The 90968-nt window shown below is 67.7% G+C and carries 80 protein-coding genes and 1 pseudogene; 33 read left to right on the forward strand and 48 right to left on the reverse strand.

The annotated features are described in order from the left end of the window. The 7 genes from ACTIF2_RS22530 to ACTIF2_RS22560 form a co-directional block, all read right to left on the reverse strand. The coding region (locus ACTIF2_RS22530) for a calcium-binding protein (protein WP_439499363.1) at positions 1-722 on the reverse strand (722 nt) is incomplete at its 3' end. Between the two features lie 206 nt (positions 723-928). Beyond that, complete coding sequence (locus tag ACTIF2_RS22535) at positions 929-2053, reverse strand: calcium-binding protein (protein WP_439499364.1); 1125 nt, start codon at positions 2051-2053, stop codon at positions 929-931. Between the two features lie 184 nt (positions 2054-2237). Then, positions 2238-3470 carry a calcium-binding protein gene (locus tag ACTIF2_RS22540; RefSeq protein WP_439499365.1) on the reverse strand — a complete coding sequence of 411 codons (1233 nt, stop codon included), beginning with the start codon at positions 3468-3470 and terminating at the stop codon, positions 2238-2240. Positions 3471-3730: 260 nt separating this feature from the next. After that, on the reverse strand, positions 3731-4678 hold the full coding sequence (locus ACTIF2_RS22545; protein WP_439499366.1) for a ring-cleaving dioxygenase: 948 nt from the start codon (positions 4676-4678) through the stop codon (positions 3731-3733). Positions 4679-4811: 133 nt separating this feature from the next. Beyond that, a complete protein-coding gene (locus ACTIF2_RS22550; RefSeq protein WP_439499367.1) occupies positions 4812-5135 on the reverse strand; it encodes a hypothetical protein in 324 nt (107 codons plus the stop codon). 108 nt (positions 5136-5243) lie between these two features. Next, complete coding sequence (locus ACTIF2_RS22555; protein ID WP_439499368.1) at positions 5244-5993, reverse strand: metallophosphoesterase; 750 nt, start codon at positions 5991-5993, stop codon at positions 5244-5246. 63 nt (positions 5994-6056) lie between these two features. Beyond that, positions 6057-8381 carry a bifunctional salicylyl-CoA 5-hydroxylase/oxidoreductase gene (locus ACTIF2_RS22560; protein ID WP_439499438.1) on the reverse strand — a complete coding sequence of 775 codons (2325 nt, stop codon included), beginning with the start codon at positions 8379-8381 and terminating at the stop codon, positions 6057-6059. A 221-nt stretch (positions 8382-8602) separates the two neighbouring features. On the opposite strand from ACTIF2_RS22560, the gene ACTIF2_RS22565 reads away from it, so the two are divergent. From ACTIF2_RS22565 to ACTIF2_RS22590, 6 genes are read left to right on the forward strand one after another with little or no spacing between them, the layout of a single operon-like run. Then, positions 8603-9358 carry an SDR family NAD(P)-dependent oxidoreductase gene (locus tag ACTIF2_RS22565; RefSeq protein WP_439499369.1) on the forward strand — a complete coding sequence of 252 codons (756 nt, stop codon included), beginning with the start codon at positions 8603-8605 and terminating at the stop codon, positions 9356-9358. Positions 9359-9362: 4 nt separating this feature from the next. Beyond that, positions 9363-9905: a MarR family winged helix-turn-helix transcriptional regulator gene (locus ACTIF2_RS22570; RefSeq protein WP_439499370.1), complete on the forward strand. Its 543-nt coding sequence runs from the start codon at positions 9363-9365 to the stop codon at positions 9903-9905. Beyond that, positions 9902-10735 (forward strand): enoyl-CoA hydratase family protein, encoded by an 834-nt coding sequence (locus ACTIF2_RS22575; RefSeq protein ID WP_439499371.1) that lies wholly within the window; start codon positions 9902-9904, stop codon positions 10733-10735. Before ACTIF2_RS22570 ends, ACTIF2_RS22575 begins: the two co-directional genes overlap by 4 nt. A gap of 1 nt (position 10736) precedes the next feature. Beyond that, entirely contained in the window at positions 10737-11924 is a 1188-nt protein-coding gene (locus ACTIF2_RS22580) for an acyl-CoA dehydrogenase family protein (protein ID WP_439499372.1), read from the forward strand. A gap of 1 nt (position 11925) precedes the next feature. Next, positions 11926-13569, forward strand: coding sequence for a benzoate-CoA ligase family protein (locus ACTIF2_RS22585; protein ID WP_439499373.1), 1644 nt, complete (start codon positions 11926-11928; stop codon positions 13567-13569). Between the two features lie 39 nt (positions 13570-13608). Then, positions 13609-14016: a RidA family protein gene (locus tag ACTIF2_RS22590; RefSeq protein WP_439499374.1), complete on the forward strand. Its 408-nt coding sequence runs from the start codon at positions 13609-13611 to the stop codon at positions 14014-14016. A gap of 10 nt (positions 14017-14026) precedes the next feature. On the opposite strand, the gene cysN is transcribed toward ACTIF2_RS22590, so the two are convergent. From cysN to ACTIF2_RS22665, 15 genes and pseudogenes are all read right to left on the reverse strand, one after another. After that, complete coding sequence (cysN, locus tag ACTIF2_RS22595) at positions 14027-15658, reverse strand: sulfate adenylyltransferase subunit CysN (RefSeq protein ID WP_439499375.1); 1632 nt, start codon at positions 15656-15658, stop codon at positions 14027-14029. Next, positions 15658-16560, reverse strand: a complete 903-nt coding sequence (gene cysD / locus ACTIF2_RS22600; protein WP_439499439.1) for a sulfate adenylyltransferase subunit CysD — start codon at positions 16558-16560, stop codon at positions 15658-15660. Before cysD ends, cysN begins: the two co-directional genes overlap by 1 nt. A gap of 66 nt (positions 16561-16626) precedes the next feature. Next, positions 16627-17403: pseudogene (locus ACTIF2_RS22605) on the reverse strand (phosphoadenylyl-sulfate reductase); the annotation flags it as partial. 133 nt (positions 17404-17536) lie between these two features. Further along, entirely contained in the window at positions 17537-18055 is a 519-nt protein-coding gene (locus ACTIF2_RS22610; protein WP_439499376.1) for a hypothetical protein, read from the reverse strand. 13 nt (positions 18056-18068) lie between these two features. After that, positions 18069-18998, reverse strand: a complete 930-nt coding sequence (locus ACTIF2_RS22615; RefSeq protein WP_439499377.1) for a nucleoside hydrolase — start codon at positions 18996-18998, stop codon at positions 18069-18071. 1 nt (position 18999) lies between these two features. Next, positions 19000-19773: an ATP-binding cassette domain-containing protein gene (locus ACTIF2_RS22620; protein WP_439499378.1), complete on the reverse strand. Its 774-nt coding sequence runs from the start codon at positions 19771-19773 to the stop codon at positions 19000-19002. A gap of 56 nt (positions 19774-19829) precedes the next feature. Then, positions 19830-20771, reverse strand: coding sequence for a sugar ABC transporter substrate-binding protein (locus ACTIF2_RS22625; RefSeq protein ID WP_439499379.1), 942 nt, complete (start codon positions 20769-20771; stop codon positions 19830-19832). Between the two features lie 87 nt (positions 20772-20858). Beyond that, positions 20859-21800: an ABC transporter permease gene (locus ACTIF2_RS22630; RefSeq protein ID WP_439499380.1), complete on the reverse strand. Its 942-nt coding sequence runs from the start codon at positions 21798-21800 to the stop codon at positions 20859-20861. Between the two features lie 257 nt (positions 21801-22057). Then, entirely contained in the window at positions 22058-23563 is a 1506-nt protein-coding gene (locus ACTIF2_RS22635; RefSeq protein ID WP_439499381.1) for a xylulokinase, read from the reverse strand. A 284-nt stretch (positions 23564-23847) separates the two neighbouring features. Further along, the gene (locus ACTIF2_RS22640; protein ID WP_439499440.1) at positions 23848-25506 is read right to left on the reverse strand and encodes an ABC transporter ATP-binding protein; all 1659 of its coding nucleotides are present in this window, start codon (positions 25504-25506) and stop codon (positions 23848-23850) included. A gap of 2 nt (positions 25507-25508) precedes the next feature. Further along, a complete protein-coding gene (locus tag ACTIF2_RS22645; protein ID WP_439499382.1) occupies positions 25509-26324 on the reverse strand; it encodes an ABC transporter permease in 816 nt (271 codons plus the stop codon). Then, positions 26321-27265: an ABC transporter permease gene (locus ACTIF2_RS22650; protein WP_439499383.1), complete on the reverse strand. Its 945-nt coding sequence runs from the start codon at positions 27263-27265 to the stop codon at positions 26321-26323. The genes ACTIF2_RS22645 and ACTIF2_RS22650 overlap by 4 nt, the downstream gene beginning before the upstream one ends. Positions 27266-27305: 40 nt before the next feature. Beyond that, positions 27306-28856: an ABC transporter substrate-binding protein gene (locus ACTIF2_RS22655; RefSeq protein WP_439499384.1), complete on the reverse strand. Its 1551-nt coding sequence runs from the start codon at positions 28854-28856 to the stop codon at positions 27306-27308. 66 nt (positions 28857-28922) lie between these two features. Beyond that, complete coding sequence (locus ACTIF2_RS22660; protein WP_439499385.1) at positions 28923-30473, reverse strand: ABC transporter substrate-binding protein; 1551 nt, start codon at positions 30471-30473, stop codon at positions 28923-28925. Positions 30474-30475: 2 nt separating this feature from the next. Continuing rightward, complete coding sequence (locus tag ACTIF2_RS22665) at positions 30476-31375, reverse strand: alpha/beta hydrolase family protein (protein ID WP_439499386.1); 900 nt, start codon at positions 31373-31375, stop codon at positions 30476-30478. Between the two features lie 125 nt (positions 31376-31500). Here ACTIF2_RS22665 and ACTIF2_RS22670 point away from each other — a divergent pair, with 125 nt between their 5' ends. After that, positions 31501-32133, forward strand: a complete 633-nt coding sequence (locus ACTIF2_RS22670; protein WP_439499387.1) for a GntR family transcriptional regulator — start codon at positions 31501-31503, stop codon at positions 32131-32133. Between the two features lie 3 nt (positions 32134-32136). Here ACTIF2_RS22670 and ACTIF2_RS22675 read toward each other — a convergent pair whose 3' ends face one another. Beyond that, positions 32137-33708: an ABC transporter substrate-binding protein gene (locus ACTIF2_RS22675; protein ID WP_439499388.1), complete on the reverse strand. Its 1572-nt coding sequence runs from the start codon at positions 33706-33708 to the stop codon at positions 32137-32139. 63 nt (positions 33709-33771) lie between these two features. After that, positions 33772-34914 (reverse strand): C45 family autoproteolytic acyltransferase/hydolase, encoded by a 1143-nt coding sequence (locus ACTIF2_RS22680; RefSeq protein WP_439499389.1) that lies wholly within the window; start codon positions 34912-34914, stop codon positions 33772-33774. 87 nt (positions 34915-35001) lie between these two features. On the opposite strand from ACTIF2_RS22680, the gene ACTIF2_RS22685 reads away from it, so the two are divergent. Further along, positions 35002-35886, forward strand: coding sequence for a GntR family transcriptional regulator (locus tag ACTIF2_RS22685; RefSeq protein ID WP_439499390.1), 885 nt, complete (start codon positions 35002-35004; stop codon positions 35884-35886). A gap of 107 nt (positions 35887-35993) precedes the next feature. After that, positions 35994-37331: an omega-aminotransferase AptA gene (gene aptA, locus ACTIF2_RS22690; RefSeq protein ID WP_439499391.1), complete on the forward strand. Its 1338-nt coding sequence runs from the start codon at positions 35994-35996 to the stop codon at positions 37329-37331. A 117-nt stretch (positions 37332-37448) separates the two neighbouring features. Here the strand turns inward: aptA and ACTIF2_RS22695 are convergent, their stop codons facing one another. Both ACTIF2_RS22695 and ACTIF2_RS22700 read right to left on the reverse strand, forming a co-directional pair. Next, positions 37449-38990, reverse strand: coding sequence for an ABC transporter substrate-binding protein (locus ACTIF2_RS22695; RefSeq protein ID WP_439499392.1), 1542 nt, complete (start codon positions 38988-38990; stop codon positions 37449-37451). A 34-nt stretch (positions 38991-39024) separates the two neighbouring features. After that, entirely contained in the window at positions 39025-40170 is a 1146-nt protein-coding gene (locus ACTIF2_RS22700; RefSeq protein WP_439499393.1) for a C45 family autoproteolytic acyltransferase/hydolase, read from the reverse strand. Between the two features lie 95 nt (positions 40171-40265). On the opposite strand from ACTIF2_RS22700, the gene ACTIF2_RS22705 reads away from it, so the two are divergent. The 3 genes from ACTIF2_RS22705 (at position 40266) to ACTIF2_RS22715 (ending at position 43153) form a co-directional block, all read left to right on the forward strand. Further along, on the forward strand, positions 40266-41144 hold the full coding sequence (locus ACTIF2_RS22705; RefSeq protein ID WP_439499394.1) for a GntR family transcriptional regulator: 879 nt from the start codon (positions 40266-40268) through the stop codon (positions 41142-41144). Between the two features lie 176 nt (positions 41145-41320). After that, on the forward strand, positions 41321-42094 hold the full coding sequence (locus ACTIF2_RS22710) for an enoyl-CoA hydratase/isomerase family protein (RefSeq protein ID WP_439499395.1): 774 nt from the start codon (positions 41321-41323) through the stop codon (positions 42092-42094). Positions 42095-42196: 102 nt separating this feature from the next. Continuing rightward, complete coding sequence (locus ACTIF2_RS22715; RefSeq protein ID WP_439499396.1) at positions 42197-43153, forward strand: D-2-hydroxyacid dehydrogenase family protein; 957 nt, start codon at positions 42197-42199, stop codon at positions 43151-43153. A gap of 232 nt (positions 43154-43385) precedes the next feature. Here ACTIF2_RS22715 and ACTIF2_RS22720 read toward each other — a convergent pair whose 3' ends face one another. From ACTIF2_RS22720 to ACTIF2_RS22730, 3 genes are read right to left on the reverse strand one after another with little or no spacing between them, the layout of a single operon-like run. Continuing rightward, a complete protein-coding gene (locus ACTIF2_RS22720; protein WP_439499397.1) occupies positions 43386-44624 on the reverse strand; it encodes a CaiB/BaiF CoA transferase family protein in 1239 nt (412 codons plus the stop codon). After that, positions 44624-45091 (reverse strand): MaoC family dehydratase, encoded by a 468-nt coding sequence (locus tag ACTIF2_RS22725; RefSeq protein ID WP_439499398.1) that lies wholly within the window; start codon positions 45089-45091, stop codon positions 44624-44626. Before ACTIF2_RS22725 ends, ACTIF2_RS22720 begins: the two co-directional genes overlap by 1 nt. Before the next feature lie 2 nt (positions 45092-45093). Next, entirely contained in the window at positions 45094-45528 is a 435-nt protein-coding gene (locus ACTIF2_RS22730) for a hypothetical protein (RefSeq protein WP_439499399.1), read from the reverse strand. Positions 45529-45783: 255 nt separating this feature from the next. On the opposite strand from ACTIF2_RS22730, the gene ACTIF2_RS22735 reads away from it, so the two are divergent. Continuing rightward, positions 45784-47412: a GMC family oxidoreductase gene (locus tag ACTIF2_RS22735; protein ID WP_439499400.1), complete on the forward strand. Its 1629-nt coding sequence runs from the start codon at positions 45784-45786 to the stop codon at positions 47410-47412. A 79-nt stretch (positions 47413-47491) separates the two neighbouring features. Next, the gene (locus tag ACTIF2_RS22740; RefSeq protein ID WP_439499401.1) at positions 47492-48421 is read left to right on the forward strand and encodes a LysR family transcriptional regulator; all 930 of its coding nucleotides are present in this window, start codon (positions 47492-47494) and stop codon (positions 48419-48421) included. Position 48422: 1 nt separating this feature from the next. On the opposite strand, the gene ACTIF2_RS22745 is transcribed toward ACTIF2_RS22740, so the two are convergent. From ACTIF2_RS22745 to ACTIF2_RS22810, 14 genes are all read right to left on the reverse strand, one after another. Further along, positions 48423-49397 (reverse strand): Bug family tripartite tricarboxylate transporter substrate binding protein, encoded by a 975-nt coding sequence (locus ACTIF2_RS22745; RefSeq protein ID WP_439499402.1) that lies wholly within the window; start codon positions 49395-49397, stop codon positions 48423-48425. Between the two features lie 143 nt (positions 49398-49540). Then, complete coding sequence (gene eutC, locus ACTIF2_RS22750) at positions 49541-50335, reverse strand: ethanolamine ammonia-lyase subunit EutC (protein ID WP_439499403.1); 795 nt, start codon at positions 50333-50335, stop codon at positions 49541-49543. Next, complete coding sequence (locus ACTIF2_RS22755) at positions 50332-51720, reverse strand: ethanolamine ammonia-lyase subunit EutB (RefSeq protein WP_439499404.1); 1389 nt, start codon at positions 51718-51720, stop codon at positions 50332-50334. Before ACTIF2_RS22755 ends, eutC begins: the two co-directional genes overlap by 4 nt. 79 nt (positions 51721-51799) lie before the next feature. Beyond that, positions 51800-52831, reverse strand: coding sequence for an Ldh family oxidoreductase (locus ACTIF2_RS22760; RefSeq protein WP_439499405.1), 1032 nt, complete (start codon positions 52829-52831; stop codon positions 51800-51802). After that, entirely contained in the window at positions 52828-54528 is a 1701-nt protein-coding gene (locus tag ACTIF2_RS22765) for a hydantoinase B/oxoprolinase family protein (protein ID WP_439499406.1), read from the reverse strand. Before ACTIF2_RS22765 ends, ACTIF2_RS22760 begins: the two co-directional genes overlap by 4 nt. 12 nt (positions 54529-54540) lie before the next feature. After that, entirely contained in the window at positions 54541-56589 is a 2049-nt protein-coding gene (locus ACTIF2_RS22770; protein ID WP_439499407.1) for a hydantoinase/oxoprolinase family protein, read from the reverse strand. Between the two features lie 170 nt (positions 56590-56759). Further along, entirely contained in the window at positions 56760-57554 is a 795-nt protein-coding gene (locus tag ACTIF2_RS22775; RefSeq protein WP_439499408.1) for an ABC transporter permease, read from the reverse strand. A gap of 13 nt (positions 57555-57567) precedes the next feature. Next, positions 57568-58431 carry an ABC transporter permease gene (locus tag ACTIF2_RS22780; protein ID WP_439499441.1) on the reverse strand — a complete coding sequence of 288 codons (864 nt, stop codon included), beginning with the start codon at positions 58429-58431 and terminating at the stop codon, positions 57568-57570. 23 nt (positions 58432-58454) lie between these two features. Continuing rightward, on the reverse strand, positions 58455-59534 hold the full coding sequence (locus tag ACTIF2_RS22785; protein WP_439499409.1) for an ABC transporter ATP-binding protein: 1080 nt from the start codon (positions 59532-59534) through the stop codon (positions 58455-58457). Positions 59535-59551: 17 nt separating this feature from the next. Continuing rightward, positions 59552-60598 carry an ABC transporter substrate-binding protein gene (locus ACTIF2_RS22790; RefSeq protein ID WP_439499410.1) on the reverse strand — a complete coding sequence of 349 codons (1047 nt, stop codon included), beginning with the start codon at positions 60596-60598 and terminating at the stop codon, positions 59552-59554. A 79-nt stretch (positions 60599-60677) separates the two neighbouring features. Continuing rightward, positions 60678-61346: an RraA family protein gene (locus ACTIF2_RS22795; protein ID WP_439499411.1), complete on the reverse strand. Its 669-nt coding sequence runs from the start codon at positions 61344-61346 to the stop codon at positions 60678-60680. A gap of 12 nt (positions 61347-61358) precedes the next feature. Continuing rightward, positions 61359-62165, reverse strand: coding sequence for a carbon-nitrogen hydrolase family protein (locus ACTIF2_RS22800; RefSeq protein ID WP_439499412.1), 807 nt, complete (start codon positions 62163-62165; stop codon positions 61359-61361). A 143-nt stretch (positions 62166-62308) separates the two neighbouring features. After that, entirely contained in the window at positions 62309-63196 is an 888-nt protein-coding gene (locus tag ACTIF2_RS22805) for a LysR family transcriptional regulator (RefSeq protein WP_439499413.1), read from the reverse strand. A gap of 70 nt (positions 63197-63266) precedes the next feature. Then, on the reverse strand, positions 63267-64169 hold the full coding sequence (locus ACTIF2_RS22810; protein WP_439499414.1) for a LysR substrate-binding domain-containing protein: 903 nt from the start codon (positions 64167-64169) through the stop codon (positions 63267-63269). A 116-nt stretch (positions 64170-64285) separates the two neighbouring features. Between ACTIF2_RS22810 and ACTIF2_RS22815 the strand changes: the two genes are divergently transcribed. The 16 genes from ACTIF2_RS22815 to ACTIF2_RS22890 all read left to right on the forward strand — a co-directional run bounded on the left by ACTIF2_RS22815 (position 64286) and on the right by ACTIF2_RS22890 (position 81335). Further along, positions 64286-65320, forward strand: coding sequence for an ABC transporter substrate-binding protein (locus ACTIF2_RS22815; protein ID WP_439499415.1), 1035 nt, complete (start codon positions 64286-64288; stop codon positions 65318-65320). A 37-nt stretch (positions 65321-65357) separates the two neighbouring features. Continuing rightward, positions 65358-66410 carry an ABC transporter ATP-binding protein gene (locus ACTIF2_RS22820; RefSeq protein WP_439499416.1) on the forward strand — a complete coding sequence of 351 codons (1053 nt, stop codon included), beginning with the start codon at positions 65358-65360 and terminating at the stop codon, positions 66408-66410. After that, positions 66407-67273: an ABC transporter permease gene (locus tag ACTIF2_RS22825; RefSeq protein WP_439499417.1), complete on the forward strand. Its 867-nt coding sequence runs from the start codon at positions 66407-66409 to the stop codon at positions 67271-67273. The genes ACTIF2_RS22820 and ACTIF2_RS22825 overlap by 4 nt, the downstream gene beginning before the upstream one ends. Continuing rightward, positions 67270-68070, forward strand: a complete 801-nt coding sequence (locus tag ACTIF2_RS22830) for an ABC transporter permease (protein WP_439499418.1) — start codon at positions 67270-67272, stop codon at positions 68068-68070. Before ACTIF2_RS22825 ends, ACTIF2_RS22830 begins: the two co-directional genes overlap by 4 nt. 6 nt (positions 68071-68076) lie before the next feature. Continuing rightward, positions 68077-69216, forward strand: coding sequence for an NAD(P)/FAD-dependent oxidoreductase (locus tag ACTIF2_RS22835; protein ID WP_439499419.1), 1140 nt, complete (start codon positions 68077-68079; stop codon positions 69214-69216). Continuing rightward, positions 69197-69526: a (2Fe-2S)-binding protein gene (locus ACTIF2_RS22840; protein ID WP_439499420.1), complete on the forward strand. Its 330-nt coding sequence runs from the start codon at positions 69197-69199 to the stop codon at positions 69524-69526. The genes ACTIF2_RS22835 and ACTIF2_RS22840 overlap by 20 nt, the downstream gene beginning before the upstream one ends. Beyond that, a complete protein-coding gene (locus ACTIF2_RS22845; protein ID WP_439499421.1) occupies positions 69523-70983 on the forward strand; it encodes an FAD-dependent oxidoreductase in 1461 nt (486 codons plus the stop codon). Before ACTIF2_RS22840 ends, ACTIF2_RS22845 begins: the two co-directional genes overlap by 4 nt. Before the next feature lie 61 nt (positions 70984-71044). Continuing rightward, positions 71045-71395, forward strand: coding sequence for a RidA family protein (locus ACTIF2_RS22850; protein ID WP_439499422.1), 351 nt, complete (start codon positions 71045-71047; stop codon positions 71393-71395). Positions 71396-71486: 91 nt separating this feature from the next. Continuing rightward, the gene (locus tag ACTIF2_RS22855) at positions 71487-72746 is read left to right on the forward strand and encodes an NAD(P)/FAD-dependent oxidoreductase (protein WP_439499423.1); all 1260 of its coding nucleotides are present in this window, start codon (positions 71487-71489) and stop codon (positions 72744-72746) included. 142 nt (positions 72747-72888) lie between these two features. Further along, positions 72889-73725, forward strand: coding sequence for an ATP-binding cassette domain-containing protein (locus tag ACTIF2_RS22860; RefSeq protein ID WP_439499424.1), 837 nt, complete (start codon positions 72889-72891; stop codon positions 73723-73725). 118 nt (positions 73726-73843) lie between these two features. Then, positions 73844-74620, forward strand: coding sequence for a DeoR/GlpR family DNA-binding transcription regulator (locus tag ACTIF2_RS22865; RefSeq protein ID WP_439499425.1), 777 nt, complete (start codon positions 73844-73846; stop codon positions 74618-74620). A 122-nt stretch (positions 74621-74742) separates the two neighbouring features. After that, entirely contained in the window at positions 74743-76281 is a 1539-nt protein-coding gene (glpD, locus tag ACTIF2_RS22870; RefSeq protein WP_439499426.1) for a glycerol-3-phosphate dehydrogenase, read from the forward strand. A gap of 115 nt (positions 76282-76396) precedes the next feature. Then, positions 76397-77890 carry a carboxypeptidase M32 gene (locus ACTIF2_RS22875; RefSeq protein WP_439499427.1) on the forward strand — a complete coding sequence of 498 codons (1494 nt, stop codon included), beginning with the start codon at positions 76397-76399 and terminating at the stop codon, positions 77888-77890. Positions 77891-78116: 226 nt separating this feature from the next. Then, positions 78117-79307 carry an extracellular solute-binding protein gene (locus ACTIF2_RS22880; protein WP_439499428.1) on the forward strand — a complete coding sequence of 397 codons (1191 nt, stop codon included), beginning with the start codon at positions 78117-78119 and terminating at the stop codon, positions 79305-79307. Position 79308: 1 nt separating this feature from the next. Next, positions 79309-80334, forward strand: a complete 1026-nt coding sequence (locus ACTIF2_RS22885) for a Gfo/Idh/MocA family protein (RefSeq protein WP_439499429.1) — start codon at positions 79309-79311, stop codon at positions 80332-80334. Beyond that, a complete protein-coding gene (locus ACTIF2_RS22890) occupies positions 80331-81335 on the forward strand; it encodes a Gfo/Idh/MocA family protein (protein ID WP_439499430.1) in 1005 nt (334 codons plus the stop codon). Before ACTIF2_RS22885 ends, ACTIF2_RS22890 begins: the two co-directional genes overlap by 4 nt. A gap of 6 nt (positions 81336-81341) precedes the next feature. Here ACTIF2_RS22890 and ACTIF2_RS22895 read toward each other — a convergent pair whose 3' ends face one another. Genes ACTIF2_RS22895 through ACTIF2_RS22905 form a run of 3 tightly spaced genes read right to left on the reverse strand, consistent with a single transcriptional unit; the run spans position 81342 to position 84369 of the window. Beyond that, positions 81342-82535 carry an ABC transporter substrate-binding protein gene (locus tag ACTIF2_RS22895; RefSeq protein ID WP_439499431.1) on the reverse strand — a complete coding sequence of 398 codons (1194 nt, stop codon included), beginning with the start codon at positions 82533-82535 and terminating at the stop codon, positions 81342-81344. A gap of 19 nt (positions 82536-82554) precedes the next feature. Further along, positions 82555-83607, reverse strand: coding sequence for an N-acetylglucosamine-6-phosphate deacetylase (locus tag ACTIF2_RS22900; RefSeq protein WP_439499432.1), 1053 nt, complete (start codon positions 83605-83607; stop codon positions 82555-82557). A gap of 18 nt (positions 83608-83625) precedes the next feature. Beyond that, complete coding sequence (locus tag ACTIF2_RS22905; protein ID WP_439499433.1) at positions 83626-84369, reverse strand: glucosamine-6-phosphate deaminase; 744 nt, start codon at positions 84367-84369, stop codon at positions 83626-83628. 117 nt (positions 84370-84486) lie between these two features. On the opposite strand from ACTIF2_RS22905, the gene ACTIF2_RS22910 reads away from it, so the two are divergent. Continuing rightward, on the forward strand, positions 84487-85671 hold the full coding sequence (locus tag ACTIF2_RS22910; RefSeq protein WP_439499434.1) for an ROK family protein: 1185 nt from the start codon (positions 84487-84489) through the stop codon (positions 85669-85671). 33 nt (positions 85672-85704) lie between these two features. On the opposite strand, the gene ACTIF2_RS22915 is transcribed toward ACTIF2_RS22910, so the two are convergent. Then, a complete protein-coding gene (locus tag ACTIF2_RS22915) occupies positions 85705-85872 on the reverse strand; it encodes a hypothetical protein (RefSeq protein ID WP_439499435.1) in 168 nt (55 codons plus the stop codon). A gap of 232 nt (positions 85873-86104) precedes the next feature. Between ACTIF2_RS22915 and ACTIF2_RS22920 the strand changes: the two genes are divergently transcribed. Further along, a complete protein-coding gene (locus tag ACTIF2_RS22920) occupies positions 86105-88450 on the forward strand; it encodes a molybdopterin guanine dinucleotide-containing S/N-oxide reductase (protein ID WP_439499436.1) in 2346 nt (781 codons plus the stop codon). Between the two features lie 22 nt (positions 88451-88472). On the opposite strand, the gene ACTIF2_RS22925 is transcribed toward ACTIF2_RS22920, so the two are convergent. Further along, entirely contained in the window at positions 88473-89354 is an 882-nt protein-coding gene (locus ACTIF2_RS22925) for a LysR family transcriptional regulator (protein ID WP_439499442.1), read from the reverse strand. Between the two features lie 99 nt (positions 89355-89453). On the opposite strand from ACTIF2_RS22925, the gene ACTIF2_RS22930 reads away from it, so the two are divergent. After that, positions 89454-90764, forward strand: coding sequence for an aspartate aminotransferase family protein (locus ACTIF2_RS22930; protein ID WP_439499437.1), 1311 nt, complete (start codon positions 89454-89456; stop codon positions 90762-90764). Positions 90765-90968: the final 204 nt, after the last annotated feature.

A 90968-nucleotide genomic window follows, 5' to 3' on the forward strand; every position in this document is an offset into this window, starting at 1 on the left:
GTGTCGTTGCCCGCCTCGCCGAGCGCGCTGATCGCGTTGCCCAGGCCGGAATAGATCGTGTCGTTGCCGCTGCCGCCATAGGCCACGTCGGTGCCCTGATCGGCCCAGATCAGGTCGTTCCCGGCGCCGCCGACGAGCGTGTCGTTGCCGGCTCCGCCGATCAGCGTGTCGTTGTCATCGCCGCCGTCGAGCAGGTCGTTGCCGCGCCCGCCATCGATATAGTCATCACCGGTGCCGCCATAGAGGCCGGCAAGATAGGTGCGCGTGCCGCCGCCGGCAAAGGAGGCATTTGCGACGGTGATGACGATGTTCGTGTCGTTCCCGTCGCCGCCATAGATGACATCGTTGCCGTCGAAGCCGTAGATGCCGTCGGTGCCATCTCCGCCTTCAAAGAAATCGTTTCCGGAAACTTCCGCTGATGTGGGCTGGCCACCGGCAGGAGGAGGGGCAAAGTCACCTCCTGCCAGAAGATCGTTGCCCTCGCCGCCGTAAAGATTATCGTCGAGTCTATCTCCGAAAGCGAGGTCGTTGCCATCGCCTCCATAGAGATTCCCGTACCCGTTATTGTTGTTTATAAAAATATAGTCATTGCCGCGCCCACCTTCGACGTAGTCGAACCCGACGATGTTCGACGCCAATGTGTCGTTGCCGTCGCCGCCGTAAAGGTAGTCGTACCCTACCGTCATCGAGTCGTCCCCGACGGTGCCGATGTAAGTGGCCATGGCAATGTCCCCTCATTCCTGGGCAGCTCGTGCCCTTGATCGTCGAGACGGTTCCCGGCGGGCGACATACCCGCTGAAATACGTCGCCGCGGCGATCTAGCCACAGTCGCCGGCTCCCGCCGTCATTCATTTGGAGGATGGCGAGACAGAAGCGGCCCCATCAGCCGGGCTGACGGGGGCGGGCCCGGGGAAGAGCAATCTGATGATCAGGCGAAGAACAGCGCGGCCTTGACCTCAGCGACGGTCAGCGCGGCATAGCCATGGACCTGGAAGGAATAGTAGCTCGAGCCCTGGGCGATGTAGCCGATCACGTCGGTGCCGTACTGGGTCAGGTAGACCGAGCCGCTATAGAGGCTCGGCAGGATGATGTAGTCCTGCACGCCGCCGGCCTTGAAGTCGGCGATGTAGTCGGCCTCGCCGCCGCGGACGTCGAAGCTCAGGTTGAAGTAATCCAGCCCGCCGACATTGTAGTCGCCGTAGAAGGTGTCGTTGCCGAGATAGCCGCCGAGCGCGTCGGAGCCGTTGCCGCCAAGCACGGTGTCGTTGCCGCCGCCTGAGAAGATCGTGTCATTGTCGGCTCCGCCGTCGATATAGTCGTTGCCGTTGCCGGTCGCGATCGTGTCGTTGCCGGCCTCGCCGAGCGCGCTGATCGCATCGGCGATCCCGGAATAGATCTTGTCGTTGCCGGCGCCACCATAGGCGATGTCGGTGCCCTGGTCGGCCCAGATCGTATCATTGCCGGCGCCGCCATAGAGTTTGTCGTTACCCTGCCCGCCGATCAGCGTGTCGTCGTTCTCGCCCCCGTCGAGAGAGTCATCGCCGCGCCCGCCGTCGAGATAATCGTTGCCCGTGCCGCCATAGAGGCCCGCCCTGATGGTCCAAAGGCCCACATTGACGTCGCGAGGGCCGTCTACGACATAGGCGTTGCTATCGTTCCCATCGCCTCCCAGAAGGGTATCGTTGCCATCGAGGCCATAGAGACCATCGATGCTAGCGCCTCCATCGAGATGATCCGCCCCCGTGGGTTTGGTTTGCACGATATTCCCGAGGTCGGCGTCAAGATAGCTGATCTCGCCGCCGAAGAGCAGATCGGAGCCATCATCGCCGGTAATCTGGTCGAAGACTGTGCCGCCATGGATCACGTCCGTACCGGCACCGCCATAGGCGTACATCTGACCGGCTCCGTGGTTGCCGATGAAGTCGTTTCCTTCGCCGCCATAAATGCTGGTCAGCGCCCTGCCCGTGAAAATCCGGTCATCGCCGTCGCGAGCATAGACCACGTTCTGAGTGGCCTCGAATGTATCGTCGTCGTCGGTTCCTAACTCGGACATTGCCGTACTCCCCTCCGCAGCGGGTCGGCTGTCGCTGCGCTGCCATGCGCTCGGCGCCGGCCCAGCAGCCATCATGGGCCGGGCACAATGTAGGCGCGTCCGTCAAATGAATGAGGCCTCCTTCAAATGAATGAGGCGACGAGCGCGCCGGACTGACCGCCTCCGGTCCATGCCGCTTGGTCCGCTATGCGAAGAACAGCCCCGCCTGAACCTCGGCGATGGTCAGCGCATTGGCGCTGTGCACCTGGAAGGAATAGTAGCTCGAGCCCTGAGCGATGTAGCCGATCACGTCATTGCCGTACTGCGTCAGGTAGACCGAGCCGCTATAGGCGCTCGGCAGGATGATATAGTCCTGCACGCCGCCCGCCTTGAAGTCGGCGATGTAGTCGGCGTCTCCGGCCCGGACATCGAAGCTCAGGTTGAAATAGTCGAGCCCGCCGACATTGTAGTCTCCGTAGAAGATATCGTTGCCGAGATAGCCGGCGAGCGAGTCCGAGCCATTGCCGCCGAGCACGGTGTCATTGCCGGCGCCTGCGAAGATGACGTCATTGTCGGCTCCGCCATCGATATAGTCGTTGCCGCTGCCGGTCGCGATCGTGTCGTTGCCGGCTTCTCCGAGCGCGCTGATCGTGTTGCCGAGGCCTGAATAGATCGTGTCGTTGCCGGTGCCGCCATAGGCGATGTCGAGCCCGTCATCGGCCAGGATCAGGTCGTTGCCGGCGCCGCCGAGCAGCGTGTCGTTGCCTTCCCCGCCGACGAGCCTGTCGCTGTCCGCGCCGCCATCGAGATAATCGGCACCCTCGCCGCCCTCGAGGATGTCATTGCCGTCGCCGCCATAGATGGTGTCGCCGCCTCCTCCCCCATAGAGCGTATCGCCGTCGCCATCGCCGAAGATGAGGTCGCGCCCCAATCCGCCATCGATGAAATCGCCGCCGGCGCCGCCATAGAGGCCGATGTCGTTGCGCAACGTGCCGTAGACAACGGCGCTGCCGCTATCGTCGTCGTCGCCGCCATAGATCCGGTCGGCCCCCGCCCCGCCATAGATGAGATCGCGCCCAACCCCGCCATAGAGCTGGTCGCCGTCTCCCTGGCCGTCGATATAATCGTTGTCGTCGCCGCCTTCGATATAGTCGAAGCCGTTGCCTCCGTTCAGGGCGTCGCTGTCGCCTCCGCCATAGATCTTGTCGGTGCCATCGCCGCCGATGATGGCGTCCATGCCGTCATCGCCATAGAGTTCCGACAGACCGTACAGATTTCCGGGCCGCGTGATGTGATCATGGCCGTTGCCGCCATAAACGACGACGGCTCCTGTATAGTTTGCCGTGATCGTATCGTTGCCATCCAGGCCGTAAAATATGTCGTCGTAAGTCCTGCCGTTCAACGTGTCGTCGCCATTGGTCCCCACGTAAGTTACCATCATAAGCTCCCGTCGGATTCGGTTTATTCGTTTGAATCGCCGCCTGGAGCCTAGAGGCGGCCCCGCTCTGCCGCGTCCTTCATATGAACGAGGGCCGATATTTGCGCTGGATCGCAGCGTCCCCGGGGAGTCAGGGCCGGCTGCAGGCGCTCGTGGATAGCGGATCTTGCGAGCGGCGAACGAGCGCGACGAAGCGTGGCAAGAACGACATCCCGGCCGCCCCCGCGCGATAGCGGCGGCCGGCTATGCGGTGCGACGGTTCAGAGCGGCTTCAGACCGGCCTCGATCTGCGCCCGCTTCGGCTCCAGGAAGGGCGGCAGCGCCAGTTTCTCGCCCATCGTCTCCGCCGGCTCGTCGCTGGCGAAGCCCGGCCCGTCGCTGGCGATCTCGATCAGGATGCCGTTCGGCTCGCGCATGTAGAGCGAGCGGAAATAGAACCGGTCGATCGGGCCGCTATTGGGATAGCCGGCCTCGCGCAGGCGTTCGGCCCAGGCGTCGTATTGCTCGAAGGTCGGCGTGCGCAGGGCCAGATGGTGCACGCCGCCCGCCCCTTCCCGCGCCTGCGGCAGGTCGGGCTCGACCGCGACATGGAGTTCCGCCGCCGGGCCGCCTTCCCCCATGCTGAAGACATGGATGTCACCGGTCGCGTGCGCCGCGTCGCGATAATCGCTCCCGCGCTCGAGACCGAGCAGCTTTGTCAGCACGACCTCGGTGCGATCCAGCTTCGGCACCGAGATGGTGACCGGGCCGAGACCGCGGATCTGGTGCTCGGCAGGGACCGGGCTCTTCTCCCAGACGACGAAGGGGATCTCGCCACCGTCGGCGATGAGCGTCAGGCGCTGGCCCTCGGGATCCTCGAAATCGATGGCCGGGCGGCCATTGATGCTGCGGATTTCCGAGACCGCGACGCCGGCAGCGCCCAGCCGCTCGCGCCACCATTGCAGCGAAGCCTCACCGGCGACACGCAGGGCCGTGCGGGTGATGGAATGGGTGCCGCGCTTTGCCGGCGCGGCCGGCCAGTCGAAGAAGGTCAGGTCGGTGCCGGGCGAGCCTGCGCCGTCCGCATAAAACAGATGATAGGCCGAGGTGTCGTCCTGGTTCACGGTCTTCTTGACCATGCGCATGCCCAGCGTCTCGACATAGAAGCGCCGGTTCTGCGGCGCATTGGCCGAAATCGCCGTGACGTGGTGGATGCCGGTGAGTTTCATCGCTGACCCCGTGATCATGCCGGCCACTGCGGCCCGCTTCCCGGCTGAGATAGCGAAGGGCCGGCGCAATCCCAACCCTTCTCACCCAAGGTCATTCTTGCACAAATGCAATGAACGATCGCGTGTGCCTCACCTATGGCTTGGGCGTTGCGGGCGGCGCGGATTGCGCCGGGGCCGAGTTCTTGTCGCCCGGCGATGGCGGAGTGGTGCAGTCCTGCGGCTTCTTCTCGCAATCATAGACCATGGTCGGCGCCGCCGATTGGCCGGCCTGGCCGGCCGAGGGCAGGATCATGTTCTGGCCCTTGTCGACCTGGGAGGGATGGGTCGTGACCGGACCGGTCCCGGAATTGGCAGCCGGCTTGTCGGCCGGCGCCGGGGTGGTCTGGGCCGGCGCCGAGGTCGAGAGCGCGAAGCCGGCCGCGAGCGCGAGCAGGGTCATGGATGCGAGGCGGGGCATGGGCTTGTCCTGTCGGTTGGCCCAGCGATCCCGTCGGGCGCCGCCTGGGCAGGAGAATCCGTTCATTGAGGAACGGGCTCCCGTCGGGGAAGTTCCCTGCGCCGCGGCTCAGCCCGTCGCCAGGAAGCGCCGGCTCGCCCCCTCCAGCACGAGGCAGGTCAGGACGCCGCTCTCCCAGGCCTTGGTGTCGATACCGATGCGGTTGCTCCGGATTTCCGGCACGGGTGCGGGCGTATGGCCATGCACCACGACCATGCCGAAATCGGCATCGCTGCCAAGGAACTCGTCGCGGATCCAGAGCATGTCGTCCTCGCTCTGTTGTTCGAGCGCCACGCCGGGGCGCAGCCCGGCATGGACGAAGAGATAGTCGCCGCAATGCCAATACAGGCTGGTGCCCCTGATGAAGCCGACATGGGCCGGCGGGATCGCGGCGACGACCCGCCGGCCGGCTTCAGTCAGCGTCACCCCGCGCAGGCTTTCCGGCTCGATCCCGTAGGAGGCCAGAGCCTCCAGCCCGCCAACCATGCACCAGTGCTGCAATGCGCGCGGCCCGGCCAGCGCGTCGAGGAGGAGCGCGTCATGATTGCCGCGGAGCGTGACGAGCTCGCGCTCGCGGCCGCGCGCGATCAGGTGATCGATCACGCCGCTGGAATCGGGGCCCCTGTCGATATAATCGCCGAGCATGACCTCGACGACGCGCAGGCCTGCGGCCGAGCGCGCGTCGTCATCGATCAGCGCCTCGAGCTCGCGCAGCAGGTCGAGGCGGCCGTGCACGTCGCCCACCGCATAGATGCGGATGCCGTCCGGCACCGCCGGCGCGCGACCGGCCAGCGGCATGATCTCGGAGCTGTCGGCCATGGTCCATCGCAGCCCGGTTACGGGACGCCTTTTCTCGCGCTGTCATCGCCAAGCGGCAAGGCGCTACTGCGCCGCGGCATGGCGGCCGGGCTTCGCCTTGAGCTTGAGTTCGGTCAGTTCCTCGCGCTCGCGCGGCGTGTTGCGCATGAGCTGGTCCTTGCCCGGCTGGTACTGCACCGGCTGCGGGACATCGACGCCGTACCAGGCGGCGGCCCGCAGGACGAAGGAGGGATCGGCGAGGTGCGGGCGGCCGAGCGCGACGAGGTCGGCCCGGCCGGAGGCGACGATGGTGTTGACCTGATCGGCAGTCGTGATGTTGCCGACGCACATGGTCGCGACCCGCGCCTCGTTGCGTATGCGGTCCGAGTAAGGCGTCTGGAACATGCGGCCATAGATCGGCCGGCTGTCCATGACCGTCTGCCCGGTCGAGACGTCGACGAGGTCGCAGCCCTCCTGCGCGAAGGCGGCGGCGATGGCGACCGAATCCTCCGGCGACAGCCCGCCCTCCTTCCAGTCGGTGGCGGAGATGCGCACCGAGATCGGCTTCTCGCGCGGCCAGGCCTCGCGCAGCGCCCGAAAGACCTCGAGCGGATAGCGCAGCCGGTTCTCGACGGAGCCGCCATATTCGTCGCTGCGCCGATTGGTCAGCGGCGAAAGGAAGCTCGCCAGCAGATAACCATGGGCGCAGTGCAGTTCGAGCATGTCGAAGCCGGCGCGCTCGCCACGCCCGGCCGCGGCGACGAATTCGTCGCGGACGCGGTCCATGTCGGCGCGGGTCATCTCGCGCGGAACCTGGCTTTCGGGATAATAGGGCAATGGCGAGGCCGAGATGATCGGCCAGGCGCCGTCGTCGAGCGGCCGGTCCATGCCGTCCCACATCAGCTTCGTCGCGCCCTTGCGGCCGGCATGGCCGAGCTGCAGGCAGAACTTCGCCGCCGAGTTAGCGTGGACGAAATCGACGATGCGGGTCCAGGCCGCTTCCTGCACATCGGTATAAAGGCCGGTGCAGCCCGACGTGATGCGGGCATCGGCCGCGACGCAGGTCATCTCGGTGAAGACCAGGCCGGGGCCGCCAATGGCACGCGAGCCGTAATGCATCAGGTGCCAGTCGGTCGGCATGCCCTCCTGCGCCGAGTACTGGCACATCGGCGAGAGCACCATGCGGTTCTCGATCTGCATCTCGCGCAGGCGGAACGGCTGGAAGGCCGGCGGCAGGGGCAAGCCATCCTTGCGCAGCCGGGCATCGGGGCCGAGCTCGGCGGCGACGAGCCGGTCGAGCGCCGCGACGAAGCCGGGAGCGCGCAAGGCGAGGTTGTCATAGGTGATCGCCTTCGAGCGCGTCATCAGCCCGAAGGCGAAGCGCAACGGATCGAAACCCCAGAAGCGGCCGAGCTGCTCGAACCAGACCAGCGAGACGTCGGCCGCGTGCTGGGTCTTCTCGACCTCCTCGCGCCGCGTGCGCTCGAACAGCGCCAGCGCCTGCGCGACATCGAGCTTCGCCGCCCCGAAGGCGCGATGCAGCGCGATCGCGTCCTCCATCGCGAGCTTGGTCCCGGAGCCGATCGAGAAATGCGCGGTCGCCTTGGCATCGCCGATCAGCACGACATTCTCCGAGACCCAGCGCTCGCAGCGGATCATCGGGAAACTGCGCCAGAGCGAGCGGTTGGTGACCAGCCTGTGGCCCTGCAGCTCCTCGGCAAAGACCTCTTCGAGGAAGGCGGCGGAGGCGGCCTCGTCCATCTCTGCGAGCCCGGCTTTGGCGAAGGTCTCGGGATCGGTCTCGAGCACCCAGGTCGAGCGGCCCGCCTCGTACTGGTAGCAATGGGCGATGAAAAGCCCGTGATCGGTTTCCTTGAAGAAGAAGGTGAAGGCGTCGAAGGGCCGGGTCGAGCCCATCCAGGTGAACTTGTTCGGCCGGAGATCGACCTGCGGCCTGAAGCGCTCGCGCCAGCCCTCGCGAATCGCGCTGTTGATGCCGTCAGCGGCGACGACGAGGTCGAAATCCCGCTTCAGCGTCTCGATGCCGGCGACCTCCTCGCCGAATTTCAGCGTCACGCCGAGCTGCCGGCAGCGCTCCTGCACGAGCATCAGCAGCGAGCGGCGCGAGCAGCCGCAAAAACCGTTGCCCGGGATGCGATGGACCGTGTCCTTGAAGCGGATCTCGATATCGTCCCAATAGGCGAAATTATCGACGATCGCGCCATAACTCGCGGGATCGGCGGCCTTGAAGGTGTCGAGCGTCTGGTCGGAAAAGACGACGCCGAAGCCGAAGGTGTCGTCAGGCTGGTTGCGCTCGAAGACGGTGACGTCGAGCTCCGGCCAGTCGCGCTTCATCAGCAGGGCGAAATAGAGCCCGGCAGGCCCGCCGCCAACGACCGCGATGCGCATCATCCATCCTCCCCGGCTGCACGAATATTATTTTAAGTCTGAAATATTTTTTCCTCAAGGGGATTTGCGGAGCGATCCGCACGAGACCCGCTTTTGGCGGATTACCAAGTAATTAATGCTCATAATTGCCTCGTATCGGAGCCTTCTTGCCTCGACTCGACCGCGCTTGCAAATTGCTTCAGACCTAAAATATATTGACCTCAAGCGGGAGGCGGGTTGGCATGGATCTCACGGGACGGCATGCTCTGGTGACCGGCGGCGGGCGTGGCATCGGCCGCGCGGTCGCAGCAGTGCTGAAGACTGCCGGCGCCCGCGTCTCGATCATCGGCCGGAACGCGGCGAGCCTGCAAGCCGCCGTCTCCGACGACGCGGCCGACGCCTTCGCGACGGCCGATGTCGCCGACGAGGCGGCGCTGTCTGCCGCCATGCAGGAGCTCTCGGCGGACCAGCCCTTCGACATCGTCGTCGCCAATGCCGGCGGCGTCGAGACCGGTCCGTTCATGCGCAGCGATGCCGCGCGCTTCCGGCGCATGCTCGAGCTGAACCTGATCGGCACGGTCAACGCCTTCCACGCCGCCCTGCCCGGCATGAGCGAACGAGGCCAGGGCCGGCTGATCGCCATCGCCTCGACCGCGGGCCATCGCGGCTATCCTTATGTCTCGGCCTATGCCGCCGCCAAGCACGCGGTCATTGGCCTGGTGCGCTCGCTCGCGCTGGAGACAGCCCGCACCGGCGTAACCGTGAACGCGGTCTGCCCAGGCTATACCGATACCGACATGGTCGCCGATAGCCTCGCGGCGATCACGGCCAAGACCGGCAGGCCGGGCGAGCAGGCGCTGGCGGAACTGGTCAAGGCCAATCCGCAGGGCCGGCTGATCGCGCCCGAAGAGGTCGCCGCGGCGGTGCTCTATCTCTGCGGCCCGGCCAGCGGCGCGATCACGGGCCAGTCGATCCTGATCAATGGCGGGGAGTTCTAGCGCGATGGAAACGCCCTCCCCCAGCCTCGTCCTCGACCGCGAGACCAAGGCGAGCGAACGGCCCGGCGACCACAAGGACGAGCTCAGGCTCTGGCTCAGGCTGCTGACCTGCTCGACCCTGATCGAGACCGAGATCCGCAACCGCCTGCGCGAGGAGTTCAAGACGACGCTGCCGCGCTTCGACCTGATGGCGCAGCTCGAGAAATCGACCACCGGCATGACCGTCGGCGAGGTCTCGCAACGGCTGATGGTCTCGAACGGCAACGTCACGGCGGTGGTGGCCGGGCTGCTGGCGGACGGGCTGGTCGACAAGCGCCCGGCGGCGCAGGACCGGCGCGTGCAGGTGCTGACGCTGACCGCGCTGGGCCGCAAGAGCTTCAAGGCGATGGCGGAGCGGCACGAGGGCTGGATCGCCGAGCTCTTCGCCGGGCTCGACCAGCCCGAGATCGTCCAGCTCTTCCGCCTGCTCGGCCAGACCAAATCCTCATTGCATCAAGCGATCAAGCGCCGCGCCGACGACGCGGCCGGCCGTGGAGAGACCGCATGAGCATCGCCAACGCCACATCGCTGCCGCTCGCGAGCTTCCGACCGGAGCATTTCGGCCTCACGGTCGCCGGCAAGGTCGCGACCGTGACGCTGAACCGACCTGAGAAAAAGAATCCGCTGACCTTCGCAAGCTACCGGGAACTCACAGATTTCTTCCTCGCCGCGCAGAAGGAGGAGGAGGTCAAGGCGATCGTGGTGACCGGTGCGGGCGGCAATTTCTCGTCGGGCGGCGACGTCTTCGAGATCATCGGGCCCCTGGTCGCGATGGAGACCAGGGACCTGCTGAAATTCACCCGCATGACCGGCGATCTGGTGAAAGCGATGCGCGGCTGCCCGCAGCCGGTGATCGCGGCGATCGACGGCGTCTGTGCCGGTGCGGGCGCGATCATGGCGATGGCCTCCGACCTCAGGTTCGGCACGGCGGAGACGAAGATCGCCTTCCTGTTCAACCGCGTCGGGCTTGCCGGCTGCGACATGGGCGCCTGCGCGATGCTGCCACGCATCATCGGCCAGGGCCGCGCCGCCGAGTTGCTCTATACCGGCCGCGCGCTCAAGGGCGAGGAGGCCGAGCGCTGGGGCTTCCTCAACCGGCTCGCCGCCAGGGACGCCGTGCTGGCCGAGGCCCAGGCGCTTGCCGCGGAACTGGCCGACGGACCGACCTTCGCCAATGCCATGACCAAGCGCATGCTCGAGATGGAATGGGCGATGTCGGTCGAGAGCGCGATCGAGGCCGAGGCGGTGGCGCAGGCGCTCTGCATGCAGACCGAGGATTTTTCGCGCGCCTATCATGCCTTCGCTGCCAAGCAGAAACCGGTCTTCGAGGGGAACTGAGATGATCGGCATTCTCGGCGATACGCTCGACTGGCCCTTCTTCGACGACCGCCATCGCGCCTTCGCCGCGGAGCTTTCGGCCTGGGCCGACGCGACCCTCCCCGGCCTGCCGCATGACGATGTCGATGCCGCCTGCCGGGCGCGGGTCAAGGCGTTGGGCGACGCGGGCTTCCTCAAGGCGGTCGTGCCGGCAGCCCATGGCGGGCTCACCGACACCCTCGACGTGCGCACGCTCTGCCTCGCCCGCGAGATCCTCGGCAGCCGAGACGGGCTCGCCGATTTCGCCTTCGCCATGCAAGGGCTCGGCACAGGGGCAATCAGCCTTGCCGGTTCCGAGGCGATGAAGACCCGGATCCTGCCCGGCGTGAGGGATGGCAAGCGCATCGCCGCCTTCGCGCTGTCGGAGAAGGAGGCGGGCTCCGACGTCGCAGCGATTGCGACCACGGCGAAGCCCGACGGCAACAGCCATATCCGCATCGACGGCGAGAAGACCTGGATCTCGAATGGCGGCATCGCCGACCACTACGTCGTCTTCGCCCGGACCGGCGAGGCGCCGGGTGCGCGCGGCCTCACCGCCTTCCTGGTCGAGGCCGACACGCCGGGCTTGAGCATCACCGAGCGCATCGACGTGATCGCGCCGCACCCGCTGGCGACCTTGCGTTTCGATGCCTGCCGCATCCCGGTCGAGAACCGGATCGGCGGCCCGGGCGACGGCTTCAAGGTGGCGATGGCGACGCTCGACGTCTTCCGTTCGACGGTCGGCGCCGCCGCGCTCGGCTTCGCCCGGCGGGCGCTGTTCGAGACGGTCGCGCATGCCAATGGCCGAAAGCTCTTCGGCGGCACGCTCGGCGATCTCCAGCTCTCGCAGGCGGCGATCGCCGACAGCGCGGCCGAGGTCGATGCCGCCGCGCTGCTGGTCTACCGCGCCGCCTGGACCAAGGATCGCGGCGCGGCCCGCGTCACACGCGAGGCGGCTTTGGCCAAGCTGGTCGCGACGGAGAACGCCCAGCGCGTGATCGACCGCGCCGTGCAGATCCATGGCGGGCTCGGCGTCACCCGCGGCGTCAAGGTCGAGGAGCTCTATCGCGAGATCAGGGCGCTCAGGATCTATGAGGGCGCCAGCGAGGTGCAGAAGGTCGTGATCGCGCGCGACCTGCTGAAATCACAGGGCAAAAAGCCAGGGGAATGAGATGAGCACCGCGGACTTCGTGCGGTCGGGACATCAAGACGGCTTCGCGCGGGAAAACCTGCCGCCGCGTGCAAGCTGGCCCGATCTGCGGCTGGCGGAAGCCGGGCTGAACTATCCGGATCGACTGAACGTCGTCAGCGAGCTGCTGGACAAGCATATCGCGCAGGGACGCGGCACGCGCCCGGCGGTCGTCGCCGACGCCGCCGGCTGGAGCTATACCGAGCTCGCCGAGCGGGTGAACCGCATCGCCAATGTGCTGGTGCGCGATCTTGGCCTCGTGCCGGGAAACCGCGTGCTGCTGCGCGCCGCCAATACGCCGATGATGGTCGCCGCCTATCTCGCCGTGCTCAAGGCCGGCGGCGTCGCCGTCGCGACCATGCCGATGCTGCGCGCGGGCGAGCTGGCCTATCCGATCCGCAAGGCAAAAGTCTCGCTGGCGCTCTGCGACCACCGCATCGTCGGCGATCTCGAAAGCGCGCAGGCGCAGGCCCCGGAACTCCGGCGCATCGTCACCTGGGGCGGCGGCGGGCCCGGTGATCTCGACGCGCTGATGGCCCAGCCGGGCTACGAAGATTTCGCGGCTGCCGACACCGCCCGCGACGATGTCTGCCTGATCGGCTTCACCTCCGGCACCACCGGCGAGCCCAAAGGCACGATGCATTTCCACCAGGACCTGCTCGCCATTTGCGACAGCTATGGCGCGCGGGTGCTGAAGGCGTCGCCAGAGGACCGTTTCATCGGCTCGCCGCCGCTCGCCTTCACCTTCGGGCTCGGCGGGCTCGTGCTGTTCCCGATGCGGATCGGCGCGGCGATGGTGCTGCCCGACAAGGTCGCACCGCCCGATCTCGTGGCCGCGATCGAGCGGCACAAGGCGAGCGTCTGCTTCACCGCGCCGACCGCCTATCGCGCCATGCTCGACAAGCTGGAGGGTCGCGACATTTCCTCGCTACGGATCTGCGTCTCGGCCGGCGAGACGCTGCCGAAAGCGACCTTCGAGGCCTGGCAGGCCCAGACCGGCCTGCCGCTGATGGACGGCATCGGCGCGACCGAGATGCTGCATATCTTCATCGGCGCGCCGCGCGAGGCGATCCGGCCGGGCTCGACCGGGCTGCCGGTGCCGGGCTACGAGGCCAGGATCGTCGACGAGGCCGGGGTGGAGCTGCCGGACGGCATAGCGGGCCGGCTCGCGGTGCGCGGCCCGACCGGCTGCCGCTACCTCGCCGATCCGCGCCAGGCCAAATATGTCGAAGACGGCTGGAACATCACCGGCGACACCTATCTGCGCGATCCGGACGGCTATTTCTGGTACCAGGCCCGCTCCGACGACATGATCATCTCCGCGGGCTACAACATCGCCGGCCCCGAGGTCGAAGCCTGCCTGCTGACGCATCCGGCCGTGGCCGAATGCGGCGTCGTCGGCGCGCCCTGCCCGGAGCGCGGACAGATCGTCAAGGCCTATGTCGTGCTGCGCGAGGGCGTCGTGCAGGATGCGAGCCTGATCAAGGGCTTGCAGGAGCATGTCAAGGCGACCATCGCGCCCTATAAATATCCCCGCGCCATCGAGATCGTCGCGGCCTTGCCGAAGACGCCGACCGGCAAGCTGCAGCGCTTCGCCTTGCGCCAGATGGCGCGCGGCGAGGCCTGACATTCCACGAAGAACGGGCCGAACGGCCGGAGGCATCCCATGTCGAACGATCCAGCGTCACGCGCGATCCTGCCCGAGGGCTGGCCGGTGCCGCGCGGCTATGCCAACGGCATGGCCGCGCAGGGGCGCGTGCTGGTGACAGGCGGCCTCGTCGGCTGGGATGCGCAAGGCGTGTTCGCCGAGGGCTTCATCGGCCAGCTCCGCCAGACGCTGCTCAACGTCAAGGCGGTGGTCGAGGCCGGCGGAGGGCGTGTCGAGGATATCGTGCGGCTGACCTGGTACGTCACCGATATCGCGACCTATCGCGCGAGCCTGAAGGAGATGGGGCCCGTCTATCGCGAGGTGATAGGGCGCCATTTTCCGGCCATGGCCGTGGTCGCGGTCACGGCGCTGGTCGAGCCGCAGGCGCTCGTCGAGATCGAGGCGACGGCGGTGGTTTCGGGGTGACCAGGCTGCGTTAGATTCCCGCGCCATCCTTCAGCGCGGCGGAGGGATGCTTGCGCCAGAGATGGGCGTGCAGCGCCCTGAGCGAGGGCCGCAGCGCGATGTCGCCGAGCGCCAGCGCGCCCGAGAGATCGACCCGGCCCGTCAGCGCGAAGGCGGCCGCGAAGAGCCCGGCCGTGCTGAGCACGCGCCAGCTCACCGCGCTCCACCAGAGCCGCCGCTCGGGCGTGCCGCGCCGGCCGACGAGGCGGATCGCGCCGCGCCGGGCGCGGGCGAGCGCGCCGTCGTCGGCTTCCGGCAGGTCGCGGCCGGGCCGTGCCTCGGCCGCGACGAAGCCGAAGGCGACGGTCTCGTTGCTGATGCGGTCGACCAGGATGAAGCCGCCGAGCTCGCGGCTGTCGTCATAGGGCAGCGCGACCAGCGGCCGGTCGAAGCGCAGGCTCACCAGCCCGATGCCGTTCATCCGCAGGCTTTGCGCGGGCACGGGCCTGAAGCCCTCGATATCGATGCTGTGATGCAGCGTCTCGATCGTGGCATTGACGGCCTGGGTGCCGAGCTTGAGGGCGAACTGGCCGCCTTCCAGCATGGCGCGCTCGCCCGTCCAGAGCAGGCGGGCCTTGAAGTCGCGGCGGACCGGAAGCGGCTCTGCCGCGGCAACGATGATGTCGCCGCGGGAGACGTCGATGTCGTCGTCCAGCGTGAGGGTGACAGCCTGCCCCGCCGCGGCATTGCTGGCGTCGCCCGAGGCCGTGATCAGTCGGGCGACCGTACTGCCGCGCCCGGAGGGGAGCGCCGTCACCGCATCGCCGACGCGGGCGCGACCGCGCGCGAGCGTGCCGGCATAGCCGCGGAAATCGAGATCGGGCCGGTTGACCCATTGCACCGGCAGGACGAAGCCGGCCTCGTCGCGGCTCGCCTGCGCGACGACGACCGCTTCCAGCAGCGGCAGCAGCGCCGGGCCGTCATGCCAGGCCATGGCGGCGGAGGGACGCATGACGTTCTCGCCGTCGCGCGCCGAGACCGGGATGATCTGGATCGACGAAAAGCCGAGGCCCTTCACCGCCTCGCGATACTCGGCCGCGATGCGGTCGAAGACCGCTTCGTCATAGCCGACGAGATCCATCTTGTTGATCGCGACGACGACATGGCGGACGCCGACCAGCGAAACGATGAAGGAATGGCGCCGCGTCTGCGGCAGCAGCCCCTTGCGGGCGTCGATCAGGATGATGGCGAGATCGGCGGTCGAGGCGCCCGTCGCCATGTTGCGGGTGTATTGCTCGTGGCCGGGCGTGTCGGCGACGATGAAGCTGCGATTGTCGGTGGCGAAATAGCGATAGGCGACATCGATGGTGATGCCCTGTTCGCGTTCGGCCGAGAGCCCGTCGACCAGGAGCGCGAAATCGGGCGCGGCGCCTTGCGTACCGAACTTGCGGGAATCGCTGTCGAGCGCGCTGAGCTGGTCCTCGAAAACCGCGCCGGCCTCGTAGAGCATCCGGCCGATCAGGGTCGACTTGCCGTCGTCGACCGAGCCGCAGGTGATGAAGCGCAGCAGCGAATGCTGGCCGGTCTCGGTGAAACCGGCGGAATCATTGGCCGGCTGCGGGGCAGCAGTGCCCGGGCGTTTCTTTTCGGCGAGGACGGCCATCAGAAATAGCCTTCCTGCTTCTTCTGCTCCATCGAGCCGGCGCCGTCATGGTCGATGACGCGGCCCTGCCGCTCGGAGGCACGCGAGGATCGCATCTCGGCAATGATGTCGGTGAGGTTCGCCGCCTCGCTCTCGACCGCGCCAGTCAGCGGGTAGCAGCCGAGCGTGCGGAAGCGCACCATCCGGGTCTCGACGACCTCGCCCGGCTGGAGCGCCATGCGCTCGTCGTCACGCATGATCCAGGCGCCGTCGCGACGCACGACCGGGCGCGGCGCGGCGAAATAGAGCGGCACGACGGGGATGTTCTCGAGCGCGATATAGTCCCAGACGTCGCGTTCGGTCCAATTGGAGAGCGGAAACACGCGAAAGCTCTCGCCCTTGTGCTTGCGGGTGTTGAAGAGCTGCCAGGGCTCGGGGCGCTGGTTCTTCGGGTCCCAGCGGTGCTCGGCGCTGCGCAGCGAGAAGATGCGCTCCTTGGCGCGGCTCTTCTCCTCGTCGCGCCTGGCGCCGCCGAAGGCGGCATCGAACTTGTGGAGGTCGAGCGCCTGTTTCAGCCCCTGCGTCTTCATCACGTCGGTATGGACGCGCGAGCCCGAGGCAAAGGGTCCGATCCCGGCCCTGACGCCGTCCTGGTTGACATGGACGATGAGGTCGAGCCCGAGCCGCGCGGCCGTCTCGTCCCGGAAGGCGATCATCTCGCGGAACTTCCAGGTCGTGTCGACATGGAGCAGCGGGAAAGGCGGCCTGGCCGGCCAGAACGCCTTCATCGCCAGATGCAGCAGAACAGCGGAATCCTTGCCGATCGAATAGAGCAGGACCGGCTTGTCGCAGGTCGCGACGACCTCGCGGATGATGAAGATCGCCTCGGCTTCGAGCTTCTGGAGGTGGCTGAGCTGGATCATCGGGTATGCCTCCGCCGGCGCGAGCGCCTTGGCAGGCACGAGCTTGCCATCCGCACCGACATGCAGGCCGCATTCCTTGGCGGCGTCGTCCTCCCACCACCAGCGCCCGGCCCGCTCCGGCTCGCCGGGCGCGATGGCGCGGGTGCAGGGCTGGCAGCCGATCGAGACGAAGCCCTTGTCATGCAACGGGTTGAGAGGGATTTCTTCAGCCTCGGCGAAGGCCAGGGCCGCCTCACGCGTCCAGTCGAGCAGCGGATTGAACTTGACGAGCCCGCGCTGCGGATCGGCCTCGGCCAGCGCGACGCCGCCGCGCGCGCTCGACTGGTCGGCGCGCAGGCCGGTGATCCAGATATCGGCCCCGGCCAGCGCGCGGCCTAGCGGCTCGACCTTGCGGATCTCGCAGCAGCTCTTGCGGGCGTCGCGCGAGCCGTAGAAGCCGTTGATGCCGTTCTGGCGGACGAAAAGCTCGATCGCCTCATGACGCGGGTAGAACGGGCGAATGACGAGGCCGTAGCGCCGTTCGGTTTCTTCCCAGAGCGCATAGACCTCCGGAAACAGCCGGCCGGTGTCGAGCGTCACGATCTCGATCGGGAGCCGCGCCGTCGCGATGAAATGGGTGAGGACCTGGTCTTCGAGGCCAAAACTGGTGGTGAAGACGATCCGGCCCTGAACCGTCTGGCACAGCCCGGCAATGCGCTGCGCCACGCCGGTTCCGCCGAACGCGGCCGCAAGATTGGCCGCCCGTTCGTGCACGGCGGTCTCGTGCGCAGCGTCCTCTGCAGGGCGGCGGGGCGGGACGGGCCGTCGCCGGTCGATGGGCAGTTCGGTCATGGTGCCGACCATTCGATCTGTTCTGTAAATCGAACGATTGAGCTATACCCGAACGGCTGAAGGATCAATTCACGGCCGGTAGTGTGGTTTTTCTTATTTCACAAACTCTGGAGAAGAACCTTCCGGCACTGCACAAAAATCAGCCTCATCCGCAATGCGGTTGCGCACCAGCGCTCCAGAATGGCTCGCCCTCGCCTAACCTGGGGACATCGCGCCGGTCCGCGTCCTGAAGATCGACCGGCAGCGGCACGATGCTTTGCCACCAGCCATGAGCACATTCGGAGCGGAACGCCATCTGGTCGCTCAGGCTGGTGCCGACGCGCAGGAAGCCGGCCTCCAGCCCGTCCAGCGCGAGGCGGATCGCGGCTTGCGTCTCGGGCGTGCTGCCGCGCGCATCGGCGCAGAAGGCCGCCGTGAAGGCCGCGACGTCCCGCGCGAGCTCCGGATAGGCACCGGCGTCGAGGCTCCAGGCATTCATCCATTCGCGCGCGACCAGGGCCGCGGCCTCGTCGAGCGGCCGAGCGGCGACCCTGCCGGCGGTCGTGCGCATATGGCGCATCAGCTCGGCACGGGCGTGGAGATGGCGCGCCGCGATCGCCGCTTCCTTCATGCGCCTGATCGCGGCCTGCGCCTCGGCCAGCATCTCGTCGACCGGATGGGTCATGGTCCTGCGATCCTCAGGGCAAGCGGGCGAGCGCATCGATCATGCGCGCGAACAGCTTTTCGGCATCGACCTCGCTGACGACGAAGGCGTTCGCGGAGCGCTTGGTCCTGCCGTTCCAGTCGATGGTCGAGCGGCCGCGGACATTGCCGGCAAGCTCGATCCCGACATGGCAGTGGCGGCCCTTGAACAGCTCGGGCCAGAGCAGCCAGGCGATGACGCAAGGGTCGTGCATCGGGTGGGCGGCGGTGCCGAGCCCGCCTGGGCGCGGGCGCGTCAGCATGCCGTGGACGGCCCGCCCGCTGCGGGTGTCGAGCGCCTTCAGCCGCGCCATGGCCTCGGCAGGCGCGAGAGCCTGATGCGTGACGTGCAGGCCGAACAATGTGGTCCGGATGCCGGCCGAGAGGACGACCGCGGCGGCATGCGGATCGACATAGAAGTTGAACTCGGCCGCCGGCGTCATGTTGCCGAGCCCCATCGCTCCGCCCATGATGACGATCTCGCGCAGCTTCGGGGCGAGTTCCGGGGCGAGCCGCAAGGCCATCGCGACATTGGAGAGCGGACCGAGCGCGCAGAGCGTGATGCCCGCATCGGGCGCCGCGCGCAGGATATCGACGATAGCCTGCACGGCGTGCCCCGGCGCGGCCGAGGAGGCCGGCGGCGGCAGCCCTGCCCCGCTCAGCCCGTCCGGCCCCGAGACGAATTCCGCCGTCTCCAGCGCCTCCAGCATCGGTTGCGCCATGCCGGCCTGGACGGGCACGTCGGCGCGTCCGGCGAGGTCGCGGATGCGCAGGGCGTTGGCGGTGGTCAGATCGAGCCCGACATTGCCGGCGACCGTGCTGATCAGCCGGATGTCGAGCGCCTCCGGCTGCGCGAAGGCGAGCAGCAGCGCGACGGCGTCGTCCTGTCCCGGATCGGTGTCGATGATGATGGGTCGCGCCGTCATCTCAGGCCGCCTGCGCCGGGGCGGACATGATCATGTGGCTGATATCGTCCGGCGAGAGGCCGTCGATCGGCAGGTCGTGCAGCTTGCGGCCGCTCTTCAGGATGGCGACGCGGCTCGCCAGCGCGACGACATCGCGCATGTTGTGGCTGATCAGGATGACGGTGCGGCCCTCGGCCTTGAGATGGCGCACGAGATCGAGCACCTGCGCCGTTTCCTTGACGCCGAGCGCGGCGGTCGGCTCGTCCATGATGATGATTTCGGCATTCCAGCGCAGCGCGCGCGAGATCGCGACCGCCTGGCGCTGGCCACCGGACAGGCGCTCGACCGGCCGGGTCATGTCGTCGATCTGCACGGAGAGCCGACGCAGATAGCCCCTCGCCTCCTGCGCCATCCGCGCCTTGTCGAGCACGCGCAGGAAGGGCAGCCCGAGCGAGCGCGTCAGCTCGGCCCCCATGAAGACATTGGCGGCGATCGAGAGGCGCGGCGCCAGCGCCAGCTCCTGATAGATCGTCGCCACGCCCTGCTCGAGCGCATCATGCGGCGAACTGAACGAAACCTCCTTGCCGCGCAGGCGAATGGTGCCGGCGGTGGGTGTCTCGGCGCCGGACATGATCTTGATCAGGGTCGATTTTCCGGCGCCGTTGTCGCCGCAGATCGCCAGCACCTCGCCGGCATGGACGTCGAGGTCGATGCCGCTCAGGGCGCGGACCGCGCCGTAATTCTTGCCGACCGAGCGCATCGCGAAGATGGGCTCGGGGGCAGCCTTGTCCGTCATCAGCATGCGCTCCGGCAAGGCAGGCCGGTCGATCGCGACCGGCCCGCTCTCGCCCGCTATTTCAGGAAGTCCTTGACGTTGTTCTTGTCGACGACGACGGCGTCCATGAACAGATAGGGGCCGGTCGTGATCGCGCTCGCCGGCTGCTTCTTCACCGCGATCGCCTCGACCGCCTCGACCGCCTTCACACCCATCTCCTCGAAAGGAACCGTGACGGTGGCGAGGAACGTGCTCTCGGGATCGGCGATGCGGCGATAGGTCTCGACGCCGCCATCGACCGAGACCAGCGGAATCTCGCCCTTCTTGACGCCCTGCGCCCTGAGCAGGTCGTCGATGATATAGGCCTGTCCGTCGAAGGAGGCCCAGATCCCGTTGATCTTGCCCTGATTGCGCAGCAGCAGAGCCTGGACGCCGCTGCGCACGTCGTCGCGCCAGCTCTGGGTGCGCGCCATGCCGTGCTTGCCGACCTCCTTCACCGCCGTGTTCTCGGAGAGCACGACATCGAGCACCTTGCCGCGAATGCGCGAGGCGATGTTGCCGTCGAAGCGGACCGACAGGATGTTGCCGGTGTAACCCATCTGGCCGAGCAGATAGAGCGCCGCATCGGCGCCGACCTTGTATTCGTTGGTCTGGATGTCGAACAGCGAGTACGGCCCCGCGCCCGACTGGACGGTGATGACCGGGATGCCCTTGTCCTTCGCCGCCTTGAACTGGGCATCGGCCTCCACCGGCTTGCCCATCGCGACGATGATGGCGTCGACCTTCTTGGCGATCAGCGCCTCGAACTGCTCGGCATGCTTGGGCAGCGCGCCCTCCGAGTTCAGCAGAGTGACGTTCCAGCCCTTGACCTTGGCGGCGGCTGCGGCCGCGTTGGCGACGCGGGCATGGGTCTCCGAAGTGAACTGGAAGCCGATGACACCGAGCTCGAACGCCATGGCGCTGCTGGCGCCCAGCACCAGCGCAAGGCAACTCGCCGCGACTGTCTTCAGGAGTTTCATGACCGTTCCCTCTTCCAGGCCGGGTGGTCGAGCACCGGGCCGCATTGAACTCATCAAACCTTGGAATTCGTCAAACCTCGGAATTCATCAAACCTTGAAGGCCACCTTTTTCACCACGCTGGCCGAGAAGGCGACGGAGCCGATGATGATGGCACCCAAAACGATATCCTGCACGTAATAGGGCGCGCCCATCAGCACGAGGCCGTTGCCGAGAACCTTCAGCACGAGCGCGGCGAAGACCGTGCCGAGGACGTTCGGCTTGCCCGGCTCGAACATCGTCATGCCGAGCAGCACGGCGGCGATGGCGTAGAGGAAATAATCGCCGGCCATGTTCGGCGCCGCCGAGGACAGGTTCGCCGCCAGCAGCACGGCGGTGATCGAGGCGAAGATGCCGGCCAGCAGCAGGCCCAGCCGCTTCATCCGCATGGTCGCGATACCGGCGAGCCGCGCCGCCTCGTCGGCCTCACCCGTGGCCGCCATATGGGCGCCTGTGCGGGTCCATTTCAGCAAGACATACGAGAAGCCGGTGGCCGCGAGCAGGAACCAGATCAGGTTGGGCACGCCCAGCGTATTGCCGCGCGCCAGCCCGGTGAAACCGACAGGCCAGCGCCCGACGAATCCAACGCCCTGCGTGATCATGAAGGCGAAGCCCTTGGCGATCGCCGCCGTGCCGAGCGTCACGATCAGCGACGGCACCTTCAGCACCGTGACGCCGAAACCGTTGAACGCGCCCAGCCCCGCACCGACGGCGAGCGCCGCCAAGACCGCGAGCGCCGGATCATGGCCGGCCTGGATGGTCCAGCCGGCAGCGACCGCGGCGAGGCTCGCGACCTCGGCAATCGACAAGTCGAGCTCGGCGATGGTCAGCGCCAGCGCGAAGCCCAGCGCCAGGATGGCGAGAAAACTCGTATCCTTGGCGATGTTCAAAAGGTTGCCGGCATCGGCGAAATTTGGCGCGAAAAGGAGAAAGAACGCGATCAGCGCCAGCCCGGCCAGCGCAGTGCCATGGCGCTCGACGATGGCGCGCATCTAGGCCCCCACCCGCGAAGGGGGAGGAAGAAGCGGCCGGTTCGAGGCAGGTCGAGGCTGGAGCGGGGCGGTCGGACGATCGGGCATCATGTCTGAACGGGAGCGGCGGGCGTTTCATCCGGACCGGTCCGAAGCCAGGCCGCATGCAACGCCGCAAAGCCTAGTGCGCGTCCGCGGCTAAGGCGAGCCGCGGCAAGAGCTTGCCGGCAGATTCTCCACGTCAAATCGCAAGAATGCGCGCAAGATCTGGCCGCCCGTCACGAGGGCGGATCATCGCGCCAGCCCGCGAGCCGCCGGCTGATCGGCGCGAGGGCCTGCTCCGCTTGGCGAAAGAGCGCGAAGAGCCGGTCGTAGCGGGCGCGCCGCTTGGCGTCCGGCCGATAGGTCCGCGTGTTGCCGACGAGCGCCTCCTGCGCCACTGCCAGGTCGGCGAAGCGGCCGAGCGCGGTCCAGGCGACGATCGCCGCGCCGAGCAGGCCGTGCTCCTCGCCCTCGACCACCACGATCGGCCGCTCGAGAATATCCGCCTTCACCTGGCACCAATGCGGGTTGGCGGCCCCGCCGCCGCCGAAACGGATCTCGGCGACCGCCTCGCCTGCCGCCGCCTCGGCCCGCTCCAGCACGACGCGGTTGAGGAAGCCGACACCCTCCATGACTGCCCAGGCCAGATCGACGGCGCCGTGGCGCCGGTTGAGCCCGACCAGGGCGCCGCGCAGCGAAGCGTCCCAATAGGGAACCCGCTCCCCCTGGAGATAGGGCAGGAACAGCACGGGGTCAGTGTCGCGCGGCTCCGTCAGGATGCGGTCGAACTCGGCTTGCGTCCGGGCCGGGTCGCCATTCTGGCGCGCGAGCAGATCGAGCAGCCAGACGAGCGTGTCGGCGCCGGTCTGGCTCGGGCCGCCGAGCTGGATCAGGCGGCTGCCCCACTCCACCGTGAGCAGACCCTCGGCCCGGACCGTCTTCGTGCTGACGAGACCCAGGACCTCCGTCGTGCCCGAGAGATTGTAGCCGTAGCCGGGCCGCATCGCGCCGAGCCCGACGACGCTGGCCCAGGTGTCGTTGGCCATGGCGATGACAGGCCGGCCCGCCAGCTTGCCGAGCGCGCCGGCGAGACCGGGCTGGACATGGCCCATCACGGAGACCGGCTCGTTCAGAGGCGGCAGCAGGCTCGCGGGCAGCCCGGCCGCATCGAACAGCGAGCGGCCTGCAGCGCCCGGAAGCACTGCGGCGGCCAGGCGCGCCAGGGAGACTCCGTCGCTGGCGACGACGCCGGTCAGCCGAAGATTGAGATAGTCCTTGGGGTCGAGGACATGGGCGGCCTCAGTGAGAATGGCAGGCTCGGCCTGTTTCAGCCACCAGAGCCGGGCGAGCGGATGGAAGGCGTTGAGCCCGTCCGCCTCGGGATGGTCTTGCGGGCAAAGCGCCACGAGCGAAGGCAGCGTGTCGCCTGCCCGGGTGTCGCGCCAGAGCAGCGCCGGCCTGAGCGCCCGCCCGGCGCGATCGACGAGGACCTGCGACCGGGTCAGCGCCGAGATCGCCACCGCCTCGACCTCGCCGAACAGGTCCGGATGCGACGCTGCCAGCGCCGCCGCGCCGTCATGCAGCGCCGCCCACCAGAGCGCGGGGTCGATCTCCGCCGCACCACCCTTCTCGACCGGCACCGGCATGACGATGACATGGCGGGCGCGGATGCGGCCGGCCTTGTCCACCAGCGCGGCACGGAAGCTGGTGCCGCCAAGATCGCAAGCGAGGATCATGCTCATCGCCGGCCGGCTCCGGCGCGCCGACCGACCGGCATGAAATCTGTCCGCATCGCCTTCCCCCGACTCGGCAATAGCTTCGCCTATAGCAGCGCGGCGGGGCGGCGCGGAACCAGCAGGTGCGTTCTCCAAGGCACGCCCCTTCTGACAGCAACGCGCGTCATTCCGGCCGGAGCGAAGCGGAGCGCCGGAATCCATCGTAGGGAACTGCGCTCTACGATGGATTCCGGAGCTGCGCCGCTACGCGGCTTGTCCGGAATGACGAGGTTCGACTTGATGAGCCATGACTACCCGCCCGCCGGCGCTGTGCCGTCGGCTAACCGCCAGAACAGGCGCACGCCGCCATCCGGTGCGGTCTCCAGGCCGGGGACGGCTGAGAGCAGACGGCGCGTATAGGCGTCCTGCGGCCGGTCGAAGATGGCGTCGCGGGTGCCTTCCTCGACGATCCGGCCCTCGTTCATGACGACGACGCGGTCGGCGACCTGCTCGACGACGCCGAGATCGTGGCTGATGAACAGGCAGGAGAAGCCGTGCTTGCGCTGGAGCTCGGCGAAGAGCTCGAGCACCTGGGCCCGCACGGTGACGTCGAGGGCCGAGACGGGCTCGTCGGCGATCACGAATTTCGGCCGGCGCACGATGGCGCGGGCGATGGCGATGCGCTGGCGCTGGCCGCCCGAGAGCTCGTGCGGGAAGCGGCTCGCAAAGCCGTCGGCGAGGCCGACCTCGGCCAGCACCTCCTGGACGCGTGCGCGCTTCTGCTCGCGCGTCATGCCGGGCACGAGCCGCAGCGGCTCGCCGACGAGGTCCTCGATGGTCATGCGCGGGTCGAGCGAGGAATACGGGTCCTGGAACACCATCTGGCAGTTCAGGCGATAATCCCAATAGGCGCTCTCGCTTCGATCGATCGGCTTGCCGTCGAAGCGGATCTCGCCGCCTGTCGGCTTGATCAGCCCGGCAATGGCGTGGCCGAGCGTGGTCTTGCCGGAGCCCGAGCCGCCGACCACCGCGACGACCTCGCCGGGCTGGACGTGGAGGCTGATGCCGTGGAGCGCGCGTTTGGCGGCCTCGCGGCGGAAGAAGCCCTGGCGGCCGCCATAGTCGACGACGAGGTCGCGCACCGAGACGATCGGCGTGCCGGCCGCCGGGACGCTGCGGGCCGGGCCGCGCTGCGGCATCGCGGCGAGCAGCTTGCGGGTATAGGGATGCTGCGGGCGGGCGAGCAGGTCCTGGGTCCGGCCCTGCTCGACCACGTCGCCCTGCTGCATGACGATGACGCGGTCGGAATAGCGCGCGATCATGCCGAGGTCGTGGCTGATCATCAGCACGGCGGTGTTGTTGGCCTTGGTCAGCTCGACCATCAGCTCGAGCACGTCGCGCTGCACGACGGCGTCGAGCGCCGTGGTCGGCTCGTCGGCGATCAGCAGGGCCGGCTTCAGCAGCATCACCGAGGCGAGCATGATGCGCTGGCGCATGCCGCCGGAGAACTGGTGCGGATAGGAGGTCAGCGCGCCGTCGGGATCGCGCAGGCCGACGCGCCTGAGCATGTCGAGGATCAGCGCCTTGCGCTCGCCCTTGTCGAGCTTGCGATGCAGCGCCAGGCCCTCGTCGAGCTGGCGCCCGATCAGCATCGAGGGGTTGAGCGAGGTCATCGGCTCCTGGAAGACCATGCCGACGCGCGAGCCGCGCATGGCGCGAAGCTGCTTGGGCGCCATGGTGGTGACTTCCTGGCCCTCGAACTGGATCGAGCCGGAGACCTGCCTGACCGCCGGCGGGATGAAGCCCATCAGGGCGCGCGCGGCAAGCGTCTTGCCGGATCCGGATTCGCCGACGATGCCGACGATCTCGCCCGGCGAGACCGAGAAGCTGACGCCATTGACGACGCGCTTGCCGGTGCGGCCGATCTCGAGCGTCAGGTCGTCGACGCGCAGAAGCGTTTCGGAGGACACCATCACATCCCCCTCATGCGCGGGTCGAGCTTGTCGCGCACCGCATCGCCCAGAAGGTTGATGCCGAGCAGGGTCAGCGAGATGCACAGGCCCGGAAAGATGCCGAGCCAGACGGCCTGGCCGATATAGGGCCGCGAGCCGGCGAGCATGTTGCCCCAGGTCGGCGCCGGCGGCGGCACGCCGAGCCCGAGGAAGGAGAGCGCGCTCTCGGCCAGCAGCACATAGCCGAACATCGAGGTCGCCAGCACGGTCAGCGGCGCGATGCAGTTCGGCAGGATGTGGCGGGCCATGGTGTAGCCTTCCGAATTGCCCATCACGCGCGAGGCGGCAATGAACTCGCGCTCGCGCAGGGAGAGCACCGTGCCGCGCACGATGCGGGCGACGGAGGGCGCATAGGCGATGCCGAGCGCGACGATGATGCCGTATTTGTTGGCGCCGACGACCGCCAGCAGGCCGAGCGCCAGGAGGATGCCGGGAAAGGCGAGCAGCGCATCATTGAAGGCCATGACGATGCGGTCGAACCAGCCCCGCACATAGCCGCTGAACACGCCGATGAGCGTGCCCAGCGTCACCGCCATGGTGACGGTGAGCAGGCTGATCCAGACCGAGGTCGCGGCGCCCGCCATCAGGCGCGAGAGCACGTCGCGGCCGAATTCGTCGGTGCCGAGCCAATGCATGGCGCTGGGCGCCGCCAGCTTGGCGCGGAAGCTGAGCTGGAGCGGGTCATAGGGCGTCCAGAGCGCGCCGGTCAGGGCGACGAGGATGAGGACACCGATGAGGAAACCGCCGAGCAGGGCGTTGAGCGGGGGGAGCTTCATTCGGCTGTCACCCGCGGATCGAAGATCGGATAGCACAGGTCGATCACCAGGTTGACGATGACATAGGTGAAGGCGACGAAGAGCAGGCAGCCTTGGATCACCGGGTAATCGCGGGCGAAGATCGAATCGACCAGGAGCCGGCCGAGGCCGGGAATGGTGAAGACGGTCTCGACCACTGCGATGCCCCCTAACAGGTTGCCGAGCACCAGGCCGATCAGTGTCCAGGTCGGCCCGAAGGCGTTCTTGAAGGCGTGGCGCCAGAGCACAGCGCCTTCCGACAGGCCCTTGGCGCGGGCATGGGTGATGTAGTCGAGCCGCAGCACTTCGAGCGTCGAGGCGCGCGCCATGCGCAGGATCACGCCGATCTCGTGCAGGAACAGCGTCAGGATCGGCATGACGAGATAGAGGATGCCGCGCGTCGCGTCCTCGCCGATCGAGACATAGCCGACGACCGGCAGCCATTCGAGCTTGAGCCCGAAGAAGAGCAGCAGCAGCAGGCCGAGCCAGAAGGTCGGGATCGAGAGCAGCAGCGTCGCCAGGCCGACAAGGCCGAGATCGAGCGTGCTGTTCTGGCGCCAGGCGGCGATGACGCCGGCCGGCACCGCGACGAGGCAGGCGAAGAGGACCGCGACGAGCACGACCTGCGCGCTGATCCAGAAGCGCTGGACGATCAGCGGCAGCACCGCTTGCTGCGACGAGATCGACTGGCCGAGATCGCCCTGCAGCAGGTTGCCGAACCAGATCGCGAACTGCACCGGCAGGCTGCGGTCGAGCCCGAGCCGAGCCCGCAGATCCGCCAGGCTCGCAGGATCGGCCAGGTCCCCCAGCATCAGCTGCGCCGGATCACCCGGAATCAGCCGGATCAGGACGAAAACCGAAATCGCCACGATCAGCAATGTCGGCAACGCCATCAGGATGCGCGTCAGCGCAAAACGCAGCATATCGACGCTCCGGAATGGAGAGGGGGTTTGCGGAGGGCGATCAGTTGGCGACGCTGACTTCCCAGAGCCGGTGCTTCGACATCCACGGCACGACGCCGCTGACGCGCTTGCCATGCGCGACGATGTCGATGTCGTTATGGGTGAACATCGCAGGCACCTGATCGATGAAGCGCTTGTGCAGCTCATCGAACAGTTTCTGGCGCTCGGCCGGGTCAACCGTCACCATGGTCTTGTCGATGAGGGCGAGCGCCTCCGGCTCTTCCCAGATCTTCCGCGGCTGCTTGTCCTTGGGGCCGGAAATCTGCTCGAAACCGAGTGCCGGATCGAAACGGCCCGAATAGGAGAAGGCCTGCATCTGGTAATTGCCCTTGTTGTAGCGGTCGAGCTGCGTCGCCCATTCAAGGACCTCGATCTCGGCATTGATGCCGACCGCCTGCATCATCGCCTGGGCGATGACGGCGGTGGCGAAGCTCGGCGCGGTCGAGCGCTTATTGGCGAGGATCGTGATCTTCTCGCCCTTGTAGCCGGCCTTCTGCAGCAGGGCCTTGGCGGCTGCCGGATCGTATTTGAAGCCGGTCTTTTCGGCCGTCCCGAAATATTTCGACGTCATGTAGATCGGCGAATTGTTGGGCTTGCCGAGATTGTTGGTGACGTTGGCGACGAGCTCGGGAAAATCGATCGAAGCCGCGATCGCCTGGCGCAGCGCGACATTCTTGAGCAGCGGATCGCGCGTCTGCAGGATCATGCTGTGGCGGACCGGGTTGGTGCCGATCTCGAGCGCGACGCGCGGGTTGGCCTTCAGGTCGGCGACATCCATCTCGGGCACCGAGGCGATATCGAGCGAGCCGGCCATCAACCCGGCTTTCACGGTCGCTGCATCGGGAATGACGAGAAAGCGCGCCTCCTTCACCAGCGGCCGCTTCGAACCCAGCATGCCGTTGCGCTTGTCGCCCTTGGGCGAGACATAGCCCTCATAGGCAAGCAGCTGGATCGACTGGCCACGCTTCCATTCGCCGAGCTTGAAGGGACCGGTGCCGATCGGCTTGTCCCAGCTGCCATCGGCCTTGACCGAATCCTTGTGGATGACGGCGGTGCCGCCGCAATCGGTGCGCGCCAGCGTGTCGAGGAAGAGCGCGTTCGGCTCGTTCAGCGTCATCACGAAGGTGCCTGCGTCCGGCGCGGTCGCAGAAACGACCTTGAGGCCGTTGCGTCCATCCAGGTCGCCGAGGCAGCGCCATTCGGTCTTCGGGTCCATATACCGGTTCCAACTCCACAGCACGTCGGCCGAGCTGAGCTCGGCGCCGTTGTGGAACTTCACGCCCTTGCGCAACGTGAAGGTATAGGTCTTGCCGTCGCCCGACATATCGACCTTTTCGGCCAGGAGCGGCCCGACACTGCCATCCTCGGCATAGCCGACGAGGCCCTCGACGAAGTGAAGCATAACGGTATCGGTATTGTCGTCCCGGTTCACGCCTGGATTCGAGCTGCGCATATCGGCGTTGAGCACCGCGGTGAGCGGCTGCTGCGCCATGGCCGGGCCTGCGAGGGCGGCCGAAGCCAACGCGAAGGCGGAGGCAAACAAACGGTTCATGTCATTCCCCTGTTGTCGTTCTTTTGGTGTCGACACGCGCCCTGAAGATGCGTGCCGCGCAGTCGTTCAGTTCGCGAGACCGACCTCCCAGAGCCGCGGCTTCGACGCGACCCAGGGCGCAAAGCCCTGCAGCCGCCTGGAGACCACCGCCGTATCGACCTGGTTGTAGAGGAAGATCAGCGGCGCATCGGCCAGCATCAGCTTGTGCAGTTCGTCGAACAGCTTCTGCCGTTCCGCGTCGTCGGCGACCAGCGTCGCCTTCTCGATCAGCTCGTCGGCGCGCCGGCTGTCCCAGGCCTTGGACGGGAACTTGTCCTTGGGCCCGCTGAACTGGTTGTAGCTCTGCGCGGGATCGATGCGGGCCGAGTAGCTGAAGGACATCATCTGGTAGTTGCCCTTGCTGTAGCGGTCGAGCTGCGTCGCCCATTCCAGCACCTCGATCTCGCTGTTGATCCCGGCCGCCTGCAGCATCGCCTGCGCCATGATCGCGACCGGGAAGCTCGGCACGGTCGAGCGCTTGTTGGCGATCAGCCTGATCGGCTGGCCCTTGTATCCGGCCTCGGTCAGCAGCGCCTTCGCCCTGGCCGGGTCATATGTGTAACGCTGGCGCTGCACGTCCGAATAATAGGGCGAGCTGACATAGACGGCCGAGTTGTTGGTCGTGCCGAGCTCGTTCGAGCCATGGGCGACGATCTGGTCGAGATCGAGCGCGGCGGCGATCGCCTGACGCATCCTGACATCCTTGAGCAGCGGATCGCGGCTCTGGATCAGCAGGGCGTGCTTGCTCGCGCTCGGCGCGCTCAGCACCTGGAGGTTTTGAACCTTCTTCATCTCCGGCACATCGGAATCGGGCACGTCGGCGACGTCGAGCGCGCCGGAGATCAGGCCGGCCTTGATGGTCGCGCCGTCGGCGATGGCGAGGAACTTCACCTCCGGCACCAAAGCGCGCTTGCGCCCGACATAACCGTCCCGCTTCTCGCCCGGTGGCGAGACATAGCCGTCGAAGCGCTTCAGCGAGACGAATTCGCCGCGCCGCCAGTCGCCGAGCATGAAGGGGCCGGTGCCGATCGGCTTGTCCCAACTGCCGTCGGGCTTCAGCGAGTCCCTGTGGATGATCGCGACCATGGCGCAGTCGGTGCGCGCCATCGTGTCGAGGAAAAGCGCGCTCGGCTTGTCCAGCGTCATCACGACGGTCGAGGGATCGGGCGCCGTGACGTCCGTGACCTTCATGCCGGTGCGGCCGTCGAATTCCGTCCGGCAGCGCCAGTCGGTCTTCGGGTCCATGTAGCGGGTCCAGTTCCACAGCACGTCGGCCGAGGTCAGTTCGGCACCGTTATGGAACTTCACGCCCTTGCGGAGCTTGAAGGTGTAGGTCAGCCCGTCAGCCGACGCTGAGACCTGCTCCGCCAGCAAGGGCGCGACCGCGCCGTTCTCGCGATAACCCACCAGCCCCTCGACCATATGCAGGATGACGGCGTCGGTGTTGTCGTCCCGGTTGACGCCCGGATTGGTCGAACGGATGTCGGCGTTGAGCGCGACATTGATCACCGCCTGCTGCGCCGCTGCCGGCGCGGCAAAGAGGGCCAGGGCGGTCGCAAGGGCGGCGTTCAGGCGCATCTTCAGCCTCCTCGCGCGGCAGTGAGAGGCGCGCCCTCGGCGCGATGGCGAGCCAGGGTCTCGGCAAGGAAGTCGGCGACATGCGGCACGGCCCGCTCGCCGTCATGCGACATGTTGGGGATGAGGTCGAAGCGGACCTTCACGCCGGCCGCCTCGAAGGAGCGCTTCAGGCTGGCGAGCCGCTCGGGGCGCGTCTTTCCGGCATGGTTGGCGTCCGGCATCCAGTTGCGGCCGCCTTCCTTGTGGGTGATTTCCCAGGTCTCGAGATCGGCGGCGCCGACGATCATTTGCACCGGCACGCGCACCATCGCCGCAGGATCGACCTCCCGGCCAAACAGCGCCGCGATGTTGCGGGTGCCGACCCACCAGTCGCGCGTCGGGTCGAGCAAGGTGACCGAGCCCGGCGCGCCGATGCAGGCGGCCCAGAGGCGCTCGGGCTGCAGCAACAGAAAGCGGTGGGCGAAATGGCCGCCGCCGGAATAGCCGAACAGGGCGAAGCGCTTGAAATCGAGGCCGTAGCGCTCGCCGATCTCGTCGACGATGGCGAGCAGGGCCTGATCGTAGCGGATATCGCCCTCGCGCATGTATTTGAAGCCATCGCGATAGCCGTCTCCGCGCACGCCGACCGGGAAGAGCGGCGCCAGCACGATGCAATTGTTCCAGCGGGCGAATTCCGCGAAGGCGTCGCGATAGGTGACGAAGCTGCGGCCGGTGCCGTGCATCGCGACGACGAGAGCCGGCGGCTCACCGCCCTGCTCCAGAGACGGCGGCACATAGAGGCAATAGCTGAAGCGCGGATCATGCCGGCTGGCGAAAATGGTGGTGCTGCCGAGATCGTAGAGCGCGCGGCCACGATCGGCCTCTGCGGCGGGTTGCTCGGTCTTTTCCAGCACGGCGGTCATTGGGCCATTCCCTATTGGCGGATTAATTGGCGCCAATTATGTTGCATGTTGGATCGGGGCTGACAAGCCGCAACATGGCGCAGGCTCGCTGGCCGAGCCGCGCCGAGTCGGGCTAGGGGATGACGATGACCGTCAAACGGAAACACAAGCCGAAGCGCGCGCTCGCCGGCGAGATCGCCGAAGCCATCCGGCTCGGTCAGTTCCGCGCCGGCGAATGGCTGCGCCAGATCGATCTCGAGGAGAAATTCGACGCGACGCGCTTCGACGTACGCGCCGCACTCGACGAGTTGGTGGTGCGCAAGGCGATCGAGCACGTGCCCAATCGCGGCTACCGCGTCGCCCAGCTCGACCGCGAGACGCTGCGCCATATCCGGGCCGTGCGCGTCATGATCGAGACCGCGACGGCGCCGACCATCGTCGCCGCCATCGACCCAGCGACGCTCGCCAGGCTCCACGACCTCGCCGAGCAGTTCGCCGCCACGGTCCGGGAGGGCACGCGCGCCGACCAGAGCCGGGTCAACGCCGAATTCCACCATGTGCTGTATCATCTCAGCGGCAACCCGGTGCTCGAGGAGCTGATCTGGAACCTGCGCGACCGCGGCCGCGGCTCGAACGTCACGGTCTGGGCCTCGCATGACTCGCTGCTGCGCAGCGACAGCGACCATCGCGAGATGCTGGAGGCGATCGAGGCGCGCGACGCGGCGCGCCTCTCAGGCCTGATCGCGTCCCATATCCTCAAGGACGCGCCGGAAGGCTAAGCGCTAGTCCGTGGCGCTGACTTCCCAGAGCCGGGGCAGCGACATCATCGTCGAGACATAGCCCTTGACGCGCTTCGAGGTCACGCCGGCGACGATGCCGTTATAGAGCATCACCATCGGCACATCGGCGATGAAGCGCTTGTGCAGCTCGTCGAAGATCTTCTGGCGCTCGGCCCGGTCCGAGACGACCATCGAGCGGTCGAGCAGCTCCTGCACGGCGGGATCGTCCCAGAGCTTGCGCGGCTGCTTGTCCTTCGGGCCCGTCATCGACTCGAAGCTCAGCGCCGGATCGAGCCGCCCCGAATAGGGGAAGGCCTGCATCTGGTAGTTGCCCTTGCTGTAGCGATCGAGCTGGGTCGCCCATTCCAGCACCTCGATCTCGGCATTGATGCCGGCGGCCTTGAGCATCTGCTGGGAGATGACGGCCGCATCGAAGCTCTGCGGATAGCGCTTGTTGGCGAGCATCACGATCTGCTCGCCCTTGTAGCCCGATTCCGCCAGGAGCTTCTTCGCCGCTGCCGGATCGTATGTGTAGCCCTGGTCCTGGACGGCGGTGTGATAGGCCGAGAGCGAGGGCACCATCGAGTTGTTGACCTTGCCGAGCCCGTCGGTGACGGCGTCGACGATCTCCTTGGTGTCGAGCGCCGCCGCGATCGCCTGGCGCAGCTTGACGTTCTTCAGGAGCGGATCGCGCGTCTGCAGGATGAGGCCGACCAGCCCCATGCTGGAGACGACCGAGAGCTCGACCTTGTCGTTGCCCTTGAGCTCGCCGACATCCGAGTTGGCGATGTCGGGGATGATGTCGAGATCGCCGCGCAGCAGCGCCGCCTTGGCCGTGGAATTGTCGGGAACGACCATGAAGCGGATTTCGTCGACGAGCGGCCGCTTGCCGCCGGTCAGGCCGTCGCTCTTGCCGGGCAGGCTGGCGTAATCGGCGAAGCGCTCGACCCGGACATATTCGTTGCGCTTCCACTCGGCGAGCTTGAAGGGACCCGTGCCGATCGGCTTGTCGAAGCTGCCATCGGCCTTGAGCGAATCCTTGTGAAGGATGGCGGTCATGGCGCAATCGGTACGCGCCAGCGAGGCGAGGAACAGCGCGCTCGGATTGTCGAGGGTGAAGGTTACAGTCGAGGCGTCCGGTGCCTCGACCTTCTCGACCTTGACCTGGCCGCGCCCGTCGAATTCCGAGAGGCAGCGCCATTCGGTCTTCGGGTCCATGTAGCGGTTCCAGCTCCAGACCACGTCGGCCGAGCTGAGTTCGGCGCCGTTATGGAACTTCACGCCCTTGCGCAGCGTGAAGGTATAGGTCTTGCCGTCGGCCGAAGCCTCGACCTTCTCGGCGAGCAGCGGCTTGACCAGCGCATCCTCGCCATAGGCGACCAGGCCTTCGACCATGTTCAGGACGACGCCGTCGGTATTGTGGTCGCGGTTCACGCCGGGATTGATCGAGCGGATATCGGCCCGCAACTGCACGCGGATACTGGTCGGCGCGGCCAGCGACGGGCCGATGCCCGCCAGCAGCAGCGCCGCGACGGCGCCAGCGCCAGCGGCTGACGCGAGTGCTCTCGAAGCCATGGTACTCCCCTTTGTTGTGGCATGGTCGCGACGCCGCCCTCTCCGGCTGCCGCGACCTGGTTGTCACTCCGCCGCCGTTGCCAGCGACACGGGATCCTCGGTCAGGCTGTAGCGGGTGAACTGCCGGTTCAGCGCCGGCAGCGGCGCCACCTCCATGATGCCCTTCGCCGGCTGCATGACGACCATCGCGACCGTGGCCGAGAGATTGCCGGTCTCATTGGGACGCGGCGGGCGGCAGACCGCATAGGGCGTCAGGAAATCGTCGAAGAGCGCCTCTTTCAGATCCGCTACCGTCAGCTTGCGGCCGCTTTCATCGAGCAACTTGCGGACGCGCCAGTCGCGATAGAAGCTCTCGGGGACCCGCGGGGTGCCGGTATCGGTGATCTTGGTCAGCGCGATCTGGCCGACCCAGTGATTGGCGTGGACGATCAGCCCGTCGGCCGGATAGATCGGAAAGGCCTCGTCCGGCGCGCATTCGAAATCGATGGCGAAACCGGCCACCGTCGACAGCATCATGTTGTTGGAGCAGGCCTTGGGCGTCGTCGCCACGGCCTTCATCGCCATGGCGAAATGCTCCTGCTCGAGCACCTTGCGGCGGATCAGCGCCAGCGGCACGCCGGCCTGGGTGAAGTCGCGCTCCGACTCGAGATAGTTGGCGGTGATCGAGATGCCGGCCGCGTTCATGCCGCAGCGGGCGAGGCCGCCAGCCTCGACGAAGGTCAGGAAATCCGGTCCGTCATCGCGGCGCACGCGCAGCACGATCGCCGTCTCGGCGCATTCGGCCTTCCAGTCCCAGTTCTGGCCATGGATCAGTTCGCCGGTGGCGCTGCGCTCCGGCAGGATCACCGCGCCGGTGCAGCCGTCGTCGAGCTCCTCGCCGGCCTCGACGGGTTTCGCTTTCTCCAGCCGCGCCTTGGCCATGACCTCGGTGCGGGCATTGACCATGACGATGTCTTCGAGCGACACGCCGGCGCCATCGGCGATGCCGCGCATCTCCTCGACATAATGCGCGCCAAAAGCCTCGATCTCGCGGGCGAACTCGACGATCAGCCGGGACTTCGCCGCGCCGTCATAGCCCAGCTCGGTGAGCTGGCCGCCATAGAGTTCGATGCTGCGCTTGACTCGCTTGGGCACGGCCACGCCATGCTGGCGACCGCGCTCATAGGGCGATCCCGAAACCTCGATGAAGGGAAAGGGCTCAACCATCGGCCGCGGGCCTCCTTGTTCGCGCACTGGCGCAACGTCCAGAATAAATGTATTTCATACAGAACTAAGACAATCAAGGCTGTTTTCATGGCACGCCCGACACGCCTGCAGCGCGAGATCGCCGAGAACATCCTGCACATGCTGCGCGAGGATGGGCTGGAGGCCGGCGCCTGGCTGAACGAGAACAGCACCGCCAAGCGCCTCAACGTCTCGCGGACCCCGGTGCGGGCGGCGCTGGCCTTCCTCGCCGAGCAGGGCATCGTGCGGCGCCACGCCAACAAGGGGATCGAGCTGGTCAAGCCGCCGGCCGGCAAGCCGGGGGCCAGCGCCCTGCCCGATGCGACCGAGCTCGCGCTGGTCAAGATCGCGCATGACCGGGAGAACGGGCTGATCGCCGACGACGTCTCCGAGATGGAGGTGATGCGGCGCTACGAGCTCGGCCGCCCCGACGTGCAGCGCCTGCTGGCTCGCCTCGCCGATCTCGGGATGATCGAGCGCAAGCCCGGCTATGGCTGGCACTTCCTCCTCACTCCACGCGATTCCTCGGCGCATGACGAGGGTTATCGCTTCCGCATGCTGATCGAGCCGATGGCGATCCTCGAGCCCGGCTTCCATGTCGAGCAGGGCTGGATCGACGAGATGCGCGCCCGGCATCGCCAGACGCTCGAGCAGCCCTGGCGCGAGAGCTCCAGCGTCGCCTTCTACGAGATGAACGCCGATTTCCACGAGGGCCTGGCGGCGGCCTCCGGCAACCGCTTCATCCATGCCGCCGTCAAGCGGCAGAACGAGATCCGGCGCCTGTCGAACTATGACTGGGTCTTCGGTTTCGAGCGGGTCCAGGTCAACAGCACCGAGCATCTGCAGATGCTCGACTATCTCGAGGCGGGCGACCGGGAGGTCGCGTCCGCCCTGATGCGCCGGCATCTCCAGCGCGCCAGCCTGCTGCGTGGCCCCGGCAACGGCGCCGACTGATGAGCCTGACCTTGGCAAGATCGGCTATTGTTTTTTCTCACTGAAAATACATTATAGGCCGTTCCCGATGTCGATACCGCGGGAATGCCCATGGCCGAGGAGCTTCCATGACCATCTCCGCGCTTCGCAGCGAAACCGACCGCACCAATGCGTCCGACGCGTTCTGGATGCCATTCACGCCGATGCGCGGTTTTCGGCAGGAGCCGATCCTGTTCGAGCGGGCCGAGGGTATGCATTACGTCACGCCGGAAGGACGTCGCATCCTCGACGGCATGGCCGGGCTCTGGTGCGTCAATGCCGGGCACGGCCAACCCCGGATCGTCGAGGCGATCCGCGAGGCGGCCGGCCGGCTCGATTTCGTCTCCTCCTTCAAGATGAGCCACCCCGCCGCGCAAGCCTACGCGGCACGGCTCTGCGACTTCGCCCCTGGCGGGCTCGACCATGTCTTCTTCGTCAACTCGGGCTCGGAAGCCGTGGACACCGCGCTGAAGATCGCCCGCGCCTATCACCATGCCCGCGGCGACGCGCGCCGCACCAAGCTGGTCGGCCGCGCCAAGGGCTATCACGGCATGGGTTTCGGCGGCCTCTCCGTCGCAGGCCTCGGCCGGCACAAGCGCGGCTTCGGCCCGCTCCTGCCGGAGGTCGCGCATCTCGCCCTGCCCTATGATGCCGGCATGGCCTTCTCGGCGGGCCAGCCGGATACCGGCGCAGCCTATGCCGACGAGCTGGAGAAGCTGCTCGAACTGCATGATCCGGCCAGCGTCGCGGCCGTGATCGTCGAGCCGGTGACCGGCTCGGGCGGCGTCTATCCACCGCCGCGCTTCTATCTCGAACGGCTGCGCGCGATCTGCGACCGGCATGGCGTGCTGCTGATCTTCGACGAGGTCATCACCGGCTTCGGACGGCTGGGCGCACCCTTCGCAGCGCAGGCGCTCGGCGTGACGCCCGATATCATCGCCTGCGCCAAGGGCATGACCAACGGCGCCGTGCCGATGGGCGGGGTCATCGTCTCCAACGCGGTCTACGACGCCTTCATGGCCGGCCCGCCGGAGGTGATCGAGCTGTTTCATGGCTATACCTATTCGGCCCATCCGCTCGCCTGCGCGGCGGGGCTGGCGACGCTCGAGGTCTTTGCCGAGCAGGGGCTGGTCGAGCGGGCGAAGGCGACGGGCGCAAGCTGGCAGCGCCGCGCGCTCCAGCTCAGGCAGTCGCCTCACGTCATCGACATCCGCAGCATCGGGCTGCTCTGCGCCATCGAACTGGCGCCGCGCACGGGCCAGCCGGGTGCCCGAGGCGCAGCCTGTGCCAGGGCCTGCCTCGAGGCCGGGGTGCTGGTGCGCAATTCCGGCGACATGATCGTGCTGTCGCCGCCGCTGATCATTTCCGAGGACGAGATCGAGACGATCTTCGGCACGATCGAGGCGGCGCTCTCCGAGATCGACTGACGCCGTCATCCCGGCCGCAGCGCAGCGGAGAGCCGGGATCCATGCCTGAACGTAGATCCCGAAGGCTCAGGCATGGATCCCGGGTCTCCCTTCGGTCGCCCGGGATGACGGCGTTGGTTACTGCTTCAGCGAAACCTCCCAGGCCCGAGCCCGCGACTCCCAGGGCACGAAGCCCTCGACGCGAGCGATGGAGGCCCAGGCCTCGATCGAGTTGAACAGCATCACCAGCGGCGCATCCTCGATCATGCGCTTGTGGAGGTCGTCGAAGATCGCCTGGCGCTGGCGCGGGTCCTCGATGCGCGAGGCCTTGTCGAGCAGCGCGATCACGTCGGGATCGTCCCAGACCTTGCGCGGCTGCTGCGCCTTCGGCCCGGTGAAATGCTCGAAGCTCAGCGCCGGATCGAGCCTGGCCGAATAGGAATGGACCATGAGCTGGTAATTGCCCTTCAGGAAGCGGTCCATATGTGTCGCCCATTCGACGACATCGATATCCGAGTTGATGCCGACGGCTTGGAACATCGACTGCAGCACCACCGCGATGTTGAAGCTCGGCGAGGATTTGCGGTTATTGGTGGTGATCTTCAGCCGCTCGCCCTTGTAGCCGGCCTCGGTGAGCAGCTTTTTCGCGAGCGTCGGATCGTATTTATAGCCGAGGTTCTGGACCTCGCTGTGATAGGTCGACTTGGCATGGATGGTGGAGTTGTTCGGCTTCACGCCGAGATCGGAGACGATCGCGACGAGCTGGCCGAAATCGATCGCCGCCGCCAGCGCCTTGCGCATTTCCGGCTTCTTGAAGACGGGGTCGTTGGTCTGGAAGAGCAGCGCGTGGCGCGCAGCGGTGATCGAGGTCTGGACGGTGATGCCCTTCTCCTTCTTCAGCTCGGCCACGTCCGAGCCCAGCACCTCGGCGATGTCGATCTGGCCCGAAATCAGCCCGGCCTTGACCGAGGCGGCGTCGGGAACGACCAGGAACCTGACCTCGGGCACCAGCGGGCGCTTGCCGCCGGCGAAACCGTCGAGCCCGCCAGCCAGCGACTTGTAGCCGTCGAAGCGGGTCAGCACGACCTGCTGCCCGCGCTTCCACTCGCCGAACTTGAACGGCCCGGTGCCGACCGGCGCCTTCCAGGAGCCGTCGGCATTCAGCGAGTCCTTGTGGATGACCGCGGCGCTGCCGCAATCCGTACGGGCGAGCGAAAACAGGAAGAGGGCGTTCGGCTCGTTGATGCGCATGCGCACCGTCGAGGGATCGACCGCCTCGATCGCCTCGACCTTGAGACCGTTGCGGCCGTCGAAATCGGCGAGGCAGCGCCACTCCGTCTTCGGATTCATGTAGCGCTGCCAGCTCCAGACAACATCCTCGGCCGTGACCGAAGCGCCGTTATGGAAGCTCAAACCCTTGCGCAGCGCGAAGGTGTAGGTCAGCCCGTCGGTGGAGGTCTCGAGCTGCTCGGCCAGCATCGGCTTGACGGTGCCGCCTTCGCCATAGGCGACGAGGCCCTCGACCATGTGCAATGTCACCGCGTCGGTATCATCATCGCGATTGACGCCGGGATTGGTGCCGCGAATATCGGCCTTCAGGGCGACGGTCAGCGTCTGCGCCGCAACCGGGGCGGTGGACAGCGCGGCAAAGACCGCGACAGAGGCAAGGCGCGTGAGCAAAGCGCATCTCATGACGAAGGACCCCCCATCCCGTTCAGGCTGCGATAGCGACGGCGACCGGGTCGCCGTCCAGACTGTAGCGCGTGAATTGCCGGTTCAGGGCCGGCATCGGCGCGACCTCCATGATCCCGAGCGCAGGCTCGATCAGGATCATCGCGACGCTCGCCGTCAGATCGCCGGTCGCACCCGGACGCGGCGGTCGGCAAACCGAATGCGGCGTCAGGAAATCGTCGAAGAGCGCGGCCTTGAGATCCTCGCGCGTCAGCGGACGGCGCGGCTCGTCGAGCAGGCGGCGGACGCGCCAGTCGCGGTAATGGCTGTCGGCCGAAGAGGTCATGCCGGTGTCGCGCAATTTCGCCAGCGCCGCCGGACTGATCCAGTGATTGGCATGAACGATCAGCCCATCCTGCGGGTAGACCGGAAAGGCCTCGTCGGGCGCGCATTCGAAATCGATCGCAAAGCCGTAATTCTGGCTCAGCATCATATTGGTCGAGCAGGCCTTGGGCGTCGTCGCCACCGCCTTGATCGCGAGCGCGAGATGCTCCTGTTCCAGCGCCTTGCGGCGGACCAGCGCCAGCGGCACGCCCTCCTGGCAATAGTCACGGTCGCTGCGCAGATAATTGCCGGTGACGCAGATGCCGGCGGCGTTCATGCCGTGGCGGCCGAGCCCGCCGGCCTCGACGAAGGTCAGGAGATCGGGGCCGTCCTCGCGCCGGATGCGCAGCACGATCGCGGTTTCGGCGCAGTCCGGCTGCCAGTCCCAGTTCTGGCCCTGGATGACGCCGCCGGTGGCGCTGCGCTCTGGCAGGATAACCGCGCCGGTGCAGCCATCCGCCATCTCCTCTTCCTCATCCTCGTCGATCGGGCGGGAGGCGAGCAGGCGCGCCTTGGCGACGATCTCGGTGCGGGCATTGATCATGATGATGGCGTCGAGGGACAACCCGGCGCCGTCGGCGATGCCGCGCATCTCCTCGAGATAGGCCTCGTCAAAGGCTGCGATGCCGCGGCTGAACTCGGCGATCAGCCGCTCGCGCTCGCCTGGCCGCGAGCCGAGCCGATCGAGCTGACCGGCGTAGAAGCGGGCGCTGCGCCGGACGCGGTCGGGGACCGCGGCGCCATGCTGCCGCCCCCGCTCATAAGGCGAGCCGGACACCGAGACGAAGGGAAACGGTGCGGTCATCGACAGGCTCTGTGTTTTTTAATTCACTAATATACACTGGACCATCGCCAAACGGCGTTGTCAATGGCATGAGAAGACCTCTCGGAGGGGCGTCGGTGTCAAGCGGACTGCATCGTGAAATCATCGGCGACATCCTGCGCCTCGGCCGGGACGAAGCCTGGGCCGTCGATGCCCCCGTCGGCGAGAAGCCGCTGGCCGGGCGGCTGGGCGTCTCGCGGACGCCGGTGCGCCGGGCGCTGATCGATCTCAGCGAGCGCGGCATCCTGCGGCGCGAACCCGGCAGCGGCTTCAAGCTCAACCGGCCGATCGACGCGGCGGTGATCGAGCAATGCGGCAATGGCGCGGGCGGCGGCGAACTCTACCGGACAATCCTGATGGATCGCGCCACCGGCACGATCGCGGAGGAGGTCACCGAGAATGGCCTGATCGCGCATCTCGGCGCATCACGCGGCGATCTCCGTCGCGCCTTGCAGAGGCTCTCGGCCGAAGGGATCGTGCAGCGCCAGCGCGGCCATGGCTGGCGCTTCAGCGAAAGCCTCGACACGCCGCAGGCGATCATCGAGAGCTACGCCTTCCGCGAGGCGGTGGAAACCGCGGCGCTGAGCCAGCCCGGCTACCGGGTCGACCGCGTCGCGCTCGAGCGGATGCGAGCCGCCCACGAGGCGCTGATGCGCAAGCCCGCCGCCGAGGTCGCGCCCGACATGTGGTTCCAGGTGAATGCCGGCTTCCACGAGACCCTCGCCTCCTGGTCGCGCAACCGCTTCTTCCTGCAAGCGGTGAAACGCCAGAACGCCCTGCGGCGGATGCATCAATTCGCCGATTTTCCGCAACTGACGCCGGAGCAGATCGCGCAATCCTGCGAGCAGCATCTGGCCATCCTCGATGCGCTGGCGGCCGGCGAGCGCGCCCGCGCCCGCACGCTGCTCGCGGCCCATCTGCGCCAGGCCGCACAGGACTGGCAGAGCCCGGGCTGAAGGCTCGCAGCTCATCCCGATGGTCCGCGATTGCGGGTCACGCAAGAATGCTTTGCGGACTGCCGCGTTTCGCAGCTTCGCCGCCACGACTAACTGGCTTTTGCGACATTTGGCGCGCCGGAACTGATGGCGGCGACTGCGCCGCCGACCGCATGTCGCTATCCGCAGGAGCCCAGATGCCTTTCCAGAATTTCCGGGTCGAGGTCAGCGATTTCATCGCGACCGTCACCTTCGACCGCCCGCCGGTGAACGCGCAGAACCGGGAGACGCGCGAGGAGGCGATCCGCGTCTTCGACCAGCTCAGCGACCGCGACGATGTCCGCGTCGTCATCCTGACAGGCGCCGGCAAGGTGTTCTCGGCCGGGGCCGATGTGAAGGAGCGCGTCGGGCTGGCGCAGGAGCCGGGCGACTATGTCAGCCACAACCGGGTGACCCGGGAATTCTTCTATGCCGTCGCCGACTGCACGAAGCCGGTGATCGCGGCGGTGAACGGGCCGGCGGTCGGTGCCGGCTTCGCGCTGATGCTCGCCTGCGACATCATGCTGGTCTCGGAGAGCGCCTATGGCGTGATGCCCGAGGTCGATGTCGGGCTGTCCGGCGGGCAGAGTTTCATCATGGAGCATTTCACCAAGTCGAAGGCGCGGGCGATGTATTTCACCGGCGCGCGGATCTCGGCGCAGGAACTCCATCGGCTTGGCGTCGTCGAACAGGTCCTGCCGGACGCCGAGCTCATGCCCGCTGCACTGGCGATGGCCCGCGTCATCGCGGCCAAAAGCCCGATTGCGGTGCAGGCGGCCAAGCGCGGCTTCAACACGGTGCAGGCCATGCCGATGCGCGAGGGCTATCGCTACGAGCAGTCGATCACGGTCGCCTTGTCCCATACCGAGGACGCGAAGGAGGCGCAGCGCGCCTTCGTCGAGAAGCGGAAGCCCGTGTTCAAGGGTCGGTGAACCCGGCCTCGTCCGCGTTGCGGGCGGTGGCGAAGCGCGACATGCTGCGCTCGCTCGCGGCCGTCGTCACCCTGGGGCGGTCGACCTGACGAGGACAGACGAATGCCGAGCTGCGTGATCCTTGACGACTATCAGAACGTCGCGCTCGCGATGGCGGATTGGAGCGGCGTGCAGGAGCGCGTCTCGATCCGCGTGAGCGATCGCAACCTGCGGGGCGAGGAGCTGGTCGCGCTGCTCACCGAGGCTGAGATCGTCGTGATGATGCGCGAGCGGACGCCGTTCGATGCGGCGCTGTTCGCAGCGCTGCCGCAGCTGAAGCTGCTGATCACCACCGGGATGCGCAATGCCTCGATCGATTTCGCCGCGGCCGCTAAACAGGGCGTCACCGTCTGCGGGACGCCGAGCGCGCCGGGCACGACGGCCGAGCTGACCTGGGGCCTAATCCATGCGCTGACGCGATCGATCCCGGCCGAGAATGCGCATTTTCACGCGAGCGGGCCGTGGCAGACCAGCGTCGGACGCGACCTGCGCGGCGCGACCCTCGGCATCATCGGACTCGGCAATCTCGGCCAGCGCGTCGCGCGGGTCGGGGCGGCCTTCGAGATGCGCGTGCTCGGCTGGAGCCGTTCGCTCACCGACGAGACCGCGAGATCGGTCGGCGCCGGTCGCGCCGCGTCGCTTCACGAGCTGCTGCGGGAATCCGACATTGTCAGCATCCATATTCCGCTGAACGCGGCGACGCGCGGCCTGATCGGCGGGGCCGAGCTCGCCCTGATGAAACCCGAGGCCTTGATCATCAACACCTCGCGCGGGCCGATCATCGACGAGGCGGCTCTGGTCGAAGCGCTTGAGGCAGGCAGGATCGCCGGAGCGGGCCTCGACGTCTTCGACGAGGAGCCGCTGCCCGGCGACCATCCCCTGCGCCGCCTGCCGAACGTGATCGCCACCCCGCATCTCGGCTATGTCACGGAAGCGAATTACCGCGCCTATTTCGAGGGCGTGGTCGAGGACATCGCCGCCTGGCTCGACGGCACGCCGGTGAGGGTGATGACAGGCTGAGCCAAACGCCCGCAGCCAAGGCCCATCGTCATTCCGGCGCGGACGTCGCCCCTCCCGTCATGGTCGGGCTTGTCCCGTGACCATCCACGTCTTCCGCCATGCAGGGCAGCGTTCAAGACGTGGATGCTCGCCACAGGGGCGAGCATGACGAGGCTGGATCGAGGTGGTGGTTCGGATTCCGGGCTCATCGCGGCGCGATGCCCCGGAATGACGGCGCGGCTCAACCGGCAATCTAGGCCGGCGCGCCAAATGCCCCGGCCTGCGTCAGCCTCGCCCGCTCGTCCTGGCCGATGCCGAACTGGTCGAGGATCGCGGCCTGGTCGGCGTCGAGCTCCGGCGGCGGCCGGTCGATCCGGGCCGGCGTCGCGCTCAGGGCGAAAGGCGACGAGACCGAGCGGATCGCGCCGGCGCCCTCCCCGATCGCGACGACACCGCCGATCGCCGCGAGCTGGGCATGGTCGGCCGCCTCGCCGACATCATGCACCTTGGCGACATTGACCTTGGCGGCGCCGAGCTTCTCGACGATGACCCGGCTCGGCAAGGCGCGCGTCACCTCGCTCAGCACGGCGACGAGCTCGACGCGGTTGCGGCGCCGGTCGAAGGCGGTGCGGAACTGCGGCTTGTCGAGCCGTTCGGGATCGAGCGCGGCGGCGCAGCGCTTCCACATGTCGTCTGCCGGCGCGATGATCACGACCCTTCCATCGGCGGCCGGGAAGGCCTGGTTCGGCACGCTGAGATGGTTGGCCGTGCCCATCGGCTTGTGGATCGCCCCGGTCAGCCAGTAGTCCGTGTAGAAATAGTTCATCAGATGGGCCGAGGAGCGCAGCAGCGAGGTCTCGACGCGCTGGCCCTGCCCGGTCCGCTGGCGGTGGAAGAGCGCGGCCAGGATGCCGCTGACCAGCGCGAGGCTGGCATGCAGGTCGATCACGGCCGTGCCGCAGCGCACCGGCTCGCCATCGGCCTCGCCGGTGATGCTCATCATGCCGCTATGGGCCTGGAGCGCGACATCATTGGCACCGAGATGCGAGAGTGGCCCGCTGTCGCCATAAGCCGAGAACTCGCAGAAGATCAGGCCCGGATTGGCTTGCTTCAGCTGCTCGTAGCCGAGGCCGAACGTCGCCATGGCGCCGGGCCGGAAATTATTGATGACGACGTCGCATTCCGCCGCCATCCGCGCCGCCAACTCGCGCGCCTCCGGCTTGCGCAGGTCGAGCACCATGCTGCGCTTGTTGCGGTTGAGCGCCAGGTAGGACGGGCTCGCGCCATAGCGCGCCATCGCTTCCTCGGTGACGCCGAAGCTGCGGGCGCCATCGCCGGTGCCGGGCTCCTCGATCTTGATGATGTCGGCGCCGAGATCGCCGAGGATCTGCGTCGCCGCCGGCCCCGCGAAGATGCGCGAGAAATCGAGGACGCGGATGCCGTCGAGAGCGCCAGCGGGCGCCCCCTCCTGTTGCTGCGCGGGCTCTGCCATCACGACACCACGACGCGCGCCTTGCCGACGGTCAGGACCTTGCCGGTGCCGTCCTCGCACCAGACCGCGAGGCGATAGAACGCCCGGTCCTTCGCGTCGCGCTCCACGGCCTCGACGCGTGCCGCGCTGATCACGACCTGATCCTCGTAGACCGGGGCGACATATTTGGTCGAAAGCCCGCCCTCGGCGAGGAATCCCGGCCCGAAAGCGTTCAGCAGCAGGTCGAGTATCCAGTTGGTCGAGACCATGCCGTCGGCGATGATGCCGGGCAGGCCCTGCGATTTCGCGTAGTCGTCATCGTCATGGATGGTCGGCCCGCCGCGATGGATGCGGCCGTCATCGGCGGCGACGGTCGCCTGGGTGTCGACATACCAGCGCATGCGCTCGCGTGTCATCCGGCGCGGCCGGGAGCGGAATTCGTGGCCGATCGGCAATTCGGCGGCGGCCATTGTCGTGGTCAGGGTCATGATCAGGCCTCCGCCTGCTTGAAGGCGAGAATGACGGTGTCGCGATAGGTGACGAGCAGCTCGCCGTCCGCCGCGCGGCGCAGCTCGATCGTCATCCGGACATAGTCGCGGCCGCGCTTCTGGCTGCGATCGGCGACGGTGCCAGTGACGCGCAGCGGCACGCCGGCCGGCACGAAGGCATGGAAATCGCCGTCGAACTCGTAGTGGATCCGGGCCGTCGGGCCGGTGCCGGCCGGGCAGGCATGGCGATAGAGGCGCAGCTTCTCGAGATGGACGAGGGTCGGCGGCGCGATCTGGTTCTCGGTGCCCTGGAAATACTCCTGATGCATCTCGACCGAGTGGCAATATTCGCGCACCTGGAACGGGCTGATCTCATATTCCACCGGACCGAGCACATCGCCCGTGTCCAGATCCGTGACATAGCGTCCGATCGCCATTCCTGCCGTCCTGTCTGATGTGGGAGCCGAGCGATAGCACCCGCCCGCCGCGCCGAGGAACGGACGCAGGACGACGACCAACTTTTCAGATGCCGTGAAGATCGAATGCCGCTTTGCCCGCTTGGGCCTTGGCTTTTGCGCCGACCGCAACAATGGTTCTCGCAGGGGCGCGTTGCCGGCCCGGCCTGGGCGGACTAGCGCTCCGAGGCCGCAGCGGCCGACGCGCGCCGCCAAACGCTCGCAAGCAGGGACGCCATGTCTGATCGCAGGAATATCGGCACGTTCGACTATGTCGTGATCGGCGCGGGCTCGGCCGGCTGCCTGCTGGCGAACCGCCTCTCGGCCGACCCCGGCAAACGCGTCCTCGTGCTCGAAGCCGGCGGCAAGGACGACTGGATCTGGTTCCATATCCCGGTCGGCTATCTCTACGCGATCGGCAATCCGCGCGCCGACTGGCTGTTCCAGACCGAGGCTCAGGCCGGGCTCGGCGGCCGGGCGCTGGCCTTCCCGCGCGGCAAGGTGGTCGGCGGCTGCTCGGCGATCAATGCAATGATCTATATGCGCGGCCAGGCGGCCGATTATGACGGCTGGCGCCAGCTCGGCCTGCAGGGCTGGAGCTGGGACGAGGTCCTGCCCTTCTTCCTCAAGCATGAGGACCATATCGCGCCGCCGCCCGGCGGGTTGCACCGCTCCGGCGGCGAATGGCGCGTCGAGCATCCGCGCGTGCGCTGGGCCGTGCTCGACGCGATCCGCGAGGCGGCGGCCGCAGCGGGCATCGCCAAGATCGACGACTTCAACACCGGCGACAATGAAGGCTCGGCCTATTTCCAGGTCAACCAGAAGCGCGGCACGCGAATGAGCGCCTATCGCGCCTTCCTCAAGCCCGTTCTGGAACGCTCCAATATCCGGCTCGAGACGCATGTCCTGGTCGAGCGTGTCGTCGTCAAGGATGGGCGCGCCAGCACCGTCGAGTTCAGCCATGGCGGCGAGAAGCTGCAGGTCGAGGTGCGCGGCGAGATCGTGCTCAGCGCCGGCGCCGTCGGCTCGCCGGCGATCCTCGAGCGTTCGGGCATCGGCGACGGCGAGCGCCTCCAGGCCCTCGGCATCGCGACGCAGCGCCATGCACCGGGCGTCGGCGAGAATCTGCAGGACCATCTCCAGATCCGGCCGGTCTACAAGGTCGAGGGCGTGCGCACGCTGAACAGCGACTATGCCAAGCTCTGGCGGCGGCCGCTGATGGCGCTGGAATATGCAGCGCTGCGCACCGGCCCGCTGACCATGGCGCCCTCGCAGGTCGGCGCCTTCGCCAAATCCTCGCCGGACTACGCCACCGCCAATCTCGAATTCCATTTCCAGCCGCTTTCGCTCGACAAATGGGGCGACGGCCTGCATCCGTTCGGGGCGTTCACGGCAAGCGTCTGCAACCTGCGCCCGTCGAGCCGCGGCAGCGTGCATCTGAAGAGCCCGCGCGCCGAGGATGCCCCCGCGATCTCGCCGAACTACCTCGATACCGAGGAGGATCGGCAGGTCGCGGTCGACGCGCTCAAGCTCGCCCGGCGCATCGTGTCCCAGGCCCCGCTCGCCCGCTTCAACCCGCAGGAATATGTGCCCGGGCCCGACATCTCCAGCGACGAGGCGCTGTTCGCCGCAGCCGGTCAGCTCGGTACCACGATCTTCCACCCGGCCGGGACCGTCAGGATGGGCCGCGACGACGATGCCGGAGCGGTGCTCGACGAGCGCCTGCGCCTGCGCGGTGTCGAGGGCCTGCGCGTCATCGATGCCTCCGTCATGCCGCGGATCACCTCGGGCAACACCGCGGCTCCCACCATGATGATCGCCGAGAAGGGCGCGCAGATGCTGCGCGAGGATGCGCAAACGCGCTGAGGCGATGAGCTGATAAGCCGGCTTGACGCGGACCGCTGCGCCGGCCCATCTTTGCAAAAATAGCAAAGATGGAAATGCCATGGATACGTTCCGCGGAATGCAGATGTTCGTCACGGTGGTGCAGAGCGGCTCGCTCTCGGCCGCGGCACGGCAGATCGGCACCTCGCCGGCCTCGATCTCGCGCTATATGACGGCGCTGGAGGACAGCACCGGCAGCCGCCTGCTCAACCGCAGCAGCCGCAAGCTGACCTTGACCGAGGCGGGGGAGATCTATTTTCGCCATGCCGAGCACATCCTCGGCCAGATCGAGGCGACCAACAGCGCGATCTCGCAGCTACAGCATGCGCCGCGCGGCACGTTGCGGGTGCATTCGCGCATCCTGATCGCGTCGCAGCAGATCGTCCCGGCCATGCCGGAATTCCTGGCGCGCTATCCCGACATCAAGGTCGACCTGATGATGTCGAACCAGATCATCGATCTTGTCGAGCAGAATGTCGACGTCGACATCCGCATCGGCAAGCTCGAGGATTCGGCGCTGATCGCGCGCAAGCTGCTGTCGAGCGAGCGCCTGCTCTGCGCCGCGCCGGGCTATCTCGCCGGCAAACCGGCAGTCGAGACCCCCGCCGACCTCGCGGCGCATAATTGCCTGACCTACCGGCTCCACATGGGCGGCACGGTCTGGCGCTTCGCCGGGGACGAAGGCGAGGTGATCGAGATTCCCGTCACCGGCAATTTCCAGACCGATAGCGGTCCCAGCCTGCGCAGCATGGCGCTGGCCGAGGCCGGCATCATCCTGATGCCGGACTGGTCGGTCCAGACGGATATCGATGCCGGGCGGCTGGTGCGGCTGCTGCCGGGCCACCGGGTCAGCTATGCCTCCTTCGAGAACGGGATCTACGCCGTCTATCAGCAGAGCCGGCACCGCTCGGCCAAGGTCCGCGTCTTCGTCGATTTCCTCGCGGAGTTGTTGCGCCGCAACGACGCCAGGAGCCTGGCGGCCGCGGCCTGAATTATTCGACCTTGACGCCGGCGACGTCGATGATGCGCTTCCACTTGAGGCTTTCGGCCTCGATCACCGCCTGCAGGTCGGCGGGCGTGCCGCCCGTCGGCAGCATGCCGAGCTCCTCGAAGCGCTTGCGGATCGTCGGCAAGGCCAGGATCTCGTTCAGCGCCGTATTGAGCCGGCTGACGATCCCGTCGGGAACGCCGGAGCCGGTGGTGAGATAGAGCAGCGTCACGGCCTCGTAGCCGGGCAGGTCCTCGGCGATGGCGGGAAGCGCGGGCTCGAGCGTGACGCGCTTTGCCGTCGAGACGCCGAGCGCGCGCAGCTTGCCGTCGCGCACCTGCGGCATCATCGCCGTCAGCGTGTCGATCGCGCATTCCACCCGGCCGCCGACCAGATCGAGCAGCGCCGGCCCCGAGCCGCGATAGGGCACATGCACGAGATCGACCCCGGCGAGGTTCTTGAACAGCTCGACGGCGAGGTGGCTCGCCGAGCCCGGGCCGTTGCTGGCGAAGTTCAGCTTGCCGGGATTGGCCTTGGCATAGGCGATGAACTCGGCCGTGGTCTTCACCGGCAGTGACGGATGGACGACGAGCACGCTCGGCAGCTGCGCGACATGGATGATCGGCCGAAAATCCTTGACCGCGTCATAGGGCAAGGATGGGTAGAGGAACGGGTTGGTCATTTGCACGCCCGGCGTCGCGATCAGGATCGCCGAGCCGTCGGGCGGGGCCTTAGCGACCTCGGCGGCGCCGATCGAGCCGGCCATGCCGGGGCGGTTCTCGATGATGAAGGAGGCGCCGAAGACCCGCTTCAGCTCATCGGCCAGCAGGCGCGCCGCGACGTCCGAACCGCCGCCCGCGACGAAGGGCACGATGAACCGGACGAGCTTGCCCGGCCAGGCCTCGGCCTGCGCAGGCCAGGGCGCGAAACCCGCAAGCGAAGCGCCAGCGCCCGCCAGGAAGCCACGGCGATCCAACATCTCTCATCCTCCCACGCAGCCGTCTCGGTGGCGGCTTCAATCGCGGCAGACCTATCAGCCTATCGCGCGCGCGACATCGCCGAGCAGCGCCGACCACTTGTGCGAGGGATGAAAAGCTGGAGCCCGATAACGTCCTGCCCGCTTCAAGCAGAATCGGGAAGGCTTTGCGCCCCAGCACCCGTCACCAGCGCGAGCTCGCTTTCATCCTTCAGCCCGACGCCGGTGAGCGAGCGACGAAGCGCCTGGTTGACCAGCCAGGCGAGCTTGAAGGCCGCGACCTCGAAGGACAGTCCGCCCGGCCGGATATTGGAGATGCAGTTGCGCGCCGCATCGCTCAGCCCCCGCCGCGGCGCGAAGGTCAGGTAGACGCCCAGCGAATCCGGCGAGGACAGGCCGGGCCGCTCGCCGATCAGCACCGCCACCATTCGCGCGCCGAGCGCCTCGGCCGCTTCATCCCCCAGCGCGACGCGGGCCTGGCTGGCGATGACGACCGGCGCGATGCGCAGGCCGCGCTGCCGCAGCAAAGGCAGCGTGGCGGCCAGGAGCGGCGCGGCGTTGTGCTGGACAGCCGTCGAGGACAGCCCGTCCGCGACCACGAAAGCGAGGTCGAACGCGCCCTTGCGGCCAGCCAGCAACGCGAGGCTTTCCGGCGCGAGCCGCCGCCCGAGATCGGGCCGGCGCAAATAGAGATCGCGCGAGGGTGCGGCGCTCGCGACCTCGATGGCCTCGAGCGAGAGCGCGGCCAGTTCCGCAGCGACGGCCTCCGGCCGAAACGGGATATGGACCGCATCGCGGGCCTGGGCATGGGCGAGGCCGAAGCGCAGCACCTCGCGCGTCGGCAGCGAGGCTCCCGAGCGGCCGAGCGCGATGCGCGCAGGCGTCAGGCGCGTCAGCGCCGCCCAGCGCTCCTCAGTAGGAACCGGCTTGTCGTCGCTCATGCCGCCTTGCCCGGCATGGCGGAAAGCAGGGCCTGTCCGCCCCGCCCGCCGCTCAGGCGTCCGGCTGCATCAGTGATCTCCATGCGGCGCAGCCAGGCCTCAAACTCCGGCGCGCGGCGCAGGCCCAGCACCTCGCGGACATAGAGCTGGTCGTGGAAGGAGGTGGACTGGTAGTTCAGCATGACGTCGTCCGCGCCGGGCACGCCCATGACGAAGTTCACTCCGGCCGTGCCGAGCAGGGTCAGCAGCGTGTCCATGTCGTCCTGGTCGGCCTCGGCATGGTTGGTGTAGCAGACGTCGCAGCCGAGCGGCACGCCCATCAGCTTGCCGCAGAAATGATCCTCGAGCCCGGCCCGGATGATCTGCTTGCCGTCATAGAGATATTCCGGGCCGATGAAGCCGACGACGGTGTTGACCAGAAGCGGCTCGAACGGCCGGCAGACCGCATAGGCGCGCGCTTCCAGCGTCTGCTGGTCGACGCCGTGATGCGCGTCGGCCGAGAGCGCCGAGCCCTGGCCCGTCTCGAAATACATGACGTTCTCGCCGACCGTGCCGCGCTTCAGCGAGCGGCCGGCCTCCATGCCTTCCTGCAGCAGCGAGAGCGAGATGCCGAAGGATTCATTCGCCTTCTGCGTCCCGGCGACGGACTGGAAGACGAGATCGACCGGCGCGCCCTGCCCGATCAGCGCGATCGCGCTGGTGACATGGGTCAGCACGCAGCTTTGGGTCGGGATGTCGAAGCGCCGGATCAGCTCGTCCAGTAAGCGAACCAGATCGCCGAGCACCGGCAGCGAGTCGGAAGCCGGGTTGATGCCGATCACCGCATCGCCGCAGCCATAGAGCAGCCCGTCCACGGTCGAGGCGAGGATGCCGGCGGCATCGTCGGTCGGGTGGTTCGGCTGGAGGCGCACCGCCATGGTGCCGGGCAGGCCGATCGTGTCGCGGAAGCGCGTCACCACCCGGCATTTGCGCGCGACGAGGATGAGGTCCTGATTGCGCATGAGCTTGGAAACGGCCGCCGCCATCTCGGGCGTCACACCACGTGCGATGCCGGCGAGGCTCTCCGGCGTCGCCTTCTCCGAGCAGAGCCAGTCGCGGAACTCGCCGACCGTGAGCGAGGCGACCGGCGCGAAGGCTGCCGCGTCATGCGTATCGAGGATCAGCCGGGTGACCTCGTCCTCCTCATAGGGGATCAGAGCCTCCTGCAGGAAGGTCCGCAGCGGCAGATCGGCGAGCCCGATCTTGGCCGCCATGTTCTCTTCCATGCTGCCGGCCGCGATGCCCGCGAGCATGTCGCCCGAGCGCAAGGGCGTCGCCTTCGCCATCAGCGTCTTCAGATCGGCGAAGAGATGGGTCTGTCCGCCGACCGCGACCCGGTATGCCATGGACCTGTCTCCCGGAAGCGCCTCGCCGAGTGTGGGTATGGCCGCGCCGGAGCGCAAGCCGCCGGCCTGCATGCAGGGCCTATGCCGGAGCGGCGTAGGCCTCGATCGTGTCGAAGAGCTTTCGCGAGATCGCGACGCCATCCTTCGCGGTCCGGCTGCGCGCCTTGGTGCGCCTCTCGCCGGGCAGGCGCGCATCCGGTTGGCCCGCGATGGCCTCGAACAGCCGTTCCAGCCGGGTCGAGGCGCCCTCGCCCGCCAGTTCGCCGGGATCGATCGCGATGAAGAATTGGCCGGTGCGCGGCGAGCCGCCGAGATTGTCGGCGAAGGATGAGGCGTCGATCGAGAGATTGGCGCCGGTCAGCCAGGCCGCGAAGATTTCGACGATCAGCGCCAGCCCCGCGCCCTTATAGCCGCCTGACGGAACCATCGAGCCGCCGGCGAGCGCCGCCTTGGGGTCGGTGGTCGGATTACCGTCCTTGTCGAGCGCCCAGCCGAGCGGGATCGGCTCGCCACGCTGCTGATGGACGACGATCTCGCTCTTGGCGACGACGCTGGAGGACTGGTCGAGCACCAGCGGCTCGCGTCCCACCCGCGGCACCGCGAAGGCGATCGGATTGGTGCCGAAGACGGGCTTGGCGCCGCCCGCCGGCGCGATCGAGGCCGGGGCATTGACGAAGCCGAGCGCGAGCAGCCCCTGCCGCGCGATGCGCTCGACATGATAGCCGACGACGCCGCAGTTATAGGAGTTGGTGACGGCGAGCGCGGCGATGCCCTGGGCCTTCGCCGCCTCGCACAGCGCCGGCAGGCCGAAATCGATGGCCGGATGGGCAAAGCCGCCCTTGGCGTCGACGCGGACGAGGCCGGGTTTGGGGCTGTCGAGCACGGGCCTCGCCTTGCCATCGATCTTGCCGACGCGGGCATGCTCGCAATAGGTCGGCAGCCGGGCGAGGCCGTGGCTGTGCACGCCTTCGGCCTCCGCCGCGACGACGGAGGCGGTGATCGGCGCCTCGTTGCGCGGATCGACGCCACAGGCGAGCAGGACCTTGCGCGTCAGCGCCTCGACCTGCGCCAGCGTGAGCCGGACGCCTTCGGTCGGAACATGCGTGTTCATGCCGCTTCCTCCTTGGCCTGCTCGACCCGGTAGAGCCCGGTCACGGCCTGCGGCGTGACCATCCCGTCGGCGAGGTCGCGGGCCAGGCGCTTGGGATCGCGCTTGCCCGGATCGCCGAAGCCGCCGCCGCCCGAGGTCTCGATAGTGACGAGATCGCCCGCCTGGAGCGGGATGCCCGAGACCTTGGATTGCAGAGAGAGTTTCGAACCGTCCGGACGCGTCACCGTCGTGCGGCTGAGCGAGCCCTTCTCGCCGCCCGAAATGCCGTAGGGCGCGTGCCGGAAGCGCTCGAAATTGGTTGAGAGCGTGCCCTCGGCCGCGTCGAGCCGCCATTCGCGCACGAGGCCGAGGCCGCCGCGGAACTCGCCGGCGCCGCCGGAATCCGGGATCAGCCCGTATCTCGTGAAGGTGACCGGATATTTCGCCTCGACCATCTCGATCGGGGCGTTGGTGTTGTTGTGCAGGCCGCAGGACAAGGCGCTGGCGCCGTCGCCTCTGGCATGGCCGCCCCAGCCGCCGACCTCGATGTCGAAATAGACCTGGCGCTTGCCGTTCGGGTTGGTGGTCTGCAGGGCGTAGACATAGGAGATCGCGTAATAGGCGGCCGGGATGCGCTCCGGCATGATCTGGGCCAGCGCGCCGAAGACGGCGGTCGCGATCCGATGATTGACGACCATGCGGCCGGCGACCGGCGCCGGGAAGACGGCATTGACGACGCTGCCCTCCGGCAGTTTCACCGTGACCGCGCGATAGCAGCCGGAATTGGCCGGGATGTCGCCGCCGAGCGCCGCCAGCAGCGCGTAATAGACCGCCGAGCAGGTCATGGCCGGCGTGTTGTTGACCGGCCCCCTCACCTGCGGGCTCGAGCCCTCGAAATCGAGCGTGATGCTCTCGCCCTGCTTGATGATCCTGACGGCGAGCCGGATCGGCTCCTGCGACTGGCCGTCATCGTCGACCAGCTCGACGAAGGAGGATTCCCCGTCCGGCAGCGCCTTGAGCGCGGCCCGCACCATCCGCTCCGAGCCGTCGAGGATCGCGGACATCGCCGCGGCCAGCGGGGCCGGGCCGTATTTCCGCGCCATCCGCGCCACCGCCCGCTCGCCGATGCCGAGCGCCGCGATCTGGGCATTCAGGTCGCCACGCGTCTCGTCCGGCTGGCGCACATTGTGCAGCAGCATCTCGAAGACGCCGGTATTGAGCACGCCCCTGTCGACGAGGCGCAAAGGCGGGATGCGGATGCCTTCCTGGAAGACCTCCGTCGCATTGGCGTAGTAGCTGCCGGCCGCGCCGCCGCCGACATCGACATGGTGGCAGAGCGTGCCGACGATGCCGACGCGCTCGCCATCGACGAAGACCGGACGGAAGGTCTGGATATCGGGCAGATGCTGGCCGCCGGAATAGGGATCGTTGGTGACGATGACGTCGCCGTCGTTCCATTTCTCGAGCGGGATGAAGCGGTCGAGGATCGTGCGCAGGCAGTCCGACATCGAGTTGAGATGGACCGGGATGCGGGCCGATTGCGCGATGTTGTTGCCCTGCGCGTCGAAGACGGCGGTCGAGAAGTCGAGGATCTCGCGCACCACGGTCGAGCGGCTGGTGCGCCAGATGGTGATGCTCATTTCCTCGGCCGCCGCGACCAGGGCGTTGCGGATGACCTCGAGGCGGACGGGGTCGATGCCCTGCTGATGCGTGCTCATTGTCTCAAGGCCTCACTGCGCGGTGCTGCGGTCGGCGATCAGGGCGCCGGCGGGGTGGGCGGCGATGCTCCAGCCGGATGGCAGGTAGATCGAGGTATAGGGCTCCTCGACGATGGCCGGGCCGAGGACCGGATCGCCCGCACTGATCGCCTCGCGCGCCCGGACCGGCGTGTCGACGGCCGCGCCGCGGCCGTGGACGGGGCGGGTATGCGGTGTCGCCGTCGCGGCTTCGGCATGGCGGCGCGCCGGCACCGGCTTGGCGAGCGCGCCGACCGCCTTCAGCCGCAACGCGACGATCTCGACCGCCACCTCCGGCTCGTCATAGGAAAAGCGCTGCTTGTGCAGGGCGTGGAAGGCGGCGCTCGCCCTGGCGGCGCCTGCAGCCGAGAAATCGGCCTCCTCCAGCGGCACGCGCAGGTCGAAGGCCTGGCCGGCATAGCGCAGGTCGACGGCCCATTCGAAGCGGCGTGCCTGCGGCGCGACGCCATCCTCGGCGAGCAGAGTTTCGGCCTCCGAGATCAGGCGAGAGGCCGTCGCGGCGAGCTCCGGAGCGAGCTCCGCGAACGGGCCGATACGGGTGGCGCTGAGATCATGGGCGATGTCGGACCAGAGGATGCCCCAGGCCGAGAGGGTCGAGGCATGGGCCGGGAAGATGACGCGGCGGATGCCGAGCTCTTCCGCCACCTCGCAGGCATGGACGCCGCCGGCCCCGCCGAAGGAGAGCATGGCGAAATCCTCGGGATCGAGCCCCTTCTCGAAGAGCGAAAGGCGGATCGCCATGGCGAGCGCCGAATTGGCGACGTCGATGACGCCCGCCGCCGTCTCGTCGACCGACAGCCCGAGCGGGGCGGCGACGGCCTCGGCGGCGCGGCGCGCGGCCTGCCGGTCGAGCGGCATGGCGCCGCCCATGAAGCTCGCCCCGTCGAGCCGGCCGAGCAGAAGGTTGGCGTCGGTCACCGTCAGCGCCGTGCCGCCCTTGCCGTAGCAGGCGGGGCCGGGATCGGCGCCGGCGCTGTGCGGGCCGATGCGCAGCCGCTTGCCGTCATCGACCCAGGCGATCGAGCCGCCGCCAGCACCGATCGTCCGCATCTCGATCATCGGCAGCCGCACCGGCAGCCCGTCGACCTCGCCCTCGTTGACCATCGAGATGGTGCCGTCATGCACGACCGAGACGTCGAAGGACGTGCCGCCCATGTCGACGGCGACGAGATTGGGCTCGTCGAGCTCGACCGAGAGGCGCCTGGCGGCAGCCGCGCCGCCGCTTGGGCCAGAAAGCAGCAGGCGGGCCGGCTCGCGGCCGGCCTTGGCGAGGCCCGAGACGCCGCCATTGGACTGCACGAGATAGACCTGGGACTGCGGCACCTCCTCCTTGAGCCGCCCGGCAAGACGGTCGGTGTAGCTCTTGACGATCGGCATCAGCAGCGCGTTGAGCGCCGTCGTCGACATGCGCTCGTATTCGCGGATCTCGGGCGAGATATCGGAGGCGAGCGAGATCGCGACGCCCGGCAGAAGCTCGCTCAGAATCTCGCCGACGCGTCGCTCATGCGCCGGATTGGCATAGGCATGGAGCAGGCAGACGGCGACGGACCTGACATCCGCCTCGGCGAGCCAGGCCGCGATGCGGCGCACCCCTTCTTCCTGCAAGGGGGCGATGACGCGCCCGTCGGCACTGACGCGCTCCTCGACGCCGAAGCAGAAGCGGCGCGCGACCAGCGGCTCCGGCTGTTCCAGCGTGATCGCATAGACGTCCCTGCGGCCATGCCGGCCGATCTGCATCACGTCCTCGAAGCCGGCGGTCGTGACGATGGCGCCGAGCGGCAGCTTGCGCTCCAGCACGGCGTTGGTCGCGATCGTCGTGCCGTGCAGCAGGTACTGCACCGCGTCCATCGGGAAGCCGAAGCGCTCGGAAGCCTCGCGAATGCCGGTCAGCAGGCCGATCGAGGGATCCTTCGGCGTGCTCGGCGTCTTGATCTGGTGGATCGCGCCGGAGCCGGCATCGAGGATCTCGATATCGGTGAAAGTGCCGCCGATATCGACGGCGATGCGAATGTCCTGTTGCATCAGGCAAGGCTCCAGCGTTCCCGCTCGCGACGCGAGCAGGCCAGGTTCGAAAGATGGGCGTTCGGTTCGGCTCTAGAGGCAGCGTTTCGCGTTCAAAAACCCGGCGTCATCCCGGCCGCAGCGAAGCGGAGCTCCGGGATGACGACGCGGGTCCGAGCGAATGATCGGCTTCATTTGACGAAGGTCTTGGCGAGGCCCGAGGTGCGGTCCACCACGAGGACGACGACGAGGGTGAGGACGACGAGCAGCACCGACAGCGCCGCCACCAGCGGATCGGCCTGCTGCTCGACGCGGTGATACATCGCGACCGGCAAGGTCGAGATGCGCGGACCGGTCAGGAACAGCGACAGCACGACCTCGTCGAAGGAGACGAGGAAGCAGAGCGCCGTGGTGCCGACGATGCCGGAGCGCATCATCGGCAAGGTCACGCGGCGAAAGACCGTCAGCGGCGAGGCGCCCAGCGTCGCCGCCGCTTCCTCGACCGGGATCGGCAAGGTGGCGAGCGCGGTCGAGAGCACGCGGATCGCATAGGGCAAGGTCACCACCAGATGCGCCGCGACCAGGCCCTGGAAGGTGGCGAGCAGCCCATAGCCCGAGAACACGATCAGGATGGCGAGGCCGAGCACGATCGTCGGCAGCAGCAGCGGCGCGGTGAACAGGCTCGACAGGAACTCGGCGCCGCGCGGCTTCAGCCTGACCAACGCATAGGCCGCCGGCAAGCCGATGAGCAGGCTGAGCACGGTCACCACGAAGGCGAGCAGCAGGCTGGTCCAGAAGGCGGAGACCATCTTCCCGTCGGCGAAGATCGCCGGATACCATTTGGTGCTCCAGCTCGATGGCGGGAACATCATGTAGCTGTCGCCCGAGAACGAGATCGGCACAACGACGACCAGCGGCGCCAGCAGGAAGAGGAACATCGCGAAGGCGAGGAACTTCAGGGTCGGGGAAATCGGGCGTTCGTCCATGATGTCCCTCCCCTCACATGATCGCGCGCAGGGCGCGGGTATAGAGCACGAGCGCGCCGCCGAAGATGACGAGCACCAGGATCGAGAGCGAGGACGCGAGCGGCCAGTTCAGCGTCACGATCGCCTGGTCGTAGATCTCGGTCGCGAGCAGGAAGACCCGGCCGCCGCCGAGCAGCTTCGGCGTGATGAAGGACGAGACCGCGAGCACGAAGCAGAGCAGCGAGCCGAGCGCGATGCCGGGCAGCGTCAGCGGCACGACGATATGCCGAAAGACCTTCCAGGGCGGCGCGCCGAGCGTGGACGCCGCCTCCTCGACCCGCGGATCGAGCCGGCCGAAGCCGGCGAGCAGCGCCAGGATCATGTAGGGCATCAGGATCTCGGTGAGGCCAATGACCACGCCGGTCTTGTTGAACATCAGTTTGAGCGGCATGATGCCGATGGCGCCGAGCGCGTTGTTGACGAGGCCGTTCTCCGAGAGGATCGCGACCCAGCCATAGGTGCGCACCACCGCCGAGGTCAGCAAAGGCGAGATGACCAGGACCAGCAGGACCGTGCGCCAAGTGCCGCTGGACCGGTGCAGATAGAGCGCGATCGGATAGGAGCAGACCAGCGTCATCAGCGTGATGCCGAGACTGACGCCGATGCTGTTGAGGATGAGCTCGCCGTAGAAGCTGTCGCGCAGCAGCGAGAACCAGGTCGCGAAGGTATAGACCTCGACCATCGCGCCGGTCGGCTGCGACTCGTAGAACGACATGCGCAGCAGGTTGAGCACCGGCACCAGGAAGCCGAACGCGTTGACGAGCGCGATCGGCAGGATCAGCAGCACGACCAGCGACAGGCCGGCGCGCCGCTCCTCGGCAGCCGCTGGCGCCGGCATGACGACGGCTGGGGCGGCCGCGCTCACGCCGCCGCCCCGTAGACGAAGATGTCCTGCGGCCGCCAGGTCAGCGTCACCGGCCGGCCGGGCTCGATCACGCTCTCGCCGCCGCGCGTCGCGAGCTCGACCGAGACGATCTGGCCGGCGACATCGACATCGTATTGCAGGATGTCGCCGGCGAAGGTCGCGCGGGCGACGGTGCCCGTGACCTGCTGGCAACCCGGATCGCCTGCGGCTGCGGCCGGCGAGAGACCGACGCGATGGGGCCGGATCATCACCTCGACCGGGCCCTCGAGCCCGGCAGGCGCGGGAATCCGCTGGCCGGCGAACTCGGCCGCGCCATTGCGGGCGACGGCGCTGAGGCGGTTGGTGCGGCCGACGAAGCTCGCGACGAAGGCCGTCTTCGGCGTCTCGTAAAGCTCGACCGGCGTGCCGAGCTGCTCGAGCCGGCCCTGGTTGAGCACGGCGACCTTGTCGCACATGGTCAACGCCTCGACCTGGTCATGGGTGACGAAGATCGCGGTGATGCCGAGCCGCTTCTGGATGTCGCGGATCTCGTTGCGCATCTCGTCGCGCAGCTTGGCGTCGAGATTGGAGAGCGGCTCGTCGAGCAGCAGGATCGAGGGCCGGATGACCAGCGCCCGCGCCAGCGCGACGCGCTGCTGCTGGCCGCCGGAGAGCTGGCCGGGCCGCTGCTCCTCCTTGCCGGTGAGATGGACGAGCGCGATCGCCTCAGTGACGCGCCGCGCGATCTCGTCCTTCGCCACGCCGCGCATCTCGAGGCCGAAGGCGACATTGCGCGCGACGCTCATATGCGGGAACAGCGCATAGCTCTGGAAGACCAGCCCCATGTCGCGGCGATGCGTCGCGACCTCGGTCAGGTCGCTGCCGCCGACGACGATCCGGCCGGCGGTCGCGGGCACGAGGCCCGCGATCATCCTGAGCGATGTCGTCTTGCCGCAACCCGAGGGGCCGAGGAAGGCGACGAGCTCGCCCTTCGGAACCTCGAGATCGAGATCGTCGACCGCGACGAAATCGCCATAGCGCTTGGTCAGGCCACGGATCGACAGGAAGCCTTCCGGCGCGTCGGTTCGGCTGGTCATGATCGGCACCTTCCCGCTCAGCGGCTCAGCGGGATCACCTTGCGGCGCCACTCGTTCATGATCGGCTCACGGACCTTGGCGAGCGCGATCCAGTCGACCGCGATGACCTTGTCCATCGACTTGACCGCGGTGCGCTCGATCGCGGCCTCGGAGATCTGCGCCTTGGCATTGGTCGGAGCGTAGAACATCGCCTCGGTGAAGGCCTTCTGCGCCTCCGGGCCGAGCGCGTAGTTGATGAACTTGGTGGCGGCGTCCTTGCCGGGCCCGCCGGCGACCTGGTTGATCGTATTGATCTGGAAGACGCTGCCTTCCGCCGGCAGCGTCGCGCCGAGCTTGCCGTTCGAGGTGTCGATATTGACCTGCGCGCGGGCGTTCCAGCCGGCGCCGACCGTGGCCTGGCCGGAGACGATCGTGACATAGACCTCGGGCTTGGGCTCCCAGGTCTGCACGTTGGGAGCGATCTCGCCGAGCGCGGCGATGCCCTTGTCGACGTTCTTGAGATAGTCGGTGCCGCCGCGCGCCTTGTCGGCGATCAGGACGAGCGACAGGCCCTGGATGTCCGGCATGCCCGGAATGGCGACCTTGCCGGCGTATTTCTTGTCGGCGAGGTCCATCCAGGACTTCGGCGCTTCCTTCACCACGTCGGTGTTGTAGAGCAGGACGAGGTTGTCGAAGGTCACCGCGACGCCGTCGACATCGGGGATGCGGGCGGTCGGATAGAGATCGGCGACGTTGGGGACGCTCTTCTCGTCGATCTTGGTCAGGAGCTTCTCGTCGGTCGCGGCCTTCGAGACCGAGACGTCCATGATGACCACGTCAGCCTGGGGCGCGGCCTTCTGGGCGCGGAGGTTGCCGAGCATCTGGGCCGAGTTCGGCATCGGAAAATACTCGACCTTGATGTCGGGATTGGCCTTCATGAAGGGCTCGACCACCGCCTTGGCGTAGCGCTCCTGGAACAGGCCGGAATAGGCCATCAACGTGACGGTCTGCTGCGCCAGCGCGGCGCTCGACAGAAGCGCCGTGGCGAGGCCGGCGCCGATCGCGATCTTGGCATAGGACTTCATCTGACTTCCCCTGTGGTTATGGTTATGCGAGCGGCTTGGCGCCGCCCGCTTGGTCGTCCGGATTCAAGCCTTCACAATTTCAGGCCCTGGCGAGCTTGCCCTCCACCATGGCGGTCGCGCCCGAGATGTCGGGCAGCTTCTCGCCCTTGCGCAGGCGCTCGAGCAGCACGAGCTCCTGCTCCTGCATCTCGATGGCGCGCCGGGCATAGGATTCAGCGGTCGCGGCCTTCAGGACGACGACGCCGCTCTCGTCGCAAAGCACTGCGTCGCCCGGCTCGATCGTCTGCCCGCCGACGCTGACCGGCACGTTGATCGCGCCCTCGGTGCCGAGGATTTTCGTGGTGATCGGCGACGGGCCGCGGCACCAGATCGGCATGTCGGTCTTGACGATCTCGGAGAAATCCGTGGCCGGCCCATCGATGACGCCGGCCGTGACGCCGGCATTCTTCATCGAATGGGTGACGACGCCGCCCCAGCAGGCATGCTTGGTGTCGCCGCAGCGGTCGATCACGACCACGTCGCCGGGCCGGACCAGCTTGGTCAGGTAGTGCAGCGCGGTCGAATCCGCATGCGGGATGCGCAGCGTGACGGCGGTGCCAGCGACGCGCTTGGTCGGCAGCACGGCGCGGATCTCGCGGCCGACGAAGCCGGAATGCAGGACATGGCCGATGGTCGCGACCTCGCATTTCTGCAGCAGCGCGACGAGCTCGGCCGGGATCTGCGCCGGCATCGGGTTGACGATGAACATGCTGTGCTCCGCTCAGCCGATGACGTGGTGGTTGGCGACCGGCACGGCGGCACGGACCTTGGCGGTGTAGTCGAAATCGAGCCTTGCGCTGGTCGTGCCGACGCCGTCCGAGACCTGCGCCGTGACATGGCCCCAGGGGTTGATCACCATGGAATGGCCGTAGCAGGCGTTCTTGCCCTGGGCATGGGTGCCGGTCTGGCCGGTGGCGAGGAACCAGGTCTGCGTCTCGGCGGCGCGGGCGCGCGCCAGCAGCTCCCAATGATCCTTGCCGGTCATCAGGGTGAAGGCGGCCGGCAGGACGATGACGTCGGCACCGGCATCGCGCAGCTTGCGGAAGAGCTCGGCGAAGCGGATGTCGTAACAGATGGCGCAGCCGACCGTGACGTCGCCGATATCATAGGTGACGATGTCCTTGCCGCGCGAAACCATGTTCGACTCGCGATAGCTCGCGCCGCCGGGCGCATCGACGTCGAACAGGTGGATCTTGCGGTAATGCGCGATCTGCTTGCCGTCGGGGCCGAAGACGAGCGTCGCGTTGTAGTAGTCGTCGCCGTCGCGCTCGCAGACGCTGCCGGCATGGATGGTGACGCCGTGCTTCTCGGCGAGGCCCGACATCAGGCGGTAGCTCTCGCCATTCGGAAAGGTCTCGGCGCTGTCGCGCATCGCAGCCGGGCTGCCATCGAGGAAGGCGTAATATTCCGGCAGGACGACGAGATCGGGCTTCTCCTCGGCAATGACCTTCTCGATCATCTCCCGGGCGGTCTTGAGGTTCGCGGACTTGTCGTCCTGCGAGTTCATCTGGACGAGCGAGACTTTCAACGGCGTTCTCCCTGGAGGCTTGCCCGCAGCAGAACAAACCAGAGCCGGCCCGGCAAACGCGAAATTCTTGTTCGGCTCGACAAGAATTGCTTATGAGAGCGGCGACGGCACGCCTTGCCCGATCCTTGGGCAGGCTCGGACGATCAGCTCGCCGAGGCGACCTCGACGGCCATGTCGGCGATCAGGGCCGGCAACGCGTTGCCCGGATCGTCGGCGAAGACGGCATGGAAATTCAGCGCCGGCAGACGCGCATCGACGTCGAGAACGCAGAGCTCTCCGGTCGCCAAAAATTCCTGGACGACGACGCGCGGCAGCACGGCGACGCCGACGCCGTCGCGGATCAGCCGGGTGATGGTGGCGAGCGAGTTCGAGTTGAAGACGCGGATCGCGCCGGCGTCGAGCCCCGCCGTCTCGATGACGCGCAGCACCGCCTGATGCGGCTGCGACCCCTTGGAATAGGCGAAGATCGGGTGGTCGGCGAGGTCGGCGATGGCGAGCCGTCCGGGCTTCAGGGCGAGCTTCGAGGCGGCGATCCAGAGGCAGTCGAAGGAGCAAAGTTCGATATTGCGGATATGCGGGGCGACCACCGGCCCCATGATCAGGCCGAGATCGACCTGCCCATCCTGGATCTGCCGGGCGAGGTTGAGGCTGGTATCGACGTTGAGGTCGATCGTGACATGCGGGTAGGTCTGCTTCACGCGCTCGATCAGGCGCGGCAGCCAAGCATAGACGATCGAGTCGATCGCGCCGATCAGCACCGTGCCGCGCTCGTTGCTGGCATCGCCGATGTCGCGCTGAAAATCGTTGACCATGCGCACGATGGCCTCCGCCTGGCCCAGCGCCCGCTGACCGTGCGGCGTCAGGCTGACATTGCGCAGATCGCGCTCGAACAGGCGCACGCCGAGGTCGCGCTCCAGCGTGGCGATGCGGTTGGAGACCGCGGCCTGGGTCGTGCAGAGCTTGTCCGCCGCGACCGAGAAACTGCGCAGCCTTGCGACCCAGACGAAGGTTTCGAGGAACTTGAGATTCACGCCCGGACCACTCTCATTGGCTGTGCCGGCCCGCCTCGGCCAGGCCTGATCGGGACCATAGCCGCAGCATTCATGCCTGGCACGCGCAGAACGCGGTGATCTCGGCATGGAGTTCCTGCGCGAAATCGAGCGCGACGGGCGAGCGCGAGCGATGCGCCGACCAGACCGCCGTGACCTCGACATGGATTCGCGGCGCGAAGGGGCGAACGACGATGCCTCGACCTTCATATTCCAGCGCGCTGAACGGATCGACAATCGAGAGCCCGATCCCAGTCGAGACCAGCCCGCAGGCGATCATCGAGAGCGGGGTCTCGACGATGAAGCGTGGCGTGACGCCGTGGTCGGCGAGAAGCGCGTCGATGCGGTAGCGCAATTTGGTCGAGCGCTCGAGGGCGACGAAGGATTCGCCCCTCAGATCCTCCGGCCCGATCTCGGCCTGAGCGGCCAGGCGATGGCCGGCCGGCAGGATGGCGACAGCTGCGACCTTCGGCAGCGGCTCCAGGACGATGCCGGGCAGCTCCAGCGGCGTCTGGACATAGCCGAGCTCGCAGAAGCCGGAATGAACCCAGTCGGCGACCTGCGACGAGGGCCCGCCATAGAGCGCCACGTCGAGATTGGGCCGCTCGGCCATGAAGCGCCCGACGGCCCGGGGTATGACGCCGATCGAATAGGCCGGCAGGGCCGCGACGCGCAGGATGCCGGCCCGATGCTCGCGCAGGTCGCGGGCGACGTCGGCGATGCGGTCGAGCGCGATGAACTGCCGCTCGACCTCGCGATAGAGCGAGAGCGCCTCGTTGGTCGGCTGCAGGCGGACGCCCACCCGGGTGAAGAGCGTGAGCCCGAGGTCGAGCTGGAGGTCGCGGATCAGCCGCGTCACCGCCGGCTGGGTGACGTTCAGCGCCTGAGCGGCGGAGGTGATCCCGCCGGTCACCATCACGGCGCGGAAGGCTTCGATCTGGCGCGGGTTGATCATCTAGGGCGTGGGCCTAAACATAATATTTGCTTATCGGAAGAGCCATAATTTCAATTTGACGCATGAATTAGCCACTGCGAGCCTAGCCTTCGTCAAACAAAAAACAGGGGAATGTGATGAAGACCGGATTTTTGAGCGCGTTGCTGGCATCCACCGTCCTGATCGCCGGGCCCGCGCTCGCGCAGCAGAAGACCCTCTATGTCGCCGGCTATGGCGGCTCCTACGAGCAGGTCATGCGCAAGGACGTGATTCCGGCCTTCGAGGCCAAGGCCGGCGTCAAGATCGAGTATGTCGCCGGCAACTCGACCGACACGCTCGCCAAGCTCCAGGCCCAGAAGGGCAACCAGCAGCTCGACGTCATCATCCTCGACGACGGCCCGGCCTATCAGGCGGTCTCGCTCGGCTTCTGCGGCACGCTCGCGCCGGGTGAGATCTACAAGGACGTCGCCCCCGTCATGCTGTTCAAGTCGAACAAGGCCGTCGGCCTCGGCATGGTCGGCACCGGCATCATGTATTCGAAGAAGATCTTCGACGAGAACAAATGGCCGGCCCCGACCTCCTGGGCCGATCTCAAGGACCCAAAATACAAGAAGAAGCTCGTCGTCCCGCCGATCAACAACACCTACGGGCTGCACACGCTGATCGCCATGGCCCAGCTGGCCGGCGGCGGCGAGAGCAATATCGAGCCCGGCTTCAAGACCTTCAAGGACGAGGTCAATGCCAATGTGCTGGCCTATGAACCCTCCCCCGCGAAGATGACCGAGCTGTTCCAGAACGGGCAGGCCGCGATCGCCATCTGGGGCTCGGGCCGGGCCAAGGCCTTCGCCGATACCGGCTACCCGGCCGAGTTCGTCTATCCGAAGGAAGGCGGCTACGCGCTCGGCATCGCCGGCTGCCCGGTGGCCGGCTCGAAGCTGGAGTCGGAGGCCAACGCCTTCCTGCAATACATGCTCTCGCCCGCCGTCCAGGTGGTGATGGCGACCGGCAACGGAGCCGGCCCCGCCAATACGAAGGTGACGCTGCCGCCGGAGGCCCAGAAGGGCATTCCCTATGGCGACCAGGTCAAGCAGCTCAAGGCCGTCGACTGGGACATCGCCAACGCCAAGCGCGAGGAATGGACCAAGCGCTGGAACCGCGAGATCGAGCGTTGACCCCGCCTCGTTCGGCGCGCGCGACCGGCAGGCACATATGACACATCTGGTCATCGAGGGGCTGACCAAGCGCTATGGCGGCCAGCTCGCGGTGGACGATCTCAGCCTGACGGTCGAGAGGGGCGAATTCATCTCGCTCCTCGGGCCTTCCGGCTGCGGCAAGACCACGACGCTGCAAATGATCGCCGGCTTCGTCGAGGCCAGCAACGGGCGCATCCTGCTCGACGGCGCCGATCTCGCCTCGGTCCCGCCCAGCAAGCGCGGCCTCGGCATCGTCTTCCAGAGCTATGCCCTGTTCCCGCACATGAATGTCGCGCAGAACATCGCCTTCGGCCTGGAGATGCGCGGCATCGACCGCACTGAGCGCGACAAGCGCACGGCGGACGTCATGAAACTGGTCGGGCTCGAGGGCTTCGCCGAGCGCTTCCCGCGCCGGATGTCGGGTGGGCAGCAGCAGCGCGTGGCGCTCGCTCGCGCGCTGGTGATCAAGCCCGCGCTCCTCCTGCTCGACGAGCCGCTCTCCAATCTCGACGCCAAGCTGCGCGAGGAGATGCAGGGCGAGCTCAGGGCGATCCAGCGCAGCGTCGGCACCACGACGGTCCTCGTCACGCATGACCAGAACGAGGCCATGGCGCTGTCGGACCGGATCGTGGTGATGAACAAGGGCCGTGCCGAGCAGATCGGCGCGCCCGACGAGGCCTATGCCCACCCCGCGAGCGCCTTCGTCGCGAACTTCCTCGGCAAGACCAATCTGCTGAACGCGACCGTCGCCATGGAAGGCGGCGCGCCGATGGCGGTGGTCGGCAATTTCCGCCTGCCCGCGCCCGTCGCGAGATCAGGCCCAGTCAAGCTCGCCGTCAGGCCGGAACGCGTCGGCCTTGCCGCAAACGGTGCGCATGGTCTCGACGGCACGGTGACATCGCGCGTCTTCCAGGGCCTGTTCTGGATCCTGCAAGTCGACACGGCCGCAGGAAAGGTCACCGTCGTGCGCCAGAACGACGGCGCGCAGGTTCCGGCCGAGGGCGAGAACGTCACCCTCGCCTTCGCGCCGGCGGACTGCGTCATCCTCGATGCGGCGGCCGCGCCATGAGCGAAACCGTTGCCGCCACCCGCACGCCCTATCTGCTGACGGCGCCGGCGGGGCTGGTCTTCCTAGGGCTGGTGATCATCCCGATCGGCATGACGATCCTGCTCTCCTTCTACGACTGGGGGCAGTACAAGGGCATCGTCCCGGAATTCACGCTGAAGAACTGGCGCGAGATCGCCGGCGATTCCTATTTCCTCGAAATCTTCGCCCGGACCTTCCGCATCGCCGTGATCACGACGCTGGCGACGATCCTGATCGGCGTGCCGGAGGCCTATATCCTCAACCGCATGGCACCGCCCTGGCGCGGCATCTTCCTGCTCGCGGTGATCGGCCCGCTGCTGGTCTCGGTCGTGGCGCGCACGCTCGGCTGGGCGCTGCTCTTCGGCTCGACCGGGCTGGTCAACCAGGGCCTGCAGGCCATCGGGCTGATCGACGAGCCGCTGCCCTTCATGTTCACCGAGACCGGCGTCATCGTGGCGCTCACCCATGTGCTGATGCCGTTCATGATCCTCGCGGTCTGGGCGGCGCTGCAGCGGCTCGATCCCCAGGTCGAGAATGCGGCGAGCTCGCTCGGCGCCGGCTCGATGACGATCTGGTTCAGGGTCGTGCTGCCGCAGATCGTGCCGGGCATCCTGTCGGGCTCGGTGATCGTCTTCTCGCTCGCGGCAAGCGCCTTCGCCTCGCCGGCGATCATCGGCGGGCGACGCCTCAAGGTCGCGGCGACGCTCGCCTATGACGAATTCCTCAACACGCTGAACTGGCCGCTCGGCGCCGCCGTGGTGACGCTGCTGCTGATCGCGCTGATCGCCATCGTGGTCGGCTCGAACCGGCTGATCGAACGCCGCTACGCGCAGGTGTTCGAATGAGCCGCAACGGCCCCATCGCGCTCGTTTTCCACGCGCTCTTCGTGATCTTCATGCTGGCGCCGCTGGCGATCGTCTGCGTCGTCGCCTTCACGCCGGAGGGCTATCTCTCGCTGCCGACGCGAGGCCCGAGCCTGCGCTGGTTCAAGGCGATCCTGTCCTATCCCGAGTTCATCCGGGCCTTCCGCGACAGTCTCTGGCTCGCGGCCGTCTCCTCGACCATCGCGGTCGGGCTGTCGGTGCCCGCCGCGCTGGCGATCGCGCGCTATCGGTTTCCCGGCCGCGATGCGCTGACCGCGCTGTTCATGTCGCCACTGATGGTGCCGCATGTGGTGCTCGGCATCGCCTTCCTGCGCTTCTTCTCGCAGATCGGCATCTCCGGCACCTTCCTCGGGCTGATCCTCAGCCATGTCATCGTGATCGTGCCCTTCGCGCTCAGGCTGGTGCTCGCCTCGTCCTACGGCATCGACCAGCGCATTGAGCACGCCGCCGTCTCGCTCGGCGCCAATGCCGCAACCGTGTTCCGGCGCGTGACCCTGCCGCTGATCCTGCCTGGCGTCGTCTCGGGCTGGATCCTCGCCTTCATCAACTCCTTCGACGAGGTGACGATGACGGTATTCATCGCCTCGCCCGCGACCGTCACCCTGCCGGTCCGCATGTTCCTCTACATCCAGGACAATATCGATCCGCTGATCGCCTCCGTATCCGCCTGCCTGATCGCCATGACGGCCCTGATGCTGATCGTGATGGACCGGATCTTCGGCCTGGACCGTCTCTTCATCGGCGCCGGAAAGGGCTGAGCCTTCGTGACCATCACCACCTCTTCCCCAGGCGAACCCGACATCGTCGTCGTCGGCGGCGGGCTCGTCGGCTCGGCGCTGGCGCTCGGCCTGATGCGCAGCGGGCAGCGCGTCACGCTGCTCGACGAGGGCGATGTCGCCTATCGCGCCTCGCGCGGCAATTTCGCGCTGGTCTGGGTGCAGTCGAAGGGGCTGGGCCATCCCGAATACGCGCTCTGGTCAAAGCGCTCGGCGGAGGCCTGGCATTCGCTCGCAGGGATCCTGCGGGAGGAAGCCGGGATCGACGTGGCCCATAGCCAGCCGGGCGGCTTCACGATCTGCCTGTCCGAGGCCGAGCTCGAGCAGCGCGCAGCGATCATGACACGGCTGCACAACCAGCCCCATATGACCGACTTCCCCTACGAGGTGCTCGGCCGCGAGGAGACGAAGCGGCGTCTGCCCGATATCGGGCCCGATGTCGCCGGCGCGATCTACAGCCCGCTGGACGGGCATGTAAACTCGCTGAAGCTTTTTCGCGCGCTCCATGCGGCGCTGGCCGCGCGCGGCGTCTACTACCGCCCGGGCCATCCCGTCGCCTCCATCGCCCCGGAAGCGGACGGCTTTCGCGTCACCGGCCCCTGGGGCGAGCTGCGCGCGCCAAAAATCCTGCTCGCCGCCGGGCTCGACAATGCCCGGCTCGCGCCGATGGTCGGGCTGGAAGCGCCGGTCAAGCCGAGCAAGGGCCAGATCATCGTCACGGAAAAGGCCGAACCCTTCCTGCGCAACCCGATGGTGACGATCCGCCAGACCGACGAGGGCGGGATCATGATCGGCGACAGCCAGGAGGAAGCCGGCTTCGACACGGTGGTGGGCATGTCAGTGATCTCGGTGATGGCCGAGCGCGCCGTGCGCACCTTCCCGCGGCTGCGCGAGCTCAACGTCGTCCGCACCTGGTCGGCGCTGCGGGTCATGAGCCCGGACGGTTTTCCGATCTACGAGCAGTCGCAGGCTCATCCCGGCGCCTATGTTGCGACCTGCCATTCCGGCGTGACGCTCGCCGCCAACCACGCGCTGACGCTGGCGCCGGCCATCGCCGCGGGCGGCCCGCTGCCGGACGCCGTCGCGACCTTCACCTCACGGAGATTCCATGTTCCGGCCGGCCTCTGAGCATTGCACCGCCGGGCAGGCCGGCGCACGCGTCAGCTTCACCTTCGAGGGCCGCCCGATGACGGCGCGGGCCGGCGACACCGTGGCAGCCGCCCTGCTCGCCAATGGCACGGCGGTGTTTCGCGATACGCCCGTCTCCGGCGCGCCGCGCGGGCCCTATTGCATGATGGGTGTCTGCTTCGAATGCCTGGTGGTGATCGACGGCGTCGGAAATCGCCAGGCCTGCCTGATCGCGGTCGAGGACGGAATGAGCGTCGAGATCCAGCACGGCGCGCGGGCACGGAACGCCGTGCGGGAGCGGCAGCCATGATCCCGATCCGCGCAATCCCGGATTTCGCCGAGCGCTACGACCTGATGATCGTCGGCGCCGGCCCGGCCGGGCTCTCGGCCGCGACGACGGCAGCCGGGCTCGGCCTGTCGGTGCTGGTGGCCGACGAAAACCTGACGCCGGGCGGCCAGATCTATCGGAGCATCACGACCACGCCGGTTACCGCGCGCGACGTGCTCGGCGAGCATTACTGGCACGGCCTCGATCTCGCGCGCGCCTTCGAGGCCTCGTCCTGCAGCTATGCGCCGCGCACGACGGTCTGGTCGGCCGCACCGATCGATGCCGAGCCGGCACAGGCCGGGTTCGAGATCGGCCTCTCGCTCGGCGGCGCGGCGCGGATGATCGAGGCCGGCCATGTCATCCTCGCCACCGGCGCTCTGGAGCGGCCCTTCCCGGTTCCGGGCTGGACCCTGCCCGGCGTGATGACCGCCGGCGCGGCCCAGATCGCGCTGAAGAGTTCCGGGCTCGTGCCGGAGGGCCGCACGGTGCTCGCCGGCTGCGGCCCCCTGCTCTACCTGCTCGCGACGCAATTGCAGGCCGCGGGCGCCAATCTCGTCGCGGTGCTCGATACCGCGCCGCGCGGCAATTGGATGGCGGCGCTGCCCGCTTTGCCTGATTTCCTCGCCTCGCCCTATCTCGCGAGCGGCCTCAGGCTGCTGGCGACGGCGCGGCGCAAGCTGAGATGGCTGGGCGGCGTCACCGAGCTGCGCATCGACGGGCAAGACAAGGCCGAGGCGGTCATCTTCACCCGCAACGGCCGCAGCGAAAGCCTGGACTGCGACCAGGTGCTGCTGCATCAGGGCGTGATCCCGAACATCAACATGGCGAACGCGCTCGGTTGCGCGCAGGACTGGGACGAGGCGCAGCACGCCTTCGTGCCGCGCGTCGACGACTGGTTCGGCTCGAGCGTGCCGGGTATCGCCATCGCCGGCGACGGGGCGGGTATCGGCGGCGCCGAGAGCGCGGCGCAACGTGGCGTCCTGGCGGCGCTGGCCGCCGCCCACCAGCTCGGCCGCATCGACGCAGGCGAGCGCGACCGGCGAGCATCCCCGGTCCGTGCGGCACTGGGCAAGCTGGTGCGCGGACGGCGCTTCCTCGACGCCCTCTACAAGCCGGCCCCGCAATTCCTCGCGCCGCGCGATCCCGAAACCATCGCCTGCCGCTGCGAGGAGGTCCGCGCCGGACAGGTGCGCGAGACGACCGCGACGCTGGGCGTGCAGGGCCCCAACCAGCTCAAGAGCTTCCTGCGCTGCGGCATGGGACCCTGCCAGGGCCGGCTCTGTGGCCCGACCATCGTCGAGCTGATGGCGGAGGCACGCGGCGTGAGCCCGGCCGAGATCGGCTATTACCGGCTGCGCCCGCCGGTGAAACCGGTGACGCTCGGCGAGCTCGCCGGGCTTCCGCGCAACGACGCCGCCGTCAAGGCCGTGGTGCGCTGACGCGTTCGCGATCCTGGCTTTCTCCCATCATGACCACCCCTCGCCTCCAAGGAGCATTCCCATGACCATTGCCCGCGGCATCCGCACCCCGATCATGCATCGCATCGACACGGCAAAGGGCTACGCCTTCGTCGGCGGCACCATCGCCGACGACACGACGCTGCCGATGGGCGGCCAGACCGAGCAGATCCTCGCCAAGATCGACGGCTATCTGGCCGAGGCTGGCACGGACCGCACGAAGCTGGTCTCGGCCAGCATCTTCGTCACCGACCTGTCGAAGAAGAAGGAGATGGACGCGGCCTGGACCGCCTGGCTCGCGCCCGAGAACCTGCCGGCGCGCGCGACGGTCGGCGTCGCCGATCTCGGCGGCGGCGCCCTGGTCGAGATCGTGGTGACGGCGCTCCAGGCCTGACGCAGGACGCGGGGCACACCATCGTCATCGGGGCTTCTCGACACCGTCCGGCCGCCTGATAAGGGCGTGGGCACGGGGGCGTCGAGGGGCGATGAGCGGCACGACCAGGCAATCCGACGTCATCGTGCTGGGCGCGGGCATCATCGGGGTCAGCGTCGCGCTGCATCTGCAGGCGCGCGGCCGCACTGTGACGCTGATCGACAAGGGCGAGCCGGGCGCCGAGACCAGCCATGGCAATGCCGGGCTGATCGAGCGCGCCTCGGTCATCCCCTATGCCTTCCCGCGCGATCTCGGCACCCTCCTGCGCTATGCCGCGAACCGCTCGACCGCGGTGCGCTACCAGCCGGCGGCGCTGGCGCGCATGCTGCCCTGGCTCGCCCGCTACTGGTGGCATTCGGCACCGGCGCGGCTGGATGCCATCGCCGCCGAGATGCTGCCGCTGATCGAGCGCTGCATCGACGAGCATATGGTCTTTGCCGACGCGGCCGGCGCGGCACAATTCATGCGCGGCGACGGCTGGCTCGAGCTCTACCGCACGCAACGCGATTTCGAGCAGGCCGTGCAGGCCGCCGAAAAGCTCGGCGCCTACAAGCTGACCCACGACATCCTCGACCGTCAGGCCCTGGCCGGCCGCGAGCCCTCCTTGCAAGGCGATCTCGCCGGCGCCGTGCATTGGCGCGACCCCGTCACCGTCAGCGACCCGGGCGCCGTGACGCGCGCCTATGCAAAGCTCTTCGCGGCGCGCGGCGGCGAGATCGTGACGGGCGATGCCATGACTCTGGAACAGGATGACCGCAGCTGGCAGGTCGAGCTGCCGAGTGAACGCCACCGGGCTGCCGCGGCAGTGGTCGCGCTCGGCCCCTGGTCGACAGAGCTCTGCCGGCGTTTCGGCTATTCGCTCCCGCTCGCCGTCAAGCGCGGCTACCACATGCATTACCGGGCTGCGGACTGCGCCGTGCTGCGCCTCCCGGTCTGCGATGTCGAGGCCGGTTTCATGCTGACGCCGATGGCGCGCGGGATCCGGCTCACCACCGGCATCGAGCTCGCAGAGCGCGATGCGCCCTCCGACGCCCGGCAGGTCGCGCAGGCCGAGCAGATCGCGCGGCGCTTCTTTCCGCTCGGCGATGCGATCGATCCGGCGCCCTGGCGCGGCGCGCGGCCCTGCCTGCCGGACATGAAGCCGGTGATCGGCAAGGCGCCCCGGCATGACGGGCTCTGGTTCGCCTTCGGCCATGCCCATCACGGCTTCACGCTCGGCCCGGTCACCGGCCGACTGCTCGGCGAGATGATGACCGGAGAGGCCCCTTTCACCGATCCGCGCCCCTATGCGCCCGGGCGCTTTGGCGCGTAGAAGCGCGCGAGCCGGCCCGCGAGCTTATGGTCCGAGGCAGCCCGCATTGACGAGAGACGAGCACGCCTCGCTGTGCTAACCGAACCGTCGAACGGCAAGACCGCTTTCGACACGAGCGCGTCACGAGCGACGGACACTGACCATGAACGCTGGAACCGACCTCCTTTCGCGCCCCGCCGCTTCCGACGCGCCGGGCGCGCCGGCAGAACCGCTCTTTGCCCTCGACGAGGCGGGCTACGCCATAGCCGGACGGGCCCTGCTCCAACCCCTGACACTGGCGCTGCCGGCCCGGCGCGTCGTCGGGCTGATCGGCCATAACGGCTCGGGCAAGTCGACGCTGGTGAAGCTGCTCGCCCGCCAGCAGCCGGCGACGTCGGGCACCATCCGTTTCGAGGGCAAGACGCTGGATGCCTGGGGCGGTCGGGATTTCGCGCGCAAGGTCGCCTATCTGCCGCAGCAGACACCACCGGCCTCGGGCATGCTGGTCAAGGAGCTGGTCGCGCTCGGCCGCTATCCCTGGCACGGCGCGCTCGGGCGCTTCGGCCAGGCCGACCGCGACAAGGTCGCCGAGGCCATGGCCCTGACTGATATCGAGCCTTTCGCCGAGCGGCTGGTCGACACGCTCTCGGGCGGCGAGCGCCAGCGCGTCTGGCTCGCCATGCTGGTGGCCCAGGACGCCGAGTGCCTGCTGCTCGACGAGCCGATCTCGGCGCTCGACATCGCTCATCAGATCGAGGTGCTGACGCTGGTGCATCGCCTCGCCGCCGAACGCGGCCTCGGCGTCGTCGTCGTCCTGCACGACGTCAACATGGCGGCCCGTTTCTGCGACGAGATCATCGCGCTGCATTCGGGCCGGCTGATCGCGCGCGGCACGCCGGCCGACATCATGACGCCGGACGCGCTCGAGGCCATCTATGGCGTCGCCATGCGCGTCCTGCCCCATCCCGACACCGGGCTGCCCGTCGCGTTCGCGCGCTAGGTCGCCACGCGCCGACACAGCCGCGCGGGACGCCGGCGCGATTTCAACTTGCCGTTCACGAAATGCGTGTTTTGATGTCAAACTGAAGATTATCCGAAACGCGCGAGCGGACGAACGCATGGATCAGCTCAATACGCCGCGGCAAGCCGACATTCTCGCAACGGCGCGAACGCAGGGGCGGGTCAGCGTCGACGAGCTCGCCGCGCGGTTCGATGTGAGCCCGCAAACCATCCGCAAGGATCTCAACGAGCTTTGCGACCGCAAGCTGATGACGCGGGTGCATGGCGGCGCGGTGATCGCCTCGGGCGTCGAGAACGTCGCCTATGAGGCACGGCGCTTCATCGCCCAGGCCGAGAAACGGGCGATCGGCGAGGCCGCAGCGCGGCTGATCCCCAACAATGCCTCCCTGTTCATCAATATCGGCACCACCACCGAGGAGGTGGCGCGCGCCCTGATGCAGCACGAGGACCTGCTCGTCATCACCAATAACCTCAACGTCGCCGCCCTGCTCTACCGGCAGCCACGGATCGACGTGGTGCTGGCGGGCGGGCCGGTCAGGCGCTCCGATGGCGGCCTGATCGGCATGAGCACGGCCGATTTCATCAAGCAGTTCAAGGTCGACTATGCCGTGATCGGCGCCTCTGCGATCGACGAGGACGGCGCCCTGCTCGATTTCGACTTTCGCGAGGTCAGGGTTTCGCAGGCGATCATCGAGAATGCGCGCAAGGTCATGCTGGTCGCCGACCGGCTGAAGCTCGAGCGCGCCGCGCCGATCCGGATCGGCCATATCGCCCAGGTCGATGTCTTCATCACCGACGAGATGCCCTCGGCTGCCCTGCGGGCCCTGTGCGCGAGCGAGGCCGTGCAACTGGTCGAGGTCGGCAGCCAGGACTGAACAGCCGCGGTTCGCTGGATTTTTGCCCCGCCGGCTTGCTTTCGCTTTACCGTTCACTTACTTCCTTATCGTCATAAAAACGAAAATCGGATGCGCACCTGCGCCTCCGCGGGAGAGCCTTCGTGAACGCCCCTCGCCTGAGCCCGGCTCAGCCATTCGATCTCGCGATCATCGGTGGCGGCGTGAACGGCTGCGGCATCGCCCGCGACGCCGCCGGACGCGGCGCGTCAGTCGTCCTGTTCGAGCAGAACGACCTGGCCAGCGCGACGTCCTCGGCCTCGACCAAGCTGATCCATGGCGGCCTGCGCTATCTCGAACATTACGAGTTCAGGCTGGTGCGCGAGGCGCTGCTCGAGCGCGAGGTGCTGTGGCGGCTCGCGCCGCACATCATCTGGCCGCTGCGCTTCGTGCTGCCGCATCACGAAGGCCTGCGCCCGGCCTGGCTGCTGCGGCTGGGGTTGTTCCTCTACGACCATCTCGGCGGGCGCAAATTGCTGCCGCCGACCAGCACGCTCGATCTCCGGCAGGTTGCGGCCGGCCGGCCGCTCAAGGACGATCTCACCAAGGCCTTCGAATATTCGGATTGCTGGGTCGAGGATTCGCGCCTGGTCGTGCTGAATGCAGCCGATGCCGCCGCGCGCGGCGCCGAGATCCACACGCGCATGAAGGTTCTGGAGGCCGAGCGCGAAGGCGAGTTGTGGCGGATCACGGCGGTGCGCAACGGCAAGCGCGAGGTCTTCCGCGCCCGGGCGCTGGTCAACGCGGCCGGGCCCTGGGTCGGCCAGCTTCTGGACGGCGTCGTGCGCTCCAACACCCGGGCGGCCGTGCGCCTGGTCCAGGGCAGCCACATCGTGGTGCGCAAGCTCTATGACCATGACCGCTGCTACATCTTCCAGAACGGCGATGGCCGGATCGTCTTCGCCATCCCCTACGAGCGCGATTTCACGCTGATCGGCACGACCGACGCCGATTTTCACCGCGACCCGGCCAGCGCCGCCGCGACCGCGGAGGAGATCGACTATCTCTGCGCCGCCGCCAGCGAGTATTTCCGCCAGCCGGTGACCCGCGCCGGCGTGGTCTGGACCTATTCGGGCGTGCGCCCGCTCTATGACGACGGCGCCTCGAAGGCGCAGGAGGCGACGCGCGACTACGTCCTGACGCTCGATGCGCCCGAGGCCGAGGCGCCGCTGCTCTCGGTCTTCGGCGGCAAGATCACGACCTATCGCCGACTGGCGGAGGCTGCCATAGCGCGACTGGCGCCGCATGCGGCCTGGGCGAAACGCCCGGCCTGGACCAGCGACGGCGCGCTGCCGGGCGGGGATTTCCCGGTCACGGGTTTTGAGGCGCTCGTCGAGGGCTTTTGCACGGCCTATCCCTGGCTGGCACGCGACACCCTCCGCCGCCTCGCCCGCGCCTATGGCACAAAAACCGGTGAGATTCTCGCCGGTGCCAAGGACCTTGCGGACCTCGGCGAGCATTTCGGCGCCGATCTCTATGAGCGCGAGGTCCGCTATCTGATGCGGGCCGAATGGGCTCAGCGCGGCGAGGACGTGTTGTGGCGCCGCAGCAAGCTCGGCCTGCGCCTCTCGGAAGAAAAGCGACAGGCTCTCGACGCATTCATGCACCAAGCGGCTCCCGTCCCGGAACCGGACGGCGCATAAGCCCAAGCCCCAAGCTTGATCAGACCTGCCGGATGGCGCACCAGATTGCGCTGCGGCCATCGCCGCCGATTCACCATCGGCGCGGGTCGCCCCGTACCGGAACGCGAGACCTGCCATGACCGCCTATGCCGAGCTTTCCGCCCATTTCGGCCGCGTCGCCGCATTGTCCAACGCCATCGGCATCCTGCAATGGGACAATGACGCGATGATGCCGAGAGGCGCTGCCGGCACACGAGCCGAGAGCATGGCGCTGCTGCATGTCATGCGCCATGGCATGGTGACCGAGCCGCGCATCGGCGACTGGCTGGCCGCAGCCGAGGCGGCGGACGGCCTGGGCGATTGGGAGCGCGCCAACCTGCGCGAGATCCGGCGCGTCTGGAGCGTCGAGACGGCGCTGCCGGCCGATCTCGTCGAGGCCTCCAGCAAGGCCGTCTCGGCCTGCGAGATGCGCTGGCGCCAGGCACGGGCCGAGGCCGATTTCGCCGGCTTGCTGCCCTATCTTGCCGAGGTGCTGAAACTGCAGCGCGAGATCGGCAGGGCGAAGGGCGAGAAGCTCGGGCTCTCGACCTATGACGCCCTGCTCAACGACTATGAGCCGGGCGGGCGCTCGGACCGGATCGACGCCCTGTTCGACGATCTCGCCGGGTTCCTGCCGGGCTTCACCCAGGAAGCGCTCGCCGTCCAGGCAAGGCGGCCGGCCGCTCCCGCGCCGCAGGGACCGTTCGAGGTCGAGGCGCAGCGCAAGCTTGGCCTCAGCATGATGGCGACCTTGGGTTACGATTTCGAACGAGGCCGGCTCGACATCTCGACGCATCCGTTCTGCGGCGGGGCCGACAACGACGTGCGCATCACCACGCGCTATGACGAGAGCGACTTCACCAAGGCGCTGATGGGCGTGCTGCACGAAACCGGGCATGCGCTCTACGAACAGGGGCGCCCCCAGGCCTGGATGAGCCAGCCTGTCGGCCAGGCGCGCGGCATGAGCCTGCATGAAAGCCAGTCGCTGCTGATCGAGATGCAGGCCTGCCGCAGCCGCGAGTTCATCGGCTTCGCCGCGCCGCTGATGCGCGACGCCTTCGGCGGCACCGGCCCGGCCTGGGAGACCGAGGCGCTCTGGCGCAACGCGACGAGGGTCAAGCCCGGCTTCATCCGCGTCGATGCCGACGAGGTCACCTATCCCGCCCATGTCATCCTGCGCTACCGGCTGGAGAAGGCGCTGATCGCCGATGCGATGCCGCTCTCGGAACTGCCGGCGGCCTGGAACGCGCTGATGCGCGACCTGCTCGGCATCGTGCCTCCGGACGACCGGCTCGGCTGCCTGCAGGACGTGCACTGGCCGAGCGGCGGCTGGGGCTATTTCCCGACCTATACGCTCGGCGCGATGACGGCCGCGCAGGTCTTCGACGCCGCCTGCCGGGCCGAGCCGGAGATCCTGCCGGCGATCGGCCGCGGTGATTTTGCGCCCCTCGTCGGCTGGCTGCGGGCGAACATCCACAGCCAGGGCTCGCTCTTCGAGACAGACGAATTGCTGACCCGCGCGACCGGCCGGCCGCTCGATGCCGCCGTCTTCAAGGCGCATCTGCGCCAGCGCTACGGCAAGGCGGACTGACACAAGCGGCTGCTCCACCCCTCCACCACAAATCATACGACATGCACGCCTCGCCGCATCCAGCCGGCGAGCGCCTCGCCATGCGCGCCGCGAAACCGTCATCCGCCTTTTGGCGAAGGCCTCCCCGCTAGCCGCCGGCGCCATTGGTGTACTAGTATACATGTCAATGCCCCGGCGCGACGCTCGTCCAGCGGCGCGAATAGCGGGCTGACATCAGGGAGAAACCATGACCGACGTGACCCGCCGCGGCGTCCTGCAGGGAGCAGCGAGCCTGGCCGCACTTCAGGCGACGGGCGCCTTCGCCCAGGGCCTGCCCATGCCCACCAGCCCCGTCGCGCTCAACATCATCGACGTCGCCGGCAATCTGCAGCTGACCCAGGCCGCGATCGAGCGCTTCGCCAAGGACAATCCCAAGCTCATCTCGCGGCTGAATTTTTCGCGAGCGCCCTCGCCGGAGCTGCCGGCCAAGCTCAAGGCGCAGCAGGAGGCGAACCGCGTCGATATCGACCTCGTGCTCACCGGCCCGGGCGCGATGTCGGACGGCATCCAGCAGGGCCTGTGGGTCGATGTCTGGAAATCCCACGCGGCCGGCCTGCCCAAGGCCGAGGAGATCTATCACGAGCAGGCATTGATGATGCAGCGGAACTTCGGCCAGAACGAGGGCGTCGCCGTCGTCTATTCGCCGTCCGGTCCGCTGTTCGAATACGCCCCTGACCGCCTCAAGACCGTGCCGAAGACGGCCGAGGAATTCCTTGCCTATGTGAAGCAGAATCCCAAGCGCTTCACCTATGCCCGCCCGGTCAATTCCGGCCCCGGCTGGACCTTCCTGCAGGGCCTGCCCTACATCCTCGGCGACGCCGACCCGAGCGACCCGATGAAGGGCTGGGACAAGACCTGGGCCTATCTCAAGGAACTCGGCACCGGCGTCGACTACTATCCCGGCGGCACGACCCCGACGATGAAGGAACTCGGCGAAGGCACGCGCGACGTCATCGTCTCGACGCTGGGCTGGGACATCAATCCGCGCGCGCTCGGCATCGTGCCCAAGGAGGCCAAGGTCTTCGTGCTCGCCAACACGCACTGGATTCCCGATACCCAGTTCATGTGCATCCCCAAGGGCGTGCCGACGAACAAGATCGCGGTGCTGCTCGCGCTGATGTCGCACATGCTCAAGCCCGAGGCGCAGGCCGCGACCTATGACAAGGGCTATTTCTATCCCGGCCCGGCCGTGAAGGGCGTGACGCTGGCCATGGCGCCGCAGGAAAGCCGCGACGTGCTCGCCGAATATGGCCGTCCCGAATATGATGACCTGATCGTCAAGCTGCCGACGCAGCCGCCGCTGACGCCGGAACGGCTCGTCGCCGCCTTCCGCCGCTGGGATCAGGAGATCGGCGTCGGCCACGGAGCGCCCCAGTAGCATGCGCTTCGCCGCCATCGGCCTCGACCACCGCCATATCTACCATATGGTCGGAGGTCTTCTCGAAGCCGGCGCGATCTGTGCCGGCTTCGATCCGCGCACCAGCGACGCGCGCGTGCTCGACGGGTTTCGGGAACGCTTTCCGGACCTCCTGCCGGTGGATGGCGAGCGGCTGATCGACGATCCCACGATCGACCTGATCGTCTGCGCCGCCATTCCGTCGGAGCGCGCCGCGCTTGCCGTCAAGGCGATGCGGGCGGGCAAGGACGTCATGGTCGACAAGCCGGGCGTGACCAGCTTCGCCCAGCTCGCGGAGGTCGAGGCGGCGGTGAAGGAGACCGGGCGGATCTTCTCGGTCTGCTTCTCGGAGCGCTTCACCGTGCCTGCGACCCTCGTCGCGGGCAAGCTGATCGCCGACGGCGCGATCGGGCGCGTGGTGCAGACGATCGGGCTCGGGCCGCACCGGCTCAACCGCGCCATCCGGCCGTCCTGGTTCTTCGACACGGCGTATTTCGGCGGCATCCTGACCGACATCGCGTCGCATCAGATCGACCAGTTCCTGCATTTCACCGGGTCGCGGGATGCCGAGATCGTCGCCTCGGGCGTCGGTCATTTCGGCGTGCCCGACCTGCCCGATTTCGAGGATTTCGGCGAGATCCTGCTGCGTAGCTCGCAAGCGGGCGGCTATATCCGGGTCGACTGGTTCACCGCCGACGGGCTGCCGACCTGGGGCGACGGCCGGCTCACCATCCTGGGCACCGAAGGCACGATCGAGCTGCGCAAATATGTCGATATCGCCGGCAGGCCTGGCACCGACCATCTCTTCCTGGTCGACGGCAAGGGCACGCGCCATATCGACGCGTCCGGCGAGCCGCTGACCTATTTTCGCAACCTCGTCGCCGACATCGCCAAGCGGACCGAGAGCGCCGTTGCGCAGGACCATGTCTTCACGGTCTGCCGCCTCGCGCTGGAGGCGCAGGCGAAAGCGGCTCGGCTTCCCGCCGGCAACCAGGATTCCCGCCTGTGACACGCAAGATCGGCGTCGCCGTCATCGGCCTCGGGCCGGCCTCCCTGCCCCATTCCCGCAGCCTGATCGACCTTGCTGGGCGCGTCGACATGCGCTGGGCGGCAAGCCGTTCGACCGAGCGCGTCGAGGCCTATCGCAAGCAATTCCCCTTCCCCGTGACGACCGATCTCGACGCGGTGCTGGCCGATCCGGCGGTGGAGGCGGTCATCGTGCTGACGCCGCCCAGCAGCCACCTGGAGGTGTCTTCGCGCTGTTTCGAGGCCGGCAAGCATGTCCTGGTCGAAAAGCCGCTGGAACTGACCGTCGAGCGCGGCGAGCGCCTCGTCGCGGCCGGCGCCAGGGCGGGCAAGGTTTTCGGCGTCGTGCTCCAGCACCGGTTCCGGCCGGCGAGCCTGCGCCTGAAAGCGGCGCTCGATGCGGGCGAGCTCGGCACGGTCGAGGCGGCGTTCCTGAATGTGCCCTGGTGGCGGCCGCAGGCCTACTACGACGAGCCGGGCCGCGGCACGCTGGCGCGCGACGGCGGCGGCGTATTGCTGACCCAGGCGATCCACTCGCTCGACCTGTTCCGGTCGCTCGTCGGCGTCTCGAAAGTGGTCGCGGCGCAGGCGCGGACCACCGCCCTGCACCGGATGGAGACCGAGGATTTCGCCTCGGCCCTGCTCGAGCTCGGCAATGGCGCGCCGGGCACGCTGATGGCGACGACGGCAGCCAATCCCGGCCATCCCGAGCGCATCGAGATCATCGGGACGAAGGGTTTTGCCGCGCTCGTCGGCGGCACGCTCACCCTCGACTTTCTCGACGGCCGGCGCGAGGTCGTCGAGGCGGAGGGCAGCACCGGCAGCGGCGCCAACATCATGGATTTCCCCCATGATGCGCACCGCGCCGTCATTACCGACTTCCTCGACGCGATCGAGACGGGCGGCCAGCCCGTCGTCACTGGGGAAGAGGCGCTGACATCGCAGCGCCTCGTCGACGAGATCCTGGCCGCCGCCCGGCGCTGACGCGTTTCAGCGCTTGCGCTTGGCGCCGACCAGCTCGTCCCATTTGCGGAAGGCCACGACCATCTTGTCGGGCTTCAGCGGCAGCTCGATCGGGTTCTTGGCGATCAGGTCTGCATATTCCGGCCGCCCGAACTCGGCGATGACCTTCTGGCTCGCTTCCGGCGCGAGTGAGAGCGGCACGTTCTTCACCGCCGGGCCGGGATAGAGATAGCCTTCATCGTAGGAATAGGCTTGGGCCTTTGGCGTCAGCACATAGGCCATCAGGTCGAGCACCACGGCGAGGCGGTCGTTCGGAATGCCCTTCGGCACGCACATGAAGAAGGCGTCGGAGACCCAGTGGAAGCCCTTCAGGGTCTGGATCTTCGCCTCTTTCGGCACGATGCCGAGCGCGCGCGGATTGATGTCCCAGCCCGTGGTCGAGATGATGATGTCGCGCGAGCCGTCGCCGAATTCCTTCATCGTCGCGCCGGTGCCGGCCGGGTAGTACTCGATATGTTCGCCGATCTCCTGCAAATAGGCCCAGGTCTTGTCCCAGCCGCCGACCGGGTCCTGCGGGTCCTTGTCGCCGAGGATATAGGGCAGGCCCATCATGAAGGTCCGGCCGGGGCCGGAATTAGTCGGACGGGCATACATGAACTTGCCGGGATTGGCCTTGGCCCAGGCCAGCAGCTCCTCGGCCGTGGTCGGCGGGCTTTTCACCCGGTCGGGCATATATTCGAGCAGCGGACCGGACGGGTAATAATTGACCACGACGCCGAAACCGTCGCCCTGCGCCCTGTGCAGGTTGAGCGCCGCCGGCTCGTAGTTCTCCTCGATATTGGGAAACTTGTCGGCGAAATCCGGCAGGATCTTCTGCCAGAGCTTCTGCTCCAGACCCGCGGCGAGGCCGTCGCTGCCGGTGAGGATCAGGTCGAGATCGACCTTGCCGGCATCCTGCTGCGCCTTGAGCTTGCTGGCGAGCTCGGGCGCCGGCGCCTTCACGAAGGCGATGCGCGAGACCAGCTTGGGGTTGGCCGCGCGATAGTCCTCGAAGGCCCTCTGCATCAAGGCGAGCGCTCCGCCGACATCCATGACGCTGATCACCACCGGAGCGGCGGGCAGCGGCGGCGAGGCCGCAAAAGCAGCAGGCGCGCCCGTCGCCATCGCGGCGAGTCCGCCCAGCACGGCGCGGCGATCGATTGCAGTCGGATCCTTGCTCATCTTGTCTCTCCCCTTCTGGTTAAGCCGATTTACGGGCCACCGGCCCCGTTGCTCCGGTGACATGACGCTCGACGGGGCCGAGGCGGACGCAGGCGATCGCGAGCGCATCCGACCAGGTCACCTCGTTCGGCGGCAGCACAATCCCCCTCGCCTCCAAGGCCGGCGCCAGCACCGCGAGCGGATGGCGCGAGGCCATCGCGATCGCGTCCTCGGCGCTCGCCAATCCCCATGAGACGATGTTGCGCACGGCCTGGTCCAGGCACAGCGCCGACCCTGCCAGCGAGACGCCGCCCGGCTGGCGCACCGAGCCATCGGCCCTGCGCTCGACGCTCATCCCGGCAAACGGATAGCGGCCCGGCTCGGACGCTGCGCCCGAGACCGCGTCGGTGACCAGGATCGAGCGCGCGATCCCCTTGGCGCGCAGCATCGACTTCAACGCCTTGGGGTGAAGATGGATGCCGTCGGCAATGAAGCTCGCCCAGAGACGATCCTCGGCGAGCTGGGCGAAGATCGAATTGGCAAGCTTGTGAATCACTTGCGGCATGCCGTTGCCAAGATGGGTGGAGAGCGCCGCCCCCGCATCGGCCGCCGCTGCAATCTGGTCGAAATCCGCCGCCGTGTGACCGAGCGCGACGATCCGGGCCTGTTCGTGCAGCGCCGCGATCAGGGAGGGCACGCCTGCGATCTCCGGCGCCACGGAGACCATCAGGATCGGCCGTTCGAGCCCCCGCTCCAGCCTCTCGACCAGCCCGGGATCGGCGGCGGTCATGGCGTTCGCCGGATGGCAGCCGGCATAACCCTCCGCCGGGTTCAGGAACGGGCCTTCGAGATGATAGCCCGGGCAGACCAGCGGGCCGAGGCGGCTTGCCGAGATCGCGGCGTCGAGGGCGCGCAGGCGCTGCTCCAGCTCATGCGGATGGGCGGTGATGATCGTCGGCAGGCAGGTCGTGACGCCGGTCGCCAGCATCGCCTCGAGCGCGTGGTCGACCGCGGCCGGCGTGATCTCGCCCGCGTTGAAGTCGACGCCGGCAAAGCCGTTGACCTGGAGATCGACGAGGCCTGCGGTCTGCATGGCGAGCGCCTCCTGTCCTCAGCCGCGGGTCAGCAGGGAGGCGGCGGGCGGATCGAGGAAGAGCGCCGTATTCTTGTGGGTCTGCAGGATCGAGGCGGGATGGAGCGGGCTGACAGGTCCCTCGAGCGCATCGCGCGTCGCCCGCGCCTTGCGCTCGTCCGGCACCGACAGCACGATCAGCTCGCTTTTGAGGATCTGCCTGATGCTCATCGAAATCGCACGCTCCGGCACGTCTTCGAGGCTCGGGAACCAGCCTTCGCCGAATTGCTGGCGGCGGCAGGCCTCGTCGAGCGTCACCACGATATAGGGCGCCTCGGTCTCGAAATCGGCCGGCGGGTCATTGAAGGCGAGATGGCAATTCTCGCCGAAGCCCGCGAAGCAGACAGCGATCCGGCGCCCGGCGATCAGCTCGTTGAGCCTGCGTGCCTCCTGTTCCGGATCGCCCTCGCCATCGACCGGGATGAACGCGACCTTGCCGCCCAGCGGCGCGACGAAGCGCTCGCGCAGATAGCGGCGGAAACTCGCCGGATGGGCCTCGCTCAGGCCGACATACTCGTCGAGATGGAAGGCCGTGACCTTCGACCAGTCGATGCCGTCAGCCGCGACCAGATGCGTCAGCGTGTCGAATTGGCTGGCACCGGTGGCGACGACGATCGTCGCCTGGCCATCGCGGGCGAGCGCCTCGCGAATGGCGCTCGCGCCGAGTGCGGCGGCCTCAGCGCCGAGCGCCTGCTTGTCCGGGAGGATACGGGTCGCGATCATGCTATTTTTGAACCATATGAGATCGAATTGTTCCAAAAGCTCAGATAAAGCTTATGAGAGGCGTTGCAGAATGCAATCTCAATTTTTGAACCAATCGGTTCTTATATGTGAGCGCCAATGACATTGCCCGCACTCGACACCCTGCCCTTCACTGACGCCCGAGACCGTGACCGGGCTCGCGCCTTCACGCTCGTCGCCCGTGGGCAGGCCCGTTCCCGCCCCGAGATCAGTGCAACGCTGGGCCTGCGCTCGACGACGACCTCACGCCTGGTCGGCGACCTGCTGGCGCGGCGCCTGATCATGGAGACCGCAGGCGAGAGGGCCGGCAGGGGCCGCCCGGCCGGAATCCTTGTGGCCAATCCGCGCCGCATCGGCGCCTCTGTGATCCATGTCGCGAGCCAGGCCCTGGTCGGCACGCTCATCGATCTCGACGGCCAGGCGATCGAGGCGCGCAGCGTCGAGGTCGGCGCCGATGCGGATAATGCAGCGATCTCCGGTGTCCTGGCGCGGCTGGCGGGCGAGCTGCATGCGGCCGCTCCGCGGGGCATGGACCATGCCGGCACCGCCGTCTCGCTGTCGGGCCTGCTCGACCCTCGCCGCAGGCAATGGCTGATGTCGTCGCGCTGGCCGAAGCTGCGCGGGCTCGACATCCCGGCCGCACTGGAGGGCATTCCCGGCCCGGTCGACATCTGCCGCAATCTCGATGCCGAGCTGCGCGACCGCATGGCGCGCGAGCCTGAAAATTTCGCTGATGGCGCACTCTTGCTGCATTGGGGCTGGGGGATCGGGCTCGGCTATGCGGCCGGCGGGCGATCGCTGGCGCCCGCGGGAGGCTCGTTTGGCGAGATCGGCCACTGGCGCTTTTCGGTCCTGGATGGCCGCCGCTGCGGCTGCGGCAACAGTGCCTGCCTCGAAACCGGCGCGGCGCTCTGGTCGCTCCTGCCCGTGCTGCGCCAACGCTGGCCCGAGCTCGCCGAGGACGAGGCGCGGCTGCGCCGGCAATTGCCGGCCTGCGATCTCGTCGGCGTGCCGGAGGTCGACATGGCCGCCCGCCTGCTCGCGCGGGCGCTGGCCAATGCCAGCCGCCTGTTCTTCCCCTCCCGGATCATCGTCACCGGCCCCCTGGTCGCCAATGCGAGGCTCTGGGCCCATTTCGACGCATTGTTTCGCGCCGAGGGCACGATGCAGGGGCTGCTCATGCCGGAGCTGAGCAGCGACCGCGTCGGCCGCGATCACGAAATCCGCGGTGCGGCGGCGCCGCTGCTCGAGAGGGCGACTGTGGCGCTGCTGCAAGGTTCGTGAGCCACGCCGGGACGCCCAGCGTAAGGGCGAAAACTATTCCTCGGCGGTGTCGCGCCGCAGCTCCCAGGCCAGCATGGCCTCCGCGAGCGCTGCGAGCTCGCTCTCCTTGCCGGCGGAATCGGCCGCGGCGCTGAGCTCGGCGACACGCTGCTGAGCCTGCTCGTAGTCTTCCTCGGTATGGATCACGATGGGCTGCTTCACGGGAACCTCGCAAACCGGCGAGGCGAAATGCCTCCCGATGACTGGACGAATGCTAGCACAGTGAAACCGGACAGCGGCGCGTTCGTTCCAGGCCACGGCCCCGGAAGAACAAGACCAGCGCATGCATATCCGTCCAGAGCCGATTGCCGCTGCGTTTCCTTGCGATCTGTGGAAAATATGCTGAATGGTGGGGAGCGTCGTTCCAGCTTCCCTTGCCGAGGAAAGACACGCGATGACCGCATCGACCGTTCTGACGCCCGACACGCCCGCCAAGGACGAGCCGTTCCGCCCGCACACCTCGCATTGGGGCGTCTTCTCGGCGCGGATGCAGGACGGCAGGCTCGAGGTGCGCCCGCATGCCGGCGACCCCGACCCCAACGAGATCATCCAGAATTTTCCGGCGGCGCTGCGTCATCGCGCCCGGATCGCGCAGCCGATGGTGCGGCGCGGCTGGCTGGAAAACGGACCGGGCCCGGACGACCGCCGTGGCCGCGACGAGTATGTGCCGATGTCCTGGAGCGCCGTGCTCGACCTGCTCGGCGCCGAGCTGAAGCGCGTGCGCGACGATCACGGCCCGGGCGCGATCTTCGGCGGCTCCTATGGCTGGGCCAGCGCCGGGCGCTTCCATCATGCCCAGAGCCAGATCCACCGCTTCCTGAACAGCTCGACCGGCGGCTATGTCCGCTCGGTCAACAGCTACTCGTCGGGCGCGTCCTCGGTGCTCGTGCCGCATATCATCGGCGACTACGAGGACCTGGTGAAGCGCAACGTCTCCTGGGACCAGATCGCCGAGCACAGCGAGATCGTGGTCGCCTTCGGCGGCATGGCGCTGAAGAACAGCATGGTCGCCGGCGGCAGCATCAGCAAGCATGTCGAGCGCGGAGCGATGGCGCGGGCGCAGGCGCGGGGTTGCGAGTTCGTCCTGGTCGGGCCGCTGCGCAGCGACCTGCCCGAGGAGGCCGGCGCCGACTGGCTCTCGATCATCCCCGGCAGCGACACCGCCGTGATGATGGCGCTCGTCCACACGCTCGTCGTCAACGGGCTGCACGATCGCGACTTCCTGGAGCGCCATACGGTCGGCTGGCCCGTATTCGAGCGCTACCTGCTCGGCGAGACGGACGGACAGCCCAAGGACGCCGCCTGGGCCGCTGCGATCTCGGGCGTTCCGGCAGACGAGATCGTGGCGCTCGCCAGGCGCCTGCACGGCCGGCGCGCGCTGATCGTCGTCGCGCATGCCCTGCAGCGCGCCGAGCATGGCGAGCAGCCGGTCTGGATGGGCATGGTGCTGGCGGCCGCGCTCGGACAGATCGGCCTGCCCGGCGGCGGCTACGGCTACGGCCTCGGCGCGATCGCCTATTACGGGCGGCGCTACAATGCCGTGCCGATGCCGACCTTCTCGCAGCTGCGCAACCCGGTGGCGGATTTCATTCCGGTCGCGCGCATCTCGGACATGCTGCTGAACCCGGGCACGTCCTATCGCTATAACGGCCAGACCCGCATCTATCCCGAGATCAAGCTGGTCTACTGGGCCGGCGGCAACCCGTTCCACCATCATCAGGACCTGAACCGGCTGCGGCAGGCCTTCGGCAAGCTCGACACGCTGGTCGTGCACGAGCTCGCCTGGACTGCGACGGCACGCCATGCCGATGTCGTGCTGCCCTGCACGATGACGCTGGAGCGCGAGGATATCGGCGGCAACGCCAATGACCCGCTGCTGGTGCCGATGCAGCCCGCGGCCGAGCCCTATGGCGAGGCGCGCGACGATTACGCGATCTTCGCCGACTTGGCCGAGCGCCTCGGCACGCGCGAGGCCTTCACCGAGGGCCGCTCGGTGCGCGAATGGCTCGAGCATCTCTATGAGCCCACGCGGGCGGGGCTGGCGGCCATGGGGCTTCCGGCGCCGAGCTTCGCCGAGTTCTGGGCCGGCGAAGGTTTTGAGCTGCCGCAGCAATCCGACGATGGCGGCCGGCTGCGGGCTTTCCGCGACGATCCGGACGGCAAGCCCCTGCCGACGCCGAGCGGGAAGCTCGAGATCTTTTCCGAGACGATCGCGAGCTTCAACGAGCCGGACTGCCCCGGTCACCCGGCCTGGCTCGGCGCCACGAACGTGCCTGACGAGGCGGCGCCGCTGAGGCTGGTCGCCAACCAGCCGCGCACGCGGCTGCACAGCCAGCTCGATTTCGGCGGGCATAGCGGCGATTCCAAGCATCGCGGCCGCGAAGTCGCGCGCATGCATCCGCAGGACGCGGCGGCGCGCGACATCACCGAGGGCGACATCATCCGGATCTCGAACGAGCGCGGCGCCTGCCTCGCCGGCGTCATCGTCACCGACGGCATCCGCGAGGGCGTGATCCAGCTGCCGACCGGCGCCTGGTACGACCCGATCGACCCCACCGAGGACAAGCCGCTTTGCGTGCACGGCAATCCCAATGTCCTGACACGCGATGTCGGGACCTCCGCGCTCGCGCAGGGCTGCACGGGCCAGCTCACGACCGTGCAGGTCGAGCGCTTCACCGGGAACCTCCCGCCGATCCAGGCCTATGAGCCGCCCGCGGCACAGCCGGTTCCGCAGGCCTGACGCAGCGCGCTCGTCTTCTCGCCTACCGCAGGTCGGGAACCGAGGCCGGATCGGATCGAAGGGTGGGCAGCACGGCGCGGATGTGATCGCCCAGGGCCCGAGCGGCTGAGGATGGCCGCTGCTCGGTGAATTCCAGCGCAATGCCGATCGTGGGAAGCGTCGGCAATCCGGCCGACACGATGTGGAGGTCCGGCGGGACGGCCGTCCGGGTCAAAACGCTGATGGCGTGACCGGAGCGGGCGATCGCGATCAGGCCGGCGAGGCTGTTGCTGGCGAAGGCGACCCTGTATCGGCGGCCGACCGCCTCCATGGCGGCGCAGGCAGCGCGGTAGTCGATGGTCATGGGCGCCGAAAGCGCCAGCGGCAGGCTGGCATGGCCGAGAACGCCCGGCTCGGCCTCGTTGGCAACCCAGACGAAGCTCTCCTGCCGGATCACCTCGCTGCCGACCGCGTCGGAGAGCGACACGAGCGCCATTTCGATCTGCCGCCGCTGCAGCAGCGGGCGCAGCTCCGAGGTGGGCGCGCAGACCATGCGCAGCTCGACATCCGGATGAAGCGCGCAAAAGCCCCTCAGCAGATCCGGCAGGAAGGCGATCGAATAATCCTCCGGGCACCCCAAGCTCACCGGGCCGCCGAGGCCTGCGCCGCACATGTCGGCCAGGATCTCGTCATGCTTGGCCAGGAGAGACCCGGCATGTGCCAGGAGCTTGTCCCCTGTTGCCGTGAGCCGCACGCCGGAGCCGCTCCGATGCAGGAGCGGCTGGCCGATCAGCTCTTCGAGGCGCTGAATTTGCATGCTCAACGCCGACTGCGTCCGGCCGACCTGCACGGACGCGACGCTGATCGACCCCGTGCGGGCGACCACGGAGAAATTTCGGAGCAGTGCGAGGTCGAGCGTCGGCATGCCATCAAGCCAATCGATATCGGAAAGAAGCAATATCAATTTGTCTGCTGATGCAAGCGCGGCTAGCGCTGTGGGAATGGCCATCCCCGAGGTGATTCCATGTCTCTGAACAGCGACCCCGCATTCTGGGCCTCCGCGAACAAGCATCTCACGCGTTACGGACCCGGGTTTGAATCGATCATCGTCGAGCGCGCCGAGGGCAGTTTCGTCTATGATGCCGATGGTCGCGGGATTCTGGACTTCACGTCCGGCCAGATGAGCGCCGTCCTCGGCCATAGCCATCCCGACATCGTCACGACCGTCGATCGGCAGATGCGGTCGGTCGCTCATCTCTTCAGCGGAATGCTGTCGCGCCCGGTCGTCGATCTGGCCTCGCGTCTGGCTGCCCTGGCTCCCGGCCTCGACCGCGTGCAGCTCCTGACGACGGGAGCGGAATCGAACGAAGCGGCCATTCGCATGGCGAAGCTGGTGACCGGCGGACACGAGGTCGTCGCCTTCGCTCAGAGCTGGCACGGAATGACCGGAGCTGCAGCCTCGGCCACCTACAGCGCCGGCCGCCGGGGCTACGGGCCGGCCGCGGCCGGATCCTTCGTCATCCCCGCACCGAACTCCTACCGGCCGCGCTTTGCGCATCCGGACGGCTCCAACGATTGGCAGGCCGAGCTCGACGACGCCTTCTCGCTGATCGACAGGCAGTCGACGGGCAGCCTCGCGGCGTTCATCGCCGAACCGATCCTGTCGAGCGGCGGCATCCTCGAACTGCCGCCAGGCTATCTCGCCGCGCTCAAGCGCAAATGCGAGGAGCGGGGGATGCTGCTGATCCTCGACGAGGCCCAGACGGGGATCGGCCGGACCGGCCACATGTTCGCGTTCCAGCGCGACGGCGTCACGCCCGATATCCTCACCCTGTCCAAGACCCTGGGCGCCGGGCTGCCACTTGCCGCCGTGATGACCTCCGAAGCCATCGAACAGACGGCCTATGAGCGGGGCTTCCTGTTCTACACGACCCATGTCTCCGATCCGCTGCCGGCGGCGGTCGGCGTCACGGTCCTCGACGTGGTCGAGCGCGACCGGCTGGTCGAGCAGGCGACGACGCGGGGAGAGAGGCTCAGGAAGGGCCTGCTGTCCCTGCAGCAGAGACATGAATGCATTGGCGACGTGCGCGGGCGCGGGCTCCTGCTCGGGCTCGAGATCGTCGTCGACCGGCAAACCAAGGCGCCCGGCTTCGAGCTCGGGGCCCGGATCATGGACGAGGCCATGCGCCGGGGCCTCAGCATGAACATCGTCAAGCTGCCGGGGATGGGCGGCGTCTTCCGCATCGCCCCTGCCCTGACGGTCTCGGATGCCGAAATCGATCGCGGTCTCGAGATCATGTCGGACGCGGTCGACGCCGTGGTCAGCGCCGCCTGACGCGGAAGACCCGGCTGCCCTGCGGGCCTGGAGCGGTTGGTGGATAGCTGCCCCTTATGCACGCGCCATGTCGTCGGGCCTCGCCACCGAAGCGGGCCGTTCCGGTCGCTTAGGACCCCACCCAAGGCCGGACTTCGGCGACGATTTTCATCCGGGAAGTCGCGAGATCAGGCAGGAACGTAGGTCAACCTGATCACATCCTCG

Origin of the sequence: Allobosea sp., from assembly GCF_051860145.1 — a bacterium.
Lineage (GTDB): Bacteria > Pseudomonadota > Alphaproteobacteria > Rhizobiales > Beijerinckiaceae > Allobosea.

Coding starts and splice junctions, on each gene's coding strand:
- ACTIF2_RS22900 (WP_439499432.1), bottom strand. CDS start 83,607: ATGCAGACCGCAGGCCTCGTCGATCTCCAGGTCAACGGCTTTGCCGGC.
- ACTIF2_RS22810 (WP_439499414.1), bottom strand. CDS start 64,169: ATGATCAACCCGCGCCAGATCGAAGCCTTCCGCGCCGTGATGGTGACC.
- ACTIF2_RS22795 (WP_439499411.1), bottom strand. CDS start 61,346: ATGTTCATCGTCAACCCGATGCCGGCGCAGATCCCGGCCGAGCTCGTC.
- ACTIF2_RS22570 (WP_439499370.1), top strand. CDS start 9,363: ATGGAAACGCCCTCCCCCAGCCTCGTCCTCGACCGCGAGACCAAGGCG.
- ACTIF2_RS22540 (WP_439499365.1), bottom strand. CDS start 3,470: ATGGTAACTTACGTGGGGACCAATGGCGACGACACGTTGAACGGCAGG.
- ACTIF2_RS22730 (WP_439499399.1), bottom strand. CDS start 45,528: ATGGCGATCGGACGCTATGTCACGGATCTGGACACGGGCGATGTGCTC.
- ACTIF2_RS22745 (WP_439499402.1), bottom strand. CDS start 49,397: ATGTTGGATCGCCGTGGCTTCCTGGCGGGCGCTGGCGCTTCGCTTGCG.
- ACTIF2_RS22760 (WP_439499405.1), bottom strand. CDS start 52,831: ATGAACACGCATGTTCCGACCGAAGGCGTCCGGCTCACGCTGGCGCAG.
- ACTIF2_RS22790 (WP_439499410.1), bottom strand. CDS start 60,598: ATGAAGTCCTATGCCAAGATCGCGATCGGCGCCGGCCTCGCCACGGCG.
- ACTIF2_RS22560 (WP_439499438.1), bottom strand. CDS start 8,381: ATGCGCATCGCGGTCGTTGGCGGCGGGCCTGCCGGGCTCTATTTCGCC.
- ACTIF2_RS22720 (WP_439499397.1), bottom strand. CDS start 44,624: ATGGCAGAGCCCGCGCAGCAACAGGAGGGGGCGCCCGCTGGCGCTCTC.
- ACTIF2_RS22550 (WP_439499367.1), bottom strand. CDS start 5,135: ATGCCCCGCCTCGCATCCATGACCCTGCTCGCGCTCGCGGCCGGCTTC.
- ACTIF2_RS22645 (WP_439499382.1), bottom strand. CDS start 26,324: ATGAAGCTCCCCCCGCTCAACGCCCTGCTCGGCGGTTTCCTCATCGGT.
- ACTIF2_RS22910 (WP_439499434.1), top strand. CDS start 84,487: ATGACATTGCCCGCACTCGACACCCTGCCCTTCACTGACGCCCGAGAC.
- ACTIF2_RS22855 (WP_439499423.1), top strand. CDS start 71,487: ATGAGCGGCACGACCAGGCAATCCGACGTCATCGTGCTGGGCGCGGGC.
- ACTIF2_RS22880 (WP_439499428.1), top strand. CDS start 78,117: ATGACCGACGTGACCCGCCGCGGCGTCCTGCAGGGAGCAGCGAGCCTG.
- ACTIF2_RS22865 (WP_439499425.1), top strand. CDS start 73,844: ATGGATCAGCTCAATACGCCGCGGCAAGCCGACATTCTCGCAACGGCG.
- ACTIF2_RS22655 (WP_439499384.1), bottom strand. CDS start 28,856: ATGAACCGTTTGTTTGCCTCCGCCTTCGCGTTGGCTTCGGCCGCCCTC.
- ACTIF2_RS22920 (WP_439499436.1), top strand. CDS start 86,105: ATGACCGCATCGACCGTTCTGACGCCCGACACGCCCGCCAAGGACGAG.
- ACTIF2_RS22765 (WP_439499406.1), bottom strand. CDS start 54,528: ATGAGCACGCATCAGCAGGGCATCGACCCCGTCCGCCTCGAGGTCATC.
- ACTIF2_RS22895 (WP_439499431.1), bottom strand. CDS start 82,535: ATGAGCAAGGATCCGACTGCAATCGATCGCCGCGCCGTGCTGGGCGGA.
- ACTIF2_RS22905 (WP_439499433.1), bottom strand. CDS start 84,369: ATGATCGCGACCCGTATCCTCCCGGACAAGCAGGCGCTCGGCGCTGAG.
- ACTIF2_RS22860 (WP_439499424.1), top strand. CDS start 72,889: ATGAACGCTGGAACCGACCTCCTTTCGCGCCCCGCCGCTTCCGACGCG.
- ACTIF2_RS22545 (WP_439499366.1), bottom strand. CDS start 4,678: ATGAAACTCACCGGCATCCACCACGTCACGGCGATTTCGGCCAATGCG.
- ACTIF2_RS22700 (WP_439499393.1), bottom strand. CDS start 40,170: ATGACCGCACCGTTTCCCTTCGTCTCGGTGTCCGGCTCGCCTTATGAG.
- ACTIF2_RS22850 (WP_439499422.1), top strand. CDS start 71,045: ATGACCATTGCCCGCGGCATCCGCACCCCGATCATGCATCGCATCGAC.
- ACTIF2_RS22780 (WP_439499441.1), bottom strand. CDS start 58,431: ATGCCGGCGCCAGCGGCTGCCGAGGAGCGGCGCGCCGGCCTGTCGCTG.
- cysD (WP_439499439.1), bottom strand. CDS start 16,560: ATGATCCAGCTCAGCCACCTCCAGAAGCTCGAAGCCGAGGCGATCTTC.
- ACTIF2_RS22830 (WP_439499418.1), top strand. CDS start 67,270: ATGAGCCGCAACGGCCCCATCGCGCTCGTTTTCCACGCGCTCTTCGTG.
- ACTIF2_RS22775 (WP_439499408.1), bottom strand. CDS start 57,554: ATGGACGAACGCCCGATTTCCCCGACCCTGAAGTTCCTCGCCTTCGCG.
- ACTIF2_RS22660 (WP_439499385.1), bottom strand. CDS start 30,473: ATGCGCCTGAACGCCGCCCTTGCGACCGCCCTGGCCCTCTTTGCCGCG.
- ACTIF2_RS22930 (WP_439499437.1), top strand. CDS start 89,454: ATGTCTCTGAACAGCGACCCCGCATTCTGGGCCTCCGCGAACAAGCAT.
- eutC (WP_439499403.1), bottom strand. CDS start 50,335: ATGAGCGACGACAAGCCGGTTCCTACTGAGGAGCGCTGGGCGGCGCTG.
- ACTIF2_RS22815 (WP_439499415.1), top strand. CDS start 64,286: ATGAAGACCGGATTTTTGAGCGCGTTGCTGGCATCCACCGTCCTGATC.
- ACTIF2_RS22615 (WP_439499377.1), bottom strand. CDS start 18,998: ATGACGGCGCGACCCATCATCATCGACACCGATCCGGGACAGGACGAC.
- ACTIF2_RS22625 (WP_439499379.1), bottom strand. CDS start 20,771: ATGAAACTCCTGAAGACAGTCGCGGCGAGTTGCCTTGCGCTGGTGCTG.
- ACTIF2_RS22885 (WP_439499429.1), top strand. CDS start 79,309: ATGCGCTTCGCCGCCATCGGCCTCGACCACCGCCATATCTACCATATG.
- ACTIF2_RS22535 (WP_439499364.1), bottom strand. CDS start 2,053: ATGTCCGAGTTAGGAACCGACGACGACGATACATTCGAGGCCACTCAG.
- ACTIF2_RS22630 (WP_439499380.1), bottom strand. CDS start 21,800: ATGCGCGCCATCGTCGAGCGCCATGGCACTGCGCTGGCCGGGCTGGCG.
- ACTIF2_RS22710 (WP_439499395.1), top strand. CDS start 41,321: ATGCCTTTCCAGAATTTCCGGGTCGAGGTCAGCGATTTCATCGCGACC.
- ACTIF2_RS22675 (WP_439499388.1), bottom strand. CDS start 33,708: ATGGCTTCGAGAGCACTCGCGTCAGCCGCTGGCGCTGGCGCCGTCGCG.
- ACTIF2_RS22735 (WP_439499400.1), top strand. CDS start 45,784: ATGTCTGATCGCAGGAATATCGGCACGTTCGACTATGTCGTGATCGGC.
- ACTIF2_RS22665 (WP_439499386.1), bottom strand. CDS start 31,375: ATGACCGCCGTGCTGGAAAAGACCGAGCAACCCGCCGCAGAGGCCGAT.
- ACTIF2_RS22725 (WP_439499398.1), bottom strand. CDS start 45,091: ATGACCCTGACCACGACAATGGCCGCCGCCGAATTGCCGATCGGCCAC.
- ACTIF2_RS22785 (WP_439499409.1), bottom strand. CDS start 59,534: ATGACCAGCCGAACCGACGCGCCGGAAGGCTTCCTGTCGATCCGTGGC.
- ACTIF2_RS22680 (WP_439499389.1), bottom strand. CDS start 34,914: ATGGTTGAGCCCTTTCCCTTCATCGAGGTTTCGGGATCGCCCTATGAG.
- ACTIF2_RS22565 (WP_439499369.1), top strand. CDS start 8,603: ATGGATCTCACGGGACGGCATGCTCTGGTGACCGGCGGCGGGCGTGGC.
- ACTIF2_RS22620 (WP_439499378.1), bottom strand. CDS start 19,773: ATGACGGACAAGGCTGCCCCCGAGCCCATCTTCGCGATGCGCTCGGTC.
- ACTIF2_RS22585 (WP_439499373.1), top strand. CDS start 11,926: ATGAGCACCGCGGACTTCGTGCGGTCGGGACATCAAGACGGCTTCGCG.
- ACTIF2_RS22650 (WP_439499383.1), bottom strand. CDS start 27,265: ATGCTGCGTTTTGCGCTGACGCGCATCCTGATGGCGTTGCCGACATTG.
- ACTIF2_RS22825 (WP_439499417.1), top strand. CDS start 66,407: ATGAGCGAAACCGTTGCCGCCACCCGCACGCCCTATCTGCTGACGGCG.
- ACTIF2_RS22670 (WP_439499387.1), top strand. CDS start 31,501: ATGACCGTCAAACGGAAACACAAGCCGAAGCGCGCGCTCGCCGGCGAG.
- ACTIF2_RS22755 (WP_439499404.1), bottom strand. CDS start 51,720: ATGGCATACCGGGTCGCGGTCGGCGGACAGACCCATCTCTTCGCCGAT.
- ACTIF2_RS22575 (WP_439499371.1), top strand. CDS start 9,902: ATGAGCATCGCCAACGCCACATCGCTGCCGCTCGCGAGCTTCCGACCG.
- ACTIF2_RS22740 (WP_439499401.1), top strand. CDS start 47,492: ATGGATACGTTCCGCGGAATGCAGATGTTCGTCACGGTGGTGCAGAGC.
- ACTIF2_RS22685 (WP_439499390.1), top strand. CDS start 35,002: ATGGCACGCCCGACACGCCTGCAGCGCGAGATCGCCGAGAACATCCTG.
- ACTIF2_RS22555 (WP_439499368.1), bottom strand. CDS start 5,993: ATGGCCGACAGCTCCGAGATCATGCCGCTGGCCGGTCGCGCGCCGGCG.
- ACTIF2_RS22635 (WP_439499381.1), bottom strand. CDS start 23,563: ATGAGCATGATCCTCGCTTGCGATCTTGGCGGCACCAGCTTCCGTGCC.
- cysN (WP_439499375.1), bottom strand. CDS start 15,658: ATGGCCGTCCTCGCCGAAAAGAAACGCCCGGGCACTGCTGCCCCGCAG.
- ACTIF2_RS22770 (WP_439499407.1), bottom strand. CDS start 56,589: ATGCAACAGGACATTCGCATCGCCGTCGATATCGGCGGCACTTTCACC.
- ACTIF2_RS22925 (WP_439499442.1), bottom strand. CDS start 89,354: ATGCCGACGCTCGACCTCGCACTGCTCCGAAATTTCTCCGTGGTCGCC.
- aptA (WP_439499391.1), top strand. CDS start 35,994: ATGACCATCTCCGCGCTTCGCAGCGAAACCGACCGCACCAATGCGTCC.
- ACTIF2_RS22580 (WP_439499372.1), top strand. CDS start 10,737: ATGATCGGCATTCTCGGCGATACGCTCGACTGGCCCTTCTTCGACGAC.
- ACTIF2_RS22590 (WP_439499374.1), top strand. CDS start 13,609: ATGTCGAACGATCCAGCGTCACGCGCGATCCTGCCCGAGGGCTGGCCG.
- ACTIF2_RS22820 (WP_439499416.1), top strand. CDS start 65,358: ATGACACATCTGGTCATCGAGGGGCTGACCAAGCGCTATGGCGGCCAG.
- ACTIF2_RS22875 (WP_439499427.1), top strand. CDS start 76,397: ATGACCGCCTATGCCGAGCTTTCCGCCCATTTCGGCCGCGTCGCCGCA.
- ACTIF2_RS22610 (WP_439499376.1), bottom strand. CDS start 18,055: ATGACCCATCCGGTCGACGAGATGCTGGCCGAGGCGCAGGCCGCGATC.
- ACTIF2_RS22715 (WP_439499396.1), top strand. CDS start 42,197: ATGCCGAGCTGCGTGATCCTTGACGACTATCAGAACGTCGCGCTCGCG.
- ACTIF2_RS22840 (WP_439499420.1), top strand. CDS start 69,197: ATGTTCCGGCCGGCCTCTGAGCATTGCACCGCCGGGCAGGCCGGCGCA.
- ACTIF2_RS22845 (WP_439499421.1), top strand. CDS start 69,523: ATGATCCCGATCCGCGCAATCCCGGATTTCGCCGAGCGCTACGACCTG.